This is a genomic window from Streptomyces sp. NPDC104106, from assembly GCF_055584345.1.
Map to the genome: position 1 here is coordinate 57672 of NZ_JBVJMF010000012.1, position 115343 is coordinate 173014.

The window sequence follows — 115343 nt, forward strand, 5'->3', positions numbered from 1 at the left end:
GTACGACCGGCCGCCGGAGCCGCTGGACGGGGCGATCCTGTTCGCGCCGGCCGGTGAGCTGGTGCCGGTGGCGCTGCGGGCACTGGACCGGGGCGGGGTCCTCCCGGTCGCCGGCATCCATCTCAGCGACATCCCGGTGCTGCGCTACGAGAGCGAGCTGTTCTACGAGAGAGAGCTGCGCAGCGTCACCTGCAACACACGGCAGAACGGCCGGGACTTCCTGGAACTCGCGGCCCGGTACGGCGTCCGGGCCACGACCCACCCGTACCCGCTCTCCGAGGCCCAGCGAGCGCTCAGGGATCTGAAGGCAGGGCGCTTCGACGGCGCCGCCGTCCTCCTGAACGACCTGTGACAACGGCGAGTTCCGCCGCGAGGGACCGGGGTCGTGCGCGGGGCAGCACGCCGATGGCGGCGCCCGGGATCTGGCGGGGGGGCGGTCGGCGGCCGCGCGCGAACGGGCCGTCGGGCGGGCGGCGAGGTGGCCTCGGCGGCACCACCTCGGCGGCGGCGTGGGTCAGTAGTTCGCGCGGCGCGCGGTGGGCACTGATGGCGCGGGGGCCAAGACCTTGGCCATGGACGGGTGTTCGGACGTGGCCTCGGCCTGGGGCCGCTGGGCACGGACGAGGAGGTTGACGGCGGTCACGGTGCCGGTCGCGGGCGGAGCGAGGCGCTCCTGCTGGCCGGAGGGGCCCTGCCGCAGCGGGCGGGGTCGCCTGCGAGCCCTCGCCGCGCCCGTTGACCCCGGCTTCAAGCCGCGTTTCGGCTCCGCCGGGAAGCTGGACGCCGAGACCGCCCCGGCTTCGTCGGCACCGGACTGGTCCACCGGCGCGCACACGACGCGAGGCGCTCTCGGCGCCCGTCCCGGAGCCGTGCGATCCCCAGATCCGCGCACTCGCCCCCCGACTGGAAACGCGAGGTCCACGTGACGGCCCACGGACACGGCCACGCGTCCACCGTCTCCTCCATCGCGTGGCTCCAGCTCGCAGCCTCCGGACGCCCGGTCGGGCGGCGGCGCGCGCCCTGACCGGGCGGGTCTCATCAGGGCCGTTCGACCCCTGCCGGACGGGACCCGGCGGGTCGAGTCTGGTGGACAGGAGGGTGGGTGGACAGGGGGGCAGTGCCGTCGAAGGGCGTGGGACCGGTGATCACACGAGTGCGGATGCCGCGCCGGCATCTGACGCCGCCCGCCAGGTCCGGGCCGCCGCACGAACGGCCCACCCCTCCGTCCCAGCAGCCGCGGCCGGCCGGCGGACGGTGGGCCGTGTGGTGGGTGCTGATGACGGCCGTCATCCTCCTGCTCCTCTTCCGCGCGCAGTCCGGGCCGCACGCGACGGCGCTGGCCTACAGCGACTTCGTCGGCAAGGTGGGCGCCAGCCAGGTCCAGACGGTCGACATCAGCGACAAGGGCGCGGTCAGCGGCACTCTGAGGGACGGCACGAAGTTCACCTCCCAGCTCCCCACCGCGCTGGGCACCGGTGCACAGCTTGAGCAGCAGCTGTCCGCGCACCACGTGAAGATCACCGGCAGCCAGAGCGGCGGTGGCTCGTCATGGCTGTCCGCATTCGTCGCGTTCCTGCCGTTCCTCCTGTTGATCGGCTTTCTCGTCTGGACGGGACGCCGTGCCGCGGGGTCGCTGACCGGCGGGCTGAGCGCCATCGGACGCTCCCGCGCGAAGATCATCGAGGCCGAGCGGCCCACCACCGGCTTCGACGACATCGCCGGGTACGACGGGGTCAAACAGGAGATCAGCGAGGTCGTCGACTTCCTGCGCAATCCCGGCCGGTACACCGCCGCGGGCGCCAAGGGACCGCGTGGCGTGATCATGGTGGGGCCGCCGGGAACCGGCAAGACGCTGTTCGCGCGGGCGGTCGCCGGCGAGGCGGACGTGCCGTTCCTGTCGGTGACCGGATCCGCCTTCGTGGAGATGTTCGTCGGGGTCGGCGCCTCCCGGGTGCGCGACCTGTTCGGCGAGGCTCGCAAACGGGCCCCGTCGATCATCTTCATCGACGAGATCGACGCGCTCGGCTCCCGTCGCGGCGGCGGGAGCCGGCTGGGCGGCAACGACGAGCGCGAGCAGACCCTCAACCAGCTGCTGTCCGAGATGGACGGCTTCGACCAGTCCAGCGGCATCGTCGTCCTCGCCGCGACCAACCGGCCCGAGGCGCTCGACCCGGCCCTGCTGCGTCCCGGGCGATTCGACCGGCAGGTCACCGTGCCCCTGCCCAACCAGGCCGAGCGCGCGTCGATCCTCGCCGTGCACGCCCGTGACAAGACGCTGGCTCCGGAGGTCGACCTGGACGCCGTGGCCCGTGCCACGCCGGGGTTCTCCGGTGCGGATCTCGCCAACCTGGTGAACGAGGGAGCCATCAACGCCGTACGGGGCGACCGCACCCGGATCGAACCGCACGACCTCGACGCGGCCCGCGACCGCGTGCTGCTCGGCCGCCGGGAGTCCTCCAACGCGCTGTTGCCCGAGGAACGCCACTCGGTGGCGGTCCACGAATCGGGGCACGCGCTGGTCGCCGCCCTGTGCGAACACGCCGACCCGGTGGCGAAGGTCACCATCCTGCCCGCCGGCGTCACGCTGGGCGTGACCGAGCAACTGCCCGAAGCGGAGCGCCACTTGTACAGCGAGAGCTACCTGCACGACCTGCTGGCTGTGCGTCTGGGCGGACGCGCGGCCGAACTCGTGGCCTTCGGCGAGGGCTCGACGGGAGCGGCCAACGACCTGGCCGGAGCCACCCAGCTCGCCACCCGCATGGTGCGCGAGTTCGGCCTCTCGGCCGAGCTGGGCCCGATCGGCTACGCCTCCGCCCACCCGCACTTCCTCGGCGATACGGCCGACGAGCCCGGCCGGCCGGCGTACTCGGAGCAGACCCAGCGCATCGTCGACGAGGAGATCACCCGACTGCTGCGCCGGGCCGAACAGCGCGCCATCGCGCTGCTGCGCGCCCACCGGAACGCCCTGGAGCACCTGGCCGAACAGCTGATCGCCCACGAGACCGTCGACGGCGCCGTGGTCCTCGACGTGCTGCGCCAGGAGCACCGCCGGACGGCCGGAGCAGGCGACGGCCTCGCCGAGCAGGTCGGCACCTGAGGCCACCTGGGCGGCCTGCCCGGGCGAGACGCGTTGCTGACGGCACGCCCGTGCGGGTCCGGTGGTACCGGTCAGGCCGGGGACGCTCGTCGGGCGGCCGACTGCACGCGTCCGCGGCGCGATTGCGGTCTTGTGCGGCCGTGCCCACGAGGGGGCATGGTGGCGCCGGGACCGAGGACCGCTTCTACGCGTGCCGGGCCGTGGCCCAACGGCGGCGCCGGCGAACGCGACCGGCCCGGAGAGCCGGCTGGTCGCGGCGCCGGCCGAGACCAGGGCACGAAGGACGGACCAGCCCCGCCCCTGGGCTCCGGCCGTCGCCCCCGCATGGGGCTGCCCACGGCCGGCCGCGAGGTCCCGTGCGGACCGCCGCCATGCGCAGGACGTGGCCGACCTGGAACGCGGAACCGGCCTTCGGCTGGTGCCGGAGGCCGGTTCGCTGGGGGATCGTCGGCGGGGAGGCCGGGTACGGGTCGGCTCAGCTGATGGCGTTCAGCATCGCCTCTTCGACGTGGTCGGCGGCGTTGCGGTGGCCGAGGGCGTTGGGGTGGACGAAGGACGGCTGGTCAGGGAGGGTGACGAAGCCTTCGACCCACTTGGTGTCGTCGCAGACGCTGTGATGCTGGGAGGAGGTGTAGAGGTCGACGAAGCCAGCGGCTTGCTGGGTGCCGGTCGAGTCGTCGATGGCCTTGTTGAGGGGTTCCAGGACATCCTTGCGCAGCCAGGCCAGGTCACCCTGGGTGATCGTGCCGAACTTCGTCAGGTCGCCGAAGCCGCACTTGGAGGTGTCCTTGGGGACGATGGTGGGGTAGCCGACGGCCAGGATCTTCGCGTGCGGGGCGCGCTCGTGGAGCACGCTGAGCATCCGGTCGTATTCCTGGCGCACCTTCTTCAGCCGGGCCGGGATGCCGGCGGCCAGGGCGTCCTTGCACGGGGTGCCCTTGCCGTCGCTTTCGCCGCCCAGTTGCGGGCACTTCATGAGGATGTCGGCGAAGCCGAGGGTGTTTCCGCCCACGCCGACGGTGATGACGTCGGTGTCGGGGCCCACCGCCTCGGACTGAGGGGGCACCGCGGGGAAGGGGTAGTCCGGGTCCTCGGAGAGGGGCGGCAGGTGACGGCCGATCGGGTGCTGGGGCGTGTCGGTGACGTTCTCGACGGTGGCGGCGCCGCAGCTGACGTTGGTCAGCTCGAAGAGACCGCCGAGGTCGCGGTCGATGACCTGGGGGTAGGACCGGTCGGTGCGCTCGCAGCCGTCGCGCGGGACTTCGAAGGTGTTGCCCGCGGCCCGGATGACCCCGGCGGTGTAGGAGTCGCCCAGGGCGACCCACTGGCGGTCCGCAGCAGCGGCGGGTTGGGCCCCGGCCAACTGCGCGGGAACCAGAGCGCCGGCGGCGAAAGCTGCGGTCGAGCCGAGCAGGGCCAGACGAGTGCGGAAGCGTGCCACGAATCCTCCATGGATATGGCTTTGGCGTCGCTTTGACCATAAAGAGACCATCACTAAACGCACTAGATCCAATGCACACAGTCACACCCGGGCTACACGGCACGTCTCTGTGGGTGACTCGGTTTCAGCGTGTCGACCACTTGCCCCCCCTGCCGGTGACCGCTCTAGTGCGGTACTTGCGCGGCGCACGGAAGGTTCTTGACCGAACGGAGGATCTCGCGGGGAGGCACGGCCTCTCGCCGGCTGTCCTGTTCTGGATCACCGGCAAGCTCCGACTCCTGCCGCCACTGCCTCAGGAAGCCCGGATCCCCTGTCCCCAGAGGCTCAACGGTCGTCCCGCCAGCGTTGCGATCTGCATCCGCTGGGCGATCTCCGCCTCGGACTCGCCGTTCGCACGGCCGAGCCCCGACAGTTGTGCATAGGCGCGGAACCTACGCACTCCCGCCAGCTTGTGCCGACGGCTGGACGGAGCTGCGGCCCCGCCCCTCCTCAAGCCCTCGGCCCCGCGCGCCGGTCCCGCGGTGTCCCGGTAGGCGTATGCCTCGGCCATCGCTGCCGCTACCCTGCCCTGGTTGATCTCTCGTTCCATCTCGGCCGGTGGGGGCGGACCATGGCGGACGACGACCACGTCAACTGGACTGCGGTGGGATCGCTCGCGGGGGTGGTCGCGGCTCTCGTCGCCGTTCTGACCTACCTGGCCCAGACGCCCCACCCGGGGCAGAGCTCCCAACCGAGCTCCCAGGCGCCACCCCCTGCGACCAGCACCTACGTGCCGCCCGCCCCGTCGCCGTCCTCCGCCTCAACGCCCACGTCAACGCCCACCTTCGCGCTCGGCTCGCTGCCCAACCCCTGCAGCCCGGTCAGCGCCGCCCTCATGGCCAAGTACGGCCTGGGGGCAGGCCGGTACAGCGATGACTCCACCTTCGATGAGAAGGAGTGCCAATGGTGGGCGCAGGAATCCTTGCTCACCCTGACGTACTGGGTGAACGCCGCGGCACCGTCGGGGCACTCAGGGCGCTCCGCCGTATCCATCACCGGAGTGTCGAACGCCTTCGAGACGCCGAACGACCCCGTCCAGGGCTCCTGCGTCATCGTGTGGAATACCTCGTTCGGCTACGTGGAGCTGCACGATACGGGATTCCGGGCCGGGAGCGTCTGCGCCCGGCTGGAGGCCTTCGCTGACGACGTCGCGCCCCGCCTGCCGAGCTGAGAACGCCCTCACCAAGCCGGCCTCCGGTTGTGAGCAGCGGAGCACGTCGCCGTGCAGCAGAACGGAACCGAACGCCTGCAGGCCGACCGCCCGCGGGCGCGCGTGGGCGGCGGCCAGGCCAGGAGCGCAAAGCGCGCCAGGAGCTGGATTCGATCGGCGGCGCCGCTGGACGGAGATCTCCAGCTCGCCGAAGGCGTGATCTCCACCGACGCCAAGGTCGATGAGGTGCGGCGCGTTCTGGAGAACCGGGCGATTGCGGTGCTCGCGCGGCAGCAGCCGGTCGCAGGCTTCCACGGCGTCGAGGTCACGGTGGAAGCCGTTGACCAGCGGGTGCAGGGCGGGCAGGTCGTCGGCCTTGCCCCGGTCCCTCCAGGCGGGCAGGGCCTTGGTCTTCCGGTCTTGCATCCAGCGGACCACGCGCCGCGGCTTGGGGAGGGTCCTGAGCGGGGGTAGAGGGTGCCACGGCACCATGGACAGGAGGAGAGGGGCGATGTCGTCGGTGCCGGGAGTTTCGACCAGTCCGTCGGCGTAGAGGGCGAGGGTACGCGACCATGGGTACGCCCCTCGGTCTGAAGCGGCGCTGCGTGTGACGTCGGTCGGTGCAGGTAGCGGTGGCGGGTGTCGGACGACCGCAGACCCCATGCCAGCAGTATGCCGGTGGACAGTGCTGTCACGTGGCCGACGGGAGTGACCCCCAGCGCGGTCAGGCCGCTCGTGATGTGGGGTGCGCGCACCGCGAGCGCGGCGAGCGCTGCCCATCGGTGCCACCGCCGGGCCCCCGCTGCCATCACGGCGGCCAGGGCCGAGACGATCACGTAGGACGGGCCGACGTCCAGCGTCGCACGCAGCGCCGGGTCTGCTTGGCCCGCCGCGATCCGCGCTGCCAGCAGCGACGGGCCGGTGTCCAGGTCGAGTTGACGGTCAGCGGTCACCCGCACCCCCTGCCCGGAGGTCCGGACCGCGCCGCCTACCGCATCGTGCAGGAAGCCCTGACCAACGTCGTCAAGCATGCCCGCACCAGCCACGCCCGGGCGACGGTCGCCTACGCGCCGGGCGAGGTCGCTCTCACGGTCGTCGATGCGGGGGCCGCCCGTACGACCACCCCGATCATCGAGGGCCACGGCCTGACCGGTATGAAGGAACGCGCCACCCTCTACGGCGGCGAGGTTCACGCGGGCCCGCTCTCGCCGCACGGCTTTCGCGTCACCGCCCGGCTGCGGTACGCCACGGACGAGGGAACAGCCCAGTTCCCCGTGGGCGCCGGTCTGGAGGGCGCATGACGGTGCGGGTCGTCGTGGTGGACGACGAGACGCTGGTGCGTGCCGGGTTCCGTGTGCTGATCGAGTCGGAGAACGATCTCCAGGTCGTCGGCGAGGCGGCCGACGGGACCCAGGCGGTCCAGGTGATCCGCGAACTGCGCCCCGATGTGGCCCTGATGGACATCCGGATGCCCGGACTCAATGGCATCGAGGCCATCCGCGCGCTGCTCGGCGGCCCGTCTCCGGTCCCCGTCCACGTCCTGGTGCTCACCACCTTCGACCTGGACGAGTACGTCTTCGAGGCGCTCCGCGCAGGCGCCGCGGGCTTCCTCCTCAAGGACACTGCACCCGCACGCCTGATCGACGCCGTGCGGGTGATCGCCACCGGGGAGTCGCTGCTGTCACCCGGGGTCACCCGCAGGCTCATCGAGACCTACGTCCGCCGCCCTGGCTACTCCGGCCCGGTCACCCATGCCCTGGACGGGGTGACCGGCCGCGAGCGTGACGTGCTGGGCCTGATCGCACGTGGCCTGTCCAACAACGAGATCGCAGCGGAGCTGTATCTGACCGTGGGCACGGTCAAGACCCACGTCAGCCATCTGCTGACGAAGCTGGGGGCCAGGGACCGGGCCCAACTCGTCATCGCCGCCTACGAAAGCGGACTGGCCGGGCCCGCACGTCGTTGAGGCAGGACGAGCAGGACCCGGTTGTGGGGCACGAGATTCAGGCCTCGGCCGGTGCGATCCGCGCGGGGCACGACACAGGCCGGCCACCCGCGGATGCGTCAATCGGCTTGACGCCGGGGCGGCCGTGCGGGGGCAGTTTCCGGACACCGTTCGGAGAGGCGTCGCCGGAGTCCACGTTGCGGTAGACGGAGCCGTCGCTGCTGCCGGTGGCGGTGATCCGAACACCCAGGCCCGCGCTCACTTCAGCCCGGTTGTCCATGCAGCCAGCGCAGGTGGACGGCGTGGGCGCTGGGGGGTTGGGGCGGCTCAGGGAACGGAGCCCTTGGCCCGCTCCCCCTGCCGAGGCCCGTCATGGACACAGATGGCGCAGTCGGCGACGCCGCGGCGCGTCCGTGACCGTTCCAGCCGGTATCCGGTGACCAACTCCGCTTCGATCCGGACGTCCTTCGACCCTCGCGGACGCCCCGGACCGGTGCTCTGCACACCCACGAGGTGTCGGTCACGGCGTGGTGGCGGTGTGGGGCTGAGGCACGGTGGCACCTTGCCCCGTGCGGACCGCTTCCACCGCCGCCTGGTGCAGCTCCCGGCTGTGCCGTTCGGAACGGCAGGCCACCGGGCTTCCGGCGAGGGTGAACCACTCGGACGTACCGCTGTACTGGACCGTCACGTCGGCTTGGATGCCGTCCCACGTGGTGTGGACGGTCAGGTCGCCGGAGACGATCCCGGCTTCCTGCGTACGGACGCCGCCCCGGCCGGTGAAGACTCCGGGGGTGGTCCATGATGCCCAGGGCATGTTCTCGTCCTTCCTGCTCGTGGCCTCCTGGCGTGCTCTTCCTCCATCGTGATCGGCCCGCCCCCGTGCCGGGAGCGGGCCACCCGTCCCACTCACGGGTCCGAGCGGCCCTTTCGCTCGGCTCCGCGGTGGCGCGACGATGCGTGGACCGGCGGGGTTTCCGGCCCTGTCGGGGCCGGTCCGCCCTGATGGTCGGGGCGGGCTCGTGCCGGGCGATTGTCCGGACGTGCCGTGCCGGACGGTGGGATGAAATGGGACGGGGTGGGGCTGCGGCATGGGCCGAAGGGCCCAAAGCCGGGTCCTGGCGGCCCGTGGTATCGGGTCCCGGACGCGGCCAGGCTGGAGGCACACGCCATGAAGGGAGCCGGTGCGATGACCTCCGCCACCATCATGACCTCGGCCCTTGAGCCCGCGCATCGTGAACGGCTGATGGGCCTCGCCCGCGAGGCGTCCTTCGAGGCGGGGACCCGCCTGTTCGAAGAGGGGCGGCGCGCCGACCGCTTCTGGATCGTGCGCACCGGAACCGTCGCCCTCGACCTGCACGTACCCGGCCGCCGTCCCGCCGTGATCGAAACGCTCGGGCACGGCGAACTCGTCGGCTGGTCCTGGCACTTCCCCCCGCACCTGTGGCATCTGGGCGCCGAGGCGACGAGCCCGGTGCGGGCCTGGGAGTTCGACGCCGGGGCCGTCCGGCGTGTGTGCGCGGAGGACGCCGGGTTCGGCCGGGCGATCGCGGTCTGGGTCGGACAGGTGGTCGCCCAGCGGCTGCACGCCTCCCGGGTCCGTCTGCTCGATCTGTACGCCCCCTACGGCAGCGGAGGTCTGACATGACAACCCGGCCGCGCGAGGAGGAGACCATGGGGACCAGCCCCCACCGAGTGGGCGACGTGATGACGCGGGCCGTCGTCGCCGTGGGCCGCAAGGCCCTGTTCAAGGACATGGTCGAGCGCATGGAGCAGTGGAACGTCAGCGCGCTGCCCGTGCTGGAGGGCGACGGCCGCGTGATCGGGCTCGTGTCCGAGGCGGATCTGCTGCCCAAGGAGGAGTTCCGCGACAGCGATCCGGACCGGTGTGCCCAGCGGCGCCGGCTGCCGGACCTGGCCAAGGCCGGGGCGGTCTGCGCGGAGGAGCTGATGAGCACCCCCGCCGTGACCGTGCACCCCGACGCCACGCTCGCCGAGGCCGCGCGCATCATGGCGCTGCGGCACGTCAAACGGCTGCCTGTGGTGAGCGCAGAGGGCCTCCTGGAGGGCGTGGTGAGCCGCGCGGACCTGTTGAAGGTGTTCCTGCGCCCGGACGACGACCTCGCGGACGAGATCCGGCGGGACATCGTCGACGTGCTGTTCCCGGCTCCGGTCGAGCCCGTGCACATCACGGTCACCGACGGCGTCGCCACGCTGACCGGGCGGGTCGAGGACGCCGCCCGCATACCGCTGGCCGTCCGGCTGGTGCGTGGCGTCGAGGGTGTGGTGGGCGTCGACTGCCGGCTCACCGCGACCGGGATCGGCGCCGGGTCCGGGACCCGGACCGGGGAGGAATGAGACAGGCGGGGCAGCGGGGAGGCGTGGACCGGGGCGAGCACCGCCGGACAGGACGGTCCCCGGGGCCGTCCCCCACGGTCCGACCCACCACCCGGCCCGCTCAGCGCCGCTCTCAGCCTCTGCCACCGCTCAGGTTCCACCGCGGTCCGACCCGCTGCCACTCCTCGTCCCACTCGGCCATGCGCCGCCGGATGAGCCGGCCGCGGATCACCCGGCCGGCGCCCCAGACCACGGCAGCGGCCGCGGGGGCGACGAGGGCGCCGGCCAGGACCGCCTCCAACGTGGCCGCGACGCCGGTGACCGGTGCGGGGACGGCCCGGTCCCGCTGGTCCGCCCATACGGTGACCCGGGTGCCCGCCGGAGCGCCCGGGAAGACCTTGGCCTGCCCCGTGTGCGCCGAACCGTGCGCGTCCGTCCAACGCACGGAGGCCCACACCCGCCCGTCGTCGTATCCGCCGGCGACAGAGGGGGCGGGCGGCGCGGCGCCGGTGAGGACGGCGGACACCGGGTGCACCCGGGTCGAACGATCGACGGTCTGCGCGGCCACCGTCCCGGCGGCTGCTCCCGCGAGTACCGTGAGCAGCCAGACGGCGAGGACGATCCAGCCCTCGACGACGTCGCTGTGCCGCCTCAGCGGGTTGCGCCGCCAGTGCCACAGCCGTACCGGGGTGACCGTCGCGGGAGGAGTCCCTGTCATCGTCGCCGCCTCCTGCCGTGCGCCCGGACTCCGCCTCAGGCCGGGCGCGCCCGGCTGCCGCCGGCGAGACCGGGAGCGAGGCCGCTGCGGCGGGGCGGGCCGGTCAGTGTGCACTCGACGTCGACGACGCCCGGCACCGACCGGGCGAGCCGGGCGGCCAGCGGGAGCAGAACGGTCTCGCGGACCTGCCCGGAGAGCGTGACGACGCCGTCGTGCACCTCGACGCGGATGCCGGCAGAGGGCGGCCCGAAGAGCCGTGCGACGATCTCGTGCCGCACGTCCTCGGCGATGTCGTCGTCGGACCGCAGGAAGACCTTCAGCAGGTCGGAGCGGCTGACGATGCCTTTCAGCGTGCCGTCGCGGCCGACGACGGGGAGCCGTTTGACCCCGGCTCGGGCCATGACGCGGGCGGCGTGCGCGAGGGTGGCGTCGGCCCGCACGGTGACGGCCGGTGCGGTCATGAGCCGGCCCGCGGTCACGGCGTCCGCCTTCTGTGCGTCGGCGAAGTGGCCCAACTGCCCGTACCGGCCGATGTCTTGGTCACTGTACTCCTGCTTGGCCAGCAGATCGGCCTCGGACACCACGCCCACGACCACGCCCGAGTCGTCCAGCACCGGCAGCGCGCTGACCCGCCACTCCCGCATGGCGTGCACGATGTCCTTGAACACCGCGCCGGTACGCAGGGCGACTACCCGGTGGGCCATCACGTCGTTCACTATCGTGGGAGTGCCGTTCATGGCGTCCTCCAAGGGCTCCGCCGCCGTCATCGGACACCATCAGGCTGCGGCCCCGGGGCTTCGGCGTCTTGGGCCGATCGGACCCGATACCGCCCCCGTCGGCCCCCGTCCCACGTCGTCAGCGCGCCGGCCGGACCGCGCCGGCGGCGTGGGGGCGTGGGCGGAACCGCCCGGGAGCCGGAGGAAGGAGCGCCGGAGCCGGACGGGCCGGTGCTGGGGCCGTACGAACCCATCAGCCGGGCCGGTGTCTCCGGTTCGCTCTTCCCATGGTCGAGGACCACACGGCGCACGCGGCCCACGAGCACTCCGCCTCCGGCTCGGCCGGTTCCCCTCGCAGAGCTGGGCGGGCGTCGTCGGACGGCGGGGGCCGGCCGGTGCCCGGCGGCCCGCCGACGCGTGGGCGGTCATGGCGCACCGGGCACTGTGCCGCCGGGCTCAGCCGTTCCAGCTCCACTCGGCGACCTCGGGCAGGTCGGTGCCGTGTTCACGGATCCAGGCGTGGTGGCGGGTACGGGCGTCGGCCATGGCCTGGCGTACGGCGGCCGCGCGCACGGCCAGGCCGGGAACACGGTCGATGACGTCCATGACGAGCCGGTAGCGGTCGAGGTCGTTGCGGACCACCATGTCGAACGGCGTGGTCGTGGTCCCGGACTCCTTGTAGCCCCGTACATGCAGGTGCCCGTGCCCCCTGCGGCGATACGCGAGGCGGTGGATCAGCCACGGGTATCCGTGGTAGGCGAAGATCACCGGCTTGTCGGTGGTGAACAGGCCGTCGTACTCGAAGTCGGTCATGCCGTGCGGGTGTTCCTCGTGCGGCAGCAGCCGGGTCATGTCGACCACGTTCACCACGCGCACCGCCAGGCCCGGCAGATACCGGCGCAGCAGTTGTGCGGCGGCCAGCACCTCCTGCGTGGGTACGTCGCCCGCGCAGGCCAGGACGACGTCCGGCGCGCCGCCGTTCTCGGTGCCCGCCCACTCCCAGATCCCGGCTCCGCGCGCGCAGTGCACGCGTGCCTGGGCCGGCGAGAGCCAGTCGAAGCACGGCTGTTTGCCGGCCACGACCACGTTGACCTGGTCGCGGCTGCGCAGGACGTGGTCGGTGACGGCCAGGAGGGTGTTGGCGTCCGGCGGCAGATAGACGCGGACCACGTCGGGGCTCTTGTTGAGGACGTGGTCCACGAAGCCGGGGTCCTGGTGCGAGAAGCCGTTGTGATCCTGGCGCCACACGTGCGAGGTCAGCAGGTAGTTGAGGGAGGCGACCGGGGCGCGCCAGGGAAGTTCGCGGGAGGTCTTCAGCCATTTGATGTGCTGGTTGACCATCGAGTCCACGATGTGCACGAACGCCTCGTAGCAGGAGAACAGTCCGTGCCGGCCGGTGAGCAGGTAGCCCTCCAGCCAGCCCTGGCAGAGGTGTTCGGAGAGGATCTCCAGCACCCGGCCGTGCCGGTCCAGGTGTTCGTCGACCGGCAGCATCCGCGCCTGCCAGGCCTTTCCGCTGGTGTCGAAGACGGCCTGGAGCCGGTTGGAGGCGGTCTCGTCCGGGCCGACGAGCCGGAAGTCCCGGCGCTGCCGCGTGTCGTTCATGACGTGTTCGAGGAACGTGCCGAGGACGCGGGTGGGTTCGTGCAGGGTCGCCCCGGGCTTGTCGACGGGTACGGCGATGCCGTCGAGGGGCGGCAGGGGCAGCTCGCGCACGAGGAGGCCGCCGTTGGCGTGCGGGGTGGCCCCGAGCCGCCGCGGTCCCTCGGGGACGCAGGCGAGGACGTCGGCGACCGGCCGGCCGTCGGTGTCGAACAGTTCCTCGGGCCGGTACGACCGCAGCCAGCGCTCCAGCTGCCGCAGGTGCGCGGGGTTCTCCCGGACGCCGGGCAGCGGCACCTGGTGGGAGCGCCAGGTTCCCTCGACCGGTTCGCCGTCCACCTCGGCGGGGCCGGTCCAGCCCTTCGGTGTGCGCAGCACGACGACCGGCCAGTGCACCCGCTCGCACACGCCCTCCTCGCGCGCCGTGCGCTGCATCAGGGCGATGCTGTCCAGTGCCTCGTCGAAGGCCGCGGCCAGCGCGCGGTGCACGGCGGCCGGGTCGTCGCCGGTGACATGGAGGGGTTCGTGGCCGTAGCCGCGCAACAGCGCGTCCAGCTCCTGCTCGGGAAGCCGGGACAGCACGGTCGGGTTGGCGATCTTGTAGCCGTTGAGGTGGAGGATCGGCAGGACGGCTCCGTCGTGCACCGGGTCGAGGAACTTGTTGGAGTGCCAGGAGGCGGCCAGCGGCCCGGTCTCCGCCTCGCCGTCGCCGATCACGCAGGCCACGACGAGGCCGGGGTTGTCGAAGGCCGCGCCGTAGGCGTGTGCGAGGGAGTAGCCGAGTTCACCGCCCTCGTGGATCGATCCCGGGGTCTCGGGCGCCACATGGCTGGGCACCCCGCCGGGGAAGGAGAACTGCCGGAACAGCCGTTCCATGCCGGCCGCGTCCCGCGACACGTCCGGGTACGTCTCGCCGTAGCTGCCGTCCAGCCAGGAGCCCGCGAGGACGGCCGGGCCCCCGTGGCCCGGGCCCCATACGCACAGGGCGTCCAGTCCGCGTGCCTTGATGACCCGGTTGAGGTGCGTGTACACGAGGTTCAGCCCGGGTGAGGTGCCCCAGTGGCCGAGCAGCCTCGGCTTGATGTGCTCGGGTGTGAGCGGCTCGCGCAGCAGCGGGTTGGCCATGAGGTAGATCTGGCCCGCCGCGAGATAGTTGGCGGCACGGAAGTGTGCGTCCAGCGTGCGCACTTCCTCGTCGGTGAGTGGGGTGAGTCCGGCCTCGGTCATGGAGAACCTCGGATTCGTCGTCCGTTGACGGTCAGTTTGCCGGTCTTACGGGGAAAGTTCGGTTATGACGGCCATCGGACACGTCGGCCCGGGCCTCGTCCGCAGCGCATCGCCGTGGCGGTGTCACTCCGATGCGATCAAGGAGTGCTGCGCTCTCCCGGGAACCGGCGGCCCTCGCGGGCCAGGCGCTGCCCGCGGCGGCGGAGCCGGGGCCGCGAGCACGGGCTCGCCGACGTGACGGATCTTCGGCGGCGCTCCGGCTTTCGGGCGAGCGAGCTCGAGTCCTGCGGTGGTGGGCCGGGTCATGGCCGTCGCCTCCCGGGGCGAGGGATCGGATACCAGCGTGGTGAGGCCCCGAGGGCGCGGTCAGGGGCCGCAGGTCCCGATGCGGGGCCGAACGGCCCCGTGACCGGCTTGCCCCGGCGACGCCGCCCGGCTCACCACGTTCCCCGCAGACCTCCCGGCGTATCGCCGTGGCGCCCCACCCCGGCCACCGGGGCCGGGTGGCCCCTGGCGATGCCCGCCGCACCGGAACAGGCTGGTAGTGCAGGACCGACGCAGACCTCATGGAGTTCACCATGTACGGCACCCCGCGCATCGTCAGCGATGTCATGACCCAGACGGTCGCTGCCATCGGCCGCCGGGCCCCCTTCAAGGAGATCGTGCAGCTGATGCAGGACTGGCAGGTCAGCGCGCTGCCCGTGATCGAGGGCGAGGGCCGGGTGGTCGGGGTCGTCTCGGAGGCCGACCTGCTGCCCAAGGAGGAGCTGAGGGACGACCCCGACGCGGGCTACCTCCGGCTGCGCCGGCCGGTCGACGTGGCGAAGGCCGAGGCGATGACCGCGGGCGACCTGATGTCGTCCCCCGCCCTCACCGTCGAGGCGAACGCCACCGTCGCCGAGGCCGCACGGATCATGACGCGGGGCGGGGTCAAACGACTCCCCGTCGTGGACGGGACCGGACTGCTCCAGGGCGTCGTCAGCCGAGCCGACCTGCTCAAGGTGTTCCTGCGCGACGACGAGGACATCGCCGAGGAGGTCCGGCGCGAGATCGTGTCGTACCTCTTCCCGCTGTCGTCCTCGGCCGTCCAGGTGGAGGTGGAGGACGGGGTCGTCACGCTGGCGGGCCGCGTCCCCGACAGCTCTGTGGTCCCGGTGGCGGCGCGCCTCGTGCGGGCCGTGGAAGGCGTGGTGGACGTCCGGTTCGACCTCGCGCCCCACAGTCATGGCGTGCACAGCCATGAGCTGCCGGGCCGGTGATGGCTCCACAGGCCGGCGAAGTACCGGGAGTGGACGTTCGGCGTGCGCGGCCGGCCACGCACACGTCCAGGGCCCGCTCACCGGCCCCCAGCAGGCGGGAGGCGCGGAGCAGAGCTGTGCCTCGTCGGTGACCTTGCGCAGCGCCGCCTGTCCGACGCCCATCCGCACCGCCGACGCCCGGACAGCCTCGGCCAACCGCCTCCTGCGCTCCTCGCGTTCCCCATCCCGGGTCCACCGGGCCGGGGCGCCGGCCGGCCCACCGGCCGACGGGCCGCCGGAGACCGTGGGAGGCGGCCGCGCCGCCCCACACGGTCGCGGGGGTCCCGCGGTGGAGTCAGGCCCGCACCGGCGCGCCACCCGTACGGCTGCCGTCCCGGACGCTCCGGCGCCCCAGCGCGTGGAAGCGGGACCGCGCTGGGGGGTCGCGCGTCGGGTCAGCAGCAGCGCGCTGACGGGGTGCAGCCGGGACAGCTCCGCCTGCCGTAAGGGCGTGAGACGGCAGTACACCGCCTGCCCCGCATCCCAGGGCGCCAACGGCAACACGCCGAGGGCGACGGCCGTGAGGAACGACGCCGAGCCGGCGCTCCAGCCGGTCCACCGGTCGCTCCAGGGGGCTGCACGGCCCGAACCGGGCGGGCTCAGGCGGGCCCAGGCGGACCGGCGGCCGGAAGGACGAGGTGCCCGCATGTTCCCCGTGGCACGGCACTCCGCTCCGCGGTCGGCAGATCCGTACGCACCTCACCGTCCCCACCGCGGACCCGCCGGACATGGGCCCACGTCCACGCGAGTTCCGTTCGGCCCCACCCGGCCGCCGCGGCCCGGCGCGGTGGCGCTGGTGCGCGCCGCCGACCGACCGGGCGTCGAGGACGGCTCGGCGGTCAGGCCCACTCGTCCTGATCGGTCCTCGTGGCCGCTCGTCCTGCCGCCCCGTCGCCCCTGACCACGGCGACGGGACAGTGCGCGTGGTGCAGCAGGGCCTGGCTGGCCGAGCCGAGGAGCAGCCCGGTGAAGCCGCCCCGTCCGCGTGCGCCGGCCACCACCAGCTGGGCCTCACCGCTGGCTTCCAGCAGGGCCGGGCGGACCCGAGCCCGCACCAGGCGCTGCTCCACGGGGACCCCGGGCCGGCGCTGCCGCCAGGGGGCCAGTGTCGCGTCCAGCAACCGCTGCCCCTCCGCACGGAGCCGGTCGATGTCGACCACCAGGTCGAGAGGATTGTCCGGACCCACGGAGGCCGACTCGCTCCAGGTGTTCCACACGTGCAGCGCCACCAGGTCCACGCCGCGCAGCGACGCCTCCACGAAGGCGAACTCGACGGCCGAGGCGCCGGCCGGTGAACCGTCGACCGCCAGCAGCACAGGGCCGCCCGGATCCGCACGGCCGCGTACCACCAGTACCGGACAGCGGCCGTACGCGGCCAGGTGTACGGCGGTCGAGCCCAGCAGAAGACCGCCGAACACGCCGAGTCCGCGGCTGCCGACCACGGCGAGCGAGGCGGTGCGCGACTCGGTCTCCAGCACCGCGAGGGGCTCTCCCAGGGTGATCTCCCGGGTGATCTCCACCCCCGGTCCAGCCGCGTGAGCCCGCTGCTCGGCCTCGGCCAGCGTGCCGTCCACCAGCTCGCGCAACCCCGCCGCGGCAGGACTCCACGGCGGCGCGCCGGGCGGCGGGAGCAGGGACGGCGTGCCGAAGGCGTGCACCAGCCGCAGGCCCACGCCGCGCAGGCCGGCCTCCCGTGCGGCGGTCTCCACCGCGGCCAGGCTGGACGGGGAGCCGTCCACGCCCACGACGACCGGGTTGTCCATGACACACCTCAGGCTTCTCGCGGGTTCACTCGCGGTGCAGCACGACCTTCAGGGCTCCGTTGGCAGTGCCGTGGGCGACCACCTCGTAGGCGTCCCCCATCCGGTCCAGAGAGAAGGCGTGGGTGACCAGCCCGGAGACGGGGAGGCGTCCGAACCGCATCAGCTCCAGCAGCCACCGCGTGGAGGACGTGTCCACCTGGCCCATGCTGATGGTCACGTTCTTGCGCCAGAGGAACTCCAGATGCAGCGTCGCCGGTCTGCCGTGGGTGCCGATGGTGGCGATGTGCCCTCCCGTGCGCACGGCACGCGTGCACAGGACGAAGCCCTCCGGCTCGCCCGACGCCTCGACGACCACGTCGGCGCCCGGTCCCTCGGCCAGGTCGGCGATCATCCGGCCCGGCGACTCGGCGGCGTCCGCCCCCATCCGCAGGGCGGTCCGCAGCCGGGCGTCGGCCAGGTCCACGACGATGACGCGGCGGGGCGAATAGAGTCGCGCGACGAACACCGTGGCGAGCCCGACGGGTCCCGCGCCCACCACGACGACCGTGTCGCCCGGGCCCACATGTCCGTTGCGGACCCCGACCTCGTAGGCGGTGGGGAGGAGTTCGGCGAGCAGGACCGCGTCGTCGAGCGGGAGAGCGGACGGGCGCCGGGTGGTGGAGTGGTCGGCGAACGGTACGCGCACCAACTCGGCCTGGGTTCCGTTGACGAGATTGCCCAGGATCCATCCGCCGCCCCCGCGGCACTGCCCGTACCTGGCGTCGCGGCACTCCTCGCAGTCGCCGCAGGCCGACACGGACGACACGATCACCTGGTCGCCGGGACGCAGGTGATGGACTTCGCCACCGATCTCCATCACCTCGCCGACGGCCTCGTGGCCGAGGACCGTCCCCGGCTTCACCTCGGCCAGGTCTCCCGACCGGATGTGCAGATCGCTGCCGCAGACGGTGGTGGCGTCGATGCGTACGATGGCGTCGGTCGGCTCCTCGATCACCGGGTCCGCGACGGTGTCCCATGAGGTCTGCGCCGGGCCGTGGTAGACGAACGCTCGCACGGTTCTCACTCCCTCGCTCCCCACCTCCCACGGTCACTCCCGCCGTACGTCCGGGCAACACGGCCGCCCGAGTCGTCGGCAGGCCGCGTGGCAGCGGCCCCCGACGCGCAACACGCTGGACGTGTCGGCGAACAGTCCGGCCGGGAACAGGGCGCGGGAGGAGGCAGCGGCGGTGGATTCCCCTGGTGGTGCGTGTCGACGGATCCGACGGATTCCGAGAGGGGGAGCCTTCAGGTGGTCGACCGGGCCGCCGCCGATGGGGCCCGGCACGGGGTCCCGTTCCGGCTGGTGCACGCGGCGGCCGGGGACCGTGAGGCGTCGGAGGCGATCGGCAACGCCTCGACACGGCCGGACAGCGCGCTCCCGCCGTACCGTTGACCGGCGAGGTCTCGCACGAGCACGCGGCCTCACCCTCGTCGCAGCCGACGAGGGCGCCTTCGCTCCGGTCCTGGGATCCCGAGGACTCGGAGATCTCGACGGCAGGCTGCCGGGCTCGGTCAGCCTCGCCGTCGCGGCCCGCGCGGACTGCCCGGTCGTCGTGGTGCGCGGCGGTGCCGACCACCGGGAGGCCCGGATCGGCAGGGTCTCGTGGGCGTCGAGGAAGGGGACGGCAGTCGCACGGTGGTGGCCTTCGCGTTTCGCGAGGCCCACGTCCGGCACTGCGGACTCCGCTGCACGCCTGGACCGCGCCGTCCGGCGCGTGCACGACACCGCAGGCCGGTTCCTGGTTCCTGGAAGCCCACCGCCGCCCGCCGGCGCAGGTGCTCGACGACGCCCCGCGCCACCGCGTGGCACGGTACGGCGACACCACGGCGAGCCGCCCTCTGATCGAGCGACCGGCGCGACCGGCACTCCTGGCAGCCGCGTCGACGGCGGACCTGCCGCGCACCGCGCCACAGCCGGACGACGGGGAACCGCTGCCGTGCCGTACAGCCGTGAAGCGAACCGTCCGGGCCGACCCGGCGAGCCCGGCCGCCCTCCGCGGCGCCCCCGCGTGTCCGCTCCCGGCAGGTGCCTCCGCCGCCCGGAAGCCCGCCCCCCGTACGCCCACGGCCGGCAGCCACCGCGCGCGGCCCTCGCCTCCGGCACCGCCATACCTCGGCCGCTGGCATGTCGCGGCGCCGGGCGGGCGGTGCGACGGTATTCACAGGGACTGCTCGCAGCGTGCGCGCGGGCTGTCGGCACCCTGGCGGAGAGGGCGGTGACGGCGATGGACCTGCCACTGGTCGTGGGCGTCGACGGATCGGACTCCAGTCTGACGGCCGTCGACTGGGCGGTGGACGAGGCGGCGCGGCACGGACTCCCCCTGCGGCTGGTCCATGCCTCGCTGTGGGAGGTCTACGAGGAAGCCCAGCCGTCCTTCGGCACCGACCGCCCCGTCCCGGAGGTCATGGCGGAGCACATCGTGGCGTCCTGCGTGGAGCGTGCCCGGCGGCGCGACCCGGAGGTGAAGGTGTCGGGCAGCGCCATGGCCGAGGGCGCCGTGTCCATGCTGCTGCGGGCGGCGCCGGATGCGTTCGCCCTGGTCACAGGCTCGCGTGGGCGTGGAGAGATCGCCGGGATGCTGCTCGGGTCCGTCAGTCTCGCGGTGGCGGCTCGCGCCGTGTGCCCGGTCGTCGTGGTGCGTGGCGGCGAAGCCCACCGCGCGGGAACCTTCCGCCGGATCGTGGTGGGGGTCGGGGAGCCGACCGGGGCCACGGGCGCCGTACGGTTCGCGGTGCGCGAGGCCGAGGTGCGCGGCTGTGCCCTGACGGCTGTACGGGCCTGGCGTACGCCCGCGCAGGAACCCGTGGACCACATGCTCATCGCGGACGACGCCGCACGGCTGCGCGAGGAGCGGGCGTCGACCGCTCTGGAGGACGCCCTGCGCACGACCCTGCGGGAGCATCCCGGCGTCGATGTCCTGCGCCGTCCCGTCGAGGGCCCCGCGCACCGCGTCCTGCTGGAGGCCTCGGCCGAGGCCGATCTGGTCGTCGTCGGCGCTCGGCGCCGGCACGGTCGTTTCGGGCTTCAGCTGGGCCGGGTCGCCCACGCCCTGCTGCACCACTCCGCGTGCCCGGTGGCCGTCGTCCCCGAGCCGGTCTGAGGCCCGCCGCACGCATCCGCGCCTCTGTGACCGTTGCGCGGGCAGGGAAGGGCGGGGCCATGTCTACTGGGACGGGCTGTTCGTCCTGCCCTTCCTCAACCCGCACCTCCCGGAGTCTCCCGGGCGCTGCTCGACCGCCGCTGCCGGCGTCTGCCCCGGGCACGCCGAACAGGGCTCGTGCGCGCCTCAGCCGCCCGGCGGGGCGGTGCTGTGCCGGATCACCAGGCGGGCCGGGACGAGGTCCGTGCCGGGCCGTGCGCCGTCGCGGGTGCGGATCTGGCGCAGGGCTTCCCGGACACAGCGGCGTCCGACCTCCGCGAAGTCCTGGCGGACCGTGGTGAGGGGCGGGGTGAAGAACGCGGCGTCGGGGGTGTCGTCGAAGCCGACGACACTGATGTCCGAGGGGACGGACACCCCGCGTTCGTGGAAGGCGTGCAGCAGGCCGAGGGCCATCTGGTCGTTGGCGGCGAAGACGGCGGTGCAGCCGGGCTTCTCGGCGAGGGCGAGGCCGGCCGCGTGGCCGGACGCGGCCGACCAGTCGCCGTGCAGGGGCGCGGGCACCGGGCGCCCCGCCTCCTCCAGGACCGCGCGCCAGGCCTCGGTGCGCCGCCGTCCCGCGTACGACGTCTCGGGCCCGGACACGTGCCATACGGTCCGGTGGCCGAGACCGAGCAGGTGCCCGACGGCCTGCCGGGCACCATCGGTCTGATCTGTGTCGACCACGCTGTAACGGTCGCCGGCGTCCGAGTCCACGACCACCACGTGGACGCCCGGCGGCAGTTGCACGGTGCCGGTGTCGAGCAGATGGCTCTCCATGATGACGATGACGGCGTCGACGGCCAGCTCTCCCATGCGGGTGAAGGCGCCCAGCACGTTGTCCTGCGTGGGTACGTCGATGGGGATCAGCGTGATGGCGTATCCCGCGGCCGCCGCGTGGGTGGCGATCGCCTCGACGGTACGGCTGTTGCCCGTGGTGGAGAGGTTGAACAGGATCACACCGATGGTGTTGAACTGTCCGTATCGCAGGGCGCGTGCCGCGCTGTTGGGCCGGTAGCCCAGCTGCTGCATCGCGGCGAGCACCTGTTCACGGGTGGAACTGACCACCCCGGCGTGGCCGTTGGCGACCCGCGAGACCGTCTGTGACGAGACACCCGCCAGCTTGGCCACGTCCGCCATGGAGACCCGCTGTCTGCGGCGGCCGCCGGGCACACCGGAACTCCCGCGTCGCACACCACCGGCCGGCGGCGCGGCGGCGCGCCGCTCCGGTCCGTCGGGACTCATCGTGCCACCACTCCGACCTCTGTCACGCACCCGGATGTTACGCGGGACGACACCTTGACGACCGCCGGAGCGGGTGCCACGATTCCGTCGCCTTCATGTTTACGTAAACATTCCCCCGCGGCCAGCGCGAGCGGAGATCCCGTATCGCCTTGGGACGCGAAAGATGTTCACGTCACCATCGATGTCGTGGCCGGACCGCGGAGCCATCGAGGGGTGTCTGCGTGCGTCCCGTCCGGCACCCGACTCGCCTCTCCCCCGCGTCCGTCCGCCGAGCCGCCGTCTCCCGAAAGGGCCCCTTCCCATGCGCAAGCCTCCCGCCAGAGCCCGTCTCACCGCCCGTATGCGCGGCGCCTTCGTCGCGGTCGCGATCGCCGCGGTCAGCGGTACGACGCTCGCCGGCAGCCCGGCCTCCGCCGCGGTACCGGGCACCGGCACCACCCAGTTCAAGGGCGTCAACTGGGCCGATCCGCGCGACAACTACGCCGACGACGATTTGCACCTGTCCGGTCTGTCGCTCTCCGACGACTACGCCCGCACCTACGCGAAGGCGAGCCGGATCATCGAGGCCTTCCGCGCGAACCTCGGCGCCAACACCGTACGGCTGCCGATCAACCCGTACACGGTCAACGGCTCCTACTGGAAGTCGTACCGGGGTGTCATCGACGCGGCGACGGCCCGGGGCTTCAAGGTGATCCTCTCCTACTGGGAGGGCACGGGCGCCGCCAAGGACGGGTTCATCGACGACCCCGCCACCTTCTGGCCCATGTGGAACACGGTGGTCAAGACCTACACCGGCAACCGGCGCGTCTACTTCGAGCCGATGAACGAACCGCACGGCTACACCGGCAGCCAGTGGGCCGACATCGCCGCGACGTGGCTGTCGACCTATCCCTCGGTCCCGCGCGACCGCGTCTTCGTCAGTGGCGCGGGCTACAACGACCACGTCACCTCGGTGTGCGCCGACCCGCGTCTGAAGGGCACCTATCTCTCGCTGCACCACTACGGGTTCTGGAAGGACTACGCCACGTACGACCAGTGGGTGGCCGACCTCAAGGCACGCCTCGGCGACTGCGCGAACCGGACGGTCGCCGACGAGTTCGGCGCCCCGATGACCACGGGCCTCGACTACGACAGGCCGGCTCCCGACAACAACTCCGTCAACTTCATCCAGGCCGACACCGACACCTTCCGCAAACTCGGCATGGGGTCGGTCTACTGGCCCGGCCTGCGCACCGACGACACCTATTCGATCCAGACCCTGACCGGCACCACGGCCCGCCCCTGGCTCGCCACCACCAACCCGTCCGGTGCCGACCGGCTCGCCTGGGCCTGGGGCCGCGGCACGCCGGTGCGCCGCTGACGAGGCGGCGGGGCGGCGGGAGGCGCGGCGTCTGGAACATGGTCCGGGGCGGAGCCGGCACAGACTGCCCCAGATACCTGTCATGACGGCACGCTCCGCGCATCGAGACCGGTAGCACGCCGGCCGGCGGACCAGGGGACTGCGGGCCGCGTACCCCTCGGGCCGTCCGCCAGGGGGCAGGGGCCTGCCGCCGTCGCCGCCCGTCGGGGCACAATGACACGGACGACAGCACCAGCCGGCGCGACGTCGCCACGGGGGCCATGCGGCACGGGGACGTCGGGTTCCTCGCACGACGGGGGGCGTGCTCGATCTCGTCGACGAGGGCGACGGCGTAGTACTGCGTCGACTTCGTCACCCACCCGTGCCGCTCCGGCACGCCGCTGTGGATCGGCCCGGCCAGGTCCAGGGGTTCGGTCCAGCGGGGAGGGCGGTGAACGGCCCGCACCGGCTTTTCACCCCGTCCTTTCCCGGCCCCCGCCACCGGCATCGACCGGCTGATGCACCAGTGGTACGGCCCGCTCTGCCAGCAGCTCGGCACCGGCCCCGGCCACGCCGCCCTGCGCACCCTGCTGGATCAGCCGCGGGCCGAATTCACCCGGCCCGCCGGCAGGGTGTCGCAGGAGATCCCCCAACTCCTCCCCGCCGTCCTGCTGCGCATCGATCGCCTGCCGGGAGACGACGAGCCGGGCGACCCGCGCGTCGACGGCGAGATCCACGCCCGTCTCCGCACCGAGTTCGAAAGGGCGTACGCCACGACCCGTTGCGCCGGGGAGTACGCTCAGCGTCTCGGCTACCCGGTCAGGACTTTGACGCGCGCCTGTACGGCCGCCACCGGCCGGCCCGTCCCACAGGTCATCGACGCCCTCGTGGATCCTGGAGGCGCAGCGCCTAACCGACGCACACCGACACGCCGATCGCTGTCGTCACCCGCCGGCTGTGCTTCTCCGAATCCACCGACTCCCCCGGCGACTTCCGCCGCGTCCACCGCGGCCCGCCATGACCCCCGGGGCCCCGCACCGCGCCGGCCTCGTCCGTTTCCCACCGGGGTGAACGCTCGGGCCTCATGGCAGCAGGCTCCGCAAAGCGGCGCCGATGAGGGCGATGCCCTCGTCGATCTCGTGCGCGGCACCCGCCGCGTAGCCGAGGACCAGTCCCGGGGGGCCGGGGTTGATGCGGTGCCAGGACAGCGGGTGCACCTTGACACCCCGTGCGAGAGCGGCCGCCGCGAGGTCGGTGTCCCGCAGCCCGTCGTGGGGGGCGCTGCCCGGCGCGGTGCCGAAGGTGACGGTCAGATGCAGGCCGGCGGCGGCACCGTGCACGCGGGCGCCGGGCAGATGCCGCTCGATCGCCCGCAGCATCGTGTCCCGGCGACGGCGGTGGCGCTGCCGGAGATGGCGCAGATGCCGTTCCAGCTCGCCGGAGTCCATCAGGCGGGCGAGGACGAGCTGGGTGAGGATGCCGTTGCCGAGATCGGCGTACCGTTTGGCCGCCACCACGGCGTCCAGCCGGTCCCGCGGCACGAGGAGCCAGCCCACGCGGAGCGCGGGGGCGAGCAGCTTGGAGACGCTTCCCGCGTAGCACACGCCCTCGGGCATCAGCGACCGCAGCGCCGGCACCGGCGGCCGGTCGTAGCGGTGTTCGGCGTCGTAGTCGTCCTCGATGACCGTGCCTCCGCCGGCCGCCCAGCCGAGCAGTTCGCGGCGGCGCTCCCCGTCGAGGACGACGCCGGTCGGGAACTGGTGCGCCGGGGTCAGGAGTACTGCCGGTGCCCCGCTGTCCCGCAGCTTTCCCACGTCGAGGCCGGCCGCGTCCACGGGGACGGGCACGATCTCGTGGCCGCCGTACTCCAGCTGCTGGCGGGCGCCGAGCGAGCCGGGGTCCTCGACGGCGATGCGGTGGACGCCGTCCGCCCTGAGGATCTGCCCGAGCAGGCCGAGCGCCTGCGCCACGCCCGCGACCACCACCACCTCGTCCGGGTCGGCGCGGATGCCCCGGTTGCGGGCCAGCCAGCCGACGACGGCCGTGCGCAGCGCGGGCGTGCCGCGGGCGTCGCCGTAGCCGAAGTCGGCCGGGGTGGCGCCCGCGAGGACGGCGCGCTCGGCGCGCAGCCAGCTCGTGCGGGGGAAGGCGGCGAGGTCGGGGACGCCCGGGGCGAGATCGATACGGCAGGGCAGGGTGCGCAGGGCGTCGATGACGCCCTCGCGGTCGCCCGAACCGAAGAGCGCGGCCCCGTCGCCGGTCCGGGACGCGGGCCCGGCCATGGCCGCGGTCGATGTCCCCGACGCGGCCGTGTGGCGGGTTCGGATGGCGGCGGGCGCCGCCACGACCACCGTGCCGTGGCGGCCGCGGCCGGCGATCTGGCCGGACTCGGCGAGCCGCCGGTAGGCCTCGGTCACCACGCCCCGGGTGACGCGCAGTTCCCCGGCGAGGACGCGGCTGGCGGGCAGTCGCGTGCCGACGGGGAGGCGGCCGTCGGCGATGGCCGACCGCAGCTGGTCGGCCAGCCAGGCCGTACGCCCGCCGGGCGGCGCCTGCCCCATGTCCAGTTGGAGGAAGTCCGAGCCGATTCCCGCGCCGGCCGCCGGCGGGGCGGGCGCCGGCGCGTCCGCTGCCGCTGCCGCGGCCCGGCGCGGAGTTTTGGACCCCTGTACCGACGAGGTTGTGGACCTGCCCATGACGTCCATTGTGGAGGCAGCCTGGCGCCATGAACAAACCTTCCGCTTCCTTCGCCCCGCTCGTGCCGGGCGTGGTGGGGATGACGCTGGTCGGCAGCAGCGTCACCGTCTCCCGCGCCCTCGTCGGCGCCCCGCTGTTCACCAGCCAGGCCGTCCGTTACGCGGCTGCGGCCGCGATCCTGCTCGTCATGGCCCGGCTCACGGGTGCCCGGCTGTTGTGGCCGCGCGGCCGTGAGTGGGTGTGGCTCGGCGGGATCGCTCTCACCGGTCTGGTGCTGTTCAACGTGGCCGTGGTCAGGGGTGTCGCCCACGCGGAACCCGCGGTGATCGCCGTCGCGGTCGCGTGCGTGCCCGTCGTGCTCGCGCTGGCGGGCCCGGTGCTGGAACGGCGCAGGCCGAGCCGGCAGGTCCTGTGGGCGGCGCCTGTCGTCATGGGCGGCGCGGTGCTGGTGGAGGGCACCGGCCGCACCGATGCCGTCGGGGTGGCCTGGGCGGCGCTGGCCCTGGGGTGCGAGGCCGCGTTCACACTGCTCGCCGTACCCGTGCTGCGGCGGCACTCGCCGTGGGGCGTGTCCGTGCACGCGATGTGGCTGGCCGCCGCGCTGCTGTCCGTCCTCGGCCCTACGACGGAAGGGCCGGGCGCCGTGCGGGAGTTGAGCGGGACGCAGTGGGCGGCGGTCGGATATCTGGCGTTGCTGGTCACGGCGGTCGCCTTCGTGCTGTGGTACTCGACGGTCCGCGCCGTCGGGGCCGGGCGGGCCGGGCTTCTCACCGGTGTCGCGCCGCTCACGGCGGCGGTCGTCGGCGCCGTCACGGGCGGCGGCACACCGAGGCCGTCGGTGTGGCTGGGCATCGCCGTGCTGATGCTCGGCCTGGTCGCCGGCCTGCGCTCACGGCCCGTTCCCACCGGGGACGCGGACCGACCGGCCGCGGCCGGCGCCGCGCGCGCATCGGCCCGCTAGTGCCCGGGCAGGCAACGTTCGCCCCGTCGCGACGCCCGGCACGCTCCCCCGCTGCGCGGGAGGTGCCCCCACTCGCCGCACCGGCCGAAAGCCCAGGTACGCCCAGTACGAGGACTTCCGGCCGGCACGCCGACAGCACGCACCGGACGCCGCTCCTCGACGGGCAAACGATGCCTGCCGGGGCACTAGACCACGGTCTGGTCGAGGGCGGCGATGAACATGCCGAGCATGAGCCCGGACAGGACGGTGACGATCTGCCGGTGTTCCAGCCGCGGGAGCCGCGGAACCGCCGCCGGCACCCCCGTCGGGGCCGCCCTCGGGGCCGTCCTGGGTGCCGGAGGTGGTGGTGTCGGAGGCGGTCATCCCAGGTGCTCCGCTCACGCCGTCACACCGGGCCCCACCGGCCGCGGCCGCTGGGGTGGTGGGGCGTCGGGTCGGCTGCACGGCGCCGGACGAGATCGTCGCCGGGGGTCCGCGAACGCTGTCGGCCACTCCCGGAAGCCGAGTTGACGGAGGGCGGTCCGCAGATCAACGACCCGTACCGACACGCTACTTGGGGCGCCGCGCCATGTGTCAACGCTCGATGACATCGGTCGGCCGCATTTCGACAGGGCGCGCCGGGACCGCGAGGCTGTACACAGCGAACCGGGCGGAGGGAGCACCAGGTGGGCGGGGCGGGTGAGCGGCAACGGGGCGGCAACGGCCGTTCCGCGCCTCGGAAGTACGACGCGGCGGGCACGCGGGCGGCTCTGCTGAGCGCGGCGGCGCGGCGTTTCGGGCGCCGGGGGTGCGACGGCACGAGCGTCCGCGACGTCGCCAGAACCGCCGATGTCCACGCCGCACTCGTCTACCGGTACTTCGGCGCGGAACATGGGCTCTTCGAAGCGGTCGCGACGAGCGGCACCGCGCTGTTCGAACCGCTGCGGCACCTGCCGCTGGAGGAGGTGTCGGAGTGGATCCACTCCGTCGCGTTCGACGGCCCCGGTGAGGGCGAGGTGCCGCATCCGCTGCTGACGACACTCCGCTCCCCCAGCCGGGAGGAGGCCGTAGGACGCCTGCGCGCGGACGTGACCGACGTCTTCTCGGAAAGGTTCGCCGAGCACCTCGACGGGCCCGCCGCCGCGGTCCGCGCCGAGTTGCCGGCGGTGTGGATGCCGGGCATGGCGCTGATGCGCCTGGCCATCCAGACACCGGCGCTCAGCTCCGCACCGGACACCACCGTCCTGCCCTACATCACCACGGCCGTCGACTCGCTGCTCCGGCCGCCCGGCGAGGACGGGGAGACGGGCGCAGGGCGCCGGTGCGAGGCGACCGGGCGGTGGCACCACGGCGTCGGCGCCCGGTTCCGGCGAGCACCACGAGGACAGACCCGCACCGTGCGGCCACGACGTCACCTGCGAGAGGACGACTCGACCATGACATCAGTCCAGCGACCCCCCTTGACGGGACAGGGGCGGCGAGCGATCGAGGCGTTTCTGATCGACCGCGGTGCGGCCCGGATGCCGCACCCCGGCGGCACCCTGCTGGAACACCTCAAGCGTGTCGAGGAGGCCCTGGCCGGATGGGGCGCGGACAGCGTCGTCCGGACCGCGGGCCTGTGCCACGCCGCGTACGGCACGGACGGTTTCGGACCGTCGCTGCTGCCCGTCGCCGACCGGGCGACGCTCATCGCGCTGATCGGCGGACCGGCGGAAGCCCTCGTCCATCTCTACGCGAGCTGTGACCGCGCCGCCACCTACCCACGCCTCGACGGCACCGGGACCGTCGCCTTCCGGGACCGCTTCACCGGCCGTGTGCACCAGCCGCCGGCCGACGACCTGCGCGCGTTTCTCACCATCACGGCCGCCAACGAACTCGATGTGCTGGCCCACAGCGCGGAACTGACCAGGCGGCACGGCCCCGAACTGCACCGCTTCCTGGGCAGGGTGAGCCCGCTGCTGCCTCCGTCCGTACGGGACGCCGTCAGCCGGCGGCCGGCCTGACGGGATGTTCGGGCCGGCCGCCGGCGCTGGACGGCGCCGGCGTCAGGCGGGGGTCGGCGGCGTGAAGTCCACCGGCGGATTGAGCCGGGCGAAGGCCTCCTGGCGCTGGTAGGGGAAGTAGGGGTAGGGCGCCGGCTTGCCGCTGGCCGCGTCGAGCCGCGCCATCTGGTCCCGGGTGAGTGACCAGCCGACGGCGCCGAGGTTCTGGCGCAGTTGCTCCTCGTTGCGGGCGCCGATGATGACGGACGACACGGTCGGGCGCTGGAGCAGCCAGTTGATGGCGATCTGCGGGACGGCCTTGCCGGTCTCCTGTGCGATCTCGTCGAGCACGTCGACCACGCGGTAGAGCTGCTCGTCGTCGACCGGCGGGCCGTAGGCCGCGGTTTCGTGCAGCCGGCTGCCGGCCGGCAGCGGCTGGTTGCGGCGGATCTTGCCGGTGAGCCGTCCCCAGCCGAGCGGGCTCCACACCAGTGCCCCGAGGCCCTGGTCGAGTCCGAGCGGCATCAGTTCCCACTCGTAGTCGCGACCGACGAGGGAGTAGTAGACCTGGTGCGCGACGTAGCGCGGGCGGCCGTACTTCTCCGCGAGCGCGAGGGACTTCATCGCCTGCCAGCCGGAGAAGTTGGAGACGCCCAGGTACCGGACCTTTCCCGCGCGCACGAGATCGTCCAGGGTGGACAGAACCTCCTCGATCGGCGTGCCGGCGTCGAAGGCGTGCAGCTGGAAGAGGTCGATGTAGTCGGTTCCCAGGCGCCGCAACGCGTCCTCGCACGCGGCGATCAGCCGTGACCGCGAGGAGCCCGCGTCGCCCGGGCCGTCCCCCATGGGCAGGCTCGTCTTGGTGGACACGAGCACCTGGTCCCTGCGGCCCTTGATCGCCTCGCCCAGCACTTCCTCGGACGCGCCACCGGAGTAGACGTCGGCGGTGTCGAACATCGTGATCCCCGCGTCCAGGCAGATGTCCACGAGCCGACGCGCCTCCCGCACGTCGGTGCTGCCCCAGGCGCTGAACAGCGGTCCCTGGCCGCCGAACGTGCCGGCACCGAAGCTGAGCGCGGGAACCTCGAGCCCGGAGGCACCCAACCGCCTGTATTCCATCGCCACTCCCCCACCTCTTGAAACAGCCCACCTAATGGGTCATCGGTTCCGTTAAGATGCCCCCACCGTAGCACGCGAAGCTCGCTAATGAAACTGGAGTCCCGTTATGAGTTCGATGGATGCCGAGCCGGGAACGCTCCGGCCCGGTGGGCGTACCGCGCGGGTCCGGGCCGCGGTGCTCCAGGCGGTCGGCGACACCCTCGCCGAGCAGGGCTTCGCCCACCTGGATCTCACCGACATCGCACGCCGCGCCGAGGTGGGCAAGACGACCGTCTACCGCCGCTGGGGGACCGTCACCGGCCTGGTGGCGGACCTGCTGACGGACATGGCCGAACAGTCGCTGCCGCGCACGGAGACCGGCTCGCTGCTCGGCGACCTCAAGGCCAACGCCCGGCTGGTGCAGCGCACTCTGGCCGACCCGCGCCAAGGAGCGCTGTTCAAGGCCGTGATCGCGGCCGCGACCTGCGAGGCCAGGACGGCGGAGGCCCTGCACCGTTTCTACGAGGTCCGCGTCGACGAGTGGGCGCCGTGCGTGCAGCAGGCCGTCGACCGGGGCGAGGTACCGGCCGGCACGGACCCCCATGAGGTCGTCCGCGCCGTCTCCGCCCCCCTCTACTACCGCTTCCTGACCACCGCCTGCAGCCCCGACGAGGCCGCCGCGGACCAGGCCGCCGAAGCCGCGGCGGCCGCCGCGCGCGCCGGAGCCTACCTGCGCCGGGAAGAACGTCCCGCGTGACCCGCCTCCCCCGGACAAGCCCGTTCACGGCGCACCCACCTCACCGGCGCCGTCAACTTCGGCCTGGGTGGGTGCCGCGATCGAGCGTCCGGCGCGGTGTCATGAGGCGGCCCGCGACCTCGGGACAGAAGGAGACGACTCCGCGTCCGGGAGCCCGGCTTCCGGCGGGCCGGCGTACTTCCCCCTGAGGCCGCAAATGCTGTGATTCGGAGGGATTCAGAGGAATTCCGCGTCAAAGGCGGCCCGGCGTCGGCAGGATGGACGCATGGAACTTGGGGATGTGTGGCCGGGCGGGGTGCGGCCGGTGGCGGTGCGGGTTCCGGTGGAACCGGTCGAGGCCGCCGTGGAGGCCGACGCGGTCGACGCCGTGGTGCGGGCCGGCAGGGTGGCCGTCCGCGGCCCGCTGTTCGGAGTCGCCGCGCAGGACGCGGACGACGGCCGGCGGTGGCGGGTGGTGGTCGCGGTGTCGTCCGGCTGTCCGCAGGTGGCGCGGGACAGCCTGAACTCGCTGCTGTGGTTCCGCGCGAAGGACGAGGCACAGGACCGGGTGGAGCGTCGGGCCCTGCTGGCGGCGGTGGCCCGGCTGGAGCGCGAGCGCGTCGACGAACTCACGGTGCTCGGCACGCGCTACCGCGTCGTGCGCGCCGAGGAGTACGCCGGCACCGGTCCGGACGGCATCGAGCCGCCGCGCCCGACCGATCCGGAGCCCATCACCCCGGACTGGGACACGGGCACCAGGGAGGCGAAGGTCGACGCCGGCCTCGTCCTGGATCCTGACGCGCCGCTCACCCCTTCCCAGGCCGCCGAACGGCTCGCCCGGCGCGGCCTCGCGTACACCGGCTCCCGGTTCCCCGACGACGTGCGCGCCGAATCGCACCGCGCGCTCACCACCCACCCCGACGTCCTGCTGCTGCCGGCGACCTTCACGGTCGTGTCGCAGAACGGCCCCGGATGGCGGCCGGTCAGCGGCACCCACGCCACGGCGCACGGCGCCCGCAGGTCGCTCGACTTCCTCCTGACCTGGCTCGTGCCGCGTCAGCGCGACCTCCTCCCGGTAGACGCCGACCGGCAGGTCACCGCCCGTACGTACGTCGCCGACCATCCCGACGGCGCGGATTCGGAACTGGTCGCCTACGCCGAGGCCGCCGACCGGCTGCGCGCCGGCCGGGTCGACCGGCTGGACGTCCTGGGCACCGTGTACCGCATCGGCCGCACCCGCCGTCTGCTGCGCTGGGGACCGGACGGGCCCGAGGGACCGCGCCCGTCCGACATCAACAGCCAGGACCCCATGCGCCTGCACCCCGTACTCGACGAGGACGGCACCGTGCACCACGAGGGCGGCGAGGACCAGGTGGACTGAGCCGGGCGGAGCCGGTCCGGTCGGTGCCGGCCGTCGTCTCGCCGGTGGACCGCTTCGGTGGCGCGCAGTCGGAGCGCACGGCGGCTTGGGCGCATGGCCGACGTGGCCGGCAGACCGCGCAGTGGCCGGGCCGGCCCCGTGAACTCCTGGTCGCTCGTCCACACGGAGGTGGTCGACGGCAGGCCGACGAGGGCGGCGGCGGACCGTGCTGCCCCAGGAGCGCAGGCGGGCAGGCCAGGCCGGCCGGGCGGCGGCCGGCCGGTGCTCGCACGCTTCCGTCACGCGCCGACAGCTCCCGTACGCGCACCGATCGACGGGACCCGGCCACCCCGGCCCGGCGGCCGGCCGAGCGCCTCGCAGCGATGTCGGGGGGCGCGTCGATTCCCGGTCTCGGCCTGCCGGTGGTGCGGTCGGGAGCCGGCGCCGCGAGCGGGCGGTTGCGACCTCACGCGGCGACCATGTCGTCCCAGCTGATCCGGTGGTCGTACTGCCAGGCCATCCTCTCCGGGGTGGCGAGGCGGGCGAACACCGGCAGGAGGGCGTCGCGGACCATCCTGCCCACCGGCCCGGCGGCCTTCCCGCTGTTGGTCCGGGCGGCCTGGGCGATGACGCGCTCGACCCGGGCGCGGCGGCGGCCCTCGTACGCGGCGAACGCCTGGGGGTGCGGCAGGTCCCGCAGGGCACGGGCGAGTTCCACCGCGCTCTCCGCGGCGAGCGAGGCGCCCTGTCCGGAGCTGGGCGAGGTGGCGTGGGCGGAGTCGCCGACCAGCACCATCCGGCCGCGGTGCCAGCGCGGGACGTGCGGCAGGTCCTCCATGGGGCCGGCGGTGACCAGGTCGTCTGGCGCGGTGCGGCGCAGCAGGTCCAGCGCGGGGACGGTGTCGCGGGCGAAGGCCTCGCTCAGCCGCCTCAGCCACTCCTCGTTCGCCGTCCGCCGCACCTCCTCCCAAGTCAGATGGGGGTGCGGGAGATTGGCGAACCAGACGCCGCTGCCGTCGGCGAAGGTCTGGTGGCCGAAGAAGGCCTGTCGCCCGAAGGCCATGTACATCCGGTCGCCGGTGGACGGCAGTCCGGCGCCGTCGACGCGGGCGCCGAAGCCGAGGAGCCCCGAGTAGCGCGGCCGGGGAGCCCCGGGGTCGATCAGCCGGCGCACGGTGGAGCGCAGGCCGTCCGCGCCGATCAGGATGTCGGCCTCCTCGCTGGTGGTGCCGTTCGCGAAGACGGCCCGGATGCCGGTGGCGCTCTCGCGCACGTCGACGAGTTCGTGGCCGTGGTGGACCGGCACGCCGCGGTCCACGGCCAGGTCGTAGAGGCGGCGGTACAGCTCGGAGCGCCAGCTGAACTGCATGGGCTGGCGGATCTCGGTGATGGTCCGACCCCGGTGGTTCTGGAGCACGATGGCGTTCACCGGCGCCCCCACCCGGTCGAGACCGACGAGGCCGAGGGCGGCCCGGCCGTTGGGGGCGATGCTCAGGGCCCCGCCGATCCCGTCGGCGGTGGCGGTGTGGGACTCGTGCACGATGGCCTCGATCCCGGCCCGGCGCAGCGCGAGGGCTGCGACCGGGCCGGCGATGCCGCCGCCCACGACGATCGCGGTGCGGGTGCGGGTCATGTCAGTGCGTCCTTACGCGGGTGGGGTCGTCGACGGTGGGCAGGGCGCCGTCGCGGTGGGCGCGGCTCAGGTCGTTCAGGTAGGCGCGCGAGCACATGGCGGTGAGCTGGGCGGTGCCGCCGCGGCGGACGCGGATCTCGCCGTCGCGGGCCGCTCCCGCCAGCAGCAGCCGGGCCTCACCGGTGCCGGGCTGGGCGTCCTTGACCCGGCCGCGGCCGGAGAGGGCGAGGTCCCAGCCGTCCACGGTGACCGTCTCGGGCAGCAGCAGGGTGAGCGCGGCGGAGACCAGGTTCAGCCGCACGATGACCGGCCGCTCCCAGCTGATGCGCGGGGAGCGCAGGTCCAGCACGACGGTGGCGCGGCGGGCCCGTACGTCGAACTCGGCGGCCTCGGTCCAGTGCCCGAGGTGCTTCACGGTGGCGTGGTCCGCATGGATGCGCTCGGCGGACGCGAGCGGGATCGCTGTCGTCATGCGTTGATAGTTGCATTGAAACTAGTGGCAGGTCAACTAGTTCCGTTGAGAGCGGTTCGGGTAGGCTCCGGCCATGCGCAGCTCCCCTCTCGGTCTCACCGTCCTGTCACTCCTGCACATGCGGCCCTTGCACCCGTACGGCATCCAGCGGCTGATCAAGCAGTGGGGGAAGGACCAGGTCGTCAACGTCAGCCAGCGGGCGAGCCTGTACCGGACCATCGACCGGCTTCTGGACGCGGGACTGATCGCCGTGCGCGAGACGAGCCGGGACCAGCAGTACCCGGAACGCACGGTCTACGAGGTGACCGACGCGGGCCGCGCGGCGACGCGTGAGTGGCTGCGGGAGATGCTGGTCGCCCCGCGCGCCGAGTATCCCGAGTTCCCCGCCGCGCTCTCCTTCACCATGATGCTGCTGCCCGACGAGGTGGCGGCCGACCTGTCCGCACGTGCCGCCCGACTCCGTGCTCAGCTGGCCGAGTTGGAGGCCTCGGCCGAGAGCGCCCGCCGACTGGCGCTGCCCCGGGTCACCACGCTGGAGGACGAGTACCGCCGCGCCCTGCTGACCGCGGAGCTGACCTGGCTCGACGCGGTCGCCTCCGACCTCCGCTCGGGCACCCTCACCTGGGACTTCGAGACACTGTCGGCCCTGGCCCAGGCATCCTCCTGACGCCGGCACCGGCCGATGCGGCTGCTCCGGCGGGCGGAACACGGCGGCAGCCTCCTGGACACGGACGGGTGTGAGCCGTGGGGCGGGCGCCCGCGGACGCGCCGGAGGCACTGGATGACGGTCGGCCGGCGAGCGTCGCGCTTGCCGTACAAGCCGTCCTGAATCAGGGATCCGATCGCCGGGGCGGGCGTGCGACGCTCGGTGTCGAGGCCGCGCCGCCGGGTACGCGCGAGGCGGAGCATCGACGGAACGACATGCGAGGTGGGTGCATGGCAGGAGCCGGACTGGCCGCACCGTTGTGGGATATTCACAACGGCCAGGGACCGCGGCAGCTGGCCGAACTGGCGCTGGCCCTGTTGCTGTCGAGCCTGATCGGCTGGGAGCGCGCTGCCCAGCAGAAGAGCGCCGGTATGCGCACGCACACGCTCGTCGGGATCGCCAGCGCGCTCATGATGGAGGTCTCCCAGCACGGGTTCACGAACGTGCTCGGACTGGACCACGTCTCCTTCGACCCCTCCCGGGTGGCCGCGCAGATCGTGTCCGGGATCGGCTTCATCGGCGGAGGCCTGATCTTCGTACGCCGGGACGCCGTACGGGGCCTGACGACCGCGGCCACCGTGTGGCTCACCTGCGCCGTCGGCATGGCCTGCGGCGGTGGCCTGCCCGTTCTCACGCTGGCGGTGACGGCACTGCACTTCCTGGTCGTACGCGGCTATCCCCGTGTCATGTCCCAGCTGATCCCCGGGACGACGGCCACCGTCTTCGAGGCCCGCCTGGCCTACCGGACCGGCTCGGCGCTGCTGCCGCGTCTGATGCAGACCTGCACCCGGCGCGGGTTCCGGATCGTGCAGGTGAAGGTCGAGCGGCTGCCCGGCCGCACGGACGACGCCGCGCGGGTGCTGCTGGCGCTGGAGGGCACCTCGGACCCCACCCGGCTGGCCTCGGAACTCTTCCAGGACGACGACGTACTCGACGTCGAACTGACCGCGGCGTCGGACGACGACGAATAGCCGCTGCCGCCCGGCTCCCGACGCGCCCCTGCCCGCCGCCGGCCGGCCTTCGGTCCGTCGCGCTCCATCACCGCGCGTACCGCGTGAGGGGCGCCCGCGCGGGTACCCGGTGCCGGCGCGGTCGGTGTGCCCGGCGCGGAGTCGGCGTGCCCGTCGCGGAGGACGAGAAGGGAGAACCCAGATGACGCGTTCAGTCGGTATCGACCTGGGGACGACGAACTCCGTGGTCTCGGTCCTCGAAGGCGGCGAGCCGACCGTGATCACCAACGCGGAGGGGGCCCGGACGACGCCGTCGATCGTGGCGTTCGCGAAGAACGGCGAGGTGCTGGTCGGGGAGGTCGCCAAACGGCAGGCCGTCACGAACGTCGAGCGCACCGCGCGCTCGGTGAAGCGGCACATGGGCGATCACGGCTGGCGCTTCCCCGAGCACGGTGACATCGACGGCAAGCGCTACACCGCGCAGGAGGTCTCCGCCCGCGTGCTGCAGAAGCTGAAGCGGGACGCGGAGGCGCACCTGGGCGAGGACGTCACCGACGCGGTGGTCACGGTCCCCGCCTACTTCGACGACGGCCAGCGGCAGGCGACCAAGGAGGCCGGGGAGATCGCCGGCCTGAACGTGCTGCGGATCGTCAACGAGCCGACGGCCGCGGCACTGGCGTACGGGCTGGACAAGGAGAACGATCAGACGGTCCTCGTCTTCGACCTGGGCGGCGGCACGTTCGACGTCTCCCTGCTGGAGATCGGCGAAGGCGTCATCGAGGTCAAGGCAACCAACGGCGACACCCACCTCGGCGGCGACGACTGGGACCAGCGGATCCTCGACCACCTGGCCACGACCTTCAAGAACAACTACGGCGTCGATCTCACCAAGGACAAGATGGCCGTGCAGCGGCTGCGGGAGGCCGCGGAGCGTGCCAAGGTCGAACTGTCCAGCTCGACGGAGACGACCGTCAACCTCCCCTACGTCACCGCCTCCGCGGAGGGCCCGCTGCACCTGGACGAGAAGCTGACCCGCGCCCAGTTCGAGCAGCTGACGGCGGATCTGCTGGAGCGTTGCAAGGGCCCGTTCCACCACGCGGTCGCGGACGCCGGGATCCAGGTGTCCGACATCGACCACGTGATCCTGGTCGGCGGCTCGACCCGGATGCCGGCGGTGACGAACCTGGTGCGGGAGTTGACGGGCAAGGATCCGCACAAGGGCGTGAACCCGGACGAGGTGGTGGCCGTCGGCGCCTCGCTGCAGGCCGGTGTCCTCAAGGGCGAGGTGAAGGACGTTCTCCTGCTGGACGTCACCCCGTTGTCCCTCGGCATCGAGACCAAGGGCGGCATCATGACCAAGCTGATCGAGCGCAACACCACCATCCCGACCAAGCGCTCCGAGATCTTCACCACCGCCGAGGACAACCAGCCGTCCGTGCAGATCCAGGTCTACCAGGGCGAACGCGAGATCGCCGCCTACAACAAGAAGCTCGGCATGTTCGAGCTGACCGGCATCGCGCCGGCCGCGCGCGGGGTGCCGCAGATCGAGGTCGCCTTCGACATCGACGCCAACGGCATCATGCACGTCTCCGCCAAGGACCTGGGCACCGGCAGGGAGCAGAAGATGACGGTCACCGGCGGCTCGGCCCTGCCCAGGGACGACATCGACCGCATGGTCCGCGAGGCGGAACAGCACGCCGAGGAGGACCGCCGGCGCCGCGAGGCCGCCGAGACCCGCAACCAGGCCGAACAGCTCGTCTACTCCACCGAGAAACTCATCAGGGACAACCCCGACAAGATCCCGGCGGACGCGCGCAGCGAGACCGAGGCGGCGCTCGTGGAGCTGAAGGAGAGGCTGAAGGGCGACGACGACGCCGCCATCCGGCAGGCCATGGACCACGCGGCCGAGGCGGCCCAGAAGATCGGCACGGCGCTGTACGAGAGGTCGCGCACAGAGGGCCAGACGTCCTCCGCCCCGGGCCCGACTTCTGCCGATTCCGCCACCTCCTCGTCCTCCGCCACCTCCTCGCACCAGGCCGCGGACGACGTGGTGGACGCCGAGATCGTCGACGACGACAAACCGGAGGCGGGCTGACGATGGAGAACAGCCGACTGCCGGACCCGGCCACGGCCCAGCTGCGGCGCCTGCTTGAGGAACGCACGGCCGACCTGCAACGGGTGAAGGCCGAGTACGACAACTACCGCAAACGGGTGCGCCGGGACCAGCTGGCCGTGGGCGAGATCGCCGTGGCCAACGTCCTGCGCGCCCTGCTGCCCGTGCTGGACGCCATGGACCGCACCTGCGCGCACGAGCCCATGACGCCGGGATTGACGGACATCGCCGACACCCTCGCGACACAGCTGGGAGCCCTGGGCCTCCAGGCGTTCGGCGAGGTGGGCGATCTCTTCGATCCGGTGTGCCACGAGGCAGTCACCCATCACGTCGCACCGGGTGCGGACCAGCTGATCTGCACGAAGATCCTCCGCGCCGGCTACCGCCTGGGACCGCGGCTGCTGCGGCCGGCCGGTGTGGAGGTCACGGGACCGCCGTCACCCATGGGGAACCCGCTCGGGCGCGAACACGGAGGGCGGCGACACGGCCTGGTGAGCGTCAGCGGCTGCCCGAGCCTGCCACGGGCAGGGCACGACGATCACCGAGGCTGAGCGGACCCGGAAATCCCCGAGCGGGTCCCCGGCTCCAGGGACGGCATGCCGACAGCCGTTCCGCCGGCCGTCCCGGGCACCGGCAGCGGGCGTTCCACGGGCACGGGGAGCGGCTGCCGGCATGGCGTGGACGCGTCCGTGTCGGGGGCGGCCCGGCGCAGCCTCCGCACCATGGCCTCGCCGTCCCGGCCGTCCCTCGCGGCTACGGCGAGCAGGCGGAAGGGAGCGGACGGCGAAAGTTCGACGCAGACGACGGGCCTGCCCGGCCGCACGGCCACGAAGTCCTGCCCGCCCTGGTGCTCCCGGGTGCCGAGGCACAGGACGCCGGGCACGCACACACCACGCCGTTGAACGCCGCGCAGGGCGCGCCACCAGTCCCCTTCGAGCGCCACCCGCCGCACCGCCCTCAGCGGGACCCGCACATCACCGCGGCGCACGGCCGCCCGCTCCCACCAGGCGGTCCGCACGACCAGGTCATCACCGTCGACCAGGAGGCGTGCCATCGTCAGCGCCTTCTCTCGCGCCCGATCCCAAAATATTCGTTCGCAACATCGAATAATGCGGGGGCCGGGGGTTGCGACCCCGAGACCCCCTTCTATCATCCACAGCATCCAGGAATCGATCAGCGTTCGGCATGCCGACAACGGCACGGTCGGCGCCTGAGCGCGCTGGACCGCGAATTCCCACGAGAACCATCCGCCCAGCACTCCCAACTGCCCAGCCGGGACTCGGCGATCACCGACGCCACGACCCTGCGCGGAGTGATGCGCAAGCACATCACCACTGAGATCTACGCTTGGGACGTGGTCAACGAGGCGTTCGCGGACGATGCCAGCGGTGGGCGCCGCGCCTCCGTCTTGGAGAAGACCTGCGGCGACGGCGTGGACATCGCGCAGGCTCCGGCCACCGCGTACGCCGGCACGGTCAAGGCCTGCGTGAGGGGGGCGCGCGCTGCACCGCATCAGCGTGCGGGGCATCCGAGACAGCGACTCCTGTTGCAGCGCCAAGAGTCCGCTGCCGATCGACGCCGCCGGCAACAAGAAGCCGGCCGACGGTGGGTGATCTGCGACAACGGGCACCTCCGCCGATCCCAGACGACGGTCGGCCAGTTCCCGAACGGCTTCAGCAGCGCCCTCATCGCCTCCCAGGACCCCAACTCTGCTCACCCGGACCGACTCCACCTGCCGACCCGCGCCGGCGGCTACTCCCCGCCCGGGAGACGGCCGCCGGGGGCCGGGCGGTCGCGCACGGGTACGGAGGGCGCGTCCGGGCGCGGGTCGGCGCGTCCGGCGGGCACGAGGCCCGCCTCCCGGTCGGTGTCCCGGCCCCGGCCGGGCGCCGCCCCGCTTTCCCGATGCCGGTGCACAGCGCCCGAACTGCGGGCCTCCGCGGCGAGCAGGACGAACCAGGCGGCGACGCTGACGAGGTGGATCCGCTGGGCGATGCCCTGGCCACCGGGGTACCCCAGGTAGGGGCCGACGGTGGCGATCGCGGACGCCATCGACACCGGCATGACGTACGGCGCCCACCGGCCGGCGACCGACCCCGCGCGGCCCGGGCCGCCTCGGCGCGCCGCCAGGCCGAACAGCGCCATGGACAGGAACAGGGTGAACTCCACCAGGCCGCTGGTGGCGGTGTGCTGGATGTTGTCGGGCGGGCAGCCGTGCTCCACCGACGGCGCGCATCCCATCGGCAGCAGCACGTCGAGGACGGAGCATCCGCCGAGCAGCGCGACGGCGCTCCAGCCGGCCCGCGCCGGGCCCCGCGGTATCGAGCAGGCTGCCAGGACCGCGGAGGCGACCAGCACGACGGCGCAAGCCAGCTCGACGATGCCGAACAGCAGCCGGTGCGGCTGATCCGCGGCGAAGGTCTCACTGACGTAGGAGTCGGTCTGCGACAGGCCGGTGGTCACGAAGAACTGCAGCAACCAGTCGTTGTAGAGGACGGCGGCGACGCACAGGAGCACCGACGCGGCCGTCGAAGCCGCGCCTCGCGCCGGACCTCGTGTCAAGTGATCCAATTCAGCCGAGCCCGCACCGGTGCCGTTGCCGTCCGAAAAGCCATGCGGTGATCACCGTACGCGACGTCGTACGACGGATGACGGACCGCAACGAGCATGATTGAGGTTCACGGTCGATGGGTCCCCCGGAACAGGAGAAGAATGCAGTCCTTGTCGCGTCACGAGGTGCCGGATGCCGCTGAGCTTCCCGCGCGGCTGCGGCACGTCAACTGGATCGGCGGGGGGAGCGGCGCGGGAAAGTCGACGGTCGCCCGCCGGCTCGCCGCCCGCCACGGATGGCGCCTTTACGCGACCGACGACGTCATGCGGGAGCACGCCGGGCGGCTCACGCCCGAGGAAGCCCCCTTTCTGCACAGGTTCCTGGCCATGGGCATGGACGAGCGGTGAGTGGACCGGTCTCCGGAGATCATGCTGGAGACCTTCCACTGGTTCCGGGGCGAGGGTTTCGGTCTGATCGTCGAGGACCTTCTGCGCATGCCGCGGGAGCCGTGTGTCGTCGAGGGCTTCCGGTTGCTGCCCCACCTCGTGAAACCTCTGCTCGCCGCTCCCGAGCACGCCCTCTGGCTCCTGCCCACGCCCCATTTCCGCCGGGCAGCCCTGCGGAGCCGGTCCTCCGCGGGGGTGGAGTTCCTGGCGAAGACCAGCGATCCGGTGACGGCCGGCCGCAACCTCGCCGCACGCGACCACATGTTCACCGAGCGCCTCCAGCAGGAGACCGAGCGCCTGCGCCTGCGCACCGTCCACGTCGACACGACGATGACCGAAGACGCTCTCGATGAGCAGGTGACCAGGGCGTTCGGCCGCTGAACCCCGAGGGGCACGACTGACGCCCGGTGCCATGGCCCTGGCGCCGGCCATGCGACCCGGGTCCAGCACGGCCCACCCCCGGTCGACCTGGTCGACGCGCGCCGACGGCTACAGCCGGGAACTCCCGCGCGCCCTCGCCCGCTTGTCCAGCGTCGGGCCCGAACACCACCGCAGAGCCGTCGGCGTAGGGTCGCGCCATGAGTACCCTCTCGGCCCGGGCCATCAGCACCGCGCGACTGGACCTGTTGCCCCTGCGCGTCCAGGACGCGCAGGAGATGGCGGAGGTGCTGTCCGACCCGGCCCTGCACACCTTCATCGGCGGCAGGCCGGACACCCCGCAGGCGCTGCGCGCCCGTTACCGGCGTCTGACCGCGGGCTCCGGCGATCCGGCCGTCTCCTGGCTGAACTGGGTCATCAGGCTCCGCGAGGAATCCTGTCTCACGGGCACCGTGCAGGCGACGGTCGGTCCCTCGGGCCAGGGCCCGCGTGCCGAGATCGCCTGGGTGGTGGGGACCCCGTGGCAGGGCCGCGGCATCGCCTCCGAAGCGGCCCGTGGACTCGTCGACTGGCTCGGCCGGCAACCGGTGCGCACCGTCGTCGCACACATCCACCCCGAGCACCGGGCATCCGCGGCCGTCGCCACGGCCGCCGGGCTCCGTCCCACCGACATCCTCCACGACGGCGAGATCCGATGGCACCGGCCCATCGGACGATGACACCATCGCGCCGTCGGGCCGTGTGACGCCCGGGTGTTGGGGCACATGCTGTGATCCGCCGGACATGGACGGGCGGCGCAGCGACCTGGTGGAGAGGCGGCGCGCACTCGTGGCCGAGCGACGACAGGGGACGGAAGGCGGGGGCCGCGACCACCGTATGGCGGGTGACGGCGGAGCGTACGGCGGCGCGAAGGTCGGCCCTGGCACGCACGCGAGTCCGGGACCGTGCGCGTCGTGTGGGTTCCCCAGCAGCGCGACTGGGAAACGGCCGCGTCACGGCCGTCGTCCCAGCCCCGCAGGCAGCCCTCGACCTGTATCAGCGCACCAGCGGCAGGGACTTCAGGTCGCTGTGCGGCATCGCGCCGTCCGGCAAGCGCGCGGCCGAGTCAACGGCACGCCGCTCCCGGCACGGCCCCAGGACGATGAGCAGTTCGCCCTCGCTCCCGAGGACACGTGGCATCCGGTCCTGCGGGCGCACGGACTGCCCGCCGGCCGGCCGGGGGACGACCGCATCGGCACCAAGCCGTGGCTGCGACGCGACCTCGGTGCGGATCAGAGCGACCGGCCCCGGCCCGGCCCCGGCGCCTGCGGCAGGACGGCCAGCGTGCCAGGAGGGAAGCGCCGGAAGCAACGCCTGTCGGACGACTCAGGAAGGGATGATTCCCGGCCGGAACGGCTCGACGCCGACGATGTGCCGGACCCGCTCCGCCTCGACCAGGACGTGCACCCGCTGCTCGCCCTCGATCAGCCAGGGGTATCCGTCCAGACCGAGGTACTTGCGAGCCAGCCGGTCCATGCCGCGCTCGGCCTCGTCCCCCTCCACGAAGCGCACCACACGCCCGGAGATCTGCACCCGGTCGTAGGGGTTCTCGCTGTCGGCGTGCGAGAGGTAGACCCGGGCGTCGTGGCGGAGGTTCTCCTCCTTGATCCGGCCGACCGAGGTGTTGAAGACGATCAGGCCGTCCTCGAGGTGGACCCACATCGGCGTGACGTGCGGAGCCCCGTCCGGGGTCACCGTGGCCACGTACCAGAAGTTCGGCTCCGTCAGCCGCTTGCGCACCTGCTCGTTCAACTCCGCCGCCATGGCAGGGCCCTCCCGATCTTGATCATCTCTTGCAGGGGCCACTCTGCCACAGGGCCCTGGTGACGCCCCGTCAGCCCCAGACCGTCCCCCGTCCCTCCTCCGACCCGCCTCCCTCCGGGGGCGTTTCCCGCCACAGGCCGACGGCGCGTGGGTGGCCCTCGACGGTTCGGCGAGCGCCGAAGGGTCCCGCCATTAGCGTTCCACGTGCTGCGCGGGAGGTGCCCGCGCCGGTGACACCGGAGGCCACCCCATGCCGGACAGGGACCTGATACAGCGGCTCGCCGAGCGGTTCCGCGAGGTCAACGGCGACCACCCGATGACCGCGGCCGACGACGCCTACGTCAGCGCGCAGTTCGCCGACCTGGAGCGCCTGTGCGCGGTCCACGGCCGCGATGCCGACGAGGTCCGCCGGCTGATGCTGGACGGGTGTCTGCCGCTTCCGGGATATCTGCGCTCCGACGGCGCCGAGATGGTGCCGGCCGATCTGTTCGCGCTCGCCGAGGAGGCGGGTGGCGTGGACCTGCTCGAAGCGTGGTTCACCGCTCACTGGGACGACCCCATCACCGCGAAGGCGGAGTGGAACGCCTATCTCAGCGGACAGTACGTGTGCCTGCACTCGGTGACGCCGGCCACCATCCGGCGCAAGGACCACCTGACGGCCGCGATCGGTGCCGCGGCGCAGGAGCCGGATGCCGGTGCGCCGTGCTGGGCGGAGCGACTGCATGCCCTGATCGACGAACTCGACGCTTTGGAACCGGAGTTCACCGCCTACGACCGTCTCCGCTTCGGCGGGCCGACGTCCCGGGACACCTGTGTCACCGCGATGCGCGTCCGCTTCCCGCGCCGCCCATGACCCGGGCGAAGCCGTCGTAGCACCGAGCGCCGCCGCCACCCGCCCGCCGTGCCGGGCCGGAAGGGCCCCCTCGCCTCCCCGGAACGCGTCCCAGCCACCCTCCCACGGACCGGCGCGCGGCTCCTCCCGCCGCCCGACACCGCGCCGGGAGGCAGGCGGCCCGCGTGGGCCGGTGGGTCCAGTCGGACCGCGCCCGCCACCCCCACCGAGATGAACGGCAGGGCCGCGCCCGCGCGAGCGAGGAGACGATCTCCCCGGGCTCGGCGGCCGGGCCGGGCACAGGCATCGCGTCGGCGTGCCCGACCGGGCCCGCTCGTCACGGCGACGATCCCCCCACGGCCCGCCCGGACACACGGCCGGCGAGCGACACCGCCACCGGATGCGCCGGCCCCTTCGACCGGCGCACGCCGCGGGGCCATGGTGTGGCCGCCCGCTCGAAGCCGGCGGCAGGACCACCCCATGGCCGCGGCTCGGCCGCGCGTGCGACCGGGGCACGCCGTCCCCGCTCACCGGACGTAGCTCACCGGAAGTAGATGAGAATGCGGCCGGTGTTGCCCGGGTCGACCTCGCGCCGGATGTACAGCCTCCTGATGTGCTTCTGGTCCAAGAAAGCCAGCACGCGCGCCCTGAGCCGCCCGGCCCCCTTGCCCGGGATGATCTCCGCGACGGGCTCGCCGGCATGGTTGGCCCGGAAGAGGAACTGCCGCATGGCCAGTTCGATGTCGCGGTTGTTCCGGAAGATCGGGTGCAGATCGAGCGACATCATGGAGAGCCTCCTGGTGCTGCGGCCGTGTGCCGGCCGCGGGGCGGGCCACCCTCGCGGCCCACAGGAAGCCTCCCATGCGCGACCTCGGTCCGGCCCTTCCCGGTGCGGGAAGCAGGACCCCGGCCCGACGGGGGAACCGGTGATCACTGGCCGGACTCCTGCGCCGGGTCGAGCGTCTCCTGTTCCGGCTGGGACTCCGGTGCCGGTGGGAACAGCAGATCCTCGTATGCGTCCAAGGCGAACACGACGAGCATGACCATCACCGGCACAAGCAGGGCCACCACGATCATGACGCCTCCCGGCACAACAGTGGTCACGGGATGGGCAACGGATCCGTGTCCAGCTTGCCCCGAACGGGCGAACACGGCATACCGGACCGGCGTGGGCGTGAGCCGTTCGAGTGACATCCGCAGGCGGTGAGGGTCTTGTTTACGGAGCGCGGCACTGGGCACGCGGGAGGTACCCCGAAGACGGATGAACCGTTGATCGTTCAAGGAGGTGCATTCGCCATGGCGGCTGGTGAGAAGGCCAAGGCGAAGGCCGAGCAGGCCAAGGGCAAGCTCAAGCGGGCTGCGGCACGGGCCGTCGGCGACGACCCGAAGGCCGCCGAGGGACACGCGGAAAAGTCCAAGGGCGATGCACGGCAGGCCAAGGAAAAGATGAAGGACATGTTCAAGCGCTGACTCCTGGCGCTGCTCATGCACGTTGGGCCTTCCCCCTCACCGAGGAGGAGGGCCCTTCCTTCGACCGAAGTCGCGGGCGGGATCGTCTTTCGGGTGCCCGCCACCGCCACGCGAGCAACTTTCGGCGATGCGGTCCGGACGCCCGGCCGATGGAGCGCGCACAGGTCCGGGGCGAGGATCGGGTGCATGAAGAAGGCGCTGGAAGTGACCGGGTTCATCGCTCTCGTGCAGGGAGTGCTGGGCTTGGTGCAGGAGTACACCCACTGGCACGTCGGCATGGTGCGACGGCTGCCGTTCCTCCACGGCTACGAGGCCGTCGCGAGCCTCCTCCTGATCGTGCTCGCCTGTGCGCTCTTCGCCGCCGCAGAGCGATTCCGGCATTGATCATACGTTTTTGAACGGTTTTTAAGTACTCAGATCCCCTGAATGATTCTGTTCGAATCTGTCATCTGTTTCGGCTGCTAGATCGCTGGACCGCCACCGCATACGCCCGGTGGCCCTGGCGGGCGGCATCGGCACAGCCGGTACGGCACATGCGGCGGGGCCGACCACCGGTGGGACGAGGGTGGAGGGGCTGACGGTCGAGCACCGCAGGGATCCCCTGGGCGTCGACGCGGCCCGGCCGCGGTTCGGCTGACGCATGGTCTCCTCGGTCCGCGGTCGCCGGCAGAGCGGGTACCGGCTCCTGGTGGCCACCAACGCCGGGCGACTGCGCGGTGGCCGGGCCGATGTGTGGGACAGCGGCCGGATCGCCTCGGCCGACTCGGTCGCCGTACGGTACGCGGGCCGGGCGCTGCGGCCGTCGACCCGCTACTTCTGGACGGTCCTGGTGCGGGACGAGGACGGGCGGGCGATTGCCGGGGCCCCGGCGGCCTCCTTCGAGACCGGCCTGCTGAGCACCGACGGTACGGCCGGCTGGGACGGCGCCCGCCGGATCACCATGGCCGGAAAGAAGCCGAACACCCCGGGCGCCCCCCTGCTGCGCCGGGAGGCCCCGTTGCGGGGCGGGTGCGCGCGGCGCGGCTGTACGTGTCGGCGCTCGGGGTGTACGAGGTGTACGTCGACGGCGGGCGGGTGGCCGTACCGGTCGGTGGGTCCACCGGCGGCGCCACCGAGGAGCTGCTCACACGGGGGTGGACGAACTACGACACGACCGTCAGCTACTTCACCTACGACGTGACCGCACTGCTCGCGGCCGACCGCAGCGTCACGCTCGCCGCCGTCCTCGGCAACGGCTGATACAACGGCCGCGTCTCCAGGGGAGCGCCTACTACGCGCAGGACGCCAATCCGCTCGCCCTGACGGCCAGGCTCCTGCTCCGCTACGCGGACGGCTCGACGCAGAGTCTGGTGACCGCGCCGGGCGCGGGCTGGAAGGCCACCGACACCGGTCCGTACCGCGCCGAGGACATCTACGACGGCCAGTCCTACGACGCCCGCGAGGAGCTGCCCGGCTGGACGGCGCACGGCTACGACGACTCGCGGTGGGCGGACGTCGCCGAGCATCCGTACGCGACCCGCTTCCCCGGCGCCAGGCTGGTCGCCTACCCCGGCGAGAGCGCCCGGCTGGCACCCGAGCGGGACCGCAGGCCGCACTCCGTCACGGTCTGCACCGGCGTCGCGGGCCAGGACGGCAGCCCCGACGGCAAGGGGCACATCGTCGTCGACGCCTCGCGCACGGTCACCCGCCCCCGCCAGCGCCGCCACCGCGTCCGTGACCCTCGCCGAGGGCGACACCGCCGTCTTCGGCCTGGGCGAGAACATGGTCGGCGTGCCCCGCTACTCCCTGCGCGGGCCGGCCGGTGCCCAGGTCACCTTCGGCTTCGGCGAGATACTCAATGACGCGGGCAAGGCCGCCGACGGCCCGCAGGGCTCGGTCTACCGCGCCAATCTCCGCGGCGCGCGGGCCACCAGCACGTACACCCTCAAGGGCGACCCGCACGGCGAGACCCACCAGGACTCGCTCACCTTCTACGGCTTCCGGTACGCCTCCGTCACCGTCACCGGCGGCCCGGTCACCGTCACCGGCCTGACGGGCAGGGTCGCCACCTCCGCCCTCCGGCGGATCGGGTCGGTCACGACCGACGACTCCACGGTCAACCAGCTGATCAGCAACGTCCATTGGGGCCAGCGCGGCAACTACCTGTGGATCCCCACCGACTGTCCGCTGCGCGACGAGCGCCTCGGCTGGACCGGCGACACCCAGCTGTTCTCGCAGAGGGGGTCTGTACAACGTCGACGCCGTCGCCTTCCTGAGCCACTTCGAGGACATCCTCGTCGACTCGCAGCAGACCTACGGCGCCGACCACGCCCAGTTCACCCATGTCGCACCGGGCAACCGAGGTCCGGCGACACTACCGTCGTCGAGCGCGCCTGGGCGGCGATGACGGCGTGCATGGACTGGATCCGGGGGCGCACCGGGGACAGTTCCAGCGTTTGCGGACGGTCGTCGCGCCGTTGCCGACGGAGCACAGCCAGGACGGCGTGGCGTTCTGGTGGAGCAGCTTGTAGGCGGGGTCGGCGCGGCCCTCGTCGGTGAGGACGGGAGCGAGCACGTTGACGCCGAGGAAGCCGACGGAGAGGGTGTCCTCGGCGTACCCCACCCGGGTGCTGTCGAGCATGGCCGGTGTCGCCAAGGACCCGGCCAGCCCATGCTGTTCGTGAACTGACTCCCGGCGCGTCGCGCCGGCGGTCCCACTCGCCGAGCAGGGGTGTGAACCAGGCGTCGAAGGCGGCAGGCACCGGTCAGGGCGGGCATCCGCTCATGCCCGCCCGCCGTCGGAGCGCCTGCGGTGGAGGGTGAAGGTCTCGAACACGGACAGCTCGCCGTGCGGCTTGTTGACGTTGTAGTACGTCACGTGCATCCGGGTGGTGTCCCCGGCGTGCCGGCCGGGATCCACGGTGAACGCCGCGAAGCCATAGGGGTGCTCGACGTCCCGGACCCCCATCCAGACGGCCTCCTCCTTGGCGTAGGTGGCAGTGCGCTTGCCGTTCGCGCCGGCGGTCCCGGACACCGCGGTGATCACCTTCGCGGTGCCGTCGGTGAAGAACTTCTGGTTCGTGGTCCCAAAGACCCCTCCGCCGCCGAGGACCATGTGCACCGTACCCAGTCCGGTGTCGATGGAGTCGGTGTCCTGGGAGGCGGGGCGGGGTGTGAGCGTCTCGCTGCCCGTGACGACACCGCGGACCGCCAGCGAACGCTCGTAGTTGTGTTCGTGGCCGCACAGGACCAGGTCCACGCCGTACCTGTCGAACAGGGGGCCGTACTTCTGGCGCAGGCCCAGGTCGGCGCCATTGGCGTCGGTGGAGCTGATCATGACCTGATGCATGGCGACGACCACCCAGTCGACGTCGCGGGAGGCTCGCGCCGCCTTCAGCTCCTTTTCCAGGAAGGCGAGCTGGCGTCCGCCGGAGTAGCCGCTGATGTAGAGGTCGCCGCCGTCCTGGAGGCAGTTGTCGTCGTTCTGCAGGACGATCACCCGTACCGAACCGACCGTGAAGGCGTACCACAGGCCGGCCAGTTCGGCGTCGGTCTCGGTGGAGGGGAGGGAGAAGTAGGTCTGGTAGGCGCCGAGGCCGAGCGGGCCGTTGGCCTTCTCGATCTCGTGGTTGCCGGCGGCCGGCATCCAGGGGCGGAAGCGTGCCGAACGGGTGTTGTTGGCGAAGAAGTTGTTCCAGGTGCGCACCCGGTCGACGTCGAGGTTGGCGTAGCACAGATCGCCGTTGAGGAGGTGGAACAGCGGGGCGACCTGCTCGATGCCGGTGACGATGTCCTTGGTGGCGGGCGTCGAGTTCGCGTCGAGGGCCACCGTGCCGTCGGCCGCCCAGGTCACCTGCGGAGCGGACTGGTCGCCGAAGCTGGTGAAGGTGAACGGCTGCCGCCCGCGCGGCGCCGTGCGGAACATACCGCTGTCGGGCGTCGTCCCCTCGTGGGTGGCGAGGTAGACGTAGTCGGTGCCGGGGGCGAGCCGGTGCAGCGAGGCGTGGTGGACGTAGACGGTGCGGCGGGACGTGCCGTCCACGTAGCTGACCGTCCGGGCCGCGGCGCTGGAGCCGAACCCGTGCTCCAGCGTGCCGTAGTGCACCACGGGTCTGGTCACCGGTCGGTCGGTGATCCAGGACACGGTCATCTGCGTACGCGGGTCCGCCCCGAACGTCAGGTGGAGCCCCTGGACCGGAGGCGCTCCGGACGCGTCAGCGGTGCGGTGCAGAGCCGGGGCGGTGAGCGGGGCGGCCTGTGCCGTGCCCGCTCCCAGCAGCGGGGTGACGGCCGCGCCGGCCCCGGCGGTGCCGATCAGGCCCAGCGCGTGCCGGCGGCTGACCGCCTCGGAGGCCTCCTGGGTTCCGTCCGTCGTTCCGGCCTGTGTGCTCATGGAGCCCTCCCTGGCGCGCAGTCGAGCTGACGACCACCGCACCCTGCCGCCCCTCGGCGGCGCCCGGGTGAACACCGCATGGCCACCTGGTCATGCCGCGACGGGTGACGGGAGCGCACGGGGCGGCGGGACGGGCGGCGCCGGTCGGGCCGACCCGTGGATTGGGTAAGGGAATATAGGCCAACACTCACCTTCGTTCTTGAATGAGGCATCGGCCCTCCCCGTACTCACAGGTGCGACACAAGGCGAAGTCAGCGGCGACCAGCGCCAGTTGACGGCCCTTCAGGAAAGGATGACCATCATGTCCTTCGCCAAGATCACCCTGGCCAAGAAGGCCAAGAAGAAGGAATCCGGTGCCGCCGCCAAGGCCAAGCACCACAAGAAGCACCACCGCAAGCACAAGAAGGCCGCCGCCAAGTAGCAGGCATCGCGGAACGCGACCACGCAGGCGGACGTGCCGGGGTCCGGGCGTGCGGAACAGCCGCGCGCCGGATCCCGGCACGCCGTCGGACCGGGCAGTGCCCAGGAAGTGTCGGCCATGCACACCGTGCCCACCGCAGCACCCCTCACCGTGCCCGTCACCGGCTCCGGGACGGCAGCCGCGGCCGGCGCCCCAGCGCCCTCGCGGATGCGTCACGCCCGCATCTCCCCGCTGGCCGCGTTCCGCACGTTCTGGCCGCTGGTCAGCGTCAACCGTGCGGTCGTCCTGGTGTCGGCCCTGCTGCTGGTGGTGTCCGCCGGGTGCGACGCGGCCGCGATCGGCATCGTCGGTGTCCTCACCGACGACGTGCTCACCCCCGGGGACCTCGCCGCCTTCTGGGGTCCCGCCGCACTGTGGCTGGGGCTCGCCGTGGCCGGCGCGGTCGCCTCGGCGGCGGGCGGCTATCTCGCCGGCTGGACCAGTGAGCACTTCCTGCTCGGCCTGCGCGACCGGGTCTTCCAGCATCTGCAACAGGTGCCGCCGGACACCCTGGACCGCTTCGGCACCGGCGATCTGGTCTCCCGGCTGACGGGAGACATCGAGGCGGTGGAGTCTCTGGTGGCCTCCGCGCCCGTCGAGCTGATCACGTCCGCCGCCGGTGCGGTGGTGTTCGCGGTGGCGGCCCTGTGGACGAGCTGGCAACTGACCCTGATCACCTTGGCGGCCGCCCCGCTGATCTGGTTCGGCGCGCGGTGGTTCGGCACCCTGATGCGCTCCGCCACGCGCGCCGAACGCGACAGCAACGGCCGCCTGGCGTCGCTGCTGGAGGAGAGCCTTGCCAACATGCCCCTGGTGCAGGCCTATGGCCGACAGCAGGCCGAGCGCGGCAAGGTGCACCGCGAGGGACGCGGTTGGATGCGCGCAGGGCTGCGGCAGATCAGGCTGTCGTCGGTGTACGGACCGATGGGCGAACTGGTCGAGACGCTCAGCGTGCTGGCCGTGATCGGGGCCGGTGCCTGGCAGATCTCCGAGCACCATCTGAGCGTCGGCGGCCTGCTCTCCTTCGCCGCCTTCCTCGGCTATCTCCACCCCAAGCTCCAGGAACTGGGCGAGCTGGTCGTCAGCGCCTCCTCCGCGACCGCCGCCTGCGAGCGCCTCATCGAGGTGCTGCGCACGGGCACGGTCCGCGACAGCGCCCCGGAGCCGGGCGTGCCGCCGCTCGCCGAACCGGTGCGCGGCGCGGTCACCTTCGAGGACGTCGGCTTCTCCTACCCCGGCAGCGGCCGCCCCGTGCTGAACGGGGTGCGCCTCGACATCGCCCCGGGCCTGCTCGTCGCGGTCACGGGGCCCAGCGGCACCGGCAAGTCCACCCTCGGCAAGCTGCTGCTGCGCTTCCACGAGCCGTCCCGGGGCCGGATCCTGCTCGACGGCCGGGACATCGCCGAACTGCCCCTCGACGAGGTGCGCAGGCACATCACCCTGCTCCCGCAGGACAGCATGCTCTTCGACGGCACGGTCCGGGAGAACATCGGCTACGGCCGTCCCGACGCCACCGACGCGGACCTGCTCGCCGCAGCCGTCGCGGCCGACGCGCATGACTTCGTCAGCGCTCTGCCCGACGGTTACGACAGCCGCGTCGGCAAACGCGGCAACAACCTCTCCGGCGGGCAGCGCCGCAGGATCGCGCTCGCCCGGGCCATGCTCCGCACCGCGCCCGTCCTCATCCTCGACGAGCCCACGGCCGGGCTCGACGACGACTCCACGGCCCGCGTCATGGCGCCCCTGCGCCGCCTCACCGCCGGCCGCACGACCTTCCTCATCACCCACGACCTGCGCCTGGCCGCCCAGGCCGACCTGATCGTCCACCTCAGCGACGGCACCGCGGTCGTCACGACTCCCGGCGGGGTGCCGCGTCCGGATGTGGAGCCGGAGCCCGAGGCCGCCTGAGGACGGACCGCACCGGCCCCGCACCCGGACGGCGCGCGGGGCGCAGTCCCTCCTTGATCCATGAAGGAGCCATCCTTCTCCCAACAGCCGACAACGTCGGCGCAACGTACGGGTGTGGGCGGTCACAGCTTGGCCAACCCCTTTCCGCACGTTGGCCGCATGTTCACCATTCACCCCTGATGTGCTCGTCTGTCCTGGGCAGAGAGTGATGGGCGGCCGGCCCCCTCCGGGGCCGACCGCGCCTACGGAACTCCGCTCTCACTCAAGAAGGGGCATCCATGCCCGAGTTGACACGCCGTAGACTCCTCGGGTCAGCCGCCGCGCTGGGCGGCACCGCGGCCCTCTCCCTCCTCCCCCCGAGCGTCCAGAAGGCCGTCGCCGCCGGTTCTCCCCGGCGCGGTTCCCTGCGCGACATCGAACACGTCGTCATGCTGATGCAGGAGAACCGCTCCTTCGACCACTACTTCGGCACCCTCTCGGGCGTCCGCGGCTTCGACGACCCGCACGCCCTGAGGCTGAGCACCGGACGCAGCGTCTTCCACCAGCCCGACGCCAGGAACCCGAAGGGCTACCTGCTGCCCTTCCACCTCGACACCCACAAGTCCAGCGCCCAGGCCATCCCGTCCACCAGCCACGCCTGGTCCGTGCAGCACGAGGCGTGGAACCACGGGAAGATGGACCGGTGGCTGCCCGCCCACCGCAAGGCCGACGGCGTCAACGGCCCCTATGTGATGGGGTACTACACCCGCGAGGACATCCCGTTCCAGTTCGCGCTCGCCGAGACGTTCACCATCTGCGACAACTACTTCTGCTCGGTGTTCGGTCCCACCTGGCCCAACCGGCTGATGTGGATGACGGGGTCGATCGACCCGGGCGGAACCCACGGCGGCCCGGTCATCAGCAACGATGCGCCGACGCCGTACCGCTGGACGACGTACGCCGAACGACTGCAGGCGGCCGGTGTCAGCTGGAAGGTGTACCAGCAGGACGACAACTACGGCTGCAACATGCTGGAGCAGTTCGCCGCCTTCAAGCATGCGAAACCCGGCTCCGCCCTGTACGAGCGCGGCGTACGCCGGCAGCCCGCGGGCACCTTCGAGGACGACGCCCGCAACGACCGTCTGCCGGCGGTGTCGTGGATCATTCCAACCGGCTACCAGTCGGAGCACCCCGACTTCCTCCCGGCGGCCGGCGCCGACTTCGTCGCCTCGAAGATCGAGGCGATCGCGTCGAATCCGAAGGTGTGGCGCAAGACCGCGTTCATCCTCAACTACGACGAGAACGACGGCCTGTTCGACCATGTGGCCCCGCCGACCGCACCACCGGGGACCCCGCACGAGTACGTCGGGGGGCTGCCGATCGGCGCCGGCTTCCGCGTCCCGGCCATCGTCATCTCGCCCTGGACGGTGGGCGGCTGGGTCGCCTCAGAGGCGTTCGACCACACGTCCGCCCTGCAGTTCCTGGAGCGGTTCACCGGGGTGGCGGAGCCGAACATCAGCGGCTGGCGGCGTGCCGCCTTCGGTGACCTCACCACGGCGTTCCGCTTCCGTGCCGCCCGCGCCCGCCCGCCCCGGCTCCCCCACGACACCGCCCGGCAACTGGAGCAGGCCAGGAAAGAGGTGGCCACGCTGCCGAAGCCGAAGCTGCCCGGAGCGGCCCAGTCCGTCCCCCGTCAGGAGAAGGGCCACCGACCGCACGTGTGAGAGCGGCCGGAAGCCGCTCAGCTCCCGCCGTGGCGCTTCCAACGAGCCCAGCGCTGGAAGCGCGTGGGCGGCTGGGTGCTCGCCGCGCGCTCTTCCGGAGGCGGCACCCGGGGCGACGCGTCGTCCGCGGCGGGTGAAGCGGAGGGCGTCGGCGGGCTGTCCTCGGGCGGGCTCAGTCCCTCCAGGGAGTACCGGGTGGTGGCGATGCTGTCCACGATCTGCCGCTCGGTGAACTCCTCCGAACCGGGCACATGAGAGACGTAGCCGACGAGCACACCGTCGCTGACGATCTCCGCGTCCAGCCCCGACGCGCCGTCGACGTCCCACAGCGCCTCGACGTTGTCGTCCAGGACGACCCTGACACCGAACTCGTAGACGCCCGCCTCGACGACATGGGCCATCACGTCGCGCGCCCGCAAGGCCGCCACGACGCGCCGCGCGCGGTCCTCATCCATGACGGGCGATCCCTTCGCGGTGGAGTCCGGGAGGCGTCCGGCCTGCCCATGACCTCCACGCTACTGCGCCCCGCATTCTCCGGCCGCCGCACGGTGGCCCGCCCGCCACGCCGCCCGGCTCACGCCGCGGGCGGCACGGGGGTCACCAGGGCACCGGGGTGCCGTCCCAGGAGAAGAAGCCACCGGTCGGTCCGTCGTCCGGCAGCAGGGCCAGCCGGACGGCGCCGCGGGCGCCCTCCTCCGGGTCGCCGCCACGGACCCGCGCCCGGGCAGTGAGATCGGTGGCGCGGGCGCCGGGGGCGAGCGCGTTGACCTTGAAGGGCTCGCCCAGCGTCTGGGCGTAGAAGACGGTCAGCGCGTTGAGCGCGGCCTTGGAGGAGCGGTAGGCGGCGCCGGATCCGTTACCGGGGGTGAACTGGGGGTTGGGGCCGGTGCTCCAGGTCAGGGAGCCGGTGCCGCTGGAGACGTTCACGACGCGGGGCCGCGCCGAGCGGCGCAGGGCGGGCAGGAGGGCGTTGGTGACGGCGACGACGCCGAAGACGTTCGTCTCGTAGGTCCGGCGGAAGTCCGCCAGGGTGGCCTCGGCGGGCGGGTCGAGGGGTTCGGCGACGCCGGCGTTGTTGACCAGCACGTCCAGGCACTCGACGCGGGCCGCGGCGCGTGCGATGCCGTCCACGTCGGTGACGTCGAGGACCAGTGGGCGGGCGCCGCCGCCGATCCCTGCCGCCGCGGCCTCCCCGCGTCCGGCGTCGCGGGATCCGACGTACACGGTGAAGCCCTCGGCGGCGAGCAGGCGGGCGATGTGGTGGCCGATGCCCTTGTTGGCACCGGTGACGAGTGCTGTGCGATCGTTCATGTCAGCCACGGTTCCCCGGCCGGCGCCGCCTTGCCAGGGACCACCTGTACCAGACAGGAGGAGGAGGCCACGGCATGGCGAGGCAGGAACTGGCCCGCTTCCTGCGGGAACGCCGGGCGGGGCTGAGCGCGCGGAACGTCGGGCTGCCGGAGGGCGCCCCGCGCCGGACGCCGGGGCTGCGCCGGGAGGAGGTCGCGGAGTTGGCGCACATGTCGGTCGACTACTACGTCCGGCTCGAACAGGCCCGTGGGCCCCGCCCCTCCCCGCGCGTGCTGGACGCCCTCGCCGGCGCGCTGCGGCTCGATCCGGCCGAACGCAGTCATCTGTTCCGGCTGGCCGGCACGGTCGCGCCGCCCGCCGCGCGGCCCGTGCGGGAGGTGCGTCCGCAGGTGGCGCGGATGCTCGGACGGCTCCAGGGAACCGCGGCGGTCGTCACCGACGCCACCTACGAGGTGATCGCCTGCAATCCGGCGGCCCGGTCCCTGCTCGGCTACGACCCGGCGAAGCACCGGACCAACCTGGCCCGGCGGTGCTTCCTCGGTGAAGGGCGGACGTACGAGACGTCCGGGGCCCGGGAGTTCGGGCCGATCGCGGTGGCACGGCTGCGCCGGGCCGCGGAACGCTACCCCCGGGATGCCCAACTCTCCGATCTGTTGGCGGAGTTGAGTGACAGGAGCGAGGAGTTCCGCACCATCTGGCAGGCCCATCCGGTGCACGCGCCGGGACACCGCGCCAAGACCCTGGACCATCCGGAACTGGGCAGGCTCCGGCTGAACTGCGATGTGCTGCTCGTACCCGAGGACGACCAGGAGGTGGTCCTGATCACGGCCGACCCCGGTTCGCCCTCCGCCCGCGCGCTTCAGTCCCTGTCGCTCACCGCCGCTTCCGCCCCCGGGGAGCCGGGATGCTGACGGAGGCCGGCGGGGGGACGTTCGACGAACGGGTACACCGGCGGTAAGTCCCTGGCGGGGCGCCGGGGAGAGGCGGAGACTCCGGTCATGACCGACGGGGACGGGAGCGTGCCGGGCGTCGCGACGGGGCGAACGTTGCCTGCCCGGGCACCCGGTCTTCCCCTCACCGGGCTGTGCGACCAGGCGCACCGCTTCTACGCCCGTGCCGTGGACCGCGCCGGTGCGGCACAGGAGGCGTTCCACGTCTGCGCCGCGGATCTGGAGGACGAGCCGATCCGGGCGCTCGGCGTGGCACGGGTGACGGAACCGGTCCGGGCGGAGGGCGAGCTGCGCGCCCTGCGGACCTTCCTGCACCAGCCCGCACAGCAGGGCAGGGCCCCGCACCAGCAGGTGCGGCGCTTCCTCGGTTCGAAGAGGGGGGCGGAAGGTCCGCTACGGCCGCGTCCTGGTCGAGGCGCTGGACCCCGACCGCGTGCCCGCCTCACTCGACGGCCTGCTCACCGGCCTCTGAACACCGCCGACGGGCCTTCCCCACCCGGTCCTGCCGCACGCTGCCGCGGCCGCGTGGGCGAACAGCGGTCGGGCGCACCGCGGTCGGGCGACGTACCGGGCGGTGCGCGCCGGCCGTCACGGGGCGTCGCCGGCCCAGTCGAAGTGGCGTGGGTCGCCGGGCCGCGGTTGGTATATCGCCCGTCCGCCGGCGCCGAACCGGCCCAGTTCGGTGGGGAGAGCGACGCCTGCGCCCGTCTCGTGCCGCGCCCGTTCGGTGATGTCGAGCAGCAGCCCGTCCAGCGGGCCGCCGACCAGTTCCGCGTAGCGCTGTCCGGGCCGCGGGCCCGGGTCGTCGTGGTCCCGGCCGTAGACCCGGCCGCGCAGCAGCTGCTCATCGTCCCTGTCCATACCGCCCAGCCTCTCAGCCGCCACTGACAACGGGGGTGCCGAGGGGGCCGGCCTCGCCCGCGTGCTCCGTGACCCGCCGCGCCCGAGCCGGAGGGCTGCGCGGACAGGAACACCGGTGTCACCGGGACCGGGCAGGCGGACCAGTGCGCCGTCGCGTTCCAGGGGACGCGCGGGCTTGCGCGACTCCCCGTGTTCCAAGGGGCCTTGAGCGAGGCGACGGCAGGGAGCGGGTACGGCCCGATCGGTCCGGTCAGGACGGCGGCCCGGTCAGGTCGGGGCGAGCCCCTCGCGCAGGCAGACGACCGTCTCGCCCAGGGCTGCGGCGTGCAGGGCCCTGAGGGTCGCGGCGTGGGCGGGGCTCATCAGCCGGTCCAGGCCGTCGAGGTCGGCGAAGGTGTGATCGTCGTGCTCGTGACTCAGCCGGATGAGGGTGCCTTCCGCGAGGATCCCGCCGTGGAAGTAGCAGTCCAGGACCGGCCCCGTACCTCCGACGTCGGCACGGTGGTCGATGCCGATGAGCTTCGGCACGACGCCCAGTTCGACGCCAGTCTCCTCGCGCATCTCGCGGCGGGCCGCCGTCCAGGGGTCCTCACCGTGGTCCAGCATCCCGCCGGGGAGCCACCAGTTCCCGGCACCCGGCTCGCCCGGACCGTAGCGGAGCAGGAGGATGCGGCCCGCACCGTCACGCACGAGAACGCACGAGGCGATGAGCGCCTGGGGCTGGGTCCTGATCCACTCCTCGCGCGGCAGCCAGATACACGACGACCGGGGCGCACGCCTCACCGAACGGCTGCTGTGGACCCGGGTCAGCTCCTGGGAGCCGTCCAGCCATGGGGCGGATCTGATCGATCTGGTCCTCGGCGGGGAGTACTTCACGCCTGTTCCCGAGCACGCGCGGGGCGTCTGCTCTCCTGAACGGCCGCCCCGCTCGGGCCCGTTCGCGCGCCGAGCGGGGGACGCCGGTGCTCGGTTCAGGTCCTCGGCCCCATGGTGTGGTGGCTCAGGAAGCTGAAGGCCGCCGGGTACAGCCGCGTCCAGGTGTTGTAGTTGTGGCCGCCGTTGGGCAGCACCATCGTCTGCGTCCGGACCATGGTCCCCGCGGCCGCCTTCACGAACTCCTCGATGTAGCGCGGCGGGCTGAGCCGGTCCTCGGCCGACGTGGCCAGGAAGACGCTCACCGTCGCCTTGCTGTGCCGCGCCATGTAGGTGGGGCTGGTACGTTCACGGGACACCGGGTCGGAGATCACTCCCGTGTCGCCGGTCAGCGGGTCGGGGTCGAGTGCGGCGCCGGCGTTGAAGACCTTCGGGTAGGCCAGCGGAAGCCGCGCGGCGCAGAAGCCCCCGGTGGAGAAGCCCATCAGACCCCAGCCCTTGGGCCCGGGGAGCGTGCGGAACTGCTGGCTGATCAGCTCCGGCACGTCACTCGCCATCCAGGTGGCGACCTTCCGGTTGGGCTGGTCGGTGCAGTCGGTGTCGATACCGCCGGGGTCGACGACGGGCATGACCAGGATGAAGGGGTGCGAGGCGCCCGATTTCATCAGGCTCTCGAAGTCCCCGGGCATGCCGCCGTGTTCCATCCAGGAAGCGGGGCTGCCCGGTACGCCGTGCAGGAGCATCACGACCGGGAAGCGCGTGTGCCGGTACTGGGGCTGGTTGTACTGCGGCGGGGTCCACACGATCACCTGCCCGGACAGCTGCGAGTGCTTGCCGCGGAAGTAGGTGTCCAGCGCCCCGGTTTCCGTGTGGGTGAACTTGGCGCGGTCGGCCGGGGGTCCGGGCATGGCGACGGCGGCCCCGTTGTCCTTGCCCATCAGGTCGTCCCAGGAGGCGTACAGGCCGTAGTCGTTGTTGATCCAGGCCGCGACCACCGACACGGCGGTGAGCTGGCACAGGGCGATCATCACCAGTCGAACCAGCCAGCGCAGCGTGTGGGGCCCTCTGAGCCGTGACCAGAGCACCATGGTGCCGGTCACGCACAGCACGGTGGCCACGATCAGGAGGACGAAGAACGACGTCCCGGTCAGGCTCATGGACGATCCCCCAGTAGATCGATGTCGGACGGTTGTAGCCGGATGCCACGGAATCACAGGACGAGCGCCTTGATGAAACCGTGACCCGGCGCGGTCGGAGGACGTGGACCAGCACGGAGACCGGTTCGCGATCAACTGGTCAGACGTTCGTGACCGCGCGCGCGTTCCACGGCCGGGCCCGTGCCGACGGTGCAGTCGCCCGCATATGAGGAGCAATGGGCATGTCTGCGGCGGTGTGCCACGTTCCGAGCGCTGGTGGCCGTGGGCCCCGCGTTCGTCTCACTGGTGGTCATCGGCTCTGTGATCGGAGTCACCCTCGTCGGCCTGGTGGCCGTGTCCATGCGCCGCGAGCAGGAGCCGGCTGCGCGTGGCTGTACGAGGTCGTCGCCGCGCCGCAGGCTGTGCGGGTGATCGTCGGGGATGTGCGGGGGGTGGCGGCGGTCCTCGGCGCGTTCCGCGAGGCGCCCCTCGCCGAAGCGGATCCGGTGGAGGTCGACGGCGCCGCGGGTCCGCTCGATGGACCGGCAGCTGTCGCCGAGCGGGTGGCGTCGGCGGCATGGCGCCGGTGCGCGGCTCGGTCCGCGGTGTCCCGATCCGTTTCCCGTCGCTCGACCGGCCCACCTCGAACGACCGGCAGGCGTCTGATCGGCGCGGGAGCCGTAGCACGCCGACCCGCGCGCCCCGCCCCTCTTCGGTCAGGGATCGGCGGCGGCTCGGCAAGCTACCCTGCCTCAAGTGATGAGCGTGGACGATCTGTTGGCCGTTCTGGCCGTACTGCGGCGGGCCGGGGCCGATGTGTGGATCGGCGGCGGGTGGGGGATCGACGCGCTGGTCGGCGAGCAGACGCGAGAGCACAGGGACCTCGACCTGATGCACCGACGAGACCAGGAACCCGCCGTCCCGGCCGCCCTGTGCGCGGAGGGGTTCACGGAGAGCCTCGACCAGCGGCCCGTCCGGTTCGTCGTCACCGACCCGGACGGGCGGGAGATCGACCTGCATCCCTTGGTCTTCGCCGAGGACGGTTCCGCGCAGCAGGTGTCACCGCGGCCTGAGCATCCCTTCGTCTCCCCCTCGTCGAGCTTCGTGACCGGCACCGTCCGCGGCGCGGCGGTCCCGTGCCTGTCCGCTGAGCAGCAGGTGTACTTCCACCAGGGCTATCAGCCGTCGGAACGCGACCTGCACGACATGGCCCGACTCCGGCGCGCGTTCGGCATCGCCACTCATTTCCGAGGGACCGGCACCCCTCGCCGACGGTCGGCCACTCCACCCGATCGGCCGGTGAGTCCGGCGGTCCTCGCGGCACGCTCTCCGCTTACGATCCGGCCGTGGCAGAGGTACCCGATGAGCTGATCAAGCTGGAACGATCCGCCGAGGAAGAGCGCGCGAAACTCGCCGGGCTCACCGGTGACGCGTACGACGCGCAGTTGCGCCGCTGGCGCGAGGCCGCCGAGGCGGTGCAGGCGGCCATCACCGCGTACGCCACGGCCACCGGAACCAGCCGGTACGAGGTGGAGCAGGCCGTCAAGCAGGGAATGCGGCACTCGCAGGAGGACCCTACCGTCGAATAGCGCGGCACGGCACCCGCAGCGGGGGCGTCGTTCGCGTCCTCGCCCGTGGCGTGGTACGGCGGGGACACGCGGCCTCACACGCGCCTGGGCTGCGAGGTGTCCCGCCCCGCGGGTCAGGCCAGGCGATCACGGCGAAGACGGCGGAGTCAGGCCGGCCGTGGTGCCCAGGACCGGGCCGATCGCACAGTGCCGGGACGCCGCCCGGCACACCGGCACCAGCAGGGTCAGCACCAGTCCGATCACCTGCCACGCCTCGCACGGACCGGTTGCGCAGCCGTCGGGGTGGGCGTCGGACCGCTGGTCCCAGCCCCAGCCAGACGGCCCATGCCGCCGACACGAGTGCCGCGAGCACGGGAATCGACCGTACGTGGGCGATGGACTTCGCACTCCGTGGTCCCCGACGCATGTCCCGGGCGCGGCCGCCCCGCACCGCCACAGGCCAGGCGCGGATACTCACCTCCGTCCGAGTACCGCGACGCGGCAGGGCGGTGGGCCGCATCGGGGGGCTGGTGCCGCCGCCGTGTCAGCCGGCGGGCGCGCGCCCCGGCGGGTGTTCGGCGAGGTACTGCCGCAGGATCGACGGAAAGTGGGGGTCCGGCAGGAGACCCAGCGCGGCCGCGCGGCTGTTGTCGAAGACGGCGGGCCACGAGGCGACGATCGCCTCGACGGCGGGGTCCGCGGTGAAGGTCACCAGGTCGGCGGCGGCATCACCGGCCAGCTGACGCACAGCGGTGAGCATCTCGGCGACCGAGACCGTGAGCGCGGGGAGGTTGACCGGCAGCGGCCCGTCGAGGCGTCCGGGGCCGCAGCCGCGCTCGGCCCGCGCCACGCCGAGGAGCCCTTCGACGGTACGTCCGGGTGAGGACAGGGCGACGCGCAGCCCGGGGTCCACCGGGCAGTTCGACGGGAGACCGGCGAGCGGTTCGCGGACGATGCCGGACAGGAAGCCGGAGGCGGCGGCGTTCGGCCGGCCCGGCCGTACCACCACCGTCATCAGGCGCGCTACCCGACCGTCGATGAAGCCGTGGCGGGTGTAGTCCGCGATCAGGTGCTCGCAGATGAGCTTCTGCGTTCCGTAACTCGACCGCGGCACGGGCAGGGTCGCCTCGCTGACCGCCGGTGGCAGGGGCAGGCCAGGGCCGGCGCCGTACACGGCGAGGCTGCTGGCGAACGTCACCCGCGGCTCCGGCCCGCCGGCGGCCCTCTGCGCCCGGGCGGCGTCGAGGAGGGCGCGGGTGGTGTCCACGTTGGTGCGCATGCCGAGGTCGATGTCCGCCTCGCACTCGGCCGACACCACGGCGGCGAGGTGGAACAGCACGTGCACCGGCGCGGCGAAGACGTCGTCGAGCCGGTCGATCAGGTCGCCGTGCACGACGGTGACCAGCGGGTCCCGCGCCTCGGGCGGGTCGTGCGGCACGGCGCGGTCGGCGAGGACAAGGCGGTCGATCGGGGTGCCGCCGAACGTCCGGTCGCGCAGCAGCGCGGCGGCGATCCGGCGCCCCAGGAAGCCGAACGCACCGGTGATGACGACCCTCACGCGCGACCTCTCCTCAGTAGGGGCCTCCTCGGCCGGGGCCCGGCCCGCCCGCAACCGATGCCGTACGGCACGGTGCCGCGCGGGGGTGCGCCCGTCCCCGGATTCAAGCATGGTGACCGGGCATCAGGGAGACGACGACGGCGAACGCTGTCGAGCCCCTCACCGTCCGGGAGGGGCTCACCCCGGGCCGAGGCGTGCGATCAGCGGGGCCGCCCAGCAGAACAGGACGGCCCGGTCCCTCCGTCGACCATCGGGCACAACGCGTGCGGCTGGTGGACACCGAACGAGGCGTAGGCCATGGACCCGGAGCAGACGACGACCGCCGCCCGTGTGAACGGCCCAGGGCCACCGGAGCGCCGCGCCTGGGGCGGATCAGGTTTCGCCCTGCGGCGGGAACTCCTCGACGTGAGCCACCACGCAGCTGACGTTGTCGGGGCCGCCGCTGCCGTTGGCGAGGGCGATGAGGTCGCGTACGGCCTGCTCGGGCTCCGCCGACTCGGCGAGCACCCGGCGGATCTCGTCGAACTCCACCCTCACCCCTCCTCATACCGAGCGCGTCGCCCGGCCCCACCGATGCTGGGACTTCCCCCAAGGTGACGGTCAACCGGTGCCGCCCGACGCGGAACGGACACGGCTAAGCCGCGGATCGCAGCGGTCCAGCACGGTGAACTGCCCCCACAGAGCCGGACGAAGGAACCCGGCAGGGGGGTTGCCGTGCGCGGGCGAGGCGCAGGCCGCGCCGTCGAGGTGCGGGCGGTGCGTTCGGCGCGGACGAGGACAGGCTCGTCGGCGCGGCACACCTCTGCGGGGGCGCAGGCGAGCCTCGCACCGGGATTCTGCCGGGCGCCAAGAGTCAGAGGGCCGCCGGGCAATGGGCGTTGCCCGAACGGGCGGTGCAAGCGGTTTCCCGTGACCGATGTCACGATTAACCGTGCCCGGTTCATTTCCTTAACCGGCCGGTAAATGACGTGACGGCAAAAGGACGCCCAAGCGGGAGGGCGGGCGAGTATGCAACCTGCGTCACAAGAACGGCAGTTGACAACATTGGCCTAGACAGATAGCCTTTCTACTTGCTATGAGAATCTAATCTTTATTCTGCATTCAACAAGAAAAGCCGCGAACGCTCTGAATGAGCCAGCCAGAACTTTGACCGGATTCACTCGGCACGGAAGTTCCGGGCCATCTCCGCGGACATGGGGAGCCAACGGGGGCATCCACATCGGCCTGCAAGCCTCGAGAGGCTGGTCCGCACTCGTTTTACTTTCCGTCAAGAACCGTTTCACAGACGCCCGAACGGTTCGGCGCGCCGCTTTTGCGGCGGGGCGTCGCTCTCACAAACTCTCGCTCGCATCGTCGTACGCCGCCGTCTCGTCATGTGAGAAGCGGAGTGCGAGTCACACTAAAAATGAATCCAGGGGGGAACCGCGATGCAACTCTTCGGTCGTCAGAGAGAACTTCAGGTCCTGGGCGAGGCGTTCACCGACAGCAGGCGCGGGCACGGGCGGCTCGTGATCATCACAGGCGGCCCCGGATCCGGCAAGACCCAGCTGATACATGAATTCCTCACCACGCTGATCAGCACCGATGCCCGCATACTGACCGGTACGACATGGGCGGCCGAACGGGATCAGCCGATGAGCCTCGTCCGGCAATTACTCCACAACGCCGAGACGGAGTCCGCGGTGTCCGGCGACGAGACGGCCGACGCCCTCCTGCGCCTCGCGGGCGACGGGCGCCCCGTGGTCATCGCCGTGGACGACGCCCACGCCATGGACCGGGCCTCGTTGCATACGATCCTCCACCTGCTGCGCCGAAGCCGTTCGCGCCAGGTGCTCGTGGTGTGCGCCACGTCGGGACACTTCGGCGAGATACGCTCGCCCGCGCACACCGAACTGCTCCGCCAGCCACACCGCCGGGTACGCCTGGCCCCACTGTCCCAGACGCACATCGGCGAACTGCTCGCCGCCCATGCCGGACGGCCCCTGCCGGCCCCCACCCGCAGCGCCTACCACCGGGTCACCGCGGGCAGCCCCCTGCTGGTGCACGCCCTGCTGGACGACAGCACACGCCTGGGCCCCGAGATCGACCGGCCCGTCGCCGGCGCCGCCTACCGCCGGGCCGTACTCGCCCTGCTGCACCGCGGCGAGAGGGCCCACGTCCGGGTGGCCCGGGCTCTCGCCGCACTCGGCGCACTGGCCCGGACCGTGCCCGTCGGAGAACTCACCGACACCACCCCGGCCGGCACCCAGGAAGCCGTCGACGCCCTCAACTCCTCAGGTCTGCTGGACGGCTGGGTCTTCCGGCACCCGACCGCCGCCGCGGCCGTCCTGGAGGACATGGACATCGCCGAACGCACCGCACTGCACGCCCGGATCGCCCACGTGCTGTACCGCTCCGGCACGCCCGCCCTGGAGGTCGCGCATCACCTCCACGCCGCCGACCTCGTCCCGCAGGGATGGGGCTCGGGCATCCTGCGCGCCGCGGCGGAACAGGCACTCGCCGCGGACGACGTCGAGCGCTGCACCGACTACCTCGGGCTCGTCCTGCGCGACTGCACCGACGAACACGAACGCCACGCCCTGTCGGTCGCCCTCGCGCGCGCACAGTGGCGCACCAACCCGGCGGCCGCCGGCCCCCACCTGCAACCGCTGCGCGCGGCCGCGCTGGACGGCGAACTGACCATGCGGGACACCGCCACCGTGCTGCGCCACATGCTGTGGCAGGGCGACACCGAACTGGCCGCCCAGGCCGTGGCCAGCCTCGTCCCGCCGCACTCCCCCGCCGAGGCCCAGACCGTCACCGAGGTGGAGTTCGTCCGGCAGTGGTTCTACGGCGTCGCCCTGCCCGGCAAGGGCACCCCCGGCGCCGGTCCCGACCCGCGCCGCCGCCCGACCCAGGCCGGCACCGGCGGCCTCGCCGCCCGACTGGCCGCACTCGTCGGCGGCGAGGCCACCGACGAGTCCGCCGCCGCCGTCGCGCAGGCTCTCCAGGGACACCAACTCGACCATCTGAACCTGGAGTTGGTCGCGATGTCCCTGCTGGCCATCGCCCACGCGGACCGGCCCGCGCTCGCCGCCGAGGCCTGCGACGCGCTGCTGGACCGCGCCGTGGAACGCCGGGCGACGACCTGGCAGGCCCTGCTCGGCAGCATCCGGGCGGAGATCGCCCTGCTCCAGGGAGACGTGACCACCGCCTCCGAAGGCGCGCTCGCCGCCCTGGGCATCCTCGGCGCCCAGAGCTGGGGAGTGCTCGTCGGACTGCCGCTGTCGACGGCGATCGCCGCGCACACCGCCATGGGCTCCTACGCCGAGGCCGAGGAACTGCTCGGCCACGATGTGCCCGAGCCGATGTTCCGCACCGTGTTCGGCATCCAGTACCTGCGCGCCCGCGGCCACCACTACCTCGCCACCGACCGGCCGTTCGCAGCGCTCAACGACTTCGAGACCTGCGGCCGGCTGCTGCGCGAAGGCAACCCCAGCCTCCAGAAGGGCATCCCCTGGCGGTCAGACCTGGCCCTTGCCAATCTGCGCATCGGCAAGGCCCGCACCGCCCGCGAATGGGCCGAGGAACAGCTCCAGCTGCCCGGCGGCCACAGTTCCCGGGCCCGGGCGATGGCACTGCGCCTGCTCGCCGCGACCAGCAAGCCGCACCGCCGGGCCTCACTGCTGCGCGAGGCCATCGACCTGCTCAAGACCTGCGGGGACCGCTACGCACTGGCCCAGGCCTACGCCGACCTGTCCGCCGCTCACTACGAGCTGGGCGAGTACGCCCGGGCCCGGCTGGTGGCACGGCGGGCGGCCGCGGAGGCCGAGGCCTGCCGCATCGAGTCACCGGTCGACGCCCATCTGCTGCAGGACCCCGCACGCCCCGAGAACGCCGAGCCCCAGGACGGCCCCGCCCTGCTGAGCGACGCCGAATGCCGCGTCGCCGGGCTGGCCGCGCTCGGCTACACCAACCGCGAGATCAGCGGCCGCCTCCACGTCACCATCAGCACGGTGGAACAGCACCTCACCCGCGTCTACCGCAAGTTGCAGGTCGCCAGCCGCTCGGAGCTGCCGTCGAAGATGCTGGAGCACCGCATCCCCAAGCTGTCCGACCGCTGGGCCAGCACCCATTCGTCCGCGGGCTGACCCCGCGCCCTCCCCGACCCACAGCGCACGTAACGCGGTCCCACCGGCTTCCCCGCCGGCGGGGCCGCGCCACTCTTGCGTCGCACGGCACCGCGTGCGCGCCCGGACGGGCCAGGGCCCGGACACCCGGCGGGTGTCCCGGGCCCTGGCCGGGTCATGGCCGAGCGTCGTCAGTCGAAGCTGCCCAGTTCGTCGTCCAGGATGCCGAACAGCTCGTCGGCCGTGGCGGTCGCCAGCCCCTGCTCGCCGGTGGGCGCGGTGCCGTTCTCGCGCCACTCCACGGTGCCGTCCCAGCGCGCGCTGAGCGTGCGCAGCCGGGCGGCGACCCGGGCCCGCTGCTCCTCGTCGCACGCGGCGGAGTCCAGCGCGGCCCCCAGCACCTCCTCCAGGCGCACCACTTCGGCCTCGATGTCGACGGGGTCACCGGAGGTGTCCCCGCCCAGCTCCGCGAAGAGGTGCCGGGCCAGGGCGTCGGAGGTCGGGTAGTCGAAGGTGAGGGTGGTGGACAGCCGCAGGCCGGTCTCGGCGCTGAGCCGGTTGCGCAGTTCCAGCGCGGCCAGCGAGTCAACGCCCAGGTCGCCCAGGGACCGCTGGGGGTCGACGGCGCTGCCGGCGCCGTGTCCGAGGACGTCGGCGACGTGTCCGCACACCGTGTCCACCAGCAGCTGGAGGGCGTCGGCGCCGCTCAGCCGGGCCAGCCGCGCCGGCAGCGGCCCGGCGGACGCCGGTGCCGCGGCGGCCGGTTGCGCGGTGCGGCGCACCGCCGCCGGCGCGAGGCCGCGTACCAGGGCGGGGGCGTCGTCGGTGACCTGGACGCGCACCGGCAGCAGCAGGGCCCGGTCGGCGGCCGGAGCGGCGGCGGTCGTCAGCGCCCGGTCGAACAGGGCGAGCGCCCGGTCGGCCGGCAGCGGCAGAATGCCGTCGCGGGCCAGCCGGCGCAGCTCGGTCTCGCCGAGCCCGGCGGCCATGCCCTCCCCGGTGTCCCACAGCCCCCAGCCCAGCGACAGGGCCGGAAGCCCTTCGCTGCGGCGCCGGGCGGCCAGGGCGTCCAGGAAGGCGTTCCCGGCCGCGTAGTTGGCCTGGCCCGCCGCGCCCAGGGTGCCGGCGGCGGAGGAGAACAGGACGAACGCGGCGACGCCGAGGTCCCGTGTCAGCTCGTGCAGATGCCAGGCGGCGTCCGTCTTGGGCCGCATGACCGTCTCCAGCCGCTCGGGGGTGAGATCGGTGAGCAGTGCGTCGTCCAGGACGCCCGCCGCGTGCACCACGGCGGTCAGCGGGTGTTCGGCCGGGACCGAGGCGAGCAGCGCCGCGAGCGCGGTCCGGTCGGTGACGTCGCAGGCGGTCACGGTGACCGTCGCACCGAGGGCGGTCAGGTCGTCCAGCGCGCCGGACTCGGGCAGGCGCCCGCCGCGGCCGGCCAGCAGCAAGTGGCGTACCCCGTGCCGGGTGACCAGGTGCCGGGCCAGGAGCCGGCCGAGGCTGCCGGTGCCGCCGGTGACGAGGACGGTGCCGTCCGGGTCCAGGGCCGGCGCGCCGCCCGGTTCCTCCTCGGCCCGGGCCAGCTCCGGCACGTACACCGTGCCCGCGCGCACGGCGAGTTCGGGCGCGCCGGTGGCGAGGGCGGCCGCGAGCGCGGCGGCGGAGGCGGGGTCGTCGTCGGTGTCGACGAGCACGAACCGGCCGGGGTGTTCGACGGCGGCCGCCCGCACCATGCCCCAGAGCACGGCCTGCGCCGGGTCGGGCGCGCCGTCGGCGTCCACGGTGACGGCGGACCGGGTCAGGACGACCAGCGGCGCGCCGCCCGCGTCCGGAGCGTCGGACAGGTGCCGCCGCAGCGCGTCGAGGGCCTGTAGCGCACTCCGGCGGGCCAGCGCGGGCAGTTCGGCTCCGGTGGGCGGGTCGACGGTGAGGGTGCGGGGCGCGGGCGCGGCGTCGTCGGCGGTGACCGGCAGCGCCGTCCACCGCACGCGGAACAGGTCGCCGGGCGCGGGGGTCGCCGCGTTCAGCTGCTCGGCGGTCACCTGGCGGATGCGCAGCGACGCCACCTCGGCCACGGGCGCCCCGGCGCCGTCGTACAGACGCAGGGTCATGTGGTCGGTGTCCTGCGGGGTCAGGCGCAGCCGCACCGCCGTGGCGCCCGCGGCGTACAGCGTGACGCCCTCCCACGAGAACGGCAGGGTCATGACGGTCGGATCCTGGCCGTCGAGGAGGTCGATGGCGTGCAGCGTGGAGTCGAGCAGCGCCGGGTGCAGTCCGAAGCCGCCGGCCGCGTCGGCGTCGGGGAGGGCGAGTTCGGCGCAGACCTCGGCGCCGACGCGCCAGGCGCCGCGCAGGCAGCGGAACGACGGGCCGTAGTGGTAGCCCTGTTCGGCCAGGTGGTCGTAGGTCCCGGTGACGTCCACCGGTACGGCCCCGGCGGGCGGCCAGGCGGTGACGGCCGCGGGTTCGGGCGCGGTGCGCGGGGCGAGGACCCCGGTGGCGTGCCGGGTCCACTCGCCGTCGCCTCCCTCCGGGCGGGCGTGCACGGTCAGCGGCCGGCGCCCGTCGGCGTCCGGTGTCCCGGCGGCCACCTGGAGGTGGACGGCGCCGTGTGCGGGGAGCACCAGGGGCCGTTCCAGGGTGAGTTCCTCCACCTGCGGGCAGTGCGTGCGGTCGCCGGCCTGGACGGCCAGTTCGACGAAGGCACTGCCCGGGACGAGGACGACGCCCGCCACGGCGTGGTCGGCGAGCCACGGGTGGGTGGCCAGGGACAGCCGGCCGGTCAGGGCCACCCGGTCGTCGTCGGCCAGCTCCAGGGCGGCGCCGAGCATCGGGTGCCCGGCCGGTGCCTGGCCGAGGCCGGCCGCGTCGCCGGCCGCGCCGGGCGCGTCGTCCAGCCACAGCCGCCGCCGCTGGAAGGCGTAGGTCGGCAGATCGGTGCGGCGGGCGGCCGTACCGGCGAACACCCGCTCCCAGTCGACGGTCAGGCCGCGCACGTGGGCGGTGCCGAGCAGGGTCGCGTAGGTCTGCTCCTCGTCGCGGTCGCGGCGCAGCGCGGGCACGAACGCCGACCGTTCGGTGTCGGCGACGGCGTGCGCGCCCATGGCCGACAGGACGGCGTCGGGGCCGAGTTCGAGGAAGGTGCGCACGCCGTCCGCCTCCAGGGTGCGGATCCCGTCGCCGAAACGGACGGCCTCGCGGACGTGCCGGACCCAGTACTCGGGGTCGCACAGTTCGTCCGCACCGGCGCGCGCTCCGGTCAGGTTGGAGACGACCGGGATCGCGGGCGGCGCGTAGCGCAGGTCGCGGGCGGTCTTCTCGAACTGCGCCAGCATCGGGTCCATCAGCGGGGAGTGGAAGGCGTGGCTGACCCGCAGCCGTTTGGTACGGCGCCCGGCGAAGGCGGCGGCGACGGCCTCCACGGCGGACTCGGTGCCGGAGACCACGACCGCGCGGGGCCCGTTGACGGCGGCGACGGACACCTCGGGGCCCAGGTGGGGCAGCACCTCGGCCTCGGTGGCGTCGACGGCGAGCATCGCGCCCCCGGCGGGCAGCGCCTGCATCAGCCGGCCGCGCGCGGCGACCAGCCGGGCGGCGTCCGCCAGGTCCCAGACGCCGGCGACGTGCGCGGCGGTCAGTTCACCGATGGAGTGGCCGGCCAGCCAGTCCGGGCGCACGCCGTGGGACCGGAGCAGCCGGTACAGCGCGGTCTCGACGGCGAACAGGGCGCACTGCGTGTAACGGGTCTGGTCGAGCAGGGCGGCTTCCCCGGTGCCGGGCTCGGCCCACATCACGTCCTTCAGCGGTCGGTCGAGGTGGGCGTCGAGCGCCTGGCAGGCGTCGTCCAGTGCCTGCCGGAAGGCGGGGTGCGCGGCGTACAGGGCCCGGCCCATGCCGGTGCGCTGGGCGCCCTGTCCGGTGAAGAGGACGGCGGTCCCGCCGCCGGCGGCCCGGCCCCGCACCACGGTGTCGGCGGTGGAACCGTCGGCCAACGCCGTGAGCGCGGCCAGGAGTTCGTCGTGGTCGCGGGCGACGAGCGCGCCCCGGTGGGTGAGCGCGGCGCGGCCGGTGGCCAGGGAGCGGGCGAGGTCGGGCAGGGGCCGGTCGGCGACCGCGCGCAGGCGTCGGGCCTGGGCGGCCAGTGCCTCGGGGGTGGCGCCGGAGAGCACGAGGGGCAGCAGCGGGGCGGGGGCCGCTCGGGTGTCGGGCACGGGCTCCTCTGCCGGTGCCTCCTCGATGATCGTGTGGACGTTGGTGCCGCTGATGCCGAAGGACGACACCCCGGCCCGGCGCGGCCGGTCCGTCCGCGGCCAGGCCCGCTCCTCGGTCAGCAGGCGCACATGCCCGGCGTCCCAGTCGACCTTGGTGGACGGCGCGTCCACATGGAGGGTCCTCGGCAGCAGGCCGTTGCGCATCGCCATGACCGTCTTGATGACGCCCGCGACACCGGCGGCGGCCTGGGTGTGGCCGATGTTCGACTTGACGGAGCCCAGCCAGAGCGGCTCGTCGGCGGGGCGGTCCTGGCCGTAGGTGGCGAGCAGCGCCTGCGCCTCGATCGGGTCGCCCAGCGTCGTGCCGGTGCCGTGCGCCTCGACGGCGTCCACGTCAGCGGCCGACAGCCGGGCGGCGGCCAGCGCCTGCCGGATGACCCGCTGCTGTGCGGGGCCGTTCGGTGCGGTGAGCCCGTTGGAGGCGCCGTCCTGGTTCACGGCGCTGCCGCGCACCACCGCCAGCACCGGGTGGCCGTGGGCTCGCGCGTCGGAGAGCCGTTCCAGGACGAGCATGCCGGCGCCCTCGGACAGGGCCGTGCCGTCCGCGCCGTCGGCGAAGGACTTGGCGTGGCCGTCGGCGGCGAGGTTGCGCTGCCGGCTGAAGTCCACGAACGTGTCGACGGTCGACATCACGGACACGCCGCCGGCCAGCGCCAGGGTGCACTCGCCCTGCCGCAGCGCCTGCGCGGCCAGGTGCAGCGCCACCAGGGACGAGGAGCACGCCGTGTCGACGGTGAGCGTCGGCCCCTCCAGTCCGAGGGCGTAGGCGACCCGGCCGGAGGCCACGCTGCCGAGGCTGCCGTTGCCGAGGTAGTCGCGCACGGACTCGGGGACGCGGGTGAGCCGGCTGCCGTAGTCGTGGTACATCACGCCCGCGAAGACGCCGGTACGGCTGCCGCGCACGGAGTGCGGGTCGATGCCGGCCCGCTCCAGCGCCTCCCAGGACGTCTCCAGCAGCAGCCGCTGCTGCGGGTCCATGGCCAGGGCCTCGCGCGGGCCGATGCCGAAGAAGTCGGGGTCGAAGTCGGCGGCGTCGTACAGGAACCCGCCCGCCCGGGTGGAGCAGTGACCGGCCTTGCCGGGCTCGGGGTCGTAGAGGCCGTCCAGGTCCCAGCCGCGGTCGGCGGGGAAGGCGCCGATGCCGTCGCCGCCGTCGGCCAGCAGCCGCCACAGTTCCTCGGGGGTGCGGACGCCGCCGGGGTAGCGGCAGGCCATGGCGACGATGGCGACCGGCTCGTCCGGCTCCTGCCGCGGGGCGGCCTCGGCGGCCGGCTGCGCCTCGGCTCCGAGGAGTTCGGTCCGCAGGTGGCTCACGAGCGCGCTCGCGTCGGGGTAGTCGAAGACGAGGGTGGCGGGCAGGCGCAGGCCGACGGCGTCGCCGAGGCGGTTGCGCAGTTCGACCGCGGTGAGCGAGTCGAAGCCGGACTCGCGGAAGGAGCGGCGCGGGTCGAGCGTCATGTCGCTGCCGTGGCCGAGCACGGCGGCGACGTGGGTGCGGACCAGTTCCATGAGGGCCGCGTCGCGTTCGGCGGGGCCGAGGGCGGCCAGCCGGTCGGCGAGCGAGGAGGAGTCGGTGCGCGGGGCCGCGGTGCGGCGGGCGCGGACCGGGACCAGGCCGCGCAGGACGGCCGGGACGTCACCGGCGCGGCGCAGGGCGGCCAGGTCCAGGCCGACCGGGAGCAGCAGCGGCTCGTCGGCGGCGAGCGCGGCGTCGAGCAGGCGCAGGGCCTCTTCGGTGGGCAGGGGGCGGACGCCCGCGCGGGCCATGCGGTCCACGTCGGCGTCGGTGAGGTGGGCGGTCATTCCCGTGCGCTGCTCCCAGAAGCCCCAGGCCAGCGCGTGCGCGGGCAGGCCGTGGTGCCTGCGGTGGGCGGCGAGGGCGTCGAGGTAGGCGTTGGCGGCGGCGTAGCCGGACTGCCCGGCGCCGTCGACGGTGCCGGCGGCCGAGGAGAACAGGACGAACGCGGCGAGGCCGAGGTCGCGGGTCAGCTCGTGCAGATGCCAGGCGGCGTCGGCCTTGGGGCGCAGTACGGCGTCCAGGCGCTCGGGCGTCTGGTCGGTGGCCAGGCCGTCGTCGAGGACGCCGGCGAGGTGGACGACGGCGGTCACCGGATGCTCGGCGGGCACCTCCCCGATGAGCCGGGCCAGTTGGTCGCGGTCGGCGGCGTCGCAGCGGGCCACGGTGATCTCGGCGCCGAGGCCGTCGAGGTCGGCGAAGTCCTCGGCGGCGGTGCCGCTGCGCCCTGCGAGCACCAGGCGTCGTACGCCGTGCCCGGTCACCAGGTGGCGGGCGACCAGGGCGCCGAGGACGCCGGTGCCGCCGGTGATCAGTACGGTGCCGTCCGGGTCGAGGACCGGCGGCTGCCCGTGCGGGGTGGCGCGGGCGAGCCGGGGTACGTGCACCGTGCCGCCGCGCAGGGCGATTTGGGGTTCGCCGCTCGCCGCCGCGGCGGCCACGGCCGTGCCCGCGTCGCCGTCCGGGCAGTCCACGAGGACGAAGCGGCCCGGGTGTTCGCCCTGCGCGGCCCGGACCAGGCCCCACACGGCGGCGCCCGCCAGGTCGGTGACGTCCTCCTCCCCCACCGCCACGGCGCCCTGGGTGAGCACCAACAGCCGTGCCTGCGCCGTGCGTTCGTCGGCCAGCCAGTCCTGTACGGCGGTCAGCGCGCGGCCGGTCGCGCGGCGCGCGCCGGTGACCGGGTCGTCGTCGCCGACCGGCAGCACCGTCCACGCGGGCACGGTGTCGAGCACGGCCGGGCCGCCTTCCGCCAGAACGGCGAAGTCGGGCACGGACGCGTCGGGCAGGGGCAACGCGGGCCAGTCCAGGCGGTACAGGTCGTCGGTGCGGGCGGCGGAGGTGAGTGCGCCCGGGTCGACGGGCCGGGAGACCAGGGCCTCGACCTCGGCGACGGGGGCACCCGTGGGATCGGCCAGCTGGAGGGTCAGCGGGTCGCCGCCGTGCAGCCGGACCCGCAGGGCGGTGGCGCCGGCGGCGTACAGCGAGACCCCGGTCCAGGCGAAGGGCAGCCGGGTGGCGTCCTCGCCGGCGGCGGCGAGGCCGTCGGCGTGCAGGGCGGCGTCGAACAGGGCGGGATGGAGTGCGAAGCCCCCTGGCTCCACGGGGAGTTCGACCTCGGCGAAGGTCTCGTCGCCGCGCCGCCAGGCCGCGCGCAGGCCCTGGAAGGCGGGCCCGTAGTCGTAGCCGAGGCCGGCGAGGCGGGCGTAGGCGTCCTCGACCGGGAGGGGCTCGGCGCCCGGGGGCGGCCAGGCGGTCAGGTCGAAGCCGGGCTCGGTGGTCCGGGGGACGAGCAGGCCGGTGGCGTGCGGGGTCCAGGCGGTGTCGTCGGCGCCCTCGGGGCGGGAGTGGACGGTCAGCGCGCGGTGCCCGGTGTCGTCGGGGGCGGCCACGTGCAGCTGGAGCTGGACCGCGCCCCGCTCGGGCAGGACCAGCGGTGCCTGGAGGGTGAGTTCGGCGAGGTGCGGGCAGCCGAGGTCGTGGCCGGCGCCGAGCGCCAGTTCCACGAGGGCGGTGCCCGGCAGCAGGGTGGTGCCGGACACGGCGTGGTCGGCGAGCCAGGGCGCGGTGGCGGTGGTGAGGCGGCCGGTGAACAGGGTGCCGCCCGCGGCGACCGGGACGGCGGCGCCGAGCAGCGGGTGGCCGGTGGTCTGCAGTCCGGCGGCGCCGACGTCGCCGCCGGCGGCGGACCGGCCGAGCCAGTACCGCTCCCGTTGGAAGGCGTAGGTGGGCAGGTCGGCGGAGCGCACCGGCACGCCGGTGAAGACGGCGCTCCAGTCGACCGGCACGCCCGCGACGAAGGCCTCGCCGAGGGCGGCCAGGACGCGCTCGGGGCCGCCGTTGTCGCGCTGCAGCGAGCCGAGGCCGGTGATGTCGGCACCGGCGGCGTCGGCGGTCTCCGCGATGCTGTGCAGCAGCACGGGATGGGGGCTGCACTCGACGAACACCCCGTACCCGGCGTCGAGCAGGGTGCGCGTGGCCGGCTCGAAGAGCACGCTCTGGCGCAGGTTGGTGTACCAGTAACCGGCGTCCAGGCCGGTGGTGTCGTGCCGGGCGCCGGTGACGGTGGAGTAGAACGGCACCTCGGCGGGCCGGGCCTCGACGTCCGCCAGGTCGGCGAGCAGCCGGTCGCGGATCGACTCGACGTGGGCGCTGTGGGAGGCGTAGTCCACCGGGAGCCGCTTGGCGCGGTCGCCGCCTGCGACGATGCTCTGGCGGAGTTCGTCCAGGGCGTCGGCGTCCCCGGAGAGGACCACCGAGGAGGCGCCGTTGACGGCGGCCACCGCGACCCGGCCGGCGTAGCCGGCGACGAGGTCGCGTACCCGGGCCTCGGGCAGGGCGACGGACATCATCCCGCCCCGGCCGGAGAGTTCCCGGGCAATGGCCTGGCTGCGCAGGGCCACGACGCGGGCGCCGTCGGCGAGGGAGAGCGCGCCGGCCACGCAGGCGGCGGCGATCTCGCCCTGGGAGTGCCCGATGACGGCGGCGGGCCGGACCCCGTGGGCGCGCCACACCTCGGCGAGCGACACCATGATCGCCCAGAGCACGGGCTGGACGACGTCCACCCGCTCCAGCGGCCGGCGCGCCCGTACGGTCTCGATGAGGTCCCAGTCGGTGACGGGTGCGAGGGCGGCGGCGCAGTCGGCCATGGTGGCCGCGAACACCGGTGAAGCGTCGAGGAGTTCGGCGGCCATGCCGGCCCACTGGGAGCCCTGGCCGGGGAAGACGAAGACGATCCGGGACTCGGCCGCCGGCCTGCCGCGCACCACGTTCGGCGCGGCGTCGCCCGCGGCGAGAGCGGCCAGGCCCGCGGTGAGGGCGGGCAGGTCGGCGCCGGTGACGACGGCCCGCTCGTCCAGTGCGGCGCGCCCGGTGGCGAGGGTGTGGGCGACGTCGGGTACGGGATCGGTGCCGGTGGTGAGGTGGTCGAGGAGGAGGCGGGCCTGGGCGGCGAGGCCGTGTTCGCCCTTGCCGGACAGCACCAGCGGGAGCGGGCCGGACCAGGCGGGCTCCTCGGCGCGGGTTTCGGGCTCGGGGGCGGCCTCCACGATGACGTGGGCGTTGGTGCCGCTGATGCCGAAGGAGGACACGGCGGCGCGGCGGGGCTCGCCGTCCTCGGTGCGCCAGTCGCGGGGCTCGCTGAGCAGTTCCACGGCACCGGACTCCCAGTCCACCTGGGAGGTGGGCCGGTCGGCGTGCAGCGTTCTGGGCAGCCGGCCGTGCCGCATCGCCATCACCATCTTGATGACACCCGCGACACCGGCGGCGGCCTGGGTGTGCCCGATGTTGGACTTCACCGAGCCCAGCCACAGCGGCTCGCCGGGCCGGTCCTGCCCGTAGGTGGCCAGCAGCGCCTGTGCCTCGATCGGGTCGCCGAGGGGGGTGCCGGTGCCGTGGGCCTCGACGGCGTGCACCTGGTGGGGTGCCAGGCGGGCGTTGGCGAGGGCGGCGCGGATGACACGTTGCTGCGAAGGGCCGTTGGGGGCGGTCAGGCCGTTGGAGGCGCCGTCCTGGTTGACGGCGGTGCCGCGGACGAGGCCGAGCACGCGGTGCCCGTTGCGCCGGGCGTCGCCGAGCCGTTCCAGCAGGAGCAGACCGGCGCCCTCGCCCCAGCCGGTGCCGTCCGCGCCCTCGGCGAAGGACTTGCAGCGGCCGTCCTCGGCGAGGCCCCGCTGGCGGGAGAAGTCGATGAAGGTGTCGGGCGTGGACATCACCGTCACACCGCCCGCGAGGGCGAGGGTGCACTCGCCGGTGCGCAGCGCCTGCACCGCGAGGTGGAGCGCGACGAGCGAGGAGGAGCAGGCGGTGTCGACCGTGACGGCCGGGCCTTCGAGGCCGAGGAGGTACGACACGCGCCCGGAGGCGACGCTGCCCAGGTTGCCGTTGCCGAGGTAACCCTCCACGCCTTCGGGCACGTCGGTGAGCCAGCTGCCGTAGTCGTGGTACATGACGCCCGCGTAGATGCCGGTGCGGCTGCCCTTGAGGGTGTGCGGGTCGATCCCGGCGCGTTCGAACGCCTCCCAGGCGGTCTCCAGCAGCAGCCGCTGCTGGGGGTCCATGGCGAGCGCCTCGCGTGGGCTGATGCCGAAGAAGCCGGGGTCGAACAGCGGGGCGTCGTACAGGAAGCCGCCCTCGCGCACATGGGTCTTGCCGGGGGCGTCCGGGTCGGGGTCGTAGACGGCCTCGACGTCCCAGCCGCGGTCCGCGGGGAAGTCGCCCACGGCGTCGGTGCCGGCGTCGACCAGCTGCCACAGCTGCTCGGGCGTACTGACGCCGCCGGGGTAGCGGCAGCTCATCGCGACGATCGCGACGGGCTCCTGCGCCGCCTCGGTGATCTCGGCGTGTCGCTGGCGCAGCCGCTCGTTCTCGAGCAATGACTCGCGCAGCGCCTCGACGATCTGCTCGACGGATGTGTCCACGGTCGGTGTCGCTCCCTGCTGGCTCGGCGGCGCTGGTGACGCGGTGGAGAGTGCGCCGGACATGGGTGGCCCGGTGCCGGACGCGGCGCGTCGTCCGGCACCGGGGAGGGATCAGCGGGCGCTGCCGCGGTCGAGCGCGGCGCGCACCAGGTCGGCGACGGCCATGGACTTGATGTCCAGGGCCCGGTCGGCCGGGGCGGGCCGCGGGGCCGGCTCGGACAGCTTCAGCAGGCTGTCGAGCAGCCCGGCCTCCCGGATGCGGTCGACGGGGATGCGGGAGATCAGGGCACGCACCTCGTCCTCACCCGGCGGGACTTCGGCCGGCTCGGGGTCCCTGGTGTCCGGCAGGAGCCGCTCGAAGAGGTGTCCGGCGAGTGCGAGGGGGGTGGCGTAGTCGAAGATCAGCGTCGACGGCAGGCGCAGTCCGCTGACCGCGTTCAGCCGGTTGCGCAGCTCGACGGCGGCGAGGGAGTCGAAGCCCAGTTCGGTGAAGGCGCGACGCGGCTCGACGGCGGCGGGGCCGGCGTGGCCGAGGACGGCGGCGACCTCGGTGCGCACCGCTTCGAGCACGGCGTGCTCGTGGTCGGCGGCCGGGAGGTCGGCCAGCCGCTCGGCCAGGGTGCCGGTCCGCTCGTCGCGCTCGGCGCGGACGGTGACACCGGCCAGGGTCCGCAGCACGGCCGGTACGTCCTGGCCACGCCGGCGCAGGGCCGCCGTGTCCAGCCGTACGGGCACCAGGGCCGGGCTGTCACACGCCACGGCGGCGTCGAACAGCTCCAGTCCCTCGGCCGGGTCGAGCGCGCCGATGCCGGAGCGCTCGATGCGCTGCACCTCGGCCGTGTCCAGCCCGGCGCCCATGCCCCCGCCGGACCACAGGCCCCAGGCGAGGGAGGTGGCCGGCAGGCCGAGAGCGGCACGGTGGGCGGCCAGCGCGTCGAGGAAGACGTTGGCGGCGGCGTAGTTGCCCTGGCCGGAGCCGTCGATGGTGCCGGCCGCCGACGAGAACAGCACGAAGTGGGCGAGGTCGCGGTCCCGGGTCAGTTCGTGCAGGTGCCAGGCGGCGTCCGCCTTGGGCCGCAGGACGGTGTCCAGCCGGGCCGGGGTCAGGGAGCCGACCAGGCCGTCGTCCAGGACACCGGCGGTGTGCACGACGCTGTCGACGGGGTGCGCGGAGAGCAGGGCGGCGAGCGCCGCGCGGTCGGCCACGTCGCAGGCGACGATCTCGGTACGTGCACCCAACTCAGCGAGCTCGTCCCGTAGTTGATCGGCTCCGGGTGCCTCGGGGCCGCGGCGGCTGGTGAGCACCAGGCGGGTGACGCCGTGCCGCTCGGCCAGGTGCCGGGCGACCAGGGCGCCGAGGCCGCCGGTGCCGCCGGTGACGAGGACGGTGCCCCACGGGCGGTCGGGGCCCGAGGAGTCGTCGGCGCGGACCAGCCGGGGGGCGTGCGCCCGGCCGTCGTGCCACTGCACCTCGGGCTCCCCGGAGTCGAGGAGGGCGGCGAGCGCGGCGCGGTCCGGGATCGGCGCGTCGGGCGCTGACCGGCCGACGAGGAGGATGCGGCCGGGGTCCTCGGCCTGCGCGGCCCGCACCAGCCCGTGCACGGCGGCGTCGGCGAGGCCGCCACCGGTGAGGACCACGAGCGCGGAGTCCGCGTACCGCTCGTCGGCCGACCAGGCCTGCAGCGTGCGCAGGGTGCGGGTCAGCGCGTCCCGTACCGCGCCGGGCAGCCGCTCGCCCTCCGCGTGCGGCGCGGTGACGGGCAGGATCACGACGTCCGGTACGGTCGCGCCGGGCGAGTCCAGGCCGGGGTGCACCGGGGCGCCGAGACCGAGGTCGTCGTCGCCGAGGACCGCCCAGGTACGGCGGTCGGGGCGGCCGGCGGCCTCGGGCAGCGGTTCGCCGGTGAGGGTGTACAGGTGGCGGCGCCTGCGCGGGGCGAGCCGGTCGGCGGTGACGGGGCGGGTGACGTAGGACTCGACGGTGGCGAGGGGCCTGCCCTCGGTGTCGGCCAGTTCGATGCGGGTGCCCTCGGCGCCGCGGGTGACGCGGACGCGTGCGGTGAGGGTGCCCGGGGCGTGCACGGCGACCCCGGTCCAGGCGAAGGGCAGGGCGATGCCGTCGGAGTGCTCGGCGGGCTCCGCCCCGCCGTCGCCGAGGGAGGTGACGTGCAGGGCGGCGTCCAGCAGCGCCGGGTGCAGGGCGTGCCGGGCGGCGTCCTGCCGGGCGCTCGCGGGCAGTTCGAGTTCGGCGAGCAGGGTGTCGCCGTCGCGCCAGGCGGCCCGTACGCCGCGGAAGACGGGGCCGTAGTCGTAGCCCTCGGCGTGCAGGCGCGGGTACAGGTCGCCGACGTCGAACGGGGTGGCGCCGGGCGGCGGCCAGGCGCCGGGGGCGGTGCGCGGCTCGGCCGCCGTGGCGGTGAGGGTGCCGGTGGCGTGCCGGGTCCAGCCCTCGTCGGCGGGGGCGTGCTCGGCGCGGGAGTGGATCTCGACGGTGCCGTCGGGGCCGACGGCGACCTGGAGGCGTACGGCGGTGTCGGTGGGCAGCACCAGCGGGGCCTGGAGGGTGAGTTCTGCCACGCCGGGGCGGCCGGTGAGGCGGCCGGCGTGCAGCGCGAGGTCGACCAGGGCGGCGCCGGGCACCAGGACCGTGCCCAGCACGGCGTGCTCGGCGAGTACCGGGTGGGTGGCGGTGGAGATCCGGCCGGTGAGCAGCAGTCCGCCGTCGCCGGGCAGATCCAGCCGGGCGCTGACCAGCGGGTGGTCGACAGCGGCGAGCCCGTGCCCGGCGGCGTCGCCCGCGCCGGCGGCCTGGGTGGGCAGCCAGTACCGGCGGTGGTCGAAGGCGTAGGTGGGCAGCTCGACCCGGCTCCCCCGGTACGCCGCGTACAGCACCGACCAGTCGACATCCGCGCCCCGCGTGTGCACAGCTGCCAACGCGCCGAGCAGGGCAGGCAGTTGGGCGGTGTCCTTGCGGGCGGTGGGGATGAAGGCGGTGTCCTGCGCGTCCGGGACGCAGTCGGGGCCCAGTGCGGTGAGCACGGGCGCGGCGCCGAGTTCGAGGAAGGTGTCGGCGCCCTTCGCGGCCAGGGTGGCGACGGCGTCCGCGAAGCGCACGGTCTGCCGCACGTGCCGTACCCAGTAGTCGGCGGAGCCGAGTTCGGCGGCGGTGGCCGGGGCGCCGGTGAGGGTGGAGACGATCGGAACGGTGGGTTCCGCCGCGACGATGCCGGTCATGACCTCCCGGAACGCGGCCAGCATGGGGTCCATGCGGGGCGAGTGGAAGGCGTGCGACACGCGCAGCCTGCGACGGGTGGCGAAGCGCGCGGCGATCTCGGTGACGGCGTCCTCGTCACCGGACACCACCACCGCGCGCGGGCCGTTGACGGCGGCGATCCCGCACCGCCCGTCCCCGTCCAGCAGCGCCGCCACCTCGTCCTCGGGCGCCTGTACGGCGATCATCGCGCCGCCCTCGGGCAGCGCCTGCATCAGCCGGCCCCGGGCGGCGACCGCGGTGACGGCGTCCGGCAGCGACCACACGCCCGCGACGTGCGCGGCGGCGAACTCTCCGACGGAGTGCCCGGCCAGCCAGTCGGGGCGCAGCCCGAACGACTCCAGCAGCCGGTACAGGGCGACCTGGGTCGTGAACAGCGCCGCCTGGGTGTAGGCGGTCTGCTCCAGGGTGTCCGCGTCCTCCCCGAACACGACCTCGGCCAGAGGGCGTTCGAGGTGCTTGTCGAAGAGGGCGGCGGCGCGGTCGAAGTGCTCGGCGTACACGGGGAAGGCGTCGTACCAGTCGCGGCCCATGCCGGGGCGCTGGGCGCCCTGGCCGGAGAACAGGTAGGCGAGGGTGCCGTCGGTGGCGGACCCGGTCACGAGCAGCCCCGGTGCGTCGGTGCCGTGGGCGAGTGCGTCGAGCGCGGTGGTGGCCTGGTCGTCGCCGGTCGCGAGGAGCACGGCGCGGTGGGGGTGGGTGCCGCGGGTGGTGGCCAGGGCCAGGCCGAGGTCGGCGGGGGCGGTGCCGGTCAGCTCCAGCAGGCGGCGGGCCTGGCCGCGCAGGGCCTCGGGCGAGCGGGCGGAGACCGGGAGGGCGAGCACCGGCGGGGCGGTGGCGGGGTCGGGCCGGGCGGGCTCGGGTTCGGCGAACTCCTCCAGGATCACATGGGCGTTGGTGCCGCTGATCCCGAAGGAGGACACCCCGGCGCGGCGCGGCCGGCCGGGTGCCTGCCAGGGGCGCTGCTCGGTGAGCAGTTCCACGGCGCCGGCGCTCCAGTCGACCTGGTGGGACGGCGCGTCCACGTGCAGGGTCTTCGGCAGCACCCCGTTGCGCATCGCCATCACCATCTTGATGACACCGGCGACTCCGGCGGCGGCCTGGGTGTGCCCCATGTTGGACTTGACGGAGCCCAGCCACAGCGGCCGGCCGTCGGGGCGGTCCTGGCCGTAGGTGGCGAGCAGGGCCTGCGCCTCGATCGGGTCGCCCAGTGTCGTGCCCGTGCCGTGTGCCTCGACGGCGTCCACGTCGGCCGGGGTGAGCCCGGCGGCGGCCAGGGCGGCGCGGATGACGCGCTGCTGGGAGGGGCCGTTGGGGGCGGTCAGGCCGTTGGAGGCGCCGTCGGAGTTGACGGCGGAGCCGCGCACCATGGCCAGCACGCGGTGGCCGTTGCGGCGCGCGTCGGACAGGCGCTCGACGACGATCATGCCGGCGCCCTCGCCCCAGCCGGTGCCGTCGGCCCCGGCGGCGAAGGACTTGCAGCGGCCGTCGGCGGCCAGCCCGCGCTGCCGGGCGAAGTCCACGAAGGTGTCCGGCGTCGACATGACGGTGACACCGCCGACCAGGGCCAGATCGCACTCGCCCTGGCGCAGCGCCTGGGCGGCGAGGTGCAGGGTGACGAGCGAGGAGGAGCAGGCGGTGTCGACCGTGACGGCCGGGCCCTCCAGGCCGAGGGCGTAGGCGACGCGGCCGGAGACGACACTGCCGAGGCTGCCGTTGCCGAGGTAGGCGGCGAGGTCCTCGGGCACCTCGGAGAGCCAGGTGCCGTAGTCGTGGTACATGACGCCCGCGAACACACCGGTGCGGGAGCCGCGCAGCCGGTGCGGGTCGATGGCGGAGCGTTCCAGCGCCTCCCAGGAGACCTCCAGCAGGAGCCGCTGCTGGGGGTCCATGGCCGTGGCCTCGCGGGGGCTGATGCCGAAGAAGCCGGGGTCGAACTCGGCCGCGTCGTACAGGAAGGCGCCCTCGCGGGTGTAGGTGCGGCCGGGGGTGCCCGGCTCCGGGTCGTACAGCGCCTCGGTGTCCCAGCCGCGGTCGGACGGGAAGCCGCCGACCGCGTCGACGCCGTCGGCGACGAGCCGCCACAGGTCCTCCGGCGAGCGGACGCCGCCCGGGTAGCGGCAGCTCATGCCGACGATGACGATCGGGTCGTCGTCCCGGCCGGTGCGGGCGGCGCTCACCCGGTCCTGCTGCGGGCCGGTGCCGAAGAGGGTGTCGCGGACGTGGTCGGCGAGGGCGCGGGAGGTCGGGTGGTCGAAGACGAGGGTGGCGGGCAGCCGCAGCCCCGTGACGGTGTTCAGCCGGTTGCGCAGTTCGACGGCGGCCAGCGAGTCGAAGCCGAGGTCGGTGAAGGCCCGGCCGGGATCGATGGCGGACGGTCCGTCGTGCCGCAGGACACCGGCCACTTCGGTGCGCACCAGGTCCAGCAGCGCGCGGTCGCGGTCGGCGGCGGGCAGCGCGGCCAGCCCCTGGTGCGTGGCCGTGGCGGGGGCGGCGCTCGCGGTGGCCCGGCGGGTCGCCGGCCGGACGAGCGTGGTGAGCAGCGGCGGGACGCCGTCGGGGCGGCGGCGTACGGCGGCGGCGTCGATCTCCACGGGCACCAAGCGGGCGGCGCGGGCGCCGACGGCGGCGTCGAACAGCTCCAGGGAGCGGGGCGCGGACAGACCGGGGATGCCGTAGCCCGCGATGCGCTCCAGGGCCGCCTCGTCGAGGGCGGCGCCCATGCCGCTGTCGGTGGCCCACAGGCCCCAGGCGAGCGCCGTGGCCGGCAGGCCGAGCGCGGCGCGGTGTTCGGCGAGGGCGTCGAGGTAGGCGTTGGCGGCGGCGTAGTTGCCCTGGCCGGGGCCGTCGAGGACGGCGGCGAGGGAGGAGAACAGCACGAAGTGGGCGAGGTCGCGGTCCCGGGTCAGCTCGTGCAGGTGCCAGGCGCCGAGGGCCTTGGCGTGGAAGACCTCGTCCACCATGTCGTCGGTGAGGGTGTCCACGATGCCGTCGCGGACGGTGCCGGCCGCGTGCACGACGGAGTCGACCGGGTGCTCCTCGAGCAGGCGGCGCAGCGCCTCGCGGTCGCCGACGTCGCAGGCGGCCACGGTCACGTCGACGCCGAGCGCGGTGAGTTCGGCCTCCAGTCGGGGGGCCGTGCCGCGGCGGCCGACGAGCACCAGGCGCCGCACGCCGTGGGCGCGGACCAGGTGCCGGGCGAGGAGCGCGCCGAGGCCGCCGGTGGCGCCGGTGACGAGGACGGTGCCCCAGTCGGCGGCGGGGGCGGGTCCCGCGGCGGGCTCGGCGGTGAGCCGCGGGACGGCGAACCGCCCGTCGGTGAGGGAGAGTTCGGGCTCCCCGGTGGCGAGGATCCGGCGCAGGTCCGCCTCGGCGGGCAGCACCTCGTGTTCGACCAGCACGTAGCGGCCGGGGTTCTCGGCCTGCGCGGAGCGGACCAGGCCGCGGACGGCGGCGTGGGCGGGGCTGGCGGGCGGGGTGACGACGACGAGCCGGGTCCCGGCGAGGCGCTGGTCGGTCTGCCAGGCGCGCAGCAGCCGCAGGACGTTGAGGACATGGGTGCGCGCGGCGTCGGCGCCGGCGGCGGCGGGGCCGGGCACGCGGTGCACGACGGCGTCCGGGGCGGGTCCGTCGGGCAGGGCGTCGAGGCCGCCGTCCAGGACGGTGACGGTCAGGGGTGCGGTGGTCGCCGGCCGGGGGTACGGCGACCACCGCACCGCGTACAGGACGTCGGCCGCCGGTACGGGACGGGAGGTCAGGGCCTCGATGTCGGCCACCGGGGCGCCGGTGGCGTCGGCGAGGCGGACGGAGAGGGTGTCGCCGCCGGCGCGGCTGATCTTCACGCGGACGGCGGAGGCGCCGGCGGCGTGCAGGGTGACACCGCTCCAGGCGAAGGGCACCAGCACCTCGGGGCGCGGCGGGGCGTCGAGGTCGGCGGCGTGCAGGGCGGCGTCGAGCAGCGCCGGGTGCAGGCCGAAGCCGGCCGCCTGGACGGCGGCCTCCTCGGGCAGGGCGACGTCGGCGTAGACGTCGTCGCCGCGCCGCCAGGCGGCGCGCAGCCCCTGGAAGGCGGGGCCGTATCCGTAACCCTGGTCGGCGAGGCGGGCGTAGACGTCGGTGGTGTCGAGCGGCCGGGCGTCCCGCGGCGGCCACTCGGTGAGGTCGGCGGTCCCGGCCGGGGCGGTGGTGGTGAGGACGCCGGCGGCGTGCTGGGTCCAGGGGTCGGCCGCGTCGGCGCGGGTGTGGACGGTGACGCCACGGCGCCCGGAGTCGTCGGGTTCGCCGACGGCGACCTGGACGGCGACGTCCTGGTCGGCGCGCAGCACGAGCGGGGCGCCGAGGGTCAGCTCCTCCAGGCCGGTCGCGCCGGCGTGGTCTGCGGCGCGCAGGGCGAGTTCGACGAAGCCGGTGCCGGGGAAGAGCACCTGCCCGGCGATGACGTGGTCGGCGAGCCAGGGCTGGGTCCGGATCGACAGCCGGCCGGTCAGGACGACGCCCTCGGCGCCGACGGCGACGACGGCGCCCAACAGCGGGTGGGATGCGGGGAGTTGGCCCAGGCTCGCGGCGTCGGTGGTGGTGCTCTGCGCCAGCCAGAAGCGGCGCCGCTGGAAGGGGTAGCGGGGCAGGTCGATGCGGCGTCCGCCGAGGGAGGCGAAGTGCCGCTGCCAGTCGACGGGGACGCCCCGGGCGTGGGCGGCGGCGAGCGCGGTGACGGCCTCGCGTGCCTCGGGCCGCTCGCGCCGCAGTACCGGCAGGAAGGCGGCGCCGGGCGCGTCGGTGCAGTCCGGGCCCATGGCGGACAGCACGGCGTCGGGGCCGATCTCCAGGAACGTCCGTACGCCGGAGTCGGCGAGTGCGCGGACGGCGTCGTGGAAGCGGACGCGGGCGCGGACGTGCTCCACCCAGTACTCGGGGTCGCACAGTTCGGTGGTGACGGGGGCGCCGGTGACGGTGGAGACCACCGGGAGCTTCGGCTCCCTGTAGTCCAGGACCTGGGCGACGCGGCGGAACTCGGCGAGCATCGGTTCCATCAGCGGCGAGTGGAAGGCGTGGCTGACCCGCAGCCGCTTGGTGTCGTGGCCGCGTGCGGCGAGTTCGGCGGCGATGCCGTCCACATCGGCGGCGTCGCCGGAGACGACGACGGCGTGGGGCCCGTTGGCGGCGGCGATGCCGGTGCGGGGCGTGAGCAGCGGCGTGATCTCGTCCTCGGCGGCGCGTACGGCGATCATGGCGCCGGCCTCGGGGAGTTGCTGCATGAGCCGGCCGCGGGCGGCGGTCAGGATGGTCGCGTCCTGGAGGGTGAGGACTCCGGCCACGTGCGCGGCGGCGATCTCGCCGACGGAGTGCCCGGCGAGCTGGTCGGGGGTGAGGCCCCAGCTCTCCAGGAGCCGGTGGAGGGCGACCTCGACGGCGAACAGGGCGGGCTGGGCGTACGCCGTACGGTGCAGCAGCCCGTCGTCCTCGCTGCCGGGCTCGGCGAACAGCACGTCCCTCAGGGGCCGGTCGAGCTGGAGGTCGAAGTGGGCGCAGATGTCGTCCAGGGCGTCGGCGAACACCGGGTAGACGGCGGCGAGTTCGCGGCCCATGCCGACGCGCTGGCTGCCCTGGCCGGTGAAGAGGTAGCCGAGTTCGCCGTCGGACCTGGCGCTCAGGGGCGTGGCGCCGGAGGCCAACTCCTGAAGGGCGGCGTGCAGTTCGGCGCGGTCGGCGGCGACGAGGACGGCCCGGTCGGGCAGGGCGGCGCGGGTGGTGGCCAGCGAGCGGGCGAGGTCGAGCGGCTCCGCCTCGTCGGCGAGGGGCAGCAGGTCGGCGGCGCGGGCGCGCAGGGCGGCCTCGCCGCGGGCGGAGAGGGTGAAGGGCAGCGGGGTGCCGGCGGGCAGGGCCGGGCCGTCCGCGGTGACGACGTCCTCCGGCTCGGGGCGCTCCAGGATGATGTGCGCGTTGGTGCCGCTGACCCCGAACGACGAGACGCCCGCGCGCCGGGCGCGGCCGGTCTCGGGCCAGGCCCGCTGCTCGGTGACGAGTTCGACGGCTCCGGACGCCCAGTCGACGGCGGGGGTGGGCACGTCGACGTGCAGGGTCGCCGGTATCCGCCCGTGTTCCATGGCGAGGACGGCCTTGATCACCCCGGCGACGCCGGCGGCGGCCTGGGTGTGTCCGAGGTTGGACTTGACCGAGCCGAGTAGCAGCGGGGCGCCCTCGGGGCGGTTGCGGCCGTAGGTGGCGAGGAGCGCGGTGGCCTCGATGGGGTCGCCGAGCCGGGTGCCGGTGCCGTGTGCCTCGACCATGTCGATGTCGGCACCGGCGAGTCCGGCGTCGGCGAGGGCGCGGCGGATCAGCCGCTGCTGGGAGGTGCCGTTGGGCGCGGTCAGGCCGTTGGAGGCGCCGTCCTGGTTGACGGCGGAGCCGCGGACGACGGCCAGCACGCGGTGGCCGTTGTGCCGCGCGTCGCTCAGCCGCTCCAGGACGAGCACGCCGACGCCCTCGGCGAAGCCGGTACCGTCCGCCGCGGCGGCGAAGGCCTTGCAGCGGCCGTCGGCGGCGAGGCCGCGCTGCCGGCTGAAGGCGGTGAACACTCCGGGGCCGCCCATCACGGCCACACCGCCGGCGAGCGCGAGGGCGGACTCGCCCTGACGCAGCGAACGGCACGCGAGGTGGACGGCGACGAGGGAGGCGGAGCAGGCGGTGTCGACGGTGACGGCCGGTCCCTCGGCGCCCAGGACGTAGGCGACGCGGCCGGAGATGACGCTGGCGGCGTTGCCGGCGAGCAGGTAGGCGTCGAGGCCGTCGGGGGCGTCGTGCAGGCGCGGGCCGTACTCCTGGACCTCGGCGCCGAAGAACATGCCGGCCGGGGTGCCGCGCAGCGCCGTGGGGTCCAGCCCCGCGTCCTCCAGGGCCTGCCAGGAGGTCTCCAGGACCAGCCGTTGCTGCGGGTCCATGGCGAGGGCCTCGCGCGGGCTGATGCCGAAGAACTCGGCGTCGAACTCGGTGGCGGTGTCGAGGAATCCGCCGCTGCGGACGTAGGCGCTGCCGGGTGTCTCGGGGTCCTCGTCGTAGAGGGCGTCGAGGTCCCAGCCGCGGTCCCGCGGGAAGCCGGACAGCACCTCGCCGCCCTCGGTGAGCAGCCGCCACAGGTCGGCGGGGGTGGAGATGCCGCCGGGGAAGCGGCAGCCGATGCCGACGATGGCGATCGGTTCGTCGCCGGTGGTGTCACCGGCCGGCTCGGGCCGGTCGTCGTCCGCCGTGCCGTGGACCTCGGCGAGCAGCCGGGCCGCCAGGTCGTGGACGGTCGGGCAGTCGTAGGCGAGGCCGACCGGCAGCTCCAGACCGGTGCGCTCGGTCAGCCGCCGGTGCAGGTCGACCGCGGCGAGCGAGTCGAGCCCCAGGCGCGCGAGCGGGGCGGCCGGGTCGAGGACCTGGGCCGTGCCCGGCCGGGCCGCCTCGATCGCCTCGGTCACGGCCGTGCGCACCAGTTCGGTCACCAGCCTGCGGTGCTGGGACGGGGCGGCCGTGGCGAGCCTTCGTGCCAGGGCTGAGTCGGATCCGGGCCCGTTCATCCACGCATCTCCATTTTCGGCCGACACCGGTTTTCCTCACCTTTTTCCACACCGTAGTGACGGCCTCGGAAGGGCCACACCCGTAAGGACCCCTAGGGCCTCGCCACCCCTAGGGGCGGGCCGGTTCGAAAGCCGCCGCTTCCTCGGGGTCGTGCCGGTCGTAGGAACGGCGCACATAGGACAGGGAGTCGAGAAGGTCCGCCGAGGTGATGGCCCGGGCCGGGCGTACGTCGGCGACGCCGGCCAGGGGCATCTTCCCGATGTCGGCCCAGCACAGCCGGCCGTCCGCGTCGATGTAACTGCGGCTGCGTCCCGCGTTGTCGGGATGCAGACAGTAGGGAACGTCGAGAATTCCCCTGCTGAACGCCGACAACAGCCCTGCGCCGAGGTCGTCGTCCAGCTCCAGCACCGCCTCGACCAGGGCGGATGCCTCGGCGTAGGTCTGGGTGCCGGTGCCCTCCAGCGGGGCCCGCCGGGTGCGGCGCGCGACCGCGCCGGCGTATTCGAGGGCGGCCACGTTCTCGGCCACCGCCGGAATGCGCCGGGATTCCGCGACGGTTTTCACGATGAGCCGTTCGCAACCGCCGGCGACGGCGAGTTCGGCCGCTTTCCCGAGGAGCCGGTAGGCGCCCGCTTCGGTTTCCGGATACAGACCCATGTAGGCGTAGACGACGACATGCCATTCGATGTCCGGCAGGAAACGCGCGCACAGGCTGCGCAACGCGGCCACCGCTTCGGCGTCCTGGCGCGGATCGGTCTGCTGGGCGTAACTCACGGAAATGCTGCGGATGCCGTGGCGGCGGAAGAACATGGCTTCCAGCACGCTGACGGCGACGAGCAGACCGGGCGGGCAGAGCTGGCCGAGGACGCAGCCGCCGAAGGTCTCCAGGTGGGGTTCGGCGCCCGACGCGCCCGCAGTGGCGAGCAGTTCGCAGGCGGCGGCCCAGTGGGCGACCGACTCGCGCAGCGGGACGCGGCCGTAGGGCAGGCAGTAGGAGACCGGGCCGCCCTCGGAGGCGTCGAGTCCGACGGCCATCAGGGCCCGGAAGATGTCCAGGGGCGCGGCCGAGCCGTGCCGGACCTGGACCGGGAAGCCGGGGCCGTGGACGCCGTCGAGCACCTGGCGGGTGGTGGCCGTCTCGTGGCTCACGATCGGGTAGCCGTTGAGGGCGACGCCCTCCAGGACGGCCAGTTGGGCGGACTCCAGGTCGCCGACCCGGGTGTAGCTGTCGAGGGTGATCGTGCCGACGGTGGTCGCCGCGCTGTCGCGGGTCGCGAGCAGCCCGGCCCGCATCCGGTCCGGGCTGCTCATTCCCATGCGCGGCTGGACCACGAGGTGGCCGGCGTCGTGAGCCCGGCGGACGAACGCGCCGAACCCGACGCCGGTCACACCAGGGCCCGCTGCGGCAGCGCGTCGAGCATCCGCAGGAAGGCGGCGACGCCCTCGGCGCTGTCGTCGAACACCGCGTCGTAGCCGGCGGCGCGCAGCGCGGCCACCTCGTCGGCGCCGCAGGGGCCGGTGATGCCGAGCTTGCCGCCGATGACGGCGGGCACGGTGGCAAGCTCGGGGTGTTCGCGCAGCCGGGTCACGGTGCGCATGCCGTCGTGGTAGCCGTGCCCGTTGACGCTGCTGACCACGATGAGCAGCGGGCGGCTCGCCAGCGCCTCGGCGATGAGCAGGTCCTCGGGCACGCAGGGGCCGAGGTTGACCACGCGGTGGCCGTGCTCTTCGAGGAGGAGCTGGAGGTAGACGAGGTTCCAGGTGTGGGAGTCGGAGATGCCGCCGGCCACGAGCACATGCGGGTCGCCGGGGGTGGGGGTCGTCGGGGAGGGGCTCATCACAGGGCCTGTCCGTGTTCGTAGGTTCGGGTGTGCTCGATGCGGGAGACGGAGACGAGGTCACCGCCGCGTACGACGATCTCGGCGGGGGCCGGCCTGCCGAGGAACATCAGCAGGCTGGCCGTCGGGCCGTAGGCGCCGGTGTTGGGCACGCTCAGCAGGTCGCCCGGTGCCGGGTCGGCGAGCGGGACGTTCCGGCCGAGCAGGTCGCCGGGGGTGCACAGCGGCCCGGCGAGGCTCGCCGGGGCGCCGTCGGCGCCGGCGGACTCGTGCGGTTCGACGGTGACGGGCATGATGCGGCCGAGACCGGACATGCCGCCGAAGGTGTTGATGCCGGCGTCGAGGACGACATAGCGCTGGTCGCGGCTGTCCTTGACGTTGACGACGGAGGTGACCAGGGTGCCGCTGTCGGCGACCAGGTAGCGGCCGGACTCGCAGGCGATGCGCGGGGCGCCCTCGCGCCAGCCGGGGAAGTGCTCGTCCAGCGTCTCGGCCAGGGCGGCGCGCAGCTCGCCGTAGACCGGTCGCCCGCCCTGCACACCGTACGGCGCGGCGAACCCGCCGCCGATGTCGAGCAGGCGGAAGGAGGCGCCGAGCGTGTCCTGGAGGGCGGCGGCGGTGGCGATGGTGTGCCGGAACTCGGCGATGAGGCTCGCCTCGTCCTTGGCGTTGCTCAGCGGGAAGAAGTGCAGTCCGGCGATCCGGGTGCCGGGCACCTCGCGCAGGGCGGCGGCGCGGCCGGGCAGGGTCTCGCTGTCGAAGCCGAACTGGGAGGGCACGCCGGTCATGCGGATGCCGGTGGGCGCGGCACCGGTGGCGTTGTTGACGCGGATCAGGCAGTCGGCGGTGAGGCCCAGCTTGCGGGCGGTCTCGCCGACGCGGGTGAGGTCGCCGTGGGACTCGGTGGAGAACAGCCGCACCCCGCGGATCAACGCCTGGCCGATTTCCTCGGCGGTCTTGCCGGGGCCGGTGTAGAGGATCTCCGCGCCGGGGAAGCCGGCCCGCAGGGCGGCGTCGAGTTCGCCGACGGAGCTGATCTCGGCACGGCAGCCGCGGGCGCCGCCGGAGCGCAGCTCGCGCAGCAGCTCGGGGTGCGGGTTGGCCTTGGCTGCGTAGAACACCTCGACCTCGTCGGGCAGCGCGGCGAACAGGTCGTCGCGGGCGGCCGCCACCCGGTCCAGGTCGTAGACGTAGGACGGGGTGCCGAAGCGGTCGGCCAGCTCGGTGGGGCCGGTCACGGGGCGGTTCCTTCCAGGAGGCGGGCGAGCTGCTTGCGGTCGTGCTTGCCGTGCGCGGTCAGCGGCAGCTCGGCGACGACGCGGCTCACCCCCGGCACCTTCGCGGGCTCCAGCCGCAGCGCCAGCTCCTTGAGCAGGTCGTGCGGGTCGATGTCGCCCTCGGCGAACACCGCGAGGGGGCGGCCCTCGGCCGGCGGCAGGACGGCGGCGGCGCGCACGCCGGGGATGTCGGTGGCGGCGCTCTCGATCTCGGTGGTGCTCATGCGCACGCCCTTGTGCTTGAACATGTCGTCGCGGCGGCCCTCGTAGTACAGGAAGCCGTCCTCGTCGACGTGCCCGAAGTCGCCGGTGTGCAGCCGCAGTCCGCCGTCCGGGGCGGGGCGGAAGGCGCGCGCGCTCTGCTCGGGCGCGCGCCAGTAGCCCGGCATGACGTGCGGGCCCTCGACCACGATCTCGCCGGTCTGCCAGGGGCCCAGACGGTTGCCGTCGTCGTCCACGACGAAGGCGCGGGTGCCGGGCAGCGGGCGGCCGACGGAGTCGGGCTTGGCGTCCTGGTGCGCGGGCGGCAGCACGGAGACGCGCTTGCACTCCGTCTGTCCGAACTGGACGACCACCTCCGCGCCGGGGAACGCCGAACGCAGCCCGTCGGCCGTGGCCTTGGGCAGCGCGGCACCGGTGTTGGTGAACATGCGCACCCGGGACTCCCGGCTCGGCTCGCGCTCCGCGAGGGTGACGATCATGGTGGCCAGGGAGGGCACGATGGGGACGACGGTGGCCCCCGTCTCCCGGATGCGGCGCAGCAGCACCAGGTCCGACTCCCCGTCGGCGAGCACGAGTTCGCTGCGGCCGGCCGCGGTGAGCAGCACCTTGTACAGGCCGTAGTCCCAGGAGATGGGGAAGCGGCAGAAGACCACGTCGTCGGGGCGGTAGCCGAGTTCCAGGTTGATGGCCTCGGTGGCGAACACCATGCGGCCGTGCGGGCAGATGACGGCCTTCGGGGCGGCGGTGGAGCCGGAGGTGTAGACGAGGACGGCGATGTCCTCGGGGCCGACCTCGGCCCCTTTGGAGCGGGCGCCGCGCACGCGCAGCGCGGTGATCTCCCGCCACGCCCCGCCGAGCCCGAGAACGGGCGCCCCGGCCGCGAGGGCGGCGACGCGGTCGACGGCCGGGTCGGTGACGACGACCAGCGAGGGCTCGGCGTTCTCGACCACCGCCCGCAGGTGGTAGTCCTTCATGCCGGTGTTGACGGGGACCAGGACGGCGCCGCGCCGCGCGGTGCCGTACATCAGGGCGACCAGTTCGCGGGTGCTGGGCAGCTGGACGAGGACCCGGTCGCCGTGGCCGATGCCGCGCTCTTCGAGCCAGGCGTCGACGGCGTGGCTGTGGGCGGCGAGTTCCCGGTACGTCCAGCGGCCCGTGCCGTCGGCGACCGCGGGGGCGTCGGGGCGCTCGGCGGCGGCCTCGTCGAGCAGGTCGTGCACCAGGGCGTCGGTGCGGGCCTCGCGCACCGGGGCGTCCGTGGGGGCCTGCGCTGTCGGTTGACCGTTCACTGCGACTCGTGCCGCCTTTCGTGTGTGCGTCCCGCCCCGGCCGACTGCCGCATGGCCGTGGCCCGGGTGGCGAGCTTCCTGCGGTCGGTCTTGCGGTTGGAGTTCAGCGGGAGCGCGTCCAGGTGGTGGTAGGCGCGCGGCACGACCGCGGCCGGCAGCAGCTCCCTGAGGTGGCGGGCGAGCCGGGCGGGCGGCACCGGTTCGCCGGTGTGGAAGACGGCCAGTTCGACCGTGCCGTCCACGGGCACCGCGACGGTCACGGCGTCCTCGACGCCGGGGCAGGTGCGGGCGGCGGCGTCCACCTCGGCCAGCTCCACCCGCACCCCGTGCACCTGCACCTGCGCGTCCTGGCGGCCGAGGTACAGCCAGCCGCCGTCGCCGGCGCGCCGGACGCGGTCACCGGTGCGGTAGAAGCGCTGGCCGCCGTGTTCCAGGAACCGTCCGGCGTCGTCGGACGGGTCGAGGTAGCCGGGGGTCGACTGCGGTCCGGCGACGCACAGTTCGCCCTCGTCGCCGGTGGTGGGCGCGCCGTCGGCGCCGAGCAGCAGCGTCGCGTGGCCCGGGTGTACGGCCCCGATGGGCACCATGTCGTTCAGGTACCGGCCCGGCGTCCAGCGCTGCGCGGTGATGGTGATGGTCAGTTCGGTCGGGCCGTACAGGTTCTCCAGCGCCGCGCCCGGCGCGGCGGCCGCCCAGTCCTCGGCGTCCTTGCAGCTGAGCGCCTCCCCCGCGAAGAAGCTCCAGCGCAGTGTCGGCAGCGCGCCCGGCTCCAGTGCGCCGGTGCGGCGCACCAGGGTGATCGCGCTGGGCGTGGAGAACCACACGGTCATGCCCTGCTCCGCCACGAACTCCGGCAGGTGGGCGTACGCGTGCGGCGGGATCGGGACGAGGGTGGCGCCGGCGCCCCAGGCGCAGAACAGGTCGAACATCGCGCAGTCGAAGTTGAGGTCGAAGGTCTGCGAGAAGACGTCGTGCGGGCCGAAGTCGTAGCGCTCGTCGAGGAGGTGGAAGTAGTGCGCGGTGTTGGCGTGGGTGACCGGCACACCCTTGGGCCGGCCGGTGGAGCCGGAGGTGAACAGCACGTAGGCGGTGTCGGAGGGCCGGGCGGGCAGGGGCGCCTTCAGCGCGCTGTCCGGGTCGACGGGGAGCGCGGGCATCGGCTGCCCGCCGGGCGCGTACAGCGTCGGCAGGCCGACGCCCTCCGCGTGCAGCGCGGCCAGGGCGGGCAGGGCGTCGTCGTCGGCGAGCAGCGCACCCGCCCCGGCGGCCTCGATCATCTGCCGGGTGCGGGCGGCGGGGAAGGCCGGCTGGAGCGGTACGACGGTGACGCCGCTGTACAGGCCGGCCAGCAGGGCCGCGTACGCCGTGGGTCCCTTGCCGGCCAGCACGCCGACGGCGGGCGCCCGTTCGGGGAGGCCGGCGCGCAGCGAGCCGGCCAGGACCAGGGCGCGTTCGTGCAGTTCGCGGTACGTGGTCTCGACGCCGCCGGCGCGCAGCGCGGCCCGGTCGGGAGCGAGGGCCAGGCCGCGCAGGAACCGGCCGGCGAGCGTGCCGTCCATGGTGGGATCCACGACTGGCCGTCCCGTCAGCCCGCGGTGGTGTGCAGCATGCTCCGCACGGTGTCCCACAGCACGCCGGCGGTGCGGAAGGTGTCCATGGTCAGCGCGCTGTCGCGGAAGCGGACCTGGTAGGCGTCCTCCAGCGTGCCCAGCAGCTGGACGGTGGCGAGCGAGTCCAGGCCGAGGTCCTTCAGCTCGGCGTCGGGCGTCAGCTCCTCCTGCGGGCCGAGGAACGGCAGGAAGGGGCGCAGTATCTGCTCGAACCGGTCGTCAAACATGGGGCCTCCGGGGAGTCGGGCGGGTCAGGCGGCGCGCGAGCGGCGCCGGGGGGTCATCGCCAGCCGCGGCGGTGCGGCGACGACGTCGAAGTTGCGGGTCGCGCAGGGCACCCGGCCGAAGAGGCTGTCGGGTCCGGCCACGCACAGGCGGCGTACGCCCGCGTCCTTGAGGGCCGTGGTGACGCTCGGCCAGTTCATGGGGTGGTCGAAGCCGTCGAGCAGCATGGTGCGCAGTTCCTCGCCGGTGTGCAGCAGCCGGCCGTCCTGGTCGGCGACGACGGGCAGTTCGGGGTCGGCGAAGGAGTAGCGCGAGACCACCTCGCGCTCGGCTTTCTCCCGCAGGGTGCGGAACGCCGAGGCGTGCATGGGCGGCCGCATGGTGTACAGCGGCAGGCTGCCGATGGCGCGCAGCCGCTCCTCCATCCAGGCCACACGGTGTTCGGACAACGAGACCATGAGGAAGCCGTCGTCGATGTGGCAGGAGATCTCGTGCCACTCCCCCGCCTCGTCCAGCTCGGCGAGGATCGCGTCGAGGCCGTCCTGCGGGGCGCGGACGAAGGACAGGGTGACGATGTCCCGGTGCTCCTCGGCGAAGTACTCCTCCAGGCAGCGGGCGATCTCGGCGGTCAGCCGGACCGCGTCGGGCAGCTCCAGGGCGCCGGTGTAGGCGAGGGCCGCCTTCTCGCCGAAGCTGGGCCCGGCGACGATGTCGGGCTCGACCCCGAGGTGGTCGCGGGCCCAGTGGGCGCAGGCCAGGCAGTTCACGAAGAAGGCGACCTGGGCGGCCTCGGAGTAGTCGCCGGGGGCGGTGCGGAAGGCGTCCACGAGCGAGTAGCCGAGTGCCTCGTCGGCGACGGCGACCAGCTCCCGGGCGTGGGGGCCGGCCACCATGAACCGGCCCACCTCGGCGAACGGGACGGGTCCCATGCCGGGGAAGACCAGTGCGGTGTCGTGTGCCATGGCGGGATCCCCGCCCCCTTTCGCGGGTTCGTGGGCGTGCGAGGGCCCTCGGTCGTCACAGGCTCTTGAGGAAGTCGGTCATGACCTCGAAGAACCGCTCGGGTTCCTCCAGGTGCGGAAGGTGGCTCGACTCCTCGAAGATCTCCCAGCGCGCCTGGGGGATGTGGTCCTGGTACGGCTGGACGACGGCCGGGGTGGCCTCGTCGTGGCGGCCGCTGATCAGCAGGGTCGGGGTGTCGATCCGGTGCAGCTCGTCGATGATCGACCAGGCCTTCAGCGTCCCGATCACATGGAACTCGTTGGGCCCGTTCATCGCGTAGTACACGGTCGGGTCGTTATAGATCTCCATGAAGGAGGACAGGAAGTCGCGGGGCCAGGGTGTCACGCGGCACACGTGGCGGTCGTAGAAGACCCGCATCGCGGCGAGGTAGTCGGCACTGTCGTAGGTGCCGTCCGCCTCGTGCCGGCGCAGGGTGGCCTCGACGTCCGGCGGCAGCTCGGCGCGCAGCCGGGCCATCTCCTGGAGCCAGAGCGGGTAGGAGGCGGGCGCGTTGGCGATGACCAGCCCGCGCAGTCCGGCGGGGTTGGTCATGGCGTGCCGGGCGCACAGGGGGCCGCCCCAGGACTGGCCGAACAGCACGTAGTCGTCGGCGATGCCCAATGTGTCGACCAGGTTGGCCAGTTCGCGCTCGAACAGCTCGACCGTCCAGAACTCGGTTCCCCTGTCGGGCAGATGGGTCGAGCCGCCGTTGCCGAGCTGGTCGTAGTGGACGACGGGCCAGCCGTCGTCGGCGAGCCGGGCCAGCGGCAGCAGGTAGTCATGGGTACTGCCGGGCCCGCCGTGCACGGCGACGACCGCCGGGCGTCCCGCGCCGAGTTCGCCGGTCACTCGGTACCAGGTCCGGTACTCCCCGAAGGGAACGGTGCCCTTCGCGCTGGGATCCGGAGACACAGTGATCACCTCTGCTCGGCTGCGGGACGCGGCGGCGGCCGGGGCCACCGGCCGGGACCAGGAGAGCCGGGGGGTGGTCGAACACTGTCTCCGCCGTGGTCCGCAGCCGACGCTAACCGGCCCCGCGCCGCCACCGGACCCCTAACCGCCCCTAGGCGGCTGCCGGCGCGAACAGGGGTGGTCGCGCGCCCGGCGGGTGCCCGCCCCCGCGATCCGGACACGGGTGCTCCCAGCCCCGGCGGACCGCCCCCCGGCGACCCCGGCGCCGCCGGGGGCTGGGTCCTGTCGTCGGACTCCCGCCGTTCACCCGGAGCGGCCCCGTGGCGTCACGGTGTGTGCCGGGCCTCACGCTCTTCGAGCGGGGGCGCCCGTTCGGCGCGCCGGGCCCGGCCCGAGCACGGGCGTGCACGGCGTCGCGAGGCCGGGGGCACCTCCCGGCCGAAGGGTGGGAGAGGGAGTTCGACCGACGGGGCTAGGGGCGCCTAGGGGTTGGGGGCCTCGGGGCCCGCTGCCTAGCGTGCGGGAGACGGCCGACAGCGCCGCGCCGGTGCCGCGTCCGGGCCCGCTGCGCCGCCGGCGCCTTTCGTTTTCCCCCGTGCGAAGAGGACATGATGACTGCACCTGCCGAACCCGCCGACGGGGCCTCGCTGCCGGAGTTCCCGATGCGGCGGGCCTGTCCCTTCAGCCCGCCGGCCGCCTATGCCGGGCTGCGCGAGACCGAGCCGGTCTCCCGGGCGCGGCTCAAGGTCGACGGCAAGCCCACGTGGCTGATCACCCGGCACGACCTGTACAAGAAGCTGCTGGGCGACGCGCGGGTCAGCGCGAACCTGAAACTGCCCGGATACCCCCTTCAGGTGCCGGTGCCGCAGGAGACGCTGCAGTCGGTGCCGCTGACCTTCCTCTCCATGGACCCGCCGGACCACACCGTCCAACGCCGCATGCTGGCGCCCGAGTTCAGTGTGCGGCGGATGCGTGAGCTGCGCGAGCGGGTGCAGCAGATCGTGGACCAGCAGATCGACCAGATGCTCGCCAAGGGGGCCGACGGGCCCGTCGACCTGGTCACCGCGCTCGCCCTGCCGGTGCCGTCCTTCGTCATCTGCGAACTGCTCGGCGTCCCCTACGAGGACCACGGCCGGTTCGAGGAGTGGGCGTGGGCCATCATGAACCACGACATCAGCGACGAGGACCGCGGCCGCGCCCACTACGAGCTGGACAGGTACGTGGACGGGCTGGTCACCGCCAAGGAGAGCGAGCCGGGCGACGACATGATCAGCCGGCTGATCGAGTTCAACCGGCAGACGCCGTCGGTGGAGCACTCCGACATCGTCAGCATGTCCAAACTGATGCTGGTCACCGGGCACGAGACCACCGCGAACATGATCGCCCTCGGCACCCTCGCGCTGCTGGAGCACCCCGACCAGCTCGCCGCGGTCCGCGAGGAGCCGGAGCTGATGCCGAAGGCGGTGGAGGAGCTGCTGCGATTCTTCTCCATCTCCGACGCGGGCACCGCGCGGGTGGCCATGGAGGACATCGAGCTGGGCGGGGTGACGATCCGGGCCGGCGAGGGCATCCTGCCGCTGAACAACGCCGCCAACCACGACGAGCGGGTCTTCCCCGACCCCGACCGGCTCGACGTGCGCCGCGAGGCCCGCAGCCAGCTGGCGTTCGGCTACGGCGTGCACCAGTGCATCGGCCAGAACCTGGCCCGCATGGAGCTGGACGTCGTCTACTCCACGCTCTTGCGGCGCATCCCGACGCTGCGTCTGGCCACCCCGGTCGATGAGCTGCGGTTCAAGGACGACGCCATGGTCTACGGCCTGTACGAGCTGCCCGTCACCTGGTGACGGACCTCCCCCGCTCCCACCGCTCTTCCGTCACCGCCCCTTCGCGAAAGGCAGCCATGACCCAGTCCGCCGACGCCACGCCCGAGGCGGGGCCGTCGCTTCCGCGGTTCCCGATGCGGCGCACCTGTCCGTTCAGCGAGCCGAGCGAGTACGCCGGGATGCGCGCGGCCAACCCGGTGTCGCGGGCCGCGCTGAAGGTGAACGGCAAACCGGCCTGGCTCGTCACCCGGCACGAGCACGTCCGCCAGGTGCTCGGCGACAGCCGCGTCAGCTCCAACCTCAAGCTGCCGGGCTACCCGCACCAGTTCCACATCCCCGAGGAGATGCTGGCGCAGGTCCGGCTGATGCTGCTCAACATGGACCCCCCGGAGCACACTGCCCAACGGCGCATGCTCATCCCGGAGTTCACCGCCCGCCGGGTCAAGGAGCTGCGCCCGCGCATCCAGGAGATCGTCGACGAGCGCGTGGACGCGATGCTGGGCGCCGGCGGCCCGGTGGACCTGGTCACGGCCCTCGCCCTGCCGGTCCCCTCGCTGGTGATCTGCGAGCTGCTCGGCGTGCCGTACGAGGACCACGCCCGGTTCGAGGAGTGGTCGGCGGCGATGATGAACCACGATCTGAGCCCGGCGGAGTACGGCGCCGCGGTGCAGGCCCTGGACATGTACCTCGACAAGCTCGTCACCCTCAAGGAGAGCGAGCCGGGCGACGACCTCATCAGCCGCTTCCTGGAGAAGAACCGCACCGAGCAGGTCGCCGACCACGTCGACGTGGTGACGATGGCCCGCCTGATGCTGGTGGGCGGCCACGAGACGACGGCCAACATGATCGCCCTCGGTGTGCTGGCCCTGTTGCGGCACCCCGAGCAGCTGGCCGAGCTGCGCGCCGACCCCTCGCTCCTGCCGGGCGCCATCGAGGAGTTGCTGCGGGTCTTCTCCATCTCCGACTCCGGCACGGCGCGCGTCGCGCTGGAGGACATCGAGGTCGGCGGCGTCACCATCCGGGCCGGCGAGGGCATCCTCGCCCTGAACAACGCCGCCGACCACGACGAGTCCGTCTTCCCGGACCCGGACACCCTCGACATCCACCGCGCGGAGGCCCGCAGCCACCTCGCCTTCGGCTACGGCGTCCACCAGTGCATCGGCGCCAACCTCGCCCGGGTGGAGCTGGAGTGCGTCTACGGCACGCTGCTGCGCCGCGTTCCGGATCTGCGTCTGGCTGCCGAACCGGACGAGCTGCGTTTCAAGGACGACGCCATGGTCTACGGCGTCTACGAACTCCCCGTCACCTGGTGACGGCCGACCCGATCGGAGTCCCCCTCATGCGTGTCACCAGCGAACGCGACCGGTGCGTGGGGTCCGGCCAGTGCGCGATGCTCAGCCCGGAGGTGTTCGACCAGGACGACGACGGCCTGGTGCTCGTCCTGCGGGAGGAGCCCGCCCCGGACCAGCGCGCGGGCGTCCTCCAGGCGGCCGACCTGTGCCCCTCGCGCGCCCTGCGCGTCGACGGCTGAACAGCCGTGCCGGACCGGCCGCGCCCTCCCGCGCCACGGCCCCGCGCCGGCACCGGTCAGGGCACGGCGCGGGAGGTCAACGCCCTGTGCCGGCGACTGATCGCCCGCGACGCCGGTGCCCTGTCCTTCGTCTTCGACCTGCCCACCCGGCTGGGTCTCGACTCCGACGCACCGCTCGCGCGCGGTGAGGTCGGCAGGACGGGCGTGCCCGTCGACTCCCTCGACGACATGCGGGTCCTGCTGGCCGGGATCCCGCTGGACATGGTGTCCGTTTCCGGGGTGTCCGGCGTCCCGGCCGCGCCCCTGATGCTCCTGCACCACCTGGTGGCGGAGGAACGCGGCATCCCGGTCCACCGGCTCACCGGGACGATGACGAACGACGTGGCGGACACGGCGGTGCCGGTCGCCGAACCCGGTCCGCCGCAGCGGGAGATCGAGGCCCGGCAGGTCGAGCGCCTCGCCAAGCTCCGCGCCTGGCGCGACCAGGAGCGGGTGGACCGCCACATCGCCGCTCTGCGGAAGGCGGCCGCTGGACCGGACGACGTACTGCCCCCCATGAAAGAGGCTCTCGCCGCCGGCACGACGGTCGGCGAGATCTGTGACGCGCTGCGCGAACCGGGGGAGGCCGAGTCGTGAGACGCGTCGTCATCGTCGGAGCGTCGGCGGGTGGTCCGACCACCGCCGGGGCCCTGCGCCGGACCGGGTTCGAGGGCGGGATCACAGTCGTCGGCGCCGAGCCCGAGCCGCCCTACGACCGCCTTCCGCTGTCCAAGCACCTGCTGCGCCGGGAGTGGGAACCGGACCGGCTCACCCTGCGCTCGGGCCCCGGACTCGACGCACTCCGCGTGGACTTGCGCCTCGGTGTGCCGGCGTCCGGACCGGATCCGCTCGCGCGGACGGTGCTGCTGGACGACGGCACCGAGGCAGGCTAGGACGCCGTGGTCGTCGCGACCGGCGTCCGCCCCCGGCGCCTGCCCGGCACCGACGGCATCGCCGGCGTGCACACGCTGCGGCCGCTCCGGGACGCGCTGGCGCTGCGGGCGCGGCTGCTGCCCCGGCGACGGTTGGTGCTCGTCGGCGCCGGATTCCTCGGTACGGAGGTCGCCGCCGTGGCCCGCGGTCTCGGCGCCGAGGCGACGCTGGTGGAGTCGGTGCCGTTGGCGGCGGCCGTCGGCGAGCGGGCCGGGCGGTTTCTGAGCGGCCTCCACGAGCGGCACGGCGTCACGGTCCGCGCGGGTGCCGCGGTCACCGGCATCCTCGACGCAGGCGGCGGCGTGACCGGCGTCGAGCTGACCGATGGCCGCCGGGTCGAGCGTCGTATCGGCCGGCGACGTGCTCGTGGCCATCGGCTGCGCGCCGAACACCGAGTGGCTCGCGGACAGCGGCCTCACGGTCGAGGACGGTCTGGTGTGCGACGCGTACTGCGCGGCGGCTCCCGGCGCGTACGGGGTCGGTGACGTGGCCCGCTGGTACAACCCCCGGTTCGCCACGGCGATGCGGATCGAGCACCGTACCAACGCCGCCGAGCAGGCCCTGGCCGTCGGGCGCGGTCTCGTACGCCCCGAGGAGCGCCGGCCGTACGCCCCGGTGCCGTGCTTCTGGTCCGACCAGTGCGACGTCGAGGTGCAGGCGCACGGACGTCTGCGCGTGCATGACGAGGCCGTCGTCCTCGACAGCGACCCCGGCCGGCGACTGCTCGTCGTGTATCGCACCGGGGACCGGATCGCCGGGGTGCTCGCCGCCGGAGTGTCCCCCCGGCAGCTGAGCGCCTGGCGTGCCCTCGTGGCGGACGGCGCCCCGTGGAAGGCGGCTCCGGACACCGCCTGACCCGAGGGGAACCACCGTATGCGCTAAGGGAGTCGGTCAGCCGGCGGCGGGACCGGCCGGGGGCCCGCGAGGGACTGGGCCTGCTCCAGGAAGCGGGGCAGCCATTCCTCGTAGGAGACTCCCCCGAGGAACCTCAGGGCGGCTTCCGCGTCCTCGCCGACCGGCGTGTGCAGCGGGGTGCCGGGGTCCTCGGCGGCGGCGACGATCGCCTCGGCCGCCTCGGCGCAGTCGGCGGCGCCCTGTGCCACCCGCGCGAGGAATCCGGCCAGCCAGGCGTGGTCGGCGCGGTACGGGCCGGCCCCGGGCGACTCCCCGGCCGGCTCGGCCGCGGTCCGGCGTCGGATGGCGGAGGCGAAGCTGCCCGGTTCGAGGCACACCACGCGGACACCGAACGGCCCGACCTCCGCGGACAGGGCCTCGCTGAGCGCGCCCAGAGCGGCCTTGCTCGCCGCGTAGAGGCCGCCGTGCGGCACGGCGAACGTGCGGCCCGCGAGCGAGGAGACGTTGACGATGACGCCGCCGCCCCGGGCGCGCATGCCGGGCAGCACGGCGCGGGACATGCGCAGCGGGCCCCAGAAGTTGGTCTCCATGACCAGGCGCGCCTCGTCGAGGGGCATGGTCTCGGCAGGGCCGGTGCGGTCGACGCCGGCGTTGTTGACCAGGACGTCGATCGGCCCGTGCCGCTCCTGCACCTCGGTGACGGCGGCGGCGACCGAGGCGTCGTCGGTGACGTCCAGCACGGGGACGTCGAGGGTGAGCCGCTCGGCGCGGGCGCGGTCGAGCAGTCTCCCGGCGGTGGCGGGGTCGCGTACGGCGGCGTGCACCCGGTCGCCGCGCCGCGCGAACGCCAGTGCCGTCTCCAGGCCGATGCCGCTGCCGCACCCGGTGATGAGGACGGAGGTCATGCCCGCACCGCCTGCTGGGTCAGCAGCTCCAGGACCTCGTGCTGGTGGTCCGTCAGGTAGAAGTGGCCGCCCCGGAACACGTGGAAGTCGAACGACGCGTCCGTGTGGCGCGACCAGGCGCGTGCCTCCTCCACGGTGACCTTGGGGTCGTCGTCTCCGACGAGGCCGACGACGGGGCAGTTCAGGTTCGGGCCGGGTTCGTAGACGTAGGTCTCGGCGGCGCGGTAGTCGGCGCGGATCGCGGGCAGGGCCATGCGGATCAGTTCCTCGTCGTCGAGGATGGCCGCGTCCGTCCCGCTCAGTTCCCGCATCTCCTCGACGAGTCCGTCGTCGTCGCGCAGGTGGACGCTCTCGTCACGCGGGCAGGAGGGCGCCCGGCGGGCGGAGACGACCAGTGCGCGCGGGACGACGCCGTGGTCGCGTTCGAGCCGGCGGGCGACCTCGAAGCCGAGCGTCGCGCCCATGCTGTGGCCGAAGAGGACCAGCGGGCGGTCGGTCCAGGCCAGCAGGACGGAGGTGACCTGGTCGGCCAGTTCCCGGATGCTGGTGGCGCAGGGTTCGCCGCGGCGGTCCTGGCGCCCGGGGTACTGCACGGCGAGCACGTCCACGGACGCCGGCATGCGCGCGGACACCGGGTGGTAGAAGGTCGCCGAGCCACCCGCGTGGGGCAGGCACACCAGCCTGGCCGCCGCGTCCGGGCGGGGCTGGTAGCGGCGGATCCAGAGGCGGTCCTGCTCTTGCTCGGCGAGCGTGGTCATGGGGCGGGCGCGTCCTTCCTGACGGTGGCCGCGGCGCGGGGGCGGCGCGTGCACCGGCAGTCTCACGCCCGCGACCGCGGCGGAACCACCCCTACCGGCCCCAACAGGGGTGCGCGGTTCAGGCGTTGAGGTAGGCGAGCACGGCGAGGACGCGCCGGTTGCTGTCGCTCGACGGGGGCAGCATCAGCTTGGTGAAGATGTTGGAGATGTGTTTCGCGGCCGCGCCCTCGGTGATGGTGAGCCGCTGGGCGATCGCCGTGTTCGAGCAGCCCTCGGCCATCAGCTCCAGCACCTCCCGTTCGCGCCCGGTGAGCGCGGCCAGCGGTTCGTCCCGGGAGTGGCTGGTCATCAGCTGGGCGACGACGGCGGGGTCCATGGCCGTACCGCCGGCGGCGACCCGTCGTACCGCGTCGATGAACTGCTCGTCGTCCAGCACGCTGTCCTTGAGCAGATAGCCGATGCCGCCGGTGCCGTCGGCCAGCAGTTCCCGGGCGTACATCTGCTCGACGTGCTGGGACAGGACGAGGATCGGCAGGCCGGGCTGCTCGCGGCGGGCGCGCAGGGCGGCCTGGAGGCCCTCGGTGGTGAAGGTGGGCGGCAGCCGTACGTCGACGATGGCGATGTCGGGGCGGTGTTCGGCCATGGCGGCGGCGAGGTCGGCGCCGTTATCGACGGCGGCGACCACGTCGAACCCGTACGCCTCCAGTAACTGGATGATCCCCTGCCTCAGGAGGAAGAGGTCTTCGGCGAGGACAACGCGCACGGTAGCTCCAGCTTCATCACGGTCGGACCGCCCGGGGGGCTGTCGATCTTCAGGGTCCCGTCAAAGGATGCCAGCCGCCGCCGGATGCCTTCCAGACCGCTCCCGGCCGAGGAGTCGGCGCCGCCGTGGCCGTCGTCGGTCACGCGGGTGTGCAGGGTGCCGTCCTCGCACCAGGCGAGCACCTCGACGCTGCGGGCGTCGGCGTGTTTGAGGACGTTGGTGAGCAGTTCCGACACGGCGAAGTAGACGGCGGACTCCACCGGGTCGGGCAGCCGGCCGGACAGGTCCGCGACCACGGTGACCCGCAGGGGGCTGGCGAGGCCGAGGGCGCGCAGGGCGTCGGCGAGGCCGCGTTCGGCGAGGACCGGCGGGTGGATGCCGCGGACCAGGTCGCGCAGTTCGCTCAGGGCCTGCACGGAGGAGCTGCGCGCCTCGCGCAGCATCCGCCGGGCCTCCTCGGGATCCTGCGCCATCTTCCGGTCCACCGCGCCGAGTTGGAGGCCGAGGCTGACGAGCCGGGCCTGGGCCCCGTCGTGCAGGTCGCGTTCGATGCGGCGCAGCTCGGCGGCCTGGATGTCGAGGGCGCCGGACCGGGTCTCCGACAACTGCTGTACCCGGGAGGCCAGTTGGGACTGCCGGGTCGGGCCGAGCAGGTAGCGGACGAAGTGGGCGTACCCCTTGAGCACCAGCGGGCCGAGGAACACCCAGCCGGTGAGCACGACGAGCGCGAGCAGGCCCGCGGCGGCCGCGGCGGGCCAGCTGCCCACGGTGACGAAGGCGTACCAGCGGCCCTCGCCGCCCGCGGCGACGGGCTTCCACAGGCCGCAGGCCAGGAACAGTCCCTCACCGGCGTAGTAGAGCAGGCCGGCCGGTACGAAACCGAGGAGCCCGACGACGCAGTTGAGCAGCAGCCACAGCAGGTCCCGCCAGGTGGCGGGGTCGGTCAGGATCCACTTGCAGCGGCGCATCCAGCCGACGATGTCCTTCTCGATCACCTCCGGCTCGGGCCGGTAGGGCCGCTCCACCGGGACACCGCAGCGGGCGGCGGCGCGCCGGTTGAGATCGGCCAGCCGGCGCACGGCCCGGGTGCAGTAGGGCAGGGCGAGGAAGCCGATCCCGATCACGGAGATGACGAGGAAGTAGGCGGTGGTGACGAAGAGGACGACCGACAGCAGGGCCCCGGTGGCGACGGCCACGCCGACCAGGGTGTCCAGGGCGGCGCGGCCGAGTCGGCCCCGCCAGGTGACCGGCACAGTCTTCATGTCCTCAGTTTCCCATCCCCGGCCGGCCGTCGTGGAGGGGCCGCCCCCGCTCGGGGGCAGCGGGGACGGCCCGGTCAGGAGGTGGCTCACGCGGCCTTCACCGTGTCCACGGCGGGGTTGCGCATGCCGCGCCAGGAGGGCAGCAGGGTGGCGCCGAACACCAGCAGCAGCGAGCCGCCGACGATGGCGAGGTAGATGCCGATGGAGCCGGAGGGCAGCCACGAGTCGCTCTTGACGAGGCTGTAGGGGACGATGGTCGTCGCGGAGGCGAGGGTGCCGAGGACGGTGGCGACGACCCCGATCAGCACGCCTTCGACGGTCAGCATGGCGAGCACCTGACGGCGGGTCGCGCCGGTGAGCCGCTGCAGGCCGAACTCCGCGCTCCTTTTGCGGGTGACGGACACCAGGGTGTTGACGACGGTGATCGCGGCATAGCCGACGATCATGGCAACGATGGTGTAGTTGGCGGACACCAGGATCTGCTGGATCTGGTTGTTCCGGCCGGCCAGCGAGGAGCTGACGTCCAGTTCGGCGCCGGGGATCCGCGCGGCCAGCGCGGCGAGCCGCTCGTGGACGTCGGCGCCGCCGGAGCCGGTGCGCACCAGGATCTGGTGCGGGAGGCCGTCGCCGGTGTGCGGGGCGAGGGTCGTGGCGGGCAGGGTCAGGTACTCCTGCTTGGGGTTGTCGGCGTACAGGGCGACGACGGTGGGGCGTACGGCGGTGCCGTCGCCGAGGTGCATCGCCAGCCGGTCGCCGACCTTCACGCCGTACGCGCCGGCTTTCTTGTCGGACAGGGCCACGGTGTCACCGCGCAGATCGGTCAGGGATCCGGCGACGACGGGCAGGTCGAGGCTCTGGCGCACGCCTTCGGCGGAGACGCCGCGCAGGTCGACGTCGGCCGGGCCGCCCGAGCGGTCCACGAAGCCCCGGCTGACGACGAGTTCGGTGGCCGCGCTCACCCCGGGCGTGGCGCGCACCTGCGCCACGACGCCCGGGGCGAAGCCGCCCGTCGAGGAGTCGAGGACGTACTGGGCGAGGATGTTCTTGTCGTAGGAGGCCCGCGAGACGTGGTCCTCGGTGGACTGCATGTACAGGGTGCCGGTGGCGATGCCGATGAGGAGGACGATCGGTGCGACGGCCCCCGCCATGCGGACGCTCGCGGTGGCGGCGTTGCGCAGGGCGAGTTGCCCCGACAGTCCGGACAGGGCGCGCACCGGCAGCCGCAGCAGCGCCACCATGGCCTTGGTGATGCCGGGGGCGAGCAGGGCGAGGCCGATGCAGAACAGCACCGAGGCGGGTCCGGCGGTGCTGGCGAGGGTCGGGCCGTCCTCCATCACCGTGGCGGTGGCGACCGCCAGGCCGATTCCGTTGGCGAGGAAGAACAGCGCGAGCAGCAGGCGCGGCACGCTGAACCAGCGGGTGCCGGCGGTTGCTTCGGCGAGGGCGGCGACGGGTTCGGTGCGGGCGGCCTTGCGTCCGGCGAAGCGGGTGGCGCCGGCCGCGGCGAGGACGGTGACCGTCGCGCCGACGGCCATGGGGATCCAGCCGGCGTGGTAGACGATCTCCGACGACACGACGCCGCTGGAGGTCAGCACCCCGAACAGCAGCCTGCCGATGAGGTAGCCGGGGGCCAGGGCGAACAGGACGGAGCCCACCGACAGCACGGCCGTCTCGGCGAGGATCATGCGGCGCAGTTGCTTCGGCGTGGAGCCGACGGCGCGCAGCAGGGCCATCTCGCGGGCGCGCTGCTGGAGGGAGAGGCCGAGGGTGGAGGCCACGCCGAACATGACGATCAGCACGACCGACGAGCCGAAGACGGCGGAGAGGATGACGACCGTGCGCTTGCTCGCGAGGGTGCCGGGCAGTTCCGCCAGGCCCCGCTGCTCGCCGGTGAGCACCTCGGCGCGGTTCCCGACGGCGGAGCGCACCGCGTCCGCGACGGCGGCGACGCTCGTCCCGGGGGCGGGCACGACACCGATGGAGTCGATCCGCCCGCCGGCGAGGGCGCGGGCCTCGTCGTCGGTGAAGAACACGGCGGCGTGCGGGTTGTGGTCGCCGTGCTGCCCGGCGACGCCGCTGACGCGGAACTGGCGGGTGGTGCCCCGCACGACGATGTCGACCGTGGACCCGGGACCGGCGCCGGCGCGCTGGGCCAGTCCCTGGTCGAGGACGACCTCGCCGCCGGCGGCGGGGGACCCACCGGCGGCGAGGGTATAGGGGGTGAGCCGGGCAGCGGCCCAGCCGTGGCCGTACGAGTCGGACTTGCCGGTCAGCGGCTTGCCGTCCTTGAGGACGGTGGCCGGGACCGACACGTCGCCGACGGCCGTGCCGACGCCGTCGGCCTTGGCCACGGTGGCGACCAGAGCGGGGTCGATGCGGTGGCGTTCGGTCAGGGCGGCGGAGTCGTAGCTCTGGTCACCGGTGACGACCACCGGGGCGCCGGTCAGGCGTTGCGGGTCGGCCGCCATGCGGATGCCCGTCTCCATCAGGCCGCCGCAGCCGATGACGATGGCGGCGCCGAGGAACATGGCGAGGAAGGTCGCGACGAAGCTGGTCCTGCGGAACTTCAGGGTGCGCAGTGCGAGGCGCCACATCAGTAACGCCCCCCGGAGGCCTGCGGCATGCCCGTGCGCTGGGCGTCGTCCTCCCAGGCACCGAGCCTGGTCATGCGGGCGGCGACGGCGTCGGCGGTCGGCCGGAGCAGTTCACCGGCCAGGCGTCCGTCCGCGAGGAAGACCACGCGGTCGGCGTAGGAGGCGGCGACCGGGTCGTGGGTGACCATGACCAGCGTCTGGCGGGCGGTGTCGACGGACTCGCGCAGCAGGGCGAGCACGGACGCGGCGGTGCGCGTGTCGAGTGCGCCGGTCGGCTCGTCGGCGAAGACGACGGCGGGGCGGGTCACCAGGGCGCGGGCGATGGCGACGCGCTGCTGCTGGCCGCCGGAGAGCTGGGACGGGAGATGGCCGAGCCGCTCGCCGAGGCCCACGCGCTGCACCACGGTGCGGATCAGGCCCCGGTCGAGGCGCTTGCCGGCCAGTTGCAGCGGCAGCGTGATGTTCTGCATGACGGTCAGCGCCGGCAGCAGGTTGAAGGACTGGAAGATGAAGCCGATCCGGTCCCGGCGCAGCTTGGTCAGCTGGGTGTCGTCCAGGCCGGCGAGGTCGGTGCCGCCGACGGTGACCGTGCCCGAGCTGGGCTGGACCAGTCCCGCCGCGCAGTGCAGGAACGTGCTCTTGCCGGATCCGGACGGGCCCATCACGGCGGTGAAGGTGCCGTCGCCGAAGCTCATGCTGAGCCCGCGGAGCGCGGCCACCTGGCTGTCTCCTCGGCCATAGGTCTTCGACACGGCGTCCAGCCGTACCGCCTCCGCCCGGCGGAGGTCCTGTGAAGTGTGCACTGCGGGCTCCCCTATGAGATAACGCGCTTCGAACGCGGTGTCTGCGGAACAGATTACGAACGCCGCCGCCGCGGCGCATTGGCATTCTCCGGTCAGTTCGAGGTAGAGGTTTCTCTACCTCGGAACGCCAGGTTCCGGCGTTGGCCGAATACATGACTTTCCGTCAAACGATTCGGTTGGCACCCGTGTCGGCGGGCTCTTGCACGGGTACCGTCGTTGCCGTCCGAAGAATCCGAAAGATAGGAAGTCCCATGGCCCGGAGGCCTGACCACGAATTGGCCGCACAGGTCCGGCCCGACGGATTTCTGGAGTTGTTGTCGCGGCGCACCGGGAAACGGCACAGGTGCGGGCCTCGCGGCACGACGATGTGGCTGGCACTCCAGCGCAGCGATTGGCAGCCGGAATTGGCTGCGGATGAAATCGCCCTGCAATTAGGGGTCGATCCGGACAGTATTCGCTGCGATATCCAGGCCTGGCTGGCGCATTTCCGCGAGGCCGGCGAGTGAAGAGCCCGCGGGGCGCGGCGGTCGTATCGGCCACCGCGCCCCGCGGCCTGTCCACGCGCGCTCCGCCTCAGCCGGCCGCCAGGCCGGCCAGCCATGCCCCGACCGCCGCGGCGGTGGCCTCGGCGCACTCCTCCAGGATCGTGAAGTGCGTGCCGGGTACGTCGAGCGGTTCGTGTTCGGCGGGCCAGGCGGCCCGCCAGTCCGCGCCGCGGGTGCCGGTCGCGAAGGACTCCTCGGGCCGCACGAACAGCACCGGCGCCGTCAGGGCGCCCGGCAGGCAGTGCTGGATCAGGTCGCTGTAGCGGCTCATGGCGGCGAGGCGTGCGGTGCCGAAGCCGCCGAGTGACGACTCGCGCTCCAGCATGCCCTCGAACATCTGCCGCCACAGGTCGTCCTTGCCGTCGTCCCCGGGCAGATAGGTGTCCAGCAGCACCACGCCCGCGGCCGGCTGTCCCGCCTTCTCCATGATCTCGGCCGCCGCGTGGGCGAACTGGCCGCCGGAGGAGTAGCCGAGGAGCACGTACGGCCGCTCGTCCGGGCAGGACCGCCGGACGCCCTCGACGACCGCCTCGACCACCGCCTCGACGGTGCGCGGCAGTGCCTCGCCGGGCCCGAAGCCGGGCATCGCGGGCACCACGACGTCCCGGCGGCCCTGGAAGTGCCGTGCGAACCGGGCGAACTGGTGGGCGCCGCCGAGCGCCATCGGCGAGGGCAGGCAGACCAGCCGGGTAGAGGTGTCGCCGGTGGCCAGCCGCACCGGATCGGCGAGTTCCGCCAGTTCGTCCAGGGACGAGAAGCCGGGGAGGATCTCGGCGACGGTGCGCAGCAGGTCGATGGCCTGGTCCATCCGCCCGGCGGCCGCCGCCCGGCGCACCAGCCCGCTGACCGATTCCAGGTCCGGGCCGCCGGGGCCCGCAGCCGGCCGGCCGCCGTCCGCGAGCTGGTCCCGCAGGGCGGCGGCGAGGGCGGCCGGAGTGCGGTGGTCGAAGACTGCGGCGGCCGGCAGGGGCGTACCGAGGGCGCTGCCGAGGGCGCCGCGCAGCTCGGCCGCGGAGACGGAGTCCATGCCGATCTCCAGGAAGACGGCGTCGGGCTCGACGGCCTCGGGACCCGCGTGGCCGAGGACGGCGGCGGCCTGGGCCCTGATCAGGTCGGTCAGCAGCGACTCCTGTTCGGCCGGCGGGGCACCGGCCAGCCGCTGCCGCAGCGGTTCGGTGTCCACCGCGCGGGCCGCGGCGGGTACGGCGTCGGTGAGCGGTCCGGCGGTCAGGGCCACGTCCGCGTTCAGCCAGTACCGCTCGCGCCGGAAGGCGTAGGTGGGCAGCTCGACTCGGGCCGTGCCGGGGAAGAGCGCCGCCCAGTCGGGGGCGAGGCCGTCGGTGTGCAGGCGGGCCAGGCCGGACATGAGGGCCAGGGGCTCGCTGCCGTGGCGGCGGCCGAGGGCGACGAGGACGGCGCCGTCGGTGTGCGGGCACGCGCGGGCGAGGCCGGTCAGGACGGCGTCGGGGCCGAGTTCGACGAACCGTCCGACCCCCAGGGCGGTGAGGGCGCCGACGGCGTCCGCGAACCGGACCGTCTCCCGCACGTGCCGCACCCAGTAGCCGGGGTCGCGCAGCTGCTCGCCGTCGGCGGGGCGGCCGGTGAGGGTGGACACCAGCGGGATGCGCGGCTCGTGGAAGGCCAGCTTCTCGGCCACGGCACGGAACGCGTCGAGCATGCCGTCCATGAGGGGCGAGTGGAAGGCGTGCGAGACGGCGAGCCGCTTGGTCTTGGCGAAGCCCGCGGCGGCGGCGAGCACCGCCTCCCGCTCTCCGGAGAGGACGACGGAGTCCGGGCCGTTGACCGCGGCGAGCCCGACGCGCTCGTCCAGCACGGGCCGCACCTCGTCCTCGCTCGCCTGTACGGCGACCATCGCGCCGCCTTCCGGCAGGGCCTGCATGAACCGGCCGCGGGCGGCGACCAGGGTGCAGGCGTCGTCCAGGTCGAGGACGCCCGCCACATGGGCGGCGGCGATTTCCCCGACGGAGTGCCCGGCCAGGACGTCGGGCCGCACCCCGAAGGACTCCAGCAGCCGGAACAGCGCGACCTCGAAGGCGAACAGCGCGGTCTGGGCGTACTGGGTGCGGTGGACCGCGTCGGCGTCGTCGCCGGCCAGCAGCCCGGCCAGGTCCAGGCCGAGCCGGGCGTCGATCGCGTCGAAGGCCTCCGCGAACGCCGGGTAGTGCGCCCGCAGTTCGAGGCCCATGCCGAGGCGCTGGGCACCCTGGCCGGTGAAGAGGAACGCGGTTCGGGTGTCCGTCCGGGCCCTGCCGGTGGCGGCCGTGGGAGCCGGCGCGCCGGTGGCGAGGGCGTGCAGTGCGGCCAGGAGCTGGTCCCGGTCGGTACCGGTGACGGCCGCGCGGTGGTCGAACGCGGTGCGCCGGGTGCCGAGGGCGCGGGCGACGGCCGCCGGGTGCGACGCGGGCCGCTCGCTCAGGAAGGCGTGCAGCCGCGCCGCCTGCGCGGGCAGCGCCTGCGCGGAGCGCGCGGACAGGGGCCATACGACGGCCGGGGCGTCCGTTTCGGGGCCCCCGGCCGGGGGCCGGTCCTCGGCGGACGGTTCCTCGATGACGGTGTGGGCGTTGGTGCCGCTGATCCCGAAGGAGGAGACGGCCGCCCGGCGCGGGCGACCGTCCGCCCGCGGCCAGGGCTGGTGGTCCGTCAGCAGCCGGACGCGGCCCGCGTTCCAGTCGACCTTCGTGGAGGGCGTGGCCGCGTGGAGGGTCTTCGGCAGCACGCCGTGGCGCATCGCCATCACCATCTTGATGACGCCCGCGACACCGGCGGCGGCCTGGGTGTGCCCGATGTTGGACTTCACCGAGCCCAGCCAGAGGGGCTGTTCGCGTTCCTGGCCATAGGTGGCGAGCAGCGCCTGCGCCTCGATCGGGTCGCCCAGCGTCGTGCCGGTGCCGTGCGCCTCCACCACGTCCACGTCGGCCGCCGACAGCCGGGCGGCGGCCAGCGCCTGCCGGATGACCCGCTGCTGCGCGGGGCCGTTCGGTGCGGTGAGCCCGTTGGAGGCGCCGTCCTGGTTGACGGCGCAGCCGCGCACGACGGCCAGCACCTCGTGGCCGTTGCGCCGGGCGTCGCTCAGGCGCTCCAGCACCAGGACGCCCAGCCCCTCGGAGAACCCGGTGCCGGCCGCGTCGTCGGCGAAGGAACGGCAGCGCCCGTCCGGGGAGAGGGCGCCCTGTCGGCTGAACTCGACGTAGGTGCCCGGCGACGCCATCACCGTCACTCCCCCGGCCAGTGCCAGGGTGCACTCGCCCTGCCGCAGCGCCTGGGCGGCCAGGTGCAGCGTGACGAGCGACGAGGAGCAGGCGGTGTCGACGCTGAGGGTCGGGCCCTCCAGGCCGAGGGTGTAGGCGACGCGCCCGGAGACGATGCTGCCGGAGCCGAAGCTGCCGAAGTAGTCGTGGTACATGACGCCCGCGAAGACTCCGGTACGGCTGCCGCGCAGCGACACCGGGTCGATGCCGGCGTTCTCCAGCGCCTCCCACGAGCCTTCGAGCAGCAACCGCTGCTGCGGGTCCATGACGAGTGCCTCGTGCGGGCCGATGCCGAAGAACGCGGCGTCGAACTCGCCCGCGTCGTGGAGGAATCCGCCCTCGCGGGTGTACGAGCGGCCCGGTACGCCCGGCGTCGGGTCGTACAGGTCCGGGTCCCAGCCGCGGTCGTCAGGGAAGGCGGTGATGCCGTCGCCGCCGTCGGCGACCAGGCGCCACAGGTCCTCGGGGGACCGCACGCCGCCCGGGTAACGGCAGGCCATGCCGACGATCGCGACCGGTTCCCGGGCCGCCGCGGTCAGCGCGCGGTTGCGTTCCCGCAGCCGCTCGATCTCCTTCAGCGAGGCGCGTAGCGCCTCGACCATCCTGGTGTCCGGCTTCTCGGACTCGGCCATGGTCCTCTTCCTTGTCACAGGGTCGCGGGCGGCGTCACAGGGCGTCGTCGTCGCCGACGAGATCGTCGAGCGCCAGGCTGATCAGGCTCTCGGCGTCCATCGCGTCGATCGACGCGCCGGGTTCGCCGTCCGCCGCGGGCCGCGGCGCGGACCGCACTGCGGCGAGTTCGAGCAGGCTGTCCAGCAGCCCCGCCTCGCGCAGCCGTCCGACCGGGATGGCGGCGAGCGCCGCCCGCACGGTGTCCTCCTCGTCGCGCGGTGCGCCGGCGGTGCGCGGGGCCAGTTCGGCGGCGAGGTGGTCGGTGAGCGCGGCCGGTGTCGGGTGGTCGAAGACGAGCGTGGCGGTCAGCCGGAGGCCGGTGGCCTCATTGAGCCGGTTGCGGAACTCGACGGCGCTCAGCGAGTCGAAGCCGAGGTCCTTGAAGGGCAGTTCGCTCTCCAGCTCCTCGATGCCGAGCACCGCCCGCGCCTCGTCCCCCACCAGCCGCAGCAGCCGTGCGGTGCGCTCCTGCGGTGCGAGCGCCGCCAGTTCGCGGCGCAGGCCCGAGGCGGCCGCCGACGCGCCGGCCCCCGTCCGGCGCGGTGCCCGCACCAGGGAGCGCAGCAGCGGGGCGACGCGGTCGGCCTCGCGCGGTGCGAGGTCCAGGCGGGCGGCGAGCAGCACCGGCTCGGCGCGGCCCACGCCCGTGTCGAACAGGTCGAGGCCCGCCTGCGCGTCGAGGGCGAGCACGCCGCCGGCGGCCATGCGGCGGGCTTCGGTGTCGCCGAGCCGGTCGGCCATGCCGCCGCTGCCCGCCCAGGCGCCCCAGGCGAGCGAGACCGCGGGCAGGCCGAGCGAGCGGCGGTGGGCGGCGAGGGCGTCGAGGAAGGTGTTGCCCGCGGCGTATCCGCACTGGCCGGGGCTGCCGAGCACACCGGCCGCGGAGGAGAACAGCACGAACGCGGTCAGCGGGCGCCGCCGGGTCAGGTCGTGCAGGTTCCAGGCGGCGTCCAGCTTCGGGCGCAGGACCGTGTCCAGCCGCTCGGGGGTGAGCGAGGTCAGCACGGCGTCCGCGAGGACACCGGCGGTGTGGACCACCGCGGAGACGGGGTGTGCGTCCAGCACCCGGGCGAGGGCGGCGCGGTCGGCGGCGTCGCAGGCGACCAGGGTCACCTGGGCGCCGAGCCCGGTCAGCTCCTCGCGCAGCTCCCGCGCGCCGGGCGCCTCGGGGCCGCTGCGGCTGAGCAGCACCAGCCGTTCGGCGCCGTGCGCGGTGACCAGGTGCCGGGCGACCAGCCGGCCGAGGGCGCCGGTGCCGCCGGTGACGAGGACGCCGCCGGAGAGGCCGGCCGGGGCGGGCGCGGCCAGGCGCGGCGCGCGCGCCAGCCGCGGGACGCTCAACGCTCCGTTACGCAATGCCAGTTGGGGTTCGCCGGTGGCGACGGCGGAGGGCAGCAGGCGCCGGGAGGCGGGGGTGTCGTCCAGGTCGGCGAGGACCAGCCGGTCGGGGTGCTCGGACTGGGCGGAGCGGATCAGGCCCCACGCGGCGGCGGCGCCGGGGTCGGTGACGTCACCGGGGCCGGTCGCCCCGCTGGTCGCCACGAGCAGTGTGGTGTCGGCGAACCGGGCGTCGGCCAGCCAGTCCTGCACCTGGGCGAGGAGGTCACGGAGGCCGGCCCGGATCGTGTCCGGTGCGTCGCCGCCGGTGTGGACGACGACCAGGGTGTCCGGGGCCTGTTCGGCGGCCTCGGCCACGGTGCCGGCGACGGCGACCTCGGCCACCTCGCCGGCCAGCGCGTCGACCAGCTCCCGCCGGCGGGAGCCGAGCACGGTCCACCGTCCGGCCTGCGCAGCCGCGGGCACGGGGACGGACACCCAGTCGAGGGCGAACAGATCCTCGTGTCCGCCGGCGCCGGCCGCGGCGATCCGCTCCGGGTCCGTCTCCCGCAGGGACAGCGACGCGACGCGCGCCACCGGCCGGCCGGTGGCGTCGGCCGCCTCGATACGGACCGCGGCGGCGCCGGCGGGGGCGATCCGCACCCTGAGGGCGCTCGCGCCCCGCGCGAACAGCGCGACGCCGTTCCAGGCGAAGGGCAGCGTCATGCGTTCCTCGGCTCCGGCGCGCAGCCCGATGGCGTGCAGGGCGGCGTCGAACAGCGCCGGGTGCAGGCCGAAGGCGGCGGCGTCCGTGCGGACCTCGACCTCGGCGTACGCCTCGTCGCCGTGCCGCCAGGCCGCGCGCAGCCCCTGGAAGCGGGGGCCGTAGCCGGCGCCCAGGGCGGCGAGCCGCTCGTACACGCCGTCCAGGTCGACCGGTTCGGCGCCGGGCGGCGGCCAGGCGGTGAGGTCATCGCCGGGCCCGTCCTCGCCGGGCCGCAGCACACCGGTGGCGTGGGTGGTCCACGGCTCGCCGTCGGCGGTGGCGGCGTACACGCGGAAGGCGCGCGTGCCGCTCGCGTCGGGCTCGCCGACCGTGGCCTGGAGGCGGACGGCACCGTCCTCGGGCAGCACCAGCGGCTCGGTGACGGTCAGCTCCTCCACCGTGCCGCAGCCGACGCGCGCACCGGCGGCCAGCGCCATCTCCACGAACGCGGTGCCCGGCAGCAGCGGCACGCCGCCCACGGTGTGGTCGGCCAGCCACGGGTGCTCGGCGAGGGAGAGACGGCCGGTGTACAG

The 115343-nt window shown here is 73.7% G+C and carries 82 protein-coding genes and 8 pseudogenes (2 of these 90 cut by a window edge); 42 read left to right on the forward strand and 48 right to left on the reverse strand.

The window, feature by feature from the left end:
- Both ACZ60X_RS26520 and ftsH read left to right on the forward strand, forming a co-directional pair.
- On the forward strand, positions 1-352 hold the 3' end of the coding sequence (locus ACZ60X_RS26520) for a zinc-binding alcohol dehydrogenase family protein (protein ID WP_469603238.1). Its footprint begins 653 nt before the window's first position; only the last 352 of its 1005 coding nucleotides appear in the window; its start codon lies beyond the left edge, outside the window; the stop codon is at positions 350-352.
- Between the two features lie 807 nt (positions 353-1159).
- Complete coding sequence (gene ftsH, locus ACZ60X_RS26525; protein ID WP_469603634.1) at positions 1160-3097, forward strand: ATP-dependent zinc metalloprotease FtsH; 1938 nt, start codon at positions 1160-1162, stop codon at positions 3095-3097.
- A 475-nt stretch (positions 3098-3572) separates the two neighbouring features.
- Here the strand turns inward: ftsH and ACZ60X_RS26530 are convergent, their stop codons facing one another.
- Positions 3573-4538 (reverse strand): SGNH/GDSL hydrolase family protein, encoded by a 966-nt coding sequence (locus ACZ60X_RS26530; RefSeq protein WP_469603241.1) that lies wholly within the window; start codon positions 4536-4538, stop codon positions 3573-3575.
- 610 nt (positions 4539-5148) lie between these two features.
- On the opposite strand from ACZ60X_RS26530, the gene ACZ60X_RS26535 reads away from it, so the two are divergent.
- From ACZ60X_RS26535 to ACZ60X_RS26550, 4 genes and pseudogenes are all read left to right on the forward strand, one after another.
- Positions 5149-5748, forward strand: a complete 600-nt coding sequence (locus ACZ60X_RS26535; protein WP_469603244.1) for a hypothetical protein — start codon at positions 5149-5151, stop codon at positions 5746-5748.
- A 159-nt stretch (positions 5749-5907) separates the two neighbouring features.
- Positions 5908-6033 (forward strand): annotated as a pseudogene (locus ACZ60X_RS26540) (phosphate signaling complex protein PhoU); the annotation flags it as partial.
- A gap of 575 nt (positions 6034-6608) precedes the next feature.
- Positions 6609-7028 (forward strand): sensor histidine kinase, encoded by a 420-nt coding sequence (locus tag ACZ60X_RS26545; protein WP_469603247.1) that lies wholly within the window; start codon positions 6609-6611, stop codon positions 7026-7028.
- Entirely contained in the window at positions 7025-7693 is a 669-nt protein-coding gene (locus tag ACZ60X_RS26550) for a response regulator (RefSeq protein WP_469603250.1), read from the forward strand. The genes ACZ60X_RS26545 and ACZ60X_RS26550 overlap by 4 nt, the downstream gene beginning before the upstream one ends.
- Positions 7694-7730: 37 nt before the next feature.
- Here the strand turns inward: ACZ60X_RS26550 and ACZ60X_RS26555 are convergent, their stop codons facing one another.
- Positions 7731-7952 carry a hypothetical protein gene (locus ACZ60X_RS26555; protein WP_469603253.1) on the reverse strand — a complete coding sequence of 74 codons (222 nt, stop codon included), beginning with the start codon at positions 7950-7952 and terminating at the stop codon, positions 7731-7733.
- A 240-nt stretch (positions 7953-8192) separates the two neighbouring features.
- A complete protein-coding gene (locus ACZ60X_RS26560) occupies positions 8193-8486 on the reverse strand; it encodes a hypothetical protein (RefSeq protein WP_469603256.1) in 294 nt (97 codons plus the stop codon).
- Positions 8487-8858: 372 nt separating this feature from the next.
- Here ACZ60X_RS26560 and ACZ60X_RS26565 point away from each other — a divergent pair, with 372 nt between their 5' ends.
- Positions 8859-9317, forward strand: a complete 459-nt coding sequence (locus ACZ60X_RS26565; RefSeq protein WP_469603259.1) for a cyclic nucleotide-binding domain-containing protein — start codon at positions 8859-8861, stop codon at positions 9315-9317.
- A 26-nt stretch (positions 9318-9343) separates the two neighbouring features.
- Positions 9344-10027, forward strand: a complete 684-nt coding sequence (locus ACZ60X_RS26570) for a CBS domain-containing protein (RefSeq protein WP_469603637.1) — start codon at positions 9344-9346, stop codon at positions 10025-10027.
- A gap of 112 nt (positions 10028-10139) precedes the next feature.
- On the opposite strand, the gene ACZ60X_RS26575 is transcribed toward ACZ60X_RS26570, so the two are convergent.
- From ACZ60X_RS26575 to ACZ60X_RS26585, 3 genes are all read right to left on the reverse strand, one after another.
- On the reverse strand, positions 10140-10724 hold the full coding sequence (locus ACZ60X_RS26575) for an Rv1733c family protein (RefSeq protein ID WP_469603262.1): 585 nt from the start codon (positions 10722-10724) through the stop codon (positions 10140-10142).
- 35 nt (positions 10725-10759) lie between these two features.
- Positions 10760-11461: a CBS domain-containing protein gene (locus tag ACZ60X_RS26580; protein ID WP_469603266.1), complete on the reverse strand. Its 702-nt coding sequence runs from the start codon at positions 11459-11461 to the stop codon at positions 10760-10762.
- Positions 11462-11896: 435 nt separating this feature from the next.
- Positions 11897-14269, reverse strand: coding sequence for a phosphoketolase family protein (locus ACZ60X_RS26585; RefSeq protein WP_469603269.1), 2373 nt, complete (start codon positions 14267-14269; stop codon positions 11897-11899).
- A gap of 578 nt (positions 14270-14847) precedes the next feature.
- Between ACZ60X_RS26585 and ACZ60X_RS26590 the strand changes: the two genes are divergently transcribed.
- A complete protein-coding gene (locus ACZ60X_RS26590; RefSeq protein WP_469603639.1) occupies positions 14848-15528 on the forward strand; it encodes a CBS domain-containing protein in 681 nt (226 codons plus the stop codon).
- 878 nt (positions 15529-16406) lie between these two features.
- On the opposite strand, the gene ACZ60X_RS26595 is transcribed toward ACZ60X_RS26590, so the two are convergent.
- Both ACZ60X_RS26595 and ACZ60X_RS26600 read right to left on the reverse strand, forming a co-directional pair.
- Entirely contained in the window at positions 16407-17330 is a 924-nt protein-coding gene (locus ACZ60X_RS26595) for a universal stress protein (RefSeq protein WP_469603272.1), read from the reverse strand.
- Between the two features lie 25 nt (positions 17331-17355).
- Positions 17356-18384: an alcohol dehydrogenase catalytic domain-containing protein gene (locus ACZ60X_RS26600; protein WP_469603642.1), complete on the reverse strand. Its 1029-nt coding sequence runs from the start codon at positions 18382-18384 to the stop codon at positions 17356-17358.
- Positions 18385-18640: 256 nt separating this feature from the next.
- On the opposite strand from ACZ60X_RS26600, the pseudogene ACZ60X_RS26605 reads away from it, so the two are divergent.
- Positions 18641-18871 (forward strand): annotated as a pseudogene (locus ACZ60X_RS26605) (hypothetical protein); the annotation flags it as partial.
- A gap of 723 nt (positions 18872-19594) precedes the next feature.
- Complete coding sequence (locus tag ACZ60X_RS26610; RefSeq protein ID WP_469603646.1) at positions 19595-20470, forward strand: universal stress protein; 876 nt, start codon at positions 19595-19597, stop codon at positions 20468-20470.
- A gap of 186 nt (positions 20471-20656) precedes the next feature.
- On the opposite strand, the gene ACZ60X_RS26615 is transcribed toward ACZ60X_RS26610, so the two are convergent.
- Positions 20657-21751 carry a LacI family DNA-binding transcriptional regulator gene (locus tag ACZ60X_RS26615; RefSeq protein ID WP_469603276.1) on the reverse strand — a complete coding sequence of 365 codons (1095 nt, stop codon included), beginning with the start codon at positions 21749-21751 and terminating at the stop codon, positions 20657-20659.
- A gap of 301 nt (positions 21752-22052) precedes the next feature.
- On the opposite strand from ACZ60X_RS26615, the gene ACZ60X_RS26620 reads away from it, so the two are divergent.
- The gene (locus ACZ60X_RS26620; RefSeq protein ID WP_469603279.1) at positions 22053-23111 is read left to right on the forward strand and encodes a glycoside hydrolase family 5 protein; all 1059 of its coding nucleotides are present in this window, start codon (positions 22053-22055) and stop codon (positions 23109-23111) included.
- Between the two features lie 452 nt (positions 23112-23563).
- Here ACZ60X_RS26620 and ACZ60X_RS26625 read toward each other — a convergent pair whose 3' ends face one another.
- Positions 23564-23827 (reverse strand): hypothetical protein, encoded by a 264-nt coding sequence (locus ACZ60X_RS26625; protein ID WP_469603282.1) that lies wholly within the window; start codon positions 23825-23827, stop codon positions 23564-23566.
- A 345-nt stretch (positions 23828-24172) separates the two neighbouring features.
- The gene (pdxR, locus tag ACZ60X_RS26630; protein WP_469603285.1) at positions 24173-25795 is read right to left on the reverse strand and encodes a MocR-like pyridoxine biosynthesis transcription factor PdxR; all 1623 of its coding nucleotides are present in this window, start codon (positions 25793-25795) and stop codon (positions 24173-24175) included.
- A gap of 20 nt (positions 25796-25815) precedes the next feature.
- On the opposite strand from pdxR, the gene ACZ60X_RS26635 reads away from it, so the two are divergent.
- Both ACZ60X_RS26635 and ACZ60X_RS26640 read left to right on the forward strand, forming a co-directional pair.
- Complete coding sequence (locus ACZ60X_RS26635; RefSeq protein WP_469603288.1) at positions 25816-26748, forward strand: DMT family transporter; 933 nt, start codon at positions 25816-25818, stop codon at positions 26746-26748.
- 665 nt (positions 26749-27413) lie between these two features.
- On the forward strand, positions 27414-28730 hold the full coding sequence (locus ACZ60X_RS26640; protein WP_469603291.1) for a DUF6817 domain-containing protein: 1317 nt from the start codon (positions 27414-27416) through the stop codon (positions 28728-28730).
- Positions 28731-28772: 42 nt separating this feature from the next.
- Here ACZ60X_RS26640 and ACZ60X_RS26645 read toward each other — a convergent pair whose 3' ends face one another.
- Positions 28773-29828, reverse strand: a complete 1056-nt coding sequence (locus ACZ60X_RS26645) for an aldo/keto reductase (protein ID WP_469603294.1) — start codon at positions 29826-29828, stop codon at positions 28773-28775.
- Between the two features lie 106 nt (positions 29829-29934).
- On the opposite strand from ACZ60X_RS26645, the gene ACZ60X_RS26650 reads away from it, so the two are divergent.
- Positions 29935-30564, forward strand: coding sequence for a TetR/AcrR family transcriptional regulator (locus ACZ60X_RS26650; RefSeq protein WP_469603297.1), 630 nt, complete (start codon positions 29935-29937; stop codon positions 30562-30564).
- A 265-nt stretch (positions 30565-30829) separates the two neighbouring features.
- Positions 30830-31924 (forward strand): DUF5954 family protein, encoded by a 1095-nt coding sequence (locus ACZ60X_RS26655; protein ID WP_469603300.1) that lies wholly within the window; start codon positions 30830-30832, stop codon positions 31922-31924.
- Positions 31925-32369: 445 nt separating this feature from the next.
- Here the strand turns inward: ACZ60X_RS26655 and ACZ60X_RS26660 are convergent, their stop codons facing one another.
- Together ACZ60X_RS26660 and ACZ60X_RS26665 are read right to left on the reverse strand one after the other, a co-directional pair.
- Complete coding sequence (locus tag ACZ60X_RS26660; RefSeq protein ID WP_469603303.1) at positions 32370-33536, reverse strand: FAD-dependent oxidoreductase; 1167 nt, start codon at positions 33534-33536, stop codon at positions 32370-32372.
- Position 33537: 1 nt separating this feature from the next.
- A complete protein-coding gene (locus ACZ60X_RS26665) occupies positions 33538-34008 on the reverse strand; it encodes a hypothetical protein (RefSeq protein WP_469603305.1) in 471 nt (156 codons plus the stop codon).
- A gap of 73 nt (positions 34009-34081) precedes the next feature.
- Between ACZ60X_RS26665 and ACZ60X_RS26670 the strand changes: the two genes are divergently transcribed.
- From ACZ60X_RS26670 to grpE, 4 genes are all read left to right on the forward strand, one after another.
- Positions 34082-34675, forward strand: coding sequence for a PadR family transcriptional regulator (locus tag ACZ60X_RS26670; RefSeq protein ID WP_469603309.1), 594 nt, complete (start codon positions 34082-34084; stop codon positions 34673-34675).
- A gap of 269 nt (positions 34676-34944) precedes the next feature.
- Positions 34945-35685, forward strand: coding sequence for an MgtC/SapB family protein (locus tag ACZ60X_RS26675; protein WP_469603312.1), 741 nt, complete (start codon positions 34945-34947; stop codon positions 35683-35685).
- 181 nt (positions 35686-35866) lie between these two features.
- The gene (gene dnaK, locus ACZ60X_RS26680) at positions 35867-37759 is read left to right on the forward strand and encodes a molecular chaperone DnaK (protein ID WP_469603315.1); all 1893 of its coding nucleotides are present in this window, start codon (positions 35867-35869) and stop codon (positions 37757-37759) included.
- Between the two features lie 2 nt (positions 37760-37761).
- Positions 37762-38328: a nucleotide exchange factor GrpE gene (grpE, locus tag ACZ60X_RS26685; RefSeq protein WP_469603318.1), complete on the forward strand. Its 567-nt coding sequence runs from the start codon at positions 37762-37764 to the stop codon at positions 38326-38328.
- Here the strand turns inward: grpE and ACZ60X_RS26690 are convergent.
- Positions 38316-38831: a hypothetical protein gene (locus ACZ60X_RS26690; protein WP_469603321.1), complete on the reverse strand. Its 516-nt coding sequence runs from the start codon at positions 38829-38831 to the stop codon at positions 38316-38318. The two genes, grpE and ACZ60X_RS26690, sit on opposite strands and share 13 nt — an antisense overlap.
- A 261-nt stretch (positions 38832-39092) precedes the next feature.
- Here ACZ60X_RS26690 and ACZ60X_RS26695 point away from each other — a divergent pair.
- A pseudogene (locus tag ACZ60X_RS26695) lies at positions 39093-39182 on the forward strand (endo-1,4-beta-xylanase); the annotation flags it as partial.
- A 347-nt stretch (positions 39183-39529) separates the two neighbouring features.
- On the opposite strand, the gene ACZ60X_RS26700 reads toward ACZ60X_RS26695, so the two are convergent.
- The gene (locus ACZ60X_RS26700; RefSeq protein ID WP_469603649.1) at positions 39530-40294 is read right to left on the reverse strand and encodes a DUF998 domain-containing protein; all 765 of its coding nucleotides are present in this window, start codon (positions 40292-40294) and stop codon (positions 39530-39532) included.
- Positions 40295-40498: 204 nt separating this feature from the next.
- Between ACZ60X_RS26700 and ACZ60X_RS26705 the strand changes: the two genes are divergently transcribed.
- The 3 genes from ACZ60X_RS26705 (at position 40499) to ACZ60X_RS26715 (ending at position 41871) form a co-directional block, all read left to right on the forward strand.
- The gene (locus tag ACZ60X_RS26705; protein ID WP_469603324.1) at positions 40499-40735 is read left to right on the forward strand and encodes an AAA family ATPase; all 237 of its coding nucleotides are present in this window, start codon (positions 40499-40501) and stop codon (positions 40733-40735) included.
- Positions 40736-41155: a hypothetical protein gene (locus tag ACZ60X_RS26710; protein WP_469603327.1), complete on the forward strand. Its 420-nt coding sequence runs from the start codon at positions 40736-40738 to the stop codon at positions 41153-41155. It abuts the gene before it with no gap.
- A gap of 197 nt (positions 41156-41352) precedes the next feature.
- Positions 41353-41871, forward strand: coding sequence for a GNAT family N-acetyltransferase (locus tag ACZ60X_RS26715; protein WP_469603330.1), 519 nt, complete (start codon positions 41353-41355; stop codon positions 41869-41871).
- A 316-nt stretch (positions 41872-42187) separates the two neighbouring features.
- Here the strand turns inward: ACZ60X_RS26715 and ACZ60X_RS26720 are convergent, their stop codons facing one another.
- Together ACZ60X_RS26720 and ACZ60X_RS26725 are read right to left on the reverse strand one after the other, a co-directional pair.
- Positions 42188-42331 (reverse strand): hypothetical protein, encoded by a 144-nt coding sequence (locus tag ACZ60X_RS26720; RefSeq protein ID WP_469603332.1) that lies wholly within the window; start codon positions 42329-42331, stop codon positions 42188-42190.
- A 186-nt stretch (positions 42332-42517) separates the two neighbouring features.
- Positions 42518-42955, reverse strand: coding sequence for a TIGR03618 family F420-dependent PPOX class oxidoreductase (locus ACZ60X_RS26725; RefSeq protein WP_469603334.1), 438 nt, complete (start codon positions 42953-42955; stop codon positions 42518-42520).
- Between the two features lie 250 nt (positions 42956-43205).
- Between ACZ60X_RS26725 and ACZ60X_RS26730 the strand changes: the two genes are divergently transcribed.
- Complete coding sequence (locus ACZ60X_RS26730) at positions 43206-43808, forward strand: DUF6058 family natural product biosynthesis protein (RefSeq protein ID WP_469603337.1); 603 nt, start codon at positions 43206-43208, stop codon at positions 43806-43808.
- Positions 43809-44328: 520 nt separating this feature from the next.
- Here ACZ60X_RS26730 and ACZ60X_RS26735 read toward each other — a convergent pair.
- Complete coding sequence (locus tag ACZ60X_RS26735) at positions 44329-44574, reverse strand: Smr/MutS family protein (protein ID WP_469603339.1); 246 nt, start codon at positions 44572-44574, stop codon at positions 44329-44331.
- A gap of 143 nt (positions 44575-44717) precedes the next feature.
- Entirely contained in the window at positions 44718-44891 is a 174-nt protein-coding gene (locus tag ACZ60X_RS26740; RefSeq protein WP_469603342.1) for a hypothetical protein, read from the reverse strand.
- Between the two features lie 192 nt (positions 44892-45083).
- Between ACZ60X_RS26740 and ACZ60X_RS26745 the strand changes: the two genes are divergently transcribed.
- The 3 genes and pseudogenes from ACZ60X_RS26745 to ACZ60X_RS26755 all read left to right on the forward strand — a co-directional run.
- On the forward strand, positions 45084-45257 hold the full coding sequence (locus tag ACZ60X_RS26745) for a CsbD family protein (RefSeq protein WP_469603344.1): 174 nt from the start codon (positions 45084-45086) through the stop codon (positions 45255-45257).
- 186 nt (positions 45258-45443) lie between these two features.
- On the forward strand, positions 45444-45641 hold the full coding sequence (locus ACZ60X_RS26750; protein ID WP_469603347.1) for a hypothetical protein: 198 nt from the start codon (positions 45444-45446) through the stop codon (positions 45639-45641).
- 115 nt (positions 45642-45756) lie between these two features.
- Positions 45757-47684, forward strand: a pseudogene (locus ACZ60X_RS26755) (family 78 glycoside hydrolase catalytic domain); the annotation flags it as partial.
- Here the strand turns inward: ACZ60X_RS26755 and ACZ60X_RS26760 are convergent.
- Both ACZ60X_RS26760 and ACZ60X_RS26765 read right to left on the reverse strand, forming a co-directional pair.
- Entirely contained in the window at positions 47611-47877 is a 267-nt protein-coding gene (locus tag ACZ60X_RS26760) for an alpha-L-rhamnosidase-related protein (protein ID WP_469603652.1), read from the reverse strand. The pseudogene ACZ60X_RS26755 and the gene ACZ60X_RS26760 sit on opposite strands and share 74 nt — an antisense overlap.
- Positions 47878-48018: 141 nt before the next feature.
- Entirely contained in the window at positions 48019-49629 is a 1611-nt protein-coding gene (locus ACZ60X_RS26765) for a purple acid phosphatase family protein (protein ID WP_469603350.1), read from the reverse strand.
- Positions 49630-50167: 538 nt separating this feature from the next.
- Here ACZ60X_RS26765 and ACZ60X_RS26770 point away from each other — a divergent pair.
- Positions 50168-51997 (forward strand): ABC transporter ATP-binding protein, encoded by a 1830-nt coding sequence (locus tag ACZ60X_RS26770; protein WP_469603353.1) that lies wholly within the window; start codon positions 50168-50170, stop codon positions 51995-51997.
- Between the two features lie 278 nt (positions 51998-52275).
- Complete coding sequence (locus tag ACZ60X_RS26775) at positions 52276-53700, forward strand: alkaline phosphatase family protein (protein ID WP_469603356.1); 1425 nt, start codon at positions 52276-52278, stop codon at positions 53698-53700.
- Between the two features lie 17 nt (positions 53701-53717).
- Here ACZ60X_RS26775 and ACZ60X_RS26780 read toward each other — a convergent pair whose 3' ends face one another.
- Positions 53718-54155, reverse strand: a complete 438-nt coding sequence (locus ACZ60X_RS26780; RefSeq protein WP_469603359.1) for a hypothetical protein — start codon at positions 54153-54155, stop codon at positions 53718-53720.
- Between the two features lie 142 nt (positions 54156-54297).
- Complete coding sequence (locus tag ACZ60X_RS26785) at positions 54298-55011, reverse strand: SDR family NAD(P)-dependent oxidoreductase (protein ID WP_469603362.1); 714 nt, start codon at positions 55009-55011, stop codon at positions 54298-54300.
- A 74-nt stretch (positions 55012-55085) separates the two neighbouring features.
- On the opposite strand from ACZ60X_RS26785, the gene ACZ60X_RS26790 reads away from it, so the two are divergent.
- Together ACZ60X_RS26790 and ACZ60X_RS26795 are read left to right on the forward strand one after the other, a co-directional pair.
- A complete protein-coding gene (locus tag ACZ60X_RS26790) occupies positions 55086-55922 on the forward strand; it encodes a helix-turn-helix transcriptional regulator (protein ID WP_469603366.1) in 837 nt (278 codons plus the stop codon).
- A 153-nt stretch (positions 55923-56075) separates the two neighbouring features.
- A pseudogene (locus tag ACZ60X_RS26795) lies at positions 56076-56433 on the forward strand (hypothetical protein); the annotation flags it as partial.
- A 116-nt stretch (positions 56434-56549) separates the two neighbouring features.
- Here ACZ60X_RS26795 and ACZ60X_RS26800 read toward each other — a convergent pair.
- The 3 genes from ACZ60X_RS26800 to ACZ60X_RS26810 form a co-directional block, all read right to left on the reverse strand.
- A complete protein-coding gene (locus tag ACZ60X_RS26800) occupies positions 56550-56822 on the reverse strand; it encodes a hypothetical protein (RefSeq protein WP_469603369.1) in 273 nt (90 codons plus the stop codon).
- A gap of 267 nt (positions 56823-57089) precedes the next feature.
- Complete coding sequence (locus tag ACZ60X_RS26805) at positions 57090-57605, reverse strand: NUDIX hydrolase (RefSeq protein ID WP_469603372.1); 516 nt, start codon at positions 57603-57605, stop codon at positions 57090-57092.
- 188 nt (positions 57606-57793) lie between these two features.
- The gene (locus ACZ60X_RS26810; RefSeq protein WP_469603375.1) at positions 57794-58852 is read right to left on the reverse strand and encodes an alpha/beta hydrolase; all 1059 of its coding nucleotides are present in this window, start codon (positions 58850-58852) and stop codon (positions 57794-57796) included.
- 738 nt (positions 58853-59590) lie between these two features.
- Here ACZ60X_RS26810 and ACZ60X_RS26815 point away from each other — a divergent pair.
- Positions 59591-60079, forward strand: a pseudogene (locus ACZ60X_RS26815) (nucleotidyltransferase domain-containing protein); the annotation flags it as partial.
- Between the two features lie 98 nt (positions 60080-60177).
- The gene (locus ACZ60X_RS26820; protein ID WP_469603378.1) at positions 60178-60420 is read left to right on the forward strand and encodes a hypothetical protein; all 243 of its coding nucleotides are present in this window, start codon (positions 60178-60180) and stop codon (positions 60418-60420) included.
- A 144-nt stretch (positions 60421-60564) separates the two neighbouring features.
- Here ACZ60X_RS26820 and ACZ60X_RS26825 read toward each other — a convergent pair.
- From ACZ60X_RS26825 to ACZ60X_RS26835, 3 genes and pseudogenes are all read right to left on the reverse strand, one after another.
- Positions 60565-60826 (reverse strand): annotated as a pseudogene (locus tag ACZ60X_RS26825) (hypothetical protein); the annotation flags it as partial.
- Between the two features lie 117 nt (positions 60827-60943).
- Positions 60944-61957, reverse strand: coding sequence for a D-erythronate dehydrogenase (denD, locus tag ACZ60X_RS26830; protein ID WP_469603380.1), 1014 nt, complete (start codon positions 61955-61957; stop codon positions 60944-60946).
- Positions 61958-62329: 372 nt separating this feature from the next.
- A complete protein-coding gene (locus tag ACZ60X_RS26835; RefSeq protein WP_469603671.1) occupies positions 62330-62488 on the reverse strand; it encodes a hypothetical protein in 159 nt (52 codons plus the stop codon).
- 896 nt (positions 62489-63384) lie between these two features.
- Between ACZ60X_RS26835 and ACZ60X_RS26840 the strand changes: the two genes are divergently transcribed.
- Positions 63385-66087 carry an AAA family ATPase gene (locus ACZ60X_RS26840; protein ID WP_469603382.1) on the forward strand — a complete coding sequence of 901 codons (2703 nt, stop codon included), beginning with the start codon at positions 63385-63387 and terminating at the stop codon, positions 66085-66087.
- 170 nt (positions 66088-66257) lie between these two features.
- On the opposite strand, the gene ACZ60X_RS26845 is transcribed toward ACZ60X_RS26840, so the two are convergent.
- The 10 genes from ACZ60X_RS26845 to ACZ60X_RS26890 all read right to left on the reverse strand — a co-directional run bounded on the left by ACZ60X_RS26845 (position 66258) and on the right by ACZ60X_RS26890 (position 95975).
- Positions 66258-76772 carry an SDR family NAD(P)-dependent oxidoreductase gene (locus ACZ60X_RS26845; protein WP_469603385.1) on the reverse strand — a complete coding sequence of 3505 codons (10515 nt, stop codon included), beginning with the start codon at positions 76770-76772 and terminating at the stop codon, positions 66258-66260.
- 111 nt (positions 76773-76883) lie between these two features.
- Positions 76884-87599: an SDR family NAD(P)-dependent oxidoreductase gene (locus ACZ60X_RS26850; RefSeq protein ID WP_469603388.1), complete on the reverse strand. Its 10716-nt coding sequence runs from the start codon at positions 87597-87599 to the stop codon at positions 76884-76886.
- A gap of 109 nt (positions 87600-87708) precedes the next feature.
- Positions 87709-88989 (reverse strand): methylaspartate mutase, encoded by a 1281-nt coding sequence (locus tag ACZ60X_RS26855; RefSeq protein ID WP_469603391.1) that lies wholly within the window; start codon positions 88987-88989, stop codon positions 87709-87711.
- Entirely contained in the window at positions 88986-89438 is a 453-nt protein-coding gene (locus ACZ60X_RS26860) for a cobalamin B12-binding domain-containing protein (RefSeq protein WP_469603394.1), read from the reverse strand. The genes ACZ60X_RS26855 and ACZ60X_RS26860 overlap by 4 nt, the downstream gene beginning before the upstream one ends.
- Positions 89438-90676, reverse strand: a complete 1239-nt coding sequence (locus ACZ60X_RS26865) for a type III PLP-dependent enzyme domain-containing protein (protein WP_469603397.1) — start codon at positions 90674-90676, stop codon at positions 89438-89440. The genes ACZ60X_RS26860 and ACZ60X_RS26865 overlap by 1 nt, the downstream gene beginning before the upstream one ends.
- Positions 90673-92226: an AMP-binding protein gene (locus ACZ60X_RS26870; RefSeq protein WP_469603400.1), complete on the reverse strand. Its 1554-nt coding sequence runs from the start codon at positions 92224-92226 to the stop codon at positions 90673-90675. The genes ACZ60X_RS26865 and ACZ60X_RS26870 overlap by 4 nt, the downstream gene beginning before the upstream one ends.
- A complete protein-coding gene (locus ACZ60X_RS26875) occupies positions 92223-93785 on the reverse strand; it encodes an AMP-binding protein (RefSeq protein WP_469603655.1) in 1563 nt (520 codons plus the stop codon). Before ACZ60X_RS26875 ends, ACZ60X_RS26870 begins: the two co-directional genes overlap by 4 nt.
- A 26-nt stretch (positions 93786-93811) precedes the next feature.
- Positions 93812-94063: a phosphopantetheine-binding protein gene (locus ACZ60X_RS26880; protein WP_469603402.1), complete on the reverse strand. Its 252-nt coding sequence runs from the start codon at positions 94061-94063 to the stop codon at positions 93812-93814.
- Positions 94064-94087: 24 nt separating this feature from the next.
- Entirely contained in the window at positions 94088-95023 is a 936-nt protein-coding gene (locus tag ACZ60X_RS26885) for an ACP S-malonyltransferase (RefSeq protein WP_469603405.1), read from the reverse strand.
- A 55-nt stretch (positions 95024-95078) separates the two neighbouring features.
- Positions 95079-95975 carry a proline iminopeptidase-family hydrolase gene (locus ACZ60X_RS26890; protein WP_469603407.1) on the reverse strand — a complete coding sequence of 299 codons (897 nt, stop codon included), beginning with the start codon at positions 95973-95975 and terminating at the stop codon, positions 95079-95081.
- Positions 95976-96586: 611 nt separating this feature from the next.
- Between ACZ60X_RS26890 and ACZ60X_RS26895 the strand changes: the two genes are divergently transcribed.
- From ACZ60X_RS26895 to ACZ60X_RS26920, 6 genes and pseudogenes are all read left to right on the forward strand, one after another.
- Entirely contained in the window at positions 96587-97819 is a 1233-nt protein-coding gene (locus ACZ60X_RS26895; protein ID WP_469603658.1) for a cytochrome P450, read from the forward strand.
- Between the two features lie 56 nt (positions 97820-97875).
- Positions 97876-99111, forward strand: coding sequence for a cytochrome P450 (locus tag ACZ60X_RS26900; RefSeq protein ID WP_469603409.1), 1236 nt, complete (start codon positions 97876-97878; stop codon positions 99109-99111).
- 26 nt (positions 99112-99137) lie between these two features.
- Positions 99138-99329 carry a ferredoxin gene (locus ACZ60X_RS26905; protein ID WP_469603412.1) on the forward strand — a complete coding sequence of 64 codons (192 nt, stop codon included), beginning with the start codon at positions 99138-99140 and terminating at the stop codon, positions 99327-99329.
- Between the two features lie 6 nt (positions 99330-99335).
- Positions 99336-99965, forward strand: coding sequence for a methylmalonyl-CoA mutase family protein (locus ACZ60X_RS26910; protein WP_469603414.1), 630 nt, complete (start codon positions 99336-99338; stop codon positions 99963-99965).
- Positions 99962-100786: pseudogene (locus ACZ60X_RS26915) on the forward strand (FAD-dependent oxidoreductase). Before ACZ60X_RS26910 ends, ACZ60X_RS26915 begins: the two are co-directional and overlap by 4 nt.
- A complete protein-coding gene (locus ACZ60X_RS26920) occupies positions 100668-101156 on the forward strand; it encodes an oxidoreductase C-terminal domain-containing protein (RefSeq protein WP_469603661.1) in 489 nt (162 codons plus the stop codon). The pseudogene ACZ60X_RS26915 and the gene ACZ60X_RS26920 overlap by 119 nt, the downstream one beginning before the upstream one ends.
- Before the next feature lie 23 nt (positions 101157-101179).
- On the opposite strand, the gene ACZ60X_RS26925 is transcribed toward ACZ60X_RS26920, so the two are convergent.
- From ACZ60X_RS26925 to ACZ60X_RS26950, 6 genes are all read right to left on the reverse strand, one after another.
- Entirely contained in the window at positions 101180-102061 is an 882-nt protein-coding gene (locus ACZ60X_RS26925) for an SDR family oxidoreductase (protein WP_469603417.1), read from the reverse strand.
- Positions 102058-102819 (reverse strand): thioesterase II family protein, encoded by a 762-nt coding sequence (locus ACZ60X_RS26930; RefSeq protein ID WP_469603420.1) that lies wholly within the window; start codon positions 102817-102819, stop codon positions 102058-102060. Before ACZ60X_RS26930 ends, ACZ60X_RS26925 begins: the two co-directional genes overlap by 4 nt.
- Positions 102820-102937: 118 nt before the next feature.
- A complete protein-coding gene (locus tag ACZ60X_RS26935) occupies positions 102938-103582 on the reverse strand; it encodes a response regulator (protein WP_469603422.1) in 645 nt (214 codons plus the stop codon).
- Positions 103546-104844 carry a sensor histidine kinase gene (locus tag ACZ60X_RS26940; protein ID WP_469603425.1) on the reverse strand — a complete coding sequence of 433 codons (1299 nt, stop codon included), beginning with the start codon at positions 104842-104844 and terminating at the stop codon, positions 103546-103548. Before ACZ60X_RS26940 ends, ACZ60X_RS26935 begins: the two co-directional genes overlap by 37 nt.
- 86 nt (positions 104845-104930) lie before the next feature.
- Positions 104931-107438, reverse strand: coding sequence for an FtsX-like permease family protein (locus ACZ60X_RS26945; protein WP_469603427.1), 2508 nt, complete (start codon positions 107436-107438; stop codon positions 104931-104933).
- A complete protein-coding gene (locus ACZ60X_RS26950; protein WP_469603429.1) occupies positions 107438-108241 on the reverse strand; it encodes an ABC transporter ATP-binding protein in 804 nt (267 codons plus the stop codon). The genes ACZ60X_RS26945 and ACZ60X_RS26950 overlap by 1 nt, the downstream gene beginning before the upstream one ends.
- A 251-nt stretch (positions 108242-108492) precedes the next feature.
- Here ACZ60X_RS26950 and ACZ60X_RS26955 point away from each other — a divergent pair, with 251 nt between their 5' ends.
- The gene (locus ACZ60X_RS26955; protein ID WP_469603431.1) at positions 108493-108747 is read left to right on the forward strand and encodes a hypothetical protein; all 255 of its coding nucleotides are present in this window, start codon (positions 108493-108495) and stop codon (positions 108745-108747) included.
- Positions 108748-108814: 67 nt separating this feature from the next.
- On the opposite strand, the gene ACZ60X_RS26960 is transcribed toward ACZ60X_RS26955, so the two are convergent.
- Together ACZ60X_RS26960 and ACZ60X_RS26965 are read right to left on the reverse strand one after the other, a co-directional pair.
- A complete protein-coding gene (locus tag ACZ60X_RS26960) occupies positions 108815-112687 on the reverse strand; it encodes a type I polyketide synthase (RefSeq protein WP_469603433.1) in 3873 nt (1290 codons plus the stop codon).
- A gap of 34 nt (positions 112688-112721) precedes the next feature.
- Positions 112722-115343: the 3' end of an SDR family NAD(P)-dependent oxidoreductase gene (locus tag ACZ60X_RS26965; protein ID WP_469603664.1), read on the reverse strand. The gene runs 12753 nt beyond the window's last position; 2622 of the gene's 15375 nt are visible here — the last part of the coding sequence; the start codon falls outside the window, past its right edge — the gene reads right to left on this strand; it ends in the stop codon at positions 112722-112724.

Coding starts and splice junctions, on each gene's coding strand:
- ftsH (WP_469603634.1), top strand. CDS start 1,160: ATGCCGCGCCGGCATCTGACGCCGCCCGCCAGGTCCGGGCCGCCGCAC.
- ACZ60X_RS26535 (WP_469603244.1), top strand. CDS start 5,149: ATGGCGGACGACGACCACGTCAACTGGACTGCGGTGGGATCGCTCGCG.
- ACZ60X_RS26550 (WP_469603250.1), top strand. CDS start 7,025: ATGACGGTGCGGGTCGTCGTGGTGGACGACGAGACGCTGGTGCGTGCC.
- ACZ60X_RS26555 (WP_469603253.1), bottom strand. CDS start 7,952: ATGGACAACCGGGCTGAAGTGAGCGCGGGCCTGGGTGTTCGGATCACC.
- ACZ60X_RS26560 (WP_469603256.1), bottom strand. CDS start 8,486: ATGCCCTGGGCATCATGGACCACCCCCGGAGTCTTCACCGGCCGGGGC.
- ACZ60X_RS26565 (WP_469603259.1), top strand. CDS start 8,859: ATGACCTCCGCCACCATCATGACCTCGGCCCTTGAGCCCGCGCATCGT.
- ACZ60X_RS26570 (WP_469603637.1), top strand. CDS start 9,344: ATGGGGACCAGCCCCCACCGAGTGGGCGACGTGATGACGCGGGCCGTC.
- ACZ60X_RS26575 (WP_469603262.1), bottom strand. CDS start 10,724: ATGACAGGGACTCCTCCCGCGACGGTCACCCCGGTACGGCTGTGGCAC.
- ACZ60X_RS26580 (WP_469603266.1), bottom strand. CDS start 11,461: ATGAACGGCACTCCCACGATAGTGAACGACGTGATGGCCCACCGGGTA.
- ACZ60X_RS26585 (WP_469603269.1), bottom strand. CDS start 14,269: ATGACCGAGGCCGGACTCACCCCACTCACCGACGAGGAAGTGCGCACG.
- ACZ60X_RS26590 (WP_469603639.1), top strand. CDS start 14,848: ATGTACGGCACCCCGCGCATCGTCAGCGATGTCATGACCCAGACGGTC.
- ACZ60X_RS26595 (WP_469603272.1), bottom strand. CDS start 17,330: ATGGACAACCCGGTCGTCGTGGGCGTGGACGGCTCCCCGTCCAGCCTG.
- ACZ60X_RS26610 (WP_469603646.1), top strand. CDS start 19,595: ATGGACCTGCCACTGGTCGTGGGCGTCGACGGATCGGACTCCAGTCTG.
- ACZ60X_RS26615 (WP_469603276.1), bottom strand. CDS start 21,751: ATGAGTCCCGACGGACCGGAGCGGCGCGCCGCCGCGCCGCCGGCCGGT.
- ACZ60X_RS26620 (WP_469603279.1), top strand. CDS start 22,053: ATGCGCAAGCCTCCCGCCAGAGCCCGTCTCACCGCCCGTATGCGCGGC.
- pdxR (WP_469603285.1), bottom strand. CDS start 25,795: ATGGACGTCATGGGCAGGTCCACAACCTCGTCGGTACAGGGGTCCAAA.
- ACZ60X_RS26635 (WP_469603288.1), top strand. CDS start 25,816: ATGAACAAACCTTCCGCTTCCTTCGCCCCGCTCGTGCCGGGCGTGGTG.
- ACZ60X_RS26645 (WP_469603294.1), bottom strand. CDS start 29,828: ATGGAATACAGGCGGTTGGGTGCCTCCGGGCTCGAGGTTCCCGCGCTC.
- ACZ60X_RS26650 (WP_469603297.1), top strand. CDS start 29,935: ATGAGTTCGATGGATGCCGAGCCGGGAACGCTCCGGCCCGGTGGGCGT.
- ACZ60X_RS26655 (WP_469603300.1), top strand. CDS start 30,830: ATGGAACTTGGGGATGTGTGGCCGGGCGGGGTGCGGCCGGTGGCGGTG.
- ACZ60X_RS26660 (WP_469603303.1), bottom strand. CDS start 33,536: ATGACCCGCACCCGCACCGCGATCGTCGTGGGCGGCGGCATCGCCGGC.
- ACZ60X_RS26665 (WP_469603305.1), bottom strand. CDS start 34,008: ATGACGACAGCGATCCCGCTCGCGTCCGCCGAGCGCATCCATGCGGAC.
- ACZ60X_RS26670 (WP_469603309.1), top strand. CDS start 34,082: ATGCGCAGCTCCCCTCTCGGTCTCACCGTCCTGTCACTCCTGCACATG.
- ACZ60X_RS26675 (WP_469603312.1), top strand. CDS start 34,945: ATGGCAGGAGCCGGACTGGCCGCACCGTTGTGGGATATTCACAACGGC.
- dnaK (WP_469603315.1), top strand. CDS start 35,867: ATGACGCGTTCAGTCGGTATCGACCTGGGGACGACGAACTCCGTGGTC.
- grpE (WP_469603318.1), top strand. CDS start 37,762: ATGGAGAACAGCCGACTGCCGGACCCGGCCACGGCCCAGCTGCGGCGC.
- ACZ60X_RS26690 (WP_469603321.1), bottom strand. CDS start 38,831: ATGGCACGCCTCCTGGTCGACGGTGATGACCTGGTCGTGCGGACCGCC.
- ACZ60X_RS26715 (WP_469603330.1), top strand. CDS start 41,353: ATGAGTACCCTCTCGGCCCGGGCCATCAGCACCGCGCGACTGGACCTG.
- ACZ60X_RS26720 (WP_469603332.1), bottom strand. CDS start 42,331: ATGCCACGTGTCCTCGGGAGCGAGGGCGAACTGCTCATCGTCCTGGGG.
- ACZ60X_RS26725 (WP_469603334.1), bottom strand. CDS start 42,955: ATGGCGGCGGAGTTGAACGAGCAGGTGCGCAAGCGGCTGACGGAGCCG.
- ACZ60X_RS26730 (WP_469603337.1), top strand. CDS start 43,206: ATGCCGGACAGGGACCTGATACAGCGGCTCGCCGAGCGGTTCCGCGAG.
- ACZ60X_RS26735 (WP_469603339.1), bottom strand. CDS start 44,574: ATGATGTCGCTCGATCTGCACCCGATCTTCCGGAACAACCGCGACATC.
- ACZ60X_RS26745 (WP_469603344.1), top strand. CDS start 45,084: ATGGCGGCTGGTGAGAAGGCCAAGGCGAAGGCCGAGCAGGCCAAGGGC.
- ACZ60X_RS26750 (WP_469603347.1), top strand. CDS start 45,444: ATGAAGAAGGCGCTGGAAGTGACCGGGTTCATCGCTCTCGTGCAGGGA.
- ACZ60X_RS26760 (WP_469603652.1), bottom strand. CDS start 47,877: ATGCTCGACAGCACCCGGGTGGGGTACGCCGAGGACACCCTCTCCGTC.
- ACZ60X_RS26765 (WP_469603350.1), bottom strand. CDS start 49,629: ATGAGCACACAGGCCGGAACGACGGACGGAACCCAGGAGGCCTCCGAG.
- ACZ60X_RS26770 (WP_469603353.1), top strand. CDS start 50,168: ATGCACACCGTGCCCACCGCAGCACCCCTCACCGTGCCCGTCACCGGC.
- ACZ60X_RS26775 (WP_469603356.1), top strand. CDS start 52,276: ATGCCCGAGTTGACACGCCGTAGACTCCTCGGGTCAGCCGCCGCGCTG.
- ACZ60X_RS26780 (WP_469603359.1), bottom strand. CDS start 54,155: ATGGATGAGGACCGCGCGCGGCGCGTCGTGGCGGCCTTGCGGGCGCGC.
- ACZ60X_RS26785 (WP_469603362.1), bottom strand. CDS start 55,011: ATGAACGATCGCACAGCACTCGTCACCGGTGCCAACAAGGGCATCGGC.
- ACZ60X_RS26790 (WP_469603366.1), top strand. CDS start 55,086: ATGGCGAGGCAGGAACTGGCCCGCTTCCTGCGGGAACGCCGGGCGGGG.
- ACZ60X_RS26800 (WP_469603369.1), bottom strand. CDS start 56,822: ATGGACAGGGACGATGAGCAGCTGCTGCGCGGCCGGGTCTACGGCCGG.
- ACZ60X_RS26810 (WP_469603375.1), bottom strand. CDS start 58,852: ATGAGCCTGACCGGGACGTCGTTCTTCGTCCTCCTGATCGTGGCCACC.
- ACZ60X_RS26840 (WP_469603382.1), top strand. CDS start 63,385: ATGCAACTCTTCGGTCGTCAGAGAGAACTTCAGGTCCTGGGCGAGGCG.
- ACZ60X_RS26850 (WP_469603388.1), bottom strand. CDS start 87,599: ATGAACGGGCCCGGATCCGACTCAGCCCTGGCACGAAGGCTCGCCACG.
- ACZ60X_RS26860 (WP_469603394.1), bottom strand. CDS start 89,438: ATGAGCCCCTCCCCGACGACCCCCACCCCCGGCGACCCGCATGTGCTC.
- ACZ60X_RS26875 (WP_469603655.1), bottom strand. CDS start 93,785: ATGGACGGCACGCTCGCCGGCCGGTTCCTGCGCGGCCTGGCCCTCGCT.
- ACZ60X_RS26880 (WP_469603402.1), bottom strand. CDS start 94,063: ATGTTTGACGACCGGTTCGAGCAGATACTGCGCCCCTTCCTGCCGTTC.
- ACZ60X_RS26885 (WP_469603405.1), bottom strand. CDS start 95,023: ATGGCACACGACACCGCACTGGTCTTCCCCGGCATGGGACCCGTCCCG.
- ACZ60X_RS26895 (WP_469603658.1), top strand. CDS start 96,587: ATGACTGCACCTGCCGAACCCGCCGACGGGGCCTCGCTGCCGGAGTTC.
- ACZ60X_RS26900 (WP_469603409.1), top strand. CDS start 97,876: ATGACCCAGTCCGCCGACGCCACGCCCGAGGCGGGGCCGTCGCTTCCG.
- ACZ60X_RS26905 (WP_469603412.1), top strand. CDS start 99,138: ATGCGTGTCACCAGCGAACGCGACCGGTGCGTGGGGTCCGGCCAGTGC.
- ACZ60X_RS26925 (WP_469603417.1), bottom strand. CDS start 102,061: ATGACCTCCGTCCTCATCACCGGGTGCGGCAGCGGCATCGGCCTGGAG.
- ACZ60X_RS26930 (WP_469603420.1), bottom strand. CDS start 102,819: ATGACCACGCTCGCCGAGCAAGAGCAGGACCGCCTCTGGATCCGCCGC.
- ACZ60X_RS26940 (WP_469603425.1), bottom strand. CDS start 104,844: ATGAAGACTGTGCCGGTCACCTGGCGGGGCCGACTCGGCCGCGCCGCC.
- ACZ60X_RS26945 (WP_469603427.1), bottom strand. CDS start 107,438: ATGTGGCGCCTCGCACTGCGCACCCTGAAGTTCCGCAGGACCAGCTTC.
- ACZ60X_RS26955 (WP_469603431.1), top strand. CDS start 108,493: ATGGCCCGGAGGCCTGACCACGAATTGGCCGCACAGGTCCGGCCCGAC.
- ACZ60X_RS26960 (WP_469603433.1), bottom strand. CDS start 112,687: ATGGCCGAGTCCGAGAAGCCGGACACCAGGATGGTCGAGGCGCTACGC.